General features: G+C 73.0%; 110 protein-coding genes, 3 pseudogenes and 1 riboswitch (1 of these 114 only partly in view). Of the genes and pseudogenes, 63 read left to right on the top strand and 50 right to left on the bottom strand.

The features are described from left to right. Positions 1–188 precede the first annotated feature (188 nt). On the top strand, positions 189–1,703 hold the full coding sequence (locus ACFWVV_RS09650) for a DUF4246 domain-containing protein (protein ID WP_384348305.1): 1,515 nt from the start codon (positions 189–191) through the stop codon (positions 1,701–1,703). Here ACFWVV_RS09650 and ACFWVV_RS09655 read toward each other — a convergent pair. Further along, positions 1,670–3,043, bottom strand: coding sequence for an MFS transporter (locus tag ACFWVV_RS09655; RefSeq protein WP_384348302.1), 1,374 nt, complete (start codon positions 3,041–3,043; stop codon positions 1,670–1,672). The two genes, ACFWVV_RS09650 and ACFWVV_RS09655, sit on opposite strands and share 34 nt — an antisense overlap. A gap of 72 nt (positions 3,044–3,115) precedes the next feature. On the opposite strand from ACFWVV_RS09655, the gene ACFWVV_RS09660 reads away from it, so the two are divergent. Then, on the top strand, positions 3,116–4,123 hold the full coding sequence (locus ACFWVV_RS09660; protein WP_384348299.1) for a GlxA family transcriptional regulator: 1,008 nt from the start codon (positions 3,116–3,118) through the stop codon (positions 4,121–4,123). Positions 4,124–4,151: 28 nt separating this feature from the next. Here ACFWVV_RS09660 and ACFWVV_RS09665 read toward each other — a convergent pair whose 3' ends face one another. The 3 genes from ACFWVV_RS09665 to ACFWVV_RS09675 all read right to left on the bottom strand — a co-directional run bounded on the left by ACFWVV_RS09665 (position 4,152) and on the right by ACFWVV_RS09675 (position 7,736). After that, entirely contained in the window at positions 4,152–5,339 is a 1,188-nt protein-coding gene (locus tag ACFWVV_RS09665) for a DUF1266 domain-containing protein (protein WP_384348296.1), read from the bottom strand. Then, a complete protein-coding gene (locus tag ACFWVV_RS09670; protein ID WP_384348293.1) occupies positions 5,339–6,583 on the bottom strand; it encodes a DUF1266 domain-containing protein in 1,245 nt (414 codons plus the stop codon). Before ACFWVV_RS09670 ends, ACFWVV_RS09665 begins: the two co-directional genes overlap by 1 nt. A gap of 115 nt (positions 6,584–6,698) precedes the next feature. Next, positions 6,699–7,736: a GNAT family N-acetyltransferase gene (locus ACFWVV_RS09675; RefSeq protein WP_384348290.1), complete on the bottom strand. Its 1,038-nt coding sequence runs from the start codon at positions 7,734–7,736 to the stop codon at positions 6,699–6,701. Positions 7,737–7,791: 55 nt separating this feature from the next. Between ACFWVV_RS09675 and ACFWVV_RS09680 the strand changes: the two genes are divergently transcribed. Beyond that, a complete protein-coding gene (locus ACFWVV_RS09680) occupies positions 7,792–8,400 on the top strand; it encodes a TetR/AcrR family transcriptional regulator (RefSeq protein WP_384348287.1) in 609 nt (202 codons plus the stop codon). Between the two features lie 524 nt (positions 8,401–8,924). Further along, complete coding sequence (locus tag ACFWVV_RS09685) at positions 8,925–9,320, top strand: hypothetical protein (RefSeq protein WP_384348284.1); 396 nt, start codon at positions 8,925–8,927, stop codon at positions 9,318–9,320. 104 nt (positions 9,321–9,424) lie between these two features. Here the strand turns inward: ACFWVV_RS09685 and ACFWVV_RS09690 are convergent, their stop codons facing one another. Beyond that, positions 9,425–10,003, bottom strand: coding sequence for a helix-turn-helix domain-containing protein (locus ACFWVV_RS09690; protein WP_384348281.1), 579 nt, complete (start codon positions 10,001–10,003; stop codon positions 9,425–9,427). A 47-nt stretch (positions 10,004–10,050) separates the two neighbouring features. Between ACFWVV_RS09690 and ACFWVV_RS09695 the strand changes: the two genes are divergently transcribed. The 3 genes from ACFWVV_RS09695 (at position 10,051) to ACFWVV_RS09705 (ending at position 13,070) form a co-directional block, all read left to right on the top strand. Next, positions 10,051–11,055, top strand: coding sequence for a class I SAM-dependent methyltransferase (locus ACFWVV_RS09695; protein WP_384348278.1), 1,005 nt, complete (start codon positions 10,051–10,053; stop codon positions 11,053–11,055). A 220-nt stretch (positions 11,056–11,275) separates the two neighbouring features. Beyond that, the gene (locus tag ACFWVV_RS09700; protein WP_384348275.1) at positions 11,276–12,292 is read left to right on the top strand and encodes a transglutaminase domain-containing protein; all 1,017 of its coding nucleotides are present in this window, start codon (positions 11,276–11,278) and stop codon (positions 12,290–12,292) included. A gap of 133 nt (positions 12,293–12,425) precedes the next feature. After that, on the top strand, positions 12,426–13,070 hold the full coding sequence (locus ACFWVV_RS09705) for a class I SAM-dependent methyltransferase (RefSeq protein ID WP_384348333.1): 645 nt from the start codon (positions 12,426–12,428) through the stop codon (positions 13,068–13,070). 65 nt (positions 13,071–13,135) lie between these two features. On the opposite strand, the gene ACFWVV_RS09710 is transcribed toward ACFWVV_RS09705, so the two are convergent. Further along, a complete protein-coding gene (locus ACFWVV_RS09710) occupies positions 13,136–13,675 on the bottom strand; it encodes a DUF6194 family protein (RefSeq protein ID WP_384348272.1) in 540 nt (179 codons plus the stop codon). A gap of 72 nt (positions 13,676–13,747) precedes the next feature. Between ACFWVV_RS09710 and ACFWVV_RS09715 the strand changes: the two genes are divergently transcribed. Then, the gene (locus ACFWVV_RS09715) at positions 13,748–14,482 is read left to right on the top strand and encodes a MerR family transcriptional regulator (protein ID WP_384348269.1); all 735 of its coding nucleotides are present in this window, start codon (positions 13,748–13,750) and stop codon (positions 14,480–14,482) included. Here the strand turns inward: ACFWVV_RS09715 and ACFWVV_RS09720 are convergent. Beyond that, entirely contained in the window at positions 14,448–15,620 is a 1,173-nt protein-coding gene (locus ACFWVV_RS09720; RefSeq protein WP_384348267.1) for an alpha/beta hydrolase fold domain-containing protein, read from the bottom strand. The genes ACFWVV_RS09715 and ACFWVV_RS09720 overlap by 35 nt on opposite strands. Beyond that, on the bottom strand, positions 15,617–16,195 hold the full coding sequence (locus ACFWVV_RS09725; protein ID WP_384348264.1) for a quercetin 2,3-dioxygenase: 579 nt from the start codon (positions 16,193–16,195) through the stop codon (positions 15,617–15,619). The genes ACFWVV_RS09720 and ACFWVV_RS09725 overlap by 4 nt, the downstream gene beginning before the upstream one ends. Positions 16,196–16,458: 263 nt before the next feature. Here ACFWVV_RS09725 and ACFWVV_RS09730 point away from each other — a divergent pair, with 263 nt between their 5' ends. Beyond that, the gene (locus tag ACFWVV_RS09730; protein ID WP_384348262.1) at positions 16,459–16,902 is read left to right on the top strand and encodes a MarR family winged helix-turn-helix transcriptional regulator; all 444 of its coding nucleotides are present in this window, start codon (positions 16,459–16,461) and stop codon (positions 16,900–16,902) included. Between the two features lie 89 nt (positions 16,903–16,991). Here ACFWVV_RS09730 and ACFWVV_RS09735 read toward each other — a convergent pair whose 3' ends face one another. Continuing rightward, positions 16,992–17,552, bottom strand: a complete 561-nt coding sequence (locus ACFWVV_RS09735; protein ID WP_384348259.1) for a hypothetical protein — start codon at positions 17,550–17,552, stop codon at positions 16,992–16,994. 37 nt (positions 17,553–17,589) lie between these two features. Further along, positions 17,590–18,123 (bottom strand): GNAT family N-acetyltransferase, encoded by a 534-nt coding sequence (locus ACFWVV_RS09740; protein ID WP_384348256.1) that lies wholly within the window; start codon positions 18,121–18,123, stop codon positions 17,590–17,592. 104 nt (positions 18,124–18,227) lie between these two features. Here ACFWVV_RS09740 and ACFWVV_RS09745 point away from each other — a divergent pair, with 104 nt between their 5' ends. From ACFWVV_RS09745 to ACFWVV_RS09780, 8 genes are all read left to right on the top strand, one after another. Beyond that, positions 18,228–18,629: a MerR family transcriptional regulator gene (locus tag ACFWVV_RS09745; RefSeq protein WP_384348253.1), complete on the top strand. Its 402-nt coding sequence runs from the start codon at positions 18,228–18,230 to the stop codon at positions 18,627–18,629. A gap of 53 nt (positions 18,630–18,682) precedes the next feature. Next, a complete protein-coding gene (gene trxA, locus ACFWVV_RS09750; RefSeq protein ID WP_384348251.1) occupies positions 18,683–19,024 on the top strand; it encodes a thioredoxin in 342 nt (113 codons plus the stop codon). Positions 19,025–19,275: 251 nt separating this feature from the next. Continuing rightward, complete coding sequence (locus ACFWVV_RS09755; RefSeq protein ID WP_384348248.1) at positions 19,276–19,848, top strand: transcriptional regulator; 573 nt, start codon at positions 19,276–19,278, stop codon at positions 19,846–19,848. Between the two features lie 323 nt (positions 19,849–20,171). Then, positions 20,172–21,179, top strand: coding sequence for a RimK family alpha-L-glutamate ligase (locus ACFWVV_RS09760; protein ID WP_384348245.1), 1,008 nt, complete (start codon positions 20,172–20,174; stop codon positions 21,177–21,179). Then, entirely contained in the window at positions 21,176–22,060 is an 885-nt protein-coding gene (locus ACFWVV_RS09765) for a RimK family alpha-L-glutamate ligase (RefSeq protein ID WP_384348243.1), read from the top strand. Before ACFWVV_RS09760 ends, ACFWVV_RS09765 begins: the two co-directional genes overlap by 4 nt. Positions 22,061–22,264: 204 nt before the next feature. Further along, positions 22,265–23,185 carry an ABC transporter ATP-binding protein gene (locus tag ACFWVV_RS09770; RefSeq protein WP_384348240.1) on the top strand — a complete coding sequence of 307 codons (921 nt, stop codon included), beginning with the start codon at positions 22,265–22,267 and terminating at the stop codon, positions 23,183–23,185. After that, positions 23,182–25,758, top strand: coding sequence for an FtsX-like permease family protein (locus ACFWVV_RS09775; RefSeq protein WP_384348237.1), 2,577 nt, complete (start codon positions 23,182–23,184; stop codon positions 25,756–25,758). Before ACFWVV_RS09770 ends, ACFWVV_RS09775 begins: the two co-directional genes overlap by 4 nt. 304 nt (positions 25,759–26,062) lie before the next feature. Continuing rightward, positions 26,063–26,533 carry an SRPBCC family protein gene (locus ACFWVV_RS09780; protein WP_384348234.1) on the top strand — a complete coding sequence of 157 codons (471 nt, stop codon included), beginning with the start codon at positions 26,063–26,065 and terminating at the stop codon, positions 26,531–26,533. A 69-nt stretch (positions 26,534–26,602) separates the two neighbouring features. On the opposite strand, the gene ACFWVV_RS09785 is transcribed toward ACFWVV_RS09780, so the two are convergent. The 4 genes and pseudogenes from ACFWVV_RS09785 to ACFWVV_RS09800 form a co-directional block, all read right to left on the bottom strand. After that, a complete protein-coding gene (locus ACFWVV_RS09785) occupies positions 26,603–27,214 on the bottom strand; it encodes a DUF2867 domain-containing protein (protein ID WP_384348232.1) in 612 nt (203 codons plus the stop codon). Positions 27,215–27,338: 124 nt separating this feature from the next. Beyond that, positions 27,339–28,373 (bottom strand): ABC transporter substrate-binding protein, encoded by a 1,035-nt coding sequence (locus tag ACFWVV_RS09790; protein WP_384348230.1) that lies wholly within the window; start codon positions 28,371–28,373, stop codon positions 27,339–27,341. A gap of 220 nt (positions 28,374–28,593) precedes the next feature. Then, positions 28,594–29,349, bottom strand: a pseudogene (locus ACFWVV_RS09795) (ABC transporter ATP-binding protein); the annotation flags it as partial. Then, complete coding sequence (locus ACFWVV_RS09800) at positions 29,349–30,455, bottom strand: FecCD family ABC transporter permease (protein ID WP_384348227.1); 1,107 nt, start codon at positions 30,453–30,455, stop codon at positions 29,349–29,351. The gene ACFWVV_RS09800 and the pseudogene ACFWVV_RS09795, both read right to left, overlap by 1 nt. Before the next feature lie 129 nt (positions 30,456–30,584). Beyond that, positions 30,585–30,662, bottom strand: a riboswitch (cobalamin riboswitch). 145 nt (positions 30,663–30,807) lie between these two features. Here ACFWVV_RS09800 and sigJ point away from each other — a divergent pair. Beyond that, complete coding sequence (sigJ, locus tag ACFWVV_RS09805) at positions 30,808–31,776, top strand: RNA polymerase sigma factor SigJ (protein WP_384348224.1); 969 nt, start codon at positions 30,808–30,810, stop codon at positions 31,774–31,776. 54 nt (positions 31,777–31,830) lie between these two features. Continuing rightward, positions 31,831–33,033 (top strand): NAD(P)/FAD-dependent oxidoreductase, encoded by a 1,203-nt coding sequence (locus tag ACFWVV_RS09810; RefSeq protein WP_384348222.1) that lies wholly within the window; start codon positions 31,831–31,833, stop codon positions 33,031–33,033. Here the strand turns inward: ACFWVV_RS09810 and thpR are convergent. The 4 genes from thpR to ACFWVV_RS09830 all read right to left on the bottom strand — a co-directional run bounded on the left by thpR (position 32,999) and on the right by ACFWVV_RS09830 (position 36,322). After that, entirely contained in the window at positions 32,999–33,664 is a 666-nt protein-coding gene (gene thpR, locus ACFWVV_RS09815) for an RNA 2',3'-cyclic phosphodiesterase (RefSeq protein WP_384348219.1), read from the bottom strand. The genes ACFWVV_RS09810 and thpR overlap by 35 nt on opposite strands. Positions 33,665–33,722: 58 nt before the next feature. Beyond that, on the bottom strand, positions 33,723–34,160 hold the full coding sequence (locus ACFWVV_RS09820; protein WP_384348216.1) for a DUF4440 domain-containing protein: 438 nt from the start codon (positions 34,158–34,160) through the stop codon (positions 33,723–33,725). 39 nt (positions 34,161–34,199) lie between these two features. After that, positions 34,200–35,756, bottom strand: a complete 1,557-nt coding sequence (locus ACFWVV_RS09825) for an FAD-dependent oxidoreductase (RefSeq protein WP_384348213.1) — start codon at positions 35,754–35,756, stop codon at positions 34,200–34,202. Positions 35,757–35,830: 74 nt separating this feature from the next. Further along, positions 35,831–36,322, bottom strand: coding sequence for a hypothetical protein (locus ACFWVV_RS09830; RefSeq protein WP_384348210.1), 492 nt, complete (start codon positions 36,320–36,322; stop codon positions 35,831–35,833). A 96-nt stretch (positions 36,323–36,418) separates the two neighbouring features. On the opposite strand from ACFWVV_RS09830, the gene ACFWVV_RS09835 reads away from it, so the two are divergent. After that, positions 36,419–36,763: a PadR family transcriptional regulator gene (locus ACFWVV_RS09835; RefSeq protein ID WP_384348207.1), complete on the top strand. Its 345-nt coding sequence runs from the start codon at positions 36,419–36,421 to the stop codon at positions 36,761–36,763. Then, entirely contained in the window at positions 36,760–37,506 is a 747-nt protein-coding gene (locus tag ACFWVV_RS09840; protein ID WP_384348204.1) for a hypothetical protein, read from the top strand. Before ACFWVV_RS09835 ends, ACFWVV_RS09840 begins: the two co-directional genes overlap by 4 nt. A gap of 70 nt (positions 37,507–37,576) precedes the next feature. Here ACFWVV_RS09840 and ACFWVV_RS09845 read toward each other — a convergent pair whose 3' ends face one another. Continuing rightward, the gene (locus tag ACFWVV_RS09845) at positions 37,577–38,128 is read right to left on the bottom strand and encodes a DUF6223 family protein (RefSeq protein ID WP_384348202.1); all 552 of its coding nucleotides are present in this window, start codon (positions 38,126–38,128) and stop codon (positions 37,577–37,579) included. A gap of 209 nt (positions 38,129–38,337) precedes the next feature. On the opposite strand from ACFWVV_RS09845, the gene ACFWVV_RS09850 reads away from it, so the two are divergent. The 3 genes from ACFWVV_RS09850 to ACFWVV_RS09860 all read left to right on the top strand — a co-directional run bounded on the left by ACFWVV_RS09850 (position 38,338) and on the right by ACFWVV_RS09860 (position 40,903). Continuing rightward, positions 38,338–39,462, top strand: a complete 1,125-nt coding sequence (locus ACFWVV_RS09850; RefSeq protein ID WP_384348199.1) for a histidine kinase — start codon at positions 38,338–38,340, stop codon at positions 39,460–39,462. Then, a complete protein-coding gene (locus ACFWVV_RS09855) occupies positions 39,459–40,130 on the top strand; it encodes a response regulator (RefSeq protein ID WP_384348196.1) in 672 nt (223 codons plus the stop codon). Before ACFWVV_RS09850 ends, ACFWVV_RS09855 begins: the two co-directional genes overlap by 4 nt. A gap of 95 nt (positions 40,131–40,225) precedes the next feature. Then, positions 40,226–40,903, top strand: a complete 678-nt coding sequence (locus ACFWVV_RS09860; protein WP_384348192.1) for an HAD family hydrolase — start codon at positions 40,226–40,228, stop codon at positions 40,901–40,903. Here ACFWVV_RS09860 and ACFWVV_RS09865 read toward each other — a convergent pair. Further along, on the bottom strand, positions 40,884–42,155 hold the full coding sequence (locus ACFWVV_RS09865; protein WP_384348189.1) for a transcriptional regulator: 1,272 nt from the start codon (positions 42,153–42,155) through the stop codon (positions 40,884–40,886). The two genes, ACFWVV_RS09860 and ACFWVV_RS09865, sit on opposite strands and share 20 nt — an antisense overlap. A gap of 109 nt (positions 42,156–42,264) precedes the next feature. On the opposite strand from ACFWVV_RS09865, the gene ACFWVV_RS09870 reads away from it, so the two are divergent. Continuing rightward, positions 42,265–42,918 carry a hypothetical protein gene (locus ACFWVV_RS09870; protein ID WP_384348186.1) on the top strand — a complete coding sequence of 218 codons (654 nt, stop codon included), beginning with the start codon at positions 42,265–42,267 and terminating at the stop codon, positions 42,916–42,918. Between the two features lie 29 nt (positions 42,919–42,947). On the opposite strand, the gene ACFWVV_RS09875 is transcribed toward ACFWVV_RS09870, so the two are convergent. Continuing rightward, a complete protein-coding gene (locus tag ACFWVV_RS09875; RefSeq protein WP_384348183.1) occupies positions 42,948–43,520 on the bottom strand; it encodes a helix-turn-helix domain-containing protein in 573 nt (190 codons plus the stop codon). Between the two features lie 344 nt (positions 43,521–43,864). On the opposite strand from ACFWVV_RS09875, the gene ACFWVV_RS09880 reads away from it, so the two are divergent. Together ACFWVV_RS09880 and ACFWVV_RS09885 are read left to right on the top strand one after the other, a co-directional pair. Then, the gene (locus ACFWVV_RS09880; RefSeq protein ID WP_384348180.1) at positions 43,865–44,515 is read left to right on the top strand and encodes a class I SAM-dependent methyltransferase; all 651 of its coding nucleotides are present in this window, start codon (positions 43,865–43,867) and stop codon (positions 44,513–44,515) included. A gap of 273 nt (positions 44,516–44,788) precedes the next feature. Further along, on the top strand, positions 44,789–45,529 hold the full coding sequence (locus ACFWVV_RS09885) for a class I SAM-dependent methyltransferase (RefSeq protein WP_384348330.1): 741 nt from the start codon (positions 44,789–44,791) through the stop codon (positions 45,527–45,529). A gap of 49 nt (positions 45,530–45,578) precedes the next feature. Here the strand turns inward: ACFWVV_RS09885 and ACFWVV_RS09890 are convergent, their stop codons facing one another. Beyond that, complete coding sequence (locus ACFWVV_RS09890; protein ID WP_384348177.1) at positions 45,579–46,562, bottom strand: phosphotransferase family protein; 984 nt, start codon at positions 46,560–46,562, stop codon at positions 45,579–45,581. A gap of 17 nt (positions 46,563–46,579) precedes the next feature. Between ACFWVV_RS09890 and ACFWVV_RS09895 the strand changes: the two genes are divergently transcribed. The 4 genes from ACFWVV_RS09895 to ACFWVV_RS09910 all read left to right on the top strand — a co-directional run bounded on the left by ACFWVV_RS09895 (position 46,580) and on the right by ACFWVV_RS09910 (position 50,084). Continuing rightward, positions 46,580–47,185 (top strand): YdeI family protein, encoded by a 606-nt coding sequence (locus ACFWVV_RS09895; protein ID WP_384348174.1) that lies wholly within the window; start codon positions 46,580–46,582, stop codon positions 47,183–47,185. A gap of 92 nt (positions 47,186–47,277) precedes the next feature. After that, positions 47,278–47,880: a DinB family protein gene (locus ACFWVV_RS09900; protein ID WP_384348172.1), complete on the top strand. Its 603-nt coding sequence runs from the start codon at positions 47,278–47,280 to the stop codon at positions 47,878–47,880. 213 nt (positions 47,881–48,093) lie between these two features. Continuing rightward, complete coding sequence (locus tag ACFWVV_RS09905; RefSeq protein ID WP_384348169.1) at positions 48,094–49,017, top strand: NADP-dependent oxidoreductase; 924 nt, start codon at positions 48,094–48,096, stop codon at positions 49,015–49,017. Positions 49,018–49,130: 113 nt separating this feature from the next. Next, positions 49,131–50,084, top strand: coding sequence for an AraC family transcriptional regulator (locus ACFWVV_RS09910; RefSeq protein ID WP_384348167.1), 954 nt, complete (start codon positions 49,131–49,133; stop codon positions 50,082–50,084). A 22-nt stretch (positions 50,085–50,106) separates the two neighbouring features. Here the strand turns inward: ACFWVV_RS09910 and ACFWVV_RS09915 are convergent, their stop codons facing one another. Further along, the gene (locus ACFWVV_RS09915) at positions 50,107–51,144 is read right to left on the bottom strand and encodes a LysR family transcriptional regulator (protein WP_384348164.1); all 1,038 of its coding nucleotides are present in this window, start codon (positions 51,142–51,144) and stop codon (positions 50,107–50,109) included. A gap of 172 nt (positions 51,145–51,316) precedes the next feature. On the opposite strand from ACFWVV_RS09915, the gene ACFWVV_RS09920 reads away from it, so the two are divergent. After that, entirely contained in the window at positions 51,317–52,477 is a 1,161-nt protein-coding gene (locus ACFWVV_RS09920) for an MFS transporter (protein ID WP_384348161.1), read from the top strand. 107 nt (positions 52,478–52,584) lie between these two features. Here the strand turns inward: ACFWVV_RS09920 and ACFWVV_RS09925 are convergent, their stop codons facing one another. Beyond that, positions 52,585–52,830, bottom strand: a complete 246-nt coding sequence (locus tag ACFWVV_RS09925; protein ID WP_384348327.1) for a ferredoxin — start codon at positions 52,828–52,830, stop codon at positions 52,585–52,587. A gap of 19 nt (positions 52,831–52,849) precedes the next feature. Beyond that, on the bottom strand, positions 52,850–54,043 hold the full coding sequence (locus ACFWVV_RS09930; RefSeq protein ID WP_384348159.1) for a cytochrome P450: 1,194 nt from the start codon (positions 54,041–54,043) through the stop codon (positions 52,850–52,852). Positions 54,044–54,326: 283 nt separating this feature from the next. Here ACFWVV_RS09930 and ACFWVV_RS09935 point away from each other — a divergent pair, with 283 nt between their 5' ends. Beyond that, entirely contained in the window at positions 54,327–54,917 is a 591-nt protein-coding gene (locus ACFWVV_RS09935; protein ID WP_384348156.1) for a BlaI/MecI/CopY family transcriptional regulator, read from the top strand. A gap of 6 nt (positions 54,918–54,923) precedes the next feature. Next, positions 54,924–55,931, top strand: a complete 1,008-nt coding sequence (locus tag ACFWVV_RS09940) for a M56 family metallopeptidase (protein WP_384348153.1) — start codon at positions 54,924–54,926, stop codon at positions 55,929–55,931. A 45-nt stretch (positions 55,932–55,976) separates the two neighbouring features. Here ACFWVV_RS09940 and ACFWVV_RS09945 read toward each other — a convergent pair whose 3' ends face one another. Further along, positions 55,977–56,780, bottom strand: a complete 804-nt coding sequence (locus tag ACFWVV_RS09945; protein WP_384348150.1) for a LysR family substrate-binding domain-containing protein — start codon at positions 56,778–56,780, stop codon at positions 55,977–55,979. Positions 56,781–56,986: 206 nt separating this feature from the next. On the opposite strand from ACFWVV_RS09945, the gene ACFWVV_RS09950 reads away from it, so the two are divergent. The 3 genes from ACFWVV_RS09950 to ACFWVV_RS09960 all read left to right on the top strand — a co-directional run bounded on the left by ACFWVV_RS09950 (position 56,987) and on the right by ACFWVV_RS09960 (position 59,594). Further along, positions 56,987–57,415, top strand: coding sequence for a DUF5997 family protein (locus tag ACFWVV_RS09950; protein ID WP_384348148.1), 429 nt, complete (start codon positions 56,987–56,989; stop codon positions 57,413–57,415). A gap of 194 nt (positions 57,416–57,609) precedes the next feature. Then, positions 57,610–58,149: an ArsR/SmtB family transcription factor gene (locus tag ACFWVV_RS09955; RefSeq protein ID WP_384348145.1), complete on the top strand. Its 540-nt coding sequence runs from the start codon at positions 57,610–57,612 to the stop codon at positions 58,147–58,149. A gap of 143 nt (positions 58,150–58,292) precedes the next feature. Further along, positions 58,293–59,594 carry an MFS transporter gene (locus ACFWVV_RS09960; RefSeq protein WP_384348324.1) on the top strand — a complete coding sequence of 434 codons (1,302 nt, stop codon included), beginning with the start codon at positions 58,293–58,295 and terminating at the stop codon, positions 59,592–59,594. Positions 59,595–59,642: 48 nt separating this feature from the next. On the opposite strand, the gene ACFWVV_RS09965 is transcribed toward ACFWVV_RS09960, so the two are convergent. The 4 genes from ACFWVV_RS09965 to ACFWVV_RS09980 all read right to left on the bottom strand — a co-directional run bounded on the left by ACFWVV_RS09965 (position 59,643) and on the right by ACFWVV_RS09980 (position 63,184). Then, positions 59,643–60,569, bottom strand: coding sequence for a hypothetical protein (locus ACFWVV_RS09965; protein ID WP_384348142.1), 927 nt, complete (start codon positions 60,567–60,569; stop codon positions 59,643–59,645). A gap of 28 nt (positions 60,570–60,597) precedes the next feature. After that, the gene (locus tag ACFWVV_RS09970; RefSeq protein WP_384348140.1) at positions 60,598–61,398 is read right to left on the bottom strand and encodes a class I SAM-dependent DNA methyltransferase; all 801 of its coding nucleotides are present in this window, start codon (positions 61,396–61,398) and stop codon (positions 60,598–60,600) included. Positions 61,399–61,528: 130 nt separating this feature from the next. Continuing rightward, a complete protein-coding gene (locus ACFWVV_RS09975) occupies positions 61,529–62,602 on the bottom strand; it encodes a S66 peptidase family protein (protein ID WP_384348138.1) in 1,074 nt (357 codons plus the stop codon). 129 nt (positions 62,603–62,731) lie between these two features. Next, positions 62,732–63,184: a hypothetical protein gene (locus ACFWVV_RS09980; RefSeq protein WP_384348136.1), complete on the bottom strand. Its 453-nt coding sequence runs from the start codon at positions 63,182–63,184 to the stop codon at positions 62,732–62,734. 425 nt (positions 63,185–63,609) lie between these two features. Here ACFWVV_RS09980 and ACFWVV_RS09985 point away from each other — a divergent pair, with 425 nt between their 5' ends. From ACFWVV_RS09985 to ACFWVV_RS09995, 3 genes are all read left to right on the top strand, one after another. Next, positions 63,610–64,083, top strand: a complete 474-nt coding sequence (locus ACFWVV_RS09985) for a carboxymuconolactone decarboxylase family protein (RefSeq protein WP_384348133.1) — start codon at positions 63,610–63,612, stop codon at positions 64,081–64,083. Between the two features lie 228 nt (positions 64,084–64,311). Further along, the gene (locus ACFWVV_RS09990; protein ID WP_384348131.1) at positions 64,312–64,632 is read left to right on the top strand and encodes a hypothetical protein; all 321 of its coding nucleotides are present in this window, start codon (positions 64,312–64,314) and stop codon (positions 64,630–64,632) included. A 560-nt stretch (positions 64,633–65,192) separates the two neighbouring features. After that, the gene (locus ACFWVV_RS09995; RefSeq protein WP_384348129.1) at positions 65,193–65,882 is read left to right on the top strand and encodes a DUF4344 domain-containing metallopeptidase; all 690 of its coding nucleotides are present in this window, start codon (positions 65,193–65,195) and stop codon (positions 65,880–65,882) included. 41 nt (positions 65,883–65,923) lie between these two features. Here ACFWVV_RS09995 and ACFWVV_RS10000 read toward each other — a convergent pair whose 3' ends face one another. Further along, entirely contained in the window at positions 65,924–66,583 is a 660-nt protein-coding gene (locus tag ACFWVV_RS10000; RefSeq protein ID WP_384348127.1) for a GrpB family protein, read from the bottom strand. A gap of 298 nt (positions 66,584–66,881) precedes the next feature. Between ACFWVV_RS10000 and ACFWVV_RS10005 the strand changes: the two genes are divergently transcribed. The 4 genes and pseudogenes from ACFWVV_RS10005 to ACFWVV_RS10020 all read left to right on the top strand — a co-directional run bounded on the left by ACFWVV_RS10005 (position 66,882) and on the right by ACFWVV_RS10020 (position 71,718). Then, on the top strand, positions 66,882–67,694 hold the full coding sequence (locus ACFWVV_RS10005) for an alpha/beta hydrolase family protein (RefSeq protein ID WP_384348124.1): 813 nt from the start codon (positions 66,882–66,884) through the stop codon (positions 67,692–67,694). A gap of 61 nt (positions 67,695–67,755) precedes the next feature. Then, positions 67,756–68,989: pseudogene (locus tag ACFWVV_RS10010) on the top strand (ABC transporter substrate-binding protein). Between the two features lie 234 nt (positions 68,990–69,223). Next, complete coding sequence (locus tag ACFWVV_RS10015; RefSeq protein ID WP_384348121.1) at positions 69,224–70,738, top strand: CoA transferase; 1,515 nt, start codon at positions 69,224–69,226, stop codon at positions 70,736–70,738. Positions 70,739–71,085: 347 nt separating this feature from the next. Further along, on the top strand, positions 71,086–71,718 hold the full coding sequence (locus ACFWVV_RS10020; protein WP_384348118.1) for a 4'-phosphopantetheinyl transferase family protein: 633 nt from the start codon (positions 71,086–71,088) through the stop codon (positions 71,716–71,718). A 103-nt stretch (positions 71,719–71,821) separates the two neighbouring features. Here the strand turns inward: ACFWVV_RS10020 and ACFWVV_RS10025 are convergent, their stop codons facing one another. After that, complete coding sequence (locus ACFWVV_RS10025) at positions 71,822–72,598, bottom strand: GNAT family N-acetyltransferase (RefSeq protein ID WP_384348115.1); 777 nt, start codon at positions 72,596–72,598, stop codon at positions 71,822–71,824. Positions 72,599–72,694: 96 nt separating this feature from the next. On the opposite strand from ACFWVV_RS10025, the gene cutA reads away from it, so the two are divergent. The 3 genes from cutA to ACFWVV_RS10040 all read left to right on the top strand — a co-directional run bounded on the left by cutA (position 72,695) and on the right by ACFWVV_RS10040 (position 74,987). Then, positions 72,695–73,027: a divalent-cation tolerance protein CutA gene (gene cutA, locus ACFWVV_RS10030; protein WP_384348112.1), complete on the top strand. Its 333-nt coding sequence runs from the start codon at positions 72,695–72,697 to the stop codon at positions 73,025–73,027. Between the two features lie 64 nt (positions 73,028–73,091). Further along, positions 73,092–73,613 carry a GNAT family N-acetyltransferase gene (locus tag ACFWVV_RS10035; protein WP_384348109.1) on the top strand — a complete coding sequence of 174 codons (522 nt, stop codon included), beginning with the start codon at positions 73,092–73,094 and terminating at the stop codon, positions 73,611–73,613. A gap of 216 nt (positions 73,614–73,829) precedes the next feature. Then, positions 73,830–74,987, top strand: coding sequence for a PP2C family protein-serine/threonine phosphatase (locus tag ACFWVV_RS10040; protein ID WP_384348106.1), 1,158 nt, complete (start codon positions 73,830–73,832; stop codon positions 74,985–74,987). Positions 74,988–74,993: 6 nt separating this feature from the next. On the opposite strand, the gene ACFWVV_RS10045 is transcribed toward ACFWVV_RS10040, so the two are convergent. After that, positions 74,994–75,911, bottom strand: coding sequence for a sirohydrochlorin chelatase (locus ACFWVV_RS10045; protein ID WP_384348103.1), 918 nt, complete (start codon positions 75,909–75,911; stop codon positions 74,994–74,996). Next, positions 75,908–77,068, bottom strand: coding sequence for a uroporphyrinogen-III synthase (locus ACFWVV_RS10050; RefSeq protein WP_384348100.1), 1,161 nt, complete (start codon positions 77,066–77,068; stop codon positions 75,908–75,910). The genes ACFWVV_RS10045 and ACFWVV_RS10050 overlap by 4 nt, the downstream gene beginning before the upstream one ends. Before the next feature lie 192 nt (positions 77,069–77,260). On the opposite strand from ACFWVV_RS10050, the gene ACFWVV_RS10055 reads away from it, so the two are divergent. The 5 genes from ACFWVV_RS10055 to ACFWVV_RS10075 are packed head-to-tail and all read left to right on the top strand — an operon-like array spanning position 77,261 to position 85,417. Then, positions 77,261–79,474, top strand: a complete 2,214-nt coding sequence (locus ACFWVV_RS10055; RefSeq protein ID WP_384348097.1) for a molybdopterin oxidoreductase family protein — start codon at positions 77,261–77,263, stop codon at positions 79,472–79,474. Then, positions 79,471–80,904 carry an NAD(P)/FAD-dependent oxidoreductase gene (locus ACFWVV_RS10060; RefSeq protein WP_384348094.1) on the top strand — a complete coding sequence of 478 codons (1,434 nt, stop codon included), beginning with the start codon at positions 79,471–79,473 and terminating at the stop codon, positions 80,902–80,904. Before ACFWVV_RS10055 ends, ACFWVV_RS10060 begins: the two co-directional genes overlap by 4 nt. 53 nt (positions 80,905–80,957) lie before the next feature. Continuing rightward, positions 80,958–83,516, top strand: coding sequence for a nitrite reductase large subunit NirB (gene nirB, locus ACFWVV_RS10065; RefSeq protein WP_384348321.1), 2,559 nt, complete (start codon positions 80,958–80,960; stop codon positions 83,514–83,516). Next, entirely contained in the window at positions 83,513–84,028 is a 516-nt protein-coding gene (nirD, locus tag ACFWVV_RS10070; RefSeq protein ID WP_384348091.1) for a nitrite reductase small subunit NirD, read from the top strand. Before nirB ends, nirD begins: the two co-directional genes overlap by 4 nt. Before the next feature lie 6 nt (positions 84,029–84,034). Continuing rightward, a complete protein-coding gene (locus ACFWVV_RS10075; protein ID WP_384348089.1) occupies positions 84,035–85,417 on the top strand; it encodes a nitrate/nitrite transporter in 1,383 nt (460 codons plus the stop codon). Positions 85,418–85,641: 224 nt separating this feature from the next. Here ACFWVV_RS10075 and ACFWVV_RS10080 read toward each other — a convergent pair whose 3' ends face one another. Beyond that, positions 85,642–86,844, bottom strand: coding sequence for a YihY/virulence factor BrkB family protein (locus tag ACFWVV_RS10080; protein WP_384348086.1), 1,203 nt, complete (start codon positions 86,842–86,844; stop codon positions 85,642–85,644). Positions 86,845–86,915: 71 nt separating this feature from the next. Then, a complete protein-coding gene (locus ACFWVV_RS10085; RefSeq protein ID WP_384348083.1) occupies positions 86,916–88,547 on the bottom strand; it encodes an alpha/beta hydrolase in 1,632 nt (543 codons plus the stop codon). A gap of 184 nt (positions 88,548–88,731) precedes the next feature. On the opposite strand from ACFWVV_RS10085, the gene ACFWVV_RS10090 reads away from it, so the two are divergent. From ACFWVV_RS10090 to ACFWVV_RS10100, 3 genes are all read left to right on the top strand, one after another. Next, positions 88,732–89,055: an L-rhamnose mutarotase gene (locus tag ACFWVV_RS10090; protein WP_384348080.1), complete on the top strand. Its 324-nt coding sequence runs from the start codon at positions 88,732–88,734 to the stop codon at positions 89,053–89,055. 182 nt (positions 89,056–89,237) lie between these two features. Continuing rightward, positions 89,238–89,711, top strand: a complete 474-nt coding sequence (locus ACFWVV_RS10095; protein ID WP_384348078.1) for a carboxymuconolactone decarboxylase family protein — start codon at positions 89,238–89,240, stop codon at positions 89,709–89,711. 164 nt (positions 89,712–89,875) lie between these two features. Then, the gene (locus tag ACFWVV_RS10100; RefSeq protein WP_384348075.1) at positions 89,876–90,799 is read left to right on the top strand and encodes an RNA polymerase sigma-70 factor; all 924 of its coding nucleotides are present in this window, start codon (positions 89,876–89,878) and stop codon (positions 90,797–90,799) included. A 258-nt stretch (positions 90,800–91,057) separates the two neighbouring features. On the opposite strand, the gene ACFWVV_RS10105 is transcribed toward ACFWVV_RS10100, so the two are convergent. Next, positions 91,058–92,587, bottom strand: a complete 1,530-nt coding sequence (locus ACFWVV_RS10105) for an aldehyde dehydrogenase (NADP(+)) (protein ID WP_384348072.1) — start codon at positions 92,585–92,587, stop codon at positions 91,058–91,060. 499 nt (positions 92,588–93,086) lie between these two features. Here ACFWVV_RS10105 and ACFWVV_RS10110 point away from each other — a divergent pair, with 499 nt between their 5' ends. Next, positions 93,087–93,533, top strand: a complete 447-nt coding sequence (locus tag ACFWVV_RS10110; RefSeq protein ID WP_384348069.1) for a subtilase-type protease inhibitor — start codon at positions 93,087–93,089, stop codon at positions 93,531–93,533. 175 nt (positions 93,534–93,708) lie between these two features. Here the strand turns inward: ACFWVV_RS10110 and ACFWVV_RS10115 are convergent, their stop codons facing one another. From ACFWVV_RS10115 to ACFWVV_RS10125, 3 genes are read right to left on the bottom strand one after another with little or no spacing between them, the layout of a single operon-like run. After that, positions 93,709–94,413 carry an NUDIX domain-containing protein gene (locus ACFWVV_RS10115; RefSeq protein ID WP_384348066.1) on the bottom strand — a complete coding sequence of 235 codons (705 nt, stop codon included), beginning with the start codon at positions 94,411–94,413 and terminating at the stop codon, positions 93,709–93,711. Further along, a complete protein-coding gene (locus tag ACFWVV_RS10120; RefSeq protein WP_384348063.1) occupies positions 94,410–94,796 on the bottom strand; it encodes a DUF4406 domain-containing protein in 387 nt (128 codons plus the stop codon). The genes ACFWVV_RS10115 and ACFWVV_RS10120 overlap by 4 nt, the downstream gene beginning before the upstream one ends. 41 nt (positions 94,797–94,837) lie before the next feature. Continuing rightward, positions 94,838–95,623, bottom strand: a complete 786-nt coding sequence (locus tag ACFWVV_RS10125) for a DeoR/GlpR family DNA-binding transcription regulator (RefSeq protein ID WP_384348060.1) — start codon at positions 95,621–95,623, stop codon at positions 94,838–94,840. Positions 95,624–95,865: 242 nt separating this feature from the next. On the opposite strand from ACFWVV_RS10125, the gene ACFWVV_RS10130 reads away from it, so the two are divergent. Continuing rightward, the gene (locus tag ACFWVV_RS10130; RefSeq protein ID WP_384348057.1) at positions 95,866–96,747 is read left to right on the top strand and encodes a SigB/SigF/SigG family RNA polymerase sigma factor; all 882 of its coding nucleotides are present in this window, start codon (positions 95,866–95,868) and stop codon (positions 96,745–96,747) included. Between the two features lie 115 nt (positions 96,748–96,862). Continuing rightward, positions 96,863–97,177, top strand: coding sequence for a DUF5133 domain-containing protein (locus ACFWVV_RS10135; RefSeq protein ID WP_384348318.1), 315 nt, complete (start codon positions 96,863–96,865; stop codon positions 97,175–97,177). A 99-nt stretch (positions 97,178–97,276) separates the two neighbouring features. Here the strand turns inward: ACFWVV_RS10135 and ACFWVV_RS10140 are convergent. Beyond that, positions 97,277–97,909: pseudogene (locus ACFWVV_RS10140) on the bottom strand (CatB-related O-acetyltransferase); the annotation flags it as partial. A gap of 108 nt (positions 97,910–98,017) precedes the next feature. Between ACFWVV_RS10140 and ACFWVV_RS10145 the strand changes: the two are divergent. Both ACFWVV_RS10145 and ACFWVV_RS10150 read left to right on the top strand, forming a co-directional pair. Beyond that, the gene (locus ACFWVV_RS10145; protein WP_384348054.1) at positions 98,018–98,743 is read left to right on the top strand and encodes a TetR/AcrR family transcriptional regulator; all 726 of its coding nucleotides are present in this window, start codon (positions 98,018–98,020) and stop codon (positions 98,741–98,743) included. Between the two features lie 59 nt (positions 98,744–98,802). Continuing rightward, positions 98,803–99,756 (top strand): DUF389 domain-containing protein, encoded by a 954-nt coding sequence (locus ACFWVV_RS10150; RefSeq protein WP_384348051.1) that lies wholly within the window; start codon positions 98,803–98,805, stop codon positions 99,754–99,756. Between the two features lie 318 nt (positions 99,757–100,074). On the opposite strand, the gene ACFWVV_RS10155 is transcribed toward ACFWVV_RS10150, so the two are convergent. The 6 genes from ACFWVV_RS10155 to ACFWVV_RS10180 all read right to left on the bottom strand — a co-directional run bounded on the left by ACFWVV_RS10155 (position 100,075) and on the right by ACFWVV_RS10180 (position 103,901). Further along, a complete protein-coding gene (locus ACFWVV_RS10155; RefSeq protein WP_384348315.1) occupies positions 100,075–100,521 on the bottom strand; it encodes a DUF2267 domain-containing protein in 447 nt (148 codons plus the stop codon). A 68-nt stretch (positions 100,522–100,589) separates the two neighbouring features. Next, positions 100,590–101,015, bottom strand: coding sequence for an Hsp20/alpha crystallin family protein (locus ACFWVV_RS10160; RefSeq protein WP_384348048.1), 426 nt, complete (start codon positions 101,013–101,015; stop codon positions 100,590–100,592). Positions 101,016–101,208: 193 nt separating this feature from the next. After that, entirely contained in the window at positions 101,209–101,619 is a 411-nt protein-coding gene (locus ACFWVV_RS10165; protein ID WP_384348313.1) for an ATP-binding protein, read from the bottom strand. Between the two features lie 189 nt (positions 101,620–101,808). Beyond that, the gene (locus ACFWVV_RS10170; protein ID WP_384348045.1) at positions 101,809–102,120 is read right to left on the bottom strand and encodes a hypothetical protein; all 312 of its coding nucleotides are present in this window, start codon (positions 102,118–102,120) and stop codon (positions 101,809–101,811) included. Positions 102,121–102,274: 154 nt separating this feature from the next. Continuing rightward, the gene (locus tag ACFWVV_RS10175; RefSeq protein ID WP_384348042.1) at positions 102,275–103,144 is read right to left on the bottom strand and encodes a helix-turn-helix domain-containing protein; all 870 of its coding nucleotides are present in this window, start codon (positions 103,142–103,144) and stop codon (positions 102,275–102,277) included. A gap of 127 nt (positions 103,145–103,271) precedes the next feature. Then, positions 103,272–103,901, bottom strand: coding sequence for a MarR family winged helix-turn-helix transcriptional regulator (locus ACFWVV_RS10180; protein ID WP_384348039.1), 630 nt, complete (start codon positions 103,899–103,901; stop codon positions 103,272–103,274). A 45-nt stretch (positions 103,902–103,946) separates the two neighbouring features. On the opposite strand from ACFWVV_RS10180, the gene ACFWVV_RS10185 reads away from it, so the two are divergent. Then, entirely contained in the window at positions 103,947–104,900 is a 954-nt protein-coding gene (locus tag ACFWVV_RS10185; RefSeq protein ID WP_384348036.1) for an EamA family transporter, read from the top strand. Positions 104,901–104,943: 43 nt separating this feature from the next. Then, a complete protein-coding gene (locus tag ACFWVV_RS10190) occupies positions 104,944–105,597 on the top strand; it encodes an NAD(P)-dependent oxidoreductase (protein WP_384348033.1) in 654 nt (217 codons plus the stop codon). A 44-nt stretch (positions 105,598–105,641) separates the two neighbouring features. Here ACFWVV_RS10190 and ACFWVV_RS10195 read toward each other — a convergent pair whose 3' ends face one another. Then, complete coding sequence (locus ACFWVV_RS10195; protein WP_384348030.1) at positions 105,642–106,289, bottom strand: formylglycine-generating enzyme family protein; 648 nt, start codon at positions 106,287–106,289, stop codon at positions 105,642–105,644. Continuing rightward, positions 106,286–106,822 (bottom strand): helix-turn-helix domain-containing protein, encoded by a 537-nt coding sequence (locus ACFWVV_RS10200; protein WP_384348027.1) that lies wholly within the window; start codon positions 106,820–106,822, stop codon positions 106,286–106,288. Before ACFWVV_RS10200 ends, ACFWVV_RS10195 begins: the two co-directional genes overlap by 4 nt. 513 nt (positions 106,823–107,335) lie before the next feature. Between ACFWVV_RS10200 and ACFWVV_RS10205 the strand changes: the two genes are divergently transcribed. Then, entirely contained in the window at positions 107,336–108,769 is a 1,434-nt protein-coding gene (locus tag ACFWVV_RS10205; RefSeq protein ID WP_384348025.1) for an MFS transporter, read from the top strand. 89 nt (positions 108,770–108,858) lie between these two features. Here the strand turns inward: ACFWVV_RS10205 and ACFWVV_RS10210 are convergent, their stop codons facing one another. Further along, positions 108,859–109,156 carry the 3' portion of an MFS transporter gene (locus ACFWVV_RS10210; protein ID WP_384348022.1) on the bottom strand. Its footprint extends 860 nt past the window's final position, so the window shows 298 of its 1,158 coding nt (coding positions 861–1,158); its start codon lies off the right edge, out of view; it ends in the stop codon at positions 108,859–108,861.

The following is a 109,156-nucleotide window of genomic DNA, read 5'->3' on the forward strand; positions in this document are numbered from 1 at the left end:
GCTGCCCGGCCCCCGCCCCCCCCGGGCCGGCCCCGCCCCCAGGCCCCGGGCCCCGGCCCGGGGGCGTCCCTGACCGGCGAGAACCCCGGGGGCGTCCCTGACCGGCGAGGACAGGGACCGCGGCGGCGGTGTCAGTGCGCTGAAGTATCCTTCCGGCCACCGCACACCGACTCGGAGGATCAAGAGAATTGACCGGCTTGGCTGCTTTCCCGCTGCCCTTCCAGACCTCCCGTTCCATAGCCTTCGCGACGCCGCGAACGCTGCGGGAACTGCAGATGATCCAGTGCAGCGCGCACATCCGGGCGAAGCCGGGGTGGTTTGAGAAGAGGAACGACGCGGACATCGTCGCCAGGTGGACCCGCGAAGCGCTCGACCAGGGCCTCACCGAAGCGCAGGTGGCCTACGTGCTCGCCGAACTCGCGCACTACGCCGCGCTGCGGGACGGCCGGACCGGTATCGAGGTGTCCGCGGTCGACGGGGTCTGGCAGTCGGACCTGCTCGTCGACGAGCAGCTCAGGTCCCGGCTGCGTGCGGCGGTCCGGGTCCTCGAAGAGGTCCCCGAAGCGGAAAAGGACTGGCATCCCGGCTCCGGCCGTCAGGTGCTGGACCTGGTGCATCCCTCGATGTTCTGCCTGGTGCGCGAGGTGAGCGGGGGACCCGAGCGGGCCTGGCGGAACCCGACCGAGCAGTACCAGTACGCGAAGTACGAGTTCTCGGAGAAGTTCCAGTGGCTGCCCACGGACGTCGACGTCGATGACGACGGCGGGGCCGTCTTCCGTTCGTACGTCAACAACGTCCACCCCGAGACCCATCGCGAACTGGTCGCCGTCCTGCCGGACCTGTTCGCCCGCATGCTGCCGCTGCTGGGACACGTCCTCACCGATCTGCGGCATCCCAGGCCGCTGCGGATCGAGGCCGATCCCTACGGGTGGTACGACTCGGAGCCGGAGCCTCCCGAGGAGTCGGCCTTCAGCGACGAGGTGGCCTACGACAAGGCCGTCGACGAGTGGGAGCAGGCCCGCGAGGACTGGTGGGAAAACCGCATCCCCGTCCTCCCGGACGCCCCGGCCTTCACCCCGCCCGAGCCGCCCGCCGCAACCGCCCGGGTCGACCTGCGCGGCCGCCGTCTCCAGGTCATCGTGAAGCTCGCCACGATCCACCTCACCCCGGACAGGCCCGAGTACGCGGGCGGTTCCTGGCACGTCGAGGGGATGCTGAACGAACGGATCGTGTCGACCGGCATCTACTACTGGGACAGCGAGAACATCACCGAGAGCAGGCTGAGCTTCCGGGCGGCCCTGGACGACCCGCACTACGAGCAGAACGACGACAACGGAATGCGCGAGGTCTACGGCCTGGAGAACGACGACCCGCTGAACCAGCTGCTGGGCTCGGCGTCGACCCCGGCGGGCCGCTGCCTGGCGTTCCCGAACGTCCTCCAGCACCGCGTCGGCTCGTTCCGTCTCGCGGACCCCACCCGCCCGGGACACCGCAAGATCCTCGCGTTCTTCCTGGTCGACCCTTCCGAAGCGATCGTCTCGACCTCCGACGTGCCGCCGCAGCAGCCGTGGTCCCAGACGTCGACCATGACGCTCGAACAGGCCAAGGGCTACCGCGAGGAACTCATGCGGGAACGCAAGTTCTTCGTCGACGAGCACAACGAGCAGCTCTACGAGCGGGAGTTCTCCCTCTGCGAGCACTGAGTCCCGCGAGGTCCGCCCGACCGCTGGACCCGGCCGCCGGGGGCACGCATCGCCAGCGACATCAGGGACGCCGCCGCGCACAGTGCCCCGGTGGCCGTCCAGATCAGGTCGTACGAGCCGAAGAGGTCGCGCACGGTGCCTCCCAGCAGGGCCATGGACGCCGCGCCGACCTGGTGGGCGGTGCTGATCCAGCCGAAGACGATGGCGCTGTCGTCGCCGTAGTGCGCGCGGCACAGGGCGAGTACCGGCGGAACCGTCGCCAGGTCCAGCAGGCCGAAGAGGACGACGAAGGCGAGGAGGGAAGGGGTGGCCGTCGCCGCCAGGAGCAGCGGGAGGGCCAGGAGGAGGGCGGCGCGCAGGGCGAAGCAGAGGGCGAGCAGGCGGCGCGGGGAGCTGCGGTCGGTGAGCCAGCCGGAGGCGACAGTGCCCGCGACGTTGAACACACCGATCAGGGCGAGCAGCGACGACGCGGTGGTGGCGGGCATGCCGTGGTCGTGGGCGGCCGGGGTGAAGTGGGTCCACAGGATGCCGTTCGTGGAGGCGCCGCAGACCGCGAACGCTCCGGCGAGGAGCCAGAAGGGGCCGGTGCGGGAGGTCTCGCGCAGCGTACGCAGGGTGCGGCGGGCGGCACCCCGTACCGGAGGGGGCTTCGGGACGAAGTCCGTGGCTCCGTAGGGCTTCGTCCCCGCGTCCGCCGGGTGGTCGCGCAGCGCGAGGCGGAGCAGCGGCACGGTGCCGAGGGCGGCCAGGGCGACCGTGCCGAGGGCGGCGCGCCAGGTGTGGTGCTCCACCAGGCGGGCGAGCAGCGGCAGGAACACCATCTGGCCCAGGACACCCGCGGAGGCGAGCACTCCGGTCACCAGTCCCCGGCGGTGCACGAACCAGCGCTGCGTGACCGTCGCACCGAACGCCATCGCCGTCGCACCCGTGCCGAGACCGACCAGCAGCCCCCAGTACAGGGTGAGCTGCCAGGGCGCCGTCAGTACGGTCGCGGTGAGCAGGGCGCCGGCGGCCACCGTGGCGAGTGCGGCCATGGCGAGGCGGCGGATGCCGAACCGGTCCATCAGGGCGGCGGCGAAGGGGGCCGTGAGTCCGTACAGCAGCATGTTGACCGAGGCCGCAAGACTGATGGAGCCGTGCGACCAGCCGAATTCCCTGTGCAGGGGGCCGGTGAACAGGCCGGGGAGGGTGGAGAAGGTGCCGGTGACCAGGACGGTGAGTGCGGCGGCCGCGGCAACCGGCCAGGCACGGTGGACGCGGGGGGACTTCTTCGCGGAGGTGGCGGGTGGGGGAGTGGCTGCTGTCCTGTCGCCTGGGCGGGTGGAGGGTTTCGTGTCCATGGGCACGATCCTTCGCGAGGGCGGACGTCCACCACCACCGGCCGTATGGCCACCCTGTGAAAGAATCTGGCCATGAAGGAAACGGAGAGGGCAGAGCGGGCTACGGACGACGGGACCGTCCGGCACCGGGTCGCCGTGCTGGTGCGCCCGGGGCTGCTGCCGATGGAACTGGGCATCGTGCACCGGCTGTTCGGACAGGCCAGGTCGGCGGCGGGCGAGCCGCTGTACGAGGTGGTCACCTGTACCGCCGAGCCCGGTGAGATCGCCACCGACACCGACTTCACCGTCAATGTCGCGCACGGCCCCGAGGTGCTGACCGCCGCGGAGACCGTCGTCGTGCCCGCCGCGCAGGAGGACTACGGGCCCCAGGAGCGGGGCCGGCTGGACCCGCGGGTCGCCGCGGCCCTCGCCCTGATCCGGCCCGGTACCAGAGTGGCCTCCATCTGCACCGGGTCCTTCGTGCTCGCGGCGGCGGGACTGCTCCAGGGGCGGCGGGCCACGACGCACTGGAAGTCCTGCGAGGAGTTCCGCGCGCTGTACCCGGAGGTGGACCTGGACCCCGACGTCCTCTACACCGACGACACCGGAGTCCTCACCTCCGCCGGGGTCGCCTCCGGCATCGACCTCTGCCTGCACATGATCCGCAGCGACTTCGGGGCGGCGGTGGCCAACGCCGTCGCCCGTACGACGGTGGTGCCGCCGCACCGGGAGGGGGGCCAGGCCCAGTACATCCAGCGCCCGGTCCCCGCCCCCGAGATCTCCTCGACGGGACGGGCCCGCGCCCACGCCCTGGCCCACCTCGACCGCCCGCTCACCCTCGCGGAACTCGCCCGCGAGGCGGCCATGAGCGTACGGACCTTCAGCCGCCGCTTCCGTGAGGAGACGGGCCAGACCCCCGTGCAGTGGCTCTCGCTCCAACGGGTGGACCGGGCACGGCAGTTGCTGGAGGAGACGGAACTGCCGGTCGACCGGATCGCCCACGAGTGCGGCTTCGGCACGGGAACCTCCATGCGCCAGCACTTCCAGGCGGTGCTGGGGGTGTCGCCGAACACCTACCGGGGGACCTTCCGCGGCCCGTGAACACCGCAGGCACCCCGTCGGCGGGGCCTCAGCGCCAGGCCAGGTTCCGCCAGGGGCTTCCCCCGTGCTCGGTCAGCAGCCGGTGGGCGATGACGTTCTGGTCGTAGAACGGCCCGTACTCCTCCTGGTCGAAGCGCAGCACCCGGCCCAGCGCGTACCCCGCCGAGAACGACTCCCAGGAGGAGTACGCGGACTTGGCGAGCGCGCCCGCGTGCACGATGGCCTGTTCCGCCTCGGGCGGGGCGCAGTAACGGGCGGACAGCCCCCAGCGGGCGAGGTTGACGGCGCGGCCGAAGTCGTAGGCGACCGTGGTGGAGACCCGTCCTCCGGGCGGCAGCAGGCCGTCGGCGCGGAAGCGGGACTCGTAGCGGACGATGCGGCGGACCAGCTGTTCCATCGCCTTCACGGTGTCGTGGCCGGCCCCCATGTCGTGCAGGTGCCCGGCGGCGGTCTCGCGCCACAGGTCGGCGGAGGGAAGCTCGCCGCCGAGGTCGTGGTGCAGGGATTCGCGGACGCGCAGGGCGTAGTCGGGTTCCGGCGGGCTGTTGCGGGCGTCGAGCAGCGCGTCCAGCTGCTCCCGCCAGCCGGGGTGGTCGGTGATGCCCCAGGATTCGCGCAGGGCCGTGCGCTCCTCGGTGTACTCGCGGTAGACCGTGCCGATCTCGTTCCACGGCACCCCGTTGCCGATCGCCAGGTGCACGCCGCAGGCCAGACCGTAGGCGAGCGGGCCGTGCAGGGGGCCGTGCCGCAGGGCCAGGAAGCGGTTGCCGGAAGGGGTGTCGTGCTCGGCGTAGCAGCGCAGCCAGTGCGCGCGGTGCACGGGAGCGGCGGGCAGCAGGAGCTGGGCGGGCGTGCCGATGTTGACGGCGAGGAGCTGGTTCGGGTCGTGCCAGTCCGTCTCGGCCAGCCACTTGAGGGTGACCCCGTGGAAGACCATCTCCGGATGCCACGGCGGCAGCATGCCGCGGGTGAGCACAGGACGGCAGCTGCGTCCCGTCGCCGGGTCCGGGTGCGGACGCCAGCGGATGCGGTCGGGCGCGGCGTCGACCTCTGCCCTCGGGGCGGGGATGTACAGCTCGGCGCCCGCCAGCACCCGCACCTGCGCCTCCACATCACCACGCAGCCCCGCTTCGTGGAGCAGGCGTTCGGTCTCGGAGGGTGGTGCCCAGGGGGCGGCGGGGGCCCATGGGGCGGCGTGCGGGGGAGGGGGGTTCATCACCACGGTATGTTCCGGTAGGGGCTGGTGGGGTCCTGGGTGAGGATGCGGTGCTGGGCCAGCGACTCCTGGTACGTGAGCTCGGCACGCTGGTACGCGGCTTCCGTCCGTGGGTGGCCCGTGACCGGGTCCTCGCCGTCCTGGGCGGAGTAGATCAGGCGGGTCATCGCGTAGCCGAGCGAGAAGTCTGCCCACGAGCCGTACGCCCGCCGGGCCCGCTCGTCGATGCGCAGTACGGCTTCCTCGGCCTCGGGCGGCGTGATGTACCGCGCGCCGAGGGCCAGCCGTACGACGTTGACCGCCCGCCCGTGGTCGAAGGCCGCCAGGGTGTCGACGCGTCCGTGCGGCGCGAGCGCCCCGTCCGCGCGCAGCCGGGCCTCGTACCGGACGACGCACCGCAGCGTGCCCAGTGCTTCGGCGAGGTCCTCGGCGTCGGTGCCGCGTGCGCGCAGCGAGGTGGTGACGGCGTCCTTCCACTCCTCCTCGGCAGGGGCGCGGCCGAGTTTGCCCACGAGGCCGAGCCGGGTCCGCAGGACGTACTCCTGGAGGTGGCCGACGAGCTGGGTCGACAGCAGCGCTTCGAGCGTGCGCCGGTAGTCGGCGCGGTTGCTGACGCGCCAGGGGTTGCGCAGGCGGCGGATGTCGGTCGCGTAGTCCTCGTAGGCGGCGCCGAGCTGGTTCCAGACGAGACCGTTGTGCACGGCGAGCTGCGCACCGAGGGCAAGGCCGTGCGCGAGGGGGCCGTGCAGGGGGCCGCCGCTGTGGGTGAGGAGGCGGCCGGCCCGGTGGGTGCGGCCGTTGCGCTCGTACGCCTCGGTCCACGCCTTGCGGTGCTTGGGGCGGGCTTCGAGCGTCACTCCGTACGGAGTGCCGGAGTTGACGGCCAGCCGCCATGCGCTGTCCGGCCAGATGCGGGCCAGCTCACCGAGCGGGATCTGCCGGAACACCCACTCCGGGTGCCACGGCGGCAGCATGCCCGTCGTCAGCACCGGGACACAGGTGTGGCCGGTCGCGGGGTCGCGTCGGGTGGGCAGGGGCGGCGCGTACCCGGGGGTGTCGGCGTGCAGGCGGGGGACGAGGAGGTAGAGGCGGGTGCGGGAGAGGACGTCGAGGACGCCCGTGCCGCCGGCGCTGTGCCGTACCGCCGCGTACAGCTCGCGCTCCACCTCGGTGGGCGGCGGGAGCACCGGGCCCCCGTCCGTCCCCGTCCCCGCCCCCGAAGGCGCACCCGTACCCGTGATCACCGCACGATCCTACGGAACGGTGGGCGGACCACTGCGGCAAGGGTGCGGCCCCCGCCGTCGCGAGTCCACCGGCGCCCCGAGTCCACCCGGGCCCCGAGCCGGCGCACGCCACCGCTCAGTCGTCGTCCCAGGCCATCGAGCTCATCCGCCAGCCGTCCGGGGTGCGGACGAACTGGGTCGTCTTGCGGCCGCCGCCCTCGAAGCGCTCGCCCCTCAGCACGCCGGACTTGCGGTACTCGCTGAAGCGGTGGGCGATCGAGCCGAGGATCTCGGTCCGTTCGGAGACCTCCCACTCGGAGAAGTCCGCCAGGGTGCCGTCGGTGAGGAGTTTGCGCCGGGGCTCGATGAACGTGTCGAGGTCGTAGAAGACCGGCTGCGCGCCGGCGTTGCTGACGATGGTGCCCTGCGGGACGAACACCTCCCGGATCACGTCCAGGTCGGGGCTGCGGCCCCCGGTGTTGGTGAACGCGCCCATGAAGAGGGTTGCCAGGCGGTCGAGTTCGGCCTTTGCGTCGGCGTCCGCGCCGGTCCTGGTGGCGTGCGGGGCAGTGTCCTCGCCGTCCGGCTTCCACTCCTCCGCGAGGAGCGACCACAGCTCGCAGTCCAGCCGGGTGCCCTCGGGTCGGCCCGGGGCGCGGTACGAAGAGAGCCGGCGCTGAACGCCCTCCAGCGTCATCCCCAGCCGGCGGGCCACCGCGCTGCTGCGGGTGTTGGCCACCGAGGCGACCCACTCGATCCGGCTCATCCCGCGCTCGCGGAACGCCCAGTCCACCAGGATCCGGCACGCCCGGATCACCAGCCCGCGCCCCTCCCCGGCGGCCTCGGTCCAGCAGCCGAGCTCGCACACCCCGGTGGCGGCGTCGAAGCGCGGGAACATCACCCCGCCCACCAGGGTCTCCGTGCCCGGGGTCCCGTCGGCGGACGGCTCGCCCGCCACCCAGATCCCGTAGATCCGCCCGGAGTCCGCGGCCTGCCGGTCGGCGTACCGCTGGAGGACCGAGGTGGCGGAGGCCAGGTCGGGGCTGAAGGTCGCCCAGGGTATCCAGGGATCGACGTTCGGGCGGGCGCGGTCGATGTGGGCCAGGAACTCCGGGGCCTGCCAGGGCTCCAGCGGGCGGAGCGCGGCGTTCTCGCCGAGCGGGACGTGGAACACGGATACCTCGATCCCTGAGGGTACGTAACAAGCGTTCGGTACGTAAGGTAGCAGCATGCCACCCGCACCAGGAGACCGAGAAGCACGCCGTGAGGACGTATCGAGGGCGGTGTGGGAGGTGCTCGCCGCCAAGGGGTTCGGCGGGCTGACGCTGCGCTCCGTCGCGACCGCCCTGGGCGTCTCGACCGGAATGCTCATGCACTACTTCCCGGCCAAGCGCGCCCTCATCGCGCACGCCCTGGACCTCCTGGAGAGGCGCACCGCCGAACGCCCGCGCCGCACACCGTCCGCCGAGGGACTCGCCACCGTACGGGCGATGCTGCTGGACATCCTGCCGCTCGGCCCCGCCGACGCGGACCGCAACCGTATCTGGGTCAGCTCCTGGGACCTGGCCCTCGCCGACGAGGGCCTCGCCACGGACCAGGCCGCCCGCTACACCCGGCTGCGGGCCTCCCTGCGGCCCCACTTCGCGACCGCGCGGGAGCGGGGCGAGCTTCCCGCGGACGCCGACCCGGAGCAGCTGTCCGCCATGGCCGTCGCGTTCGTCCACGGCCTGGTGGTGCAGGCGCTCTTCGATCCGGCGCGCTTCCCCGAGGACGTCCAGGTGGCCATGGTCGACGGGCTGCTCGCCTCGCTGCCGCGGGTGGGTGGCGGGGCGGGCTGAGCGGGCGGGGGCGTGCCGGGGTGGGGCGGGTGCGGGGCTGCTTCCCGCACTGGGGCCTGGACCCGCGCCCGCCCCGTGGACCGGTTAGCCGCGCCCGCCCCCGTGGGCCGGTCAGGTGGCGGCCACCGCCCGCAGCGGGCCGAGGTGGGCCGCCCTGCGGGCCGGCAGCGCGGCGGCCGCGGCACCGACCGCGAGGGAGAGGCGTCGGGGGGAGGGTGGGGGGACCGCGTCTCCTCCCGTCCCGCACCCGCCCTCACTGTGACGGGCAATCGAGCGCGTACTGATACCCGCCGGACACAAACCCGCATGCGGGCGCGGGGGCACGGCAGGACCGGTCCTGTACGGGGCCGTGGGGCGGCGCATCGGAGAGCGACGCACCGCGTGCGTACGGGCCGAGGGGGCTGCGGTCATAGGTCCCGTGGAGGGGCGGCAGGCACGTTCGGAGGCAACCGGGGTGCCCACATGAATCCGGAGCGCCCCTCTGACGCACGCAGCTGACGCACCCACCTGAAAGGTGAATGACCATGAGATCGCTCTTCCGTGCCGCGGCGACGACCGGGATCGCCGCCGCCCTGACAGTGCTGGCAGCACCGGTAGCCCAGGCCGCACCTCCCGCCGAAACCCCGTGCGTCACCGTGAGTACCTCCAACACGTACGGGCGTGGCGAGATATCGCTGTGTCCGCAGAGCGACGGCGCCACGCGCGTCAGCGGCTACGTCGAGGACCTCAAGCCCGGCTGGTGGGGAGAGACCGGGGACGCCACCTGCGTGGGGTGGGACATCAGGGCGGGGTCGGCCTCGGTGGACGACGTGCTCGTGTGCCCGCACTTCACCTCCGGCTCACCGAAGCGCGCGTTCGACTTCGTGAAGCAGTACTCCACGCAGCCGACCGGGGCGGCCTTCATGACGATGAGGGCATGACCTAGCCCCGACGGCGGCCGACGCCCCCACCCGGAGCCGAGCTGGGGAGGGCCGGGCCAAGCCGGGCCGAGGGCCGAGCCGAGTCAGGACCGGCCCGGCCCAGGTCAGGCCGAGGGCCTGAGGTGGGTGCGTTGGCCGTCGTGGTCGAGGATGCAGAGCAGCTCCGCCGGTCCGCCGTGCGCGCCGAACGCGTGCGGGATCATCGTCGAGAACTCGGCCGCCTCCCCCGTCTCGACCAGGATCATGCGCTCGCCCAGCACCAGCTCCACCGTGCCCGACAGGACGGTGAGCCAGTCCTTTCCCGGGTGGACGCGGAGCTCGGCGTCGCCGCCCCTGGGGGCCGGTCTGGTGACGCGCAGCTTGGCCACGGTGAAGCCGTTGGCGCCCGCCTCGCGGTTGAGCAGCCAGGTGGTCCTGCCCTCCCTCTCGTCCCGGTGGGGCCGGATCACCACGTCGTCGTCGGTGGTGGACTCCACCAGCTGGTCCAGACTGGTGCCCAGCGCGCGCGCCAGCGGAGCCAGCTGATCGAGGGCGATCCGCCGGTGGCCGGTCTCGATGCGGCTCAGGGTGGAGGGGCTCAGATAGCAGCGGGCTGCCAGCTCGTCGAGCGACCAGCCCTTGGCCACGCGCAGCCCCCTGAGCCGCTTGCGTACCAGGTCGTCCAATTCTCCGTCTTGCGTCATAGGCAAGAGTGTATGCGGTAGGCGCAAGGTGGTCGTACGCTCGAAGCATGGGAAATCAGCAGCAGGACCACGAGCAGCACAAGCACGCCGGGCACAGCCCCGGTCACAGCCAAAACCCCGGTCACAGCCATGGCAGTCACAGCCCCGGTCACAGCCATGGCGGCAGCAGCCAAGGCCACCAGCACCACAACCATGACTCCGCCACCCCCGACCCCGCCAAGGAGGCGGCCCTCGCCGAACTCCTGGAGCTCGACGCCGAGGTACTCCGCCCGTACCTCACCGAGCTCATGGACTGGATCGGCGAACTGACCGCCGACGCGCCCCCGCACCGCATCCTCGACCTGGGCGCGGGAACCGGCACCGGCACCCGTGCCCTGCTCGGGCAGTTCGGCGGGGCGCAGGTCACCGCCGTCGACATGTCCGAGTCGATGCTCGAACGGCTCACGGAGAAGGCCGAGGAGGCCGGGATCGAAGGCAGGCGGGTGCGTACGGTCCGGGCGGACCTCGACGAGGGATGGCCACAGGGGCTGAGCTCCTTCGATCTGATCTGGGCCTCCGCATCGCTGCACCACATGGGGGACCCCGACCGCTCCCTCACCGAGGTGCTTGCCGCGCTCCGCCCCGGTGGGCTGCTGATCGCGGTGGAGATGGACTCGACGCCGTTCCCGCGCTTCCTGCCCGACGACCTCGGCCCGGGTCTCGGCCGGCCCGGTCTGGAGGCGCGTTGCCACGCCGGGGTCGAGGAGATGCACCGCGCCGGCGTACCGCACCTCGGTGACGACTGGGGCGTACGACTGACCAGGGCGGGCTTCGCGGTCGAGGCCGAGCGCCGTTTCGCAGTCGACCTGAAGGCCCCGCTGCCCGACGCGGTCGGCAGCTACGCGAAGGGCACTCTGGAACGGCTGCGCACCGGTCTGGCGGAGAGCCTCGACGCGGACGACCTGGCCGCGCTCGACGCTCTGCTCGACGGTGAAGGACCGCATGACATCCGCCGCCGCGACGACCTCACCGTACGGACGAGCCGGACGGTCTGGGTGGCGCGACGCCCGTAGTGGCAGTCGTGGCTCAGCGGCGGTGGCGGACCGGGGCGCCGGCCCGTGGGCCGTGGCTCCGCAGCGGTGGCGGAAGCCTGGGCTGGACGTGCGGGCCGAAACGCTGACAGCGTGAGGGTGCCCCGGCCCGGCCTCCGAACTGCCCGGCCGGGGAGCTGAGTTGTCCTCGTGGTCTGCCACCGTACCCGTCCACCGCACGCGTCCATCTGGGGGTTCCGCCATGCAGAGAACTGCCGGTCCCGCTCAGCACGCCGTCGACTTCTACACCGCGCAGAGCGCCTTCTCCGACCCCGGGGATTTCGCCGGGCGGTACGTCGGCCTACCCAAGGAGGTCGGTCAACTCGCCGCCACCGTACGGCATCTGATGATCCATCGAATGGAGGAGGAACTCTTCGGCTGCACCCACCCACCCGGGCGCCTGCACCACGACGCCGAATCCCGCTACCTCGACGAGATCCTGCGCCTGCTCCTCGCCCGCGACGCGGCCCCGCTGACACAGCCGCGGGAGCCGGGCGACCGGTTCGTCGGCGTCTGCCGCGACTTCGCCCTGCTGCACTGTTCCTTCCTCCGTGACGCGGGCGTCCCCGCCCGGTTGCGGCTGGGCTTCGCGGACTACTTCGGCAGCGACGGGTTCCGCACGGACCACACCGTGGTCGAGTACTGGGACGCCGCCCGGGGGCGCTGGCTGCTCGCAGACGCCGAACTGACCGACCCGCGGTTCGCCGCCACCCGTCCTGAGGTCGACTTCGACCCCATGGACGTGCCGCGCGACCGCTTCCTGGTCTCCGGCGAGGCCTGGCGGCGGGCAAGGGCGGGCGAGGCGGACCCGAGAACGTTCGGAGTGCGGCTGCCGGGCGGGGAACTGGCGGGGGAGTGGTTCATGGCGAACGTCGTACGGCTGGACCTCTCCGCGCTCAACAAGGTCGAGCCCCTGCCCTGGGACGTCTGGGGCGAGAGCATGGAGGTACTGAGCGACGACGCCATGACGGACGCCCTGCGGGCCCTCTGCGACCGGGCGGCAGCGGTGACCGGGGACACCGTCCCCTTCGACGCCGCCCGCACGCTCTTCACACAGGAGGCCACCCTGCGCACCCCGCCGAAGGTGCTCTCCCTGACCACGTACAACGGCCCGGTCGAGGTGGTGCTGCGCCGAGCGCGGGCGTCGGGCCCGCAGGGCTTATCCGCTGCCGCGCCCCGGGGCGGTACGGCCGGACACGACCCGGAGCGGATCGTCTAGGGTCCCGCGTGTGACCGAGCCATACTCCGTGCCGTCCCCCGTACCCACCGTGCCCACCGTGCCGTCCCCCGTGCCCACCGAGCCGTCCCTCGTGCCCTCCGTGCCCACCGAGTCGTCCCAGTCCGTTGCGCCCGTGGCCGTCTCCGAAGACGTCCCGCATCTCCTCGCGACGGCCGAGGCCTACGACGCCGTCGCCGTGCTCTATGCCGACCTGACCCGCAACGTGCTGGACGACTTCCCCCTGGACCGCGCGGTGCTCGCCGCGTTCGCCGAGCTCGTACGGGCCAACGGTGCCGGCCCCGTCGCCGAAGTGGGCTGCGGGCCCGGGCAGATGACCGCGCACCTGCGGGACCTGGGTCTGGATGTCTTCGGTGTCGACCTGTCACCGGCCATGATCGCCCTCGCCCGCGAGGCCTACCCCGGCCTGCGCTTCGAGACCGGTTCCATGGGCGCCCTCGACCTGGATGACGGCGCGCTGCACGGCGTCCTGTCCTGGTACTCGCTCATCCACCTCCCGCCCCGGGACGTCCCCCCGTACCTCACCGAGTTCCGCCGCGTGCTCGCTCCCGGCGGCCATCTGCTGCTCGGCTTCTTCGAGTCGGAGGGCGATCCGGTCACGGAGTTCGACCACAAGGTGACGCCCGCCTACCGCTGGCCGGTCGACGCCCTCGCGGAACTGGCGGGCGGGGCCGGGTTCGTGGAGGTCGGCCGGATGCTGCGCGAACCGCACGAGGGGGAACGCTTCCGCCGCGGTCACCTGCTCATGCGCGCCGCATAGGGCGGCCCCCCGAGGCGCCCGGGTCGGGCGGCTTCCGCCGCCCGGCCGCGTACGGCGCCCCGCCGTCAGTCCGCCCCGGGCAACCGCTCCGGCCCGTGCCGTCGTACGAACCGGGCCCGGGCGGCCTCGTGGGCGTCGCGCAACAGCTGCACCACCAGGCCGGACGTGTTCCCGGCGGGATTGACGACCGCGATCCAGCCGGCCGTGCCGTACACCGGGTGCGGCATCACGCGGTCGGCGGCAGCGTGGTCCAGGGGCCGGCCGCGCGGCTGCTCGAGGGCGCGCGGGTCCTCCCCGGTCAGCTCCCGGAACGTGGCCGTGCCGACCTGGATGTTCAGCCGCCAGCGCCCCGGCGGATCGAGGTCACAGGCGTCGTCGCCGGGGTAGTTCTTGGTCACGACCGTGGCGTACGGCTGGACGTTCCGCGGCATCACGCCGTCGGGGGCGTAGTAGAAGAACGCGTCCCCCCACACGAGCTCGGGGAAGTCACCGCCCGCCACCGCGTCGACCACAAGTGCCCCGTCGAAACCCCGTACCGTCGCGAGGATCTGCTCCTTCTCCATGCCCTCGTCCGCTCCTCTGCCCATATTCTTGTGCGTGCTCATGGTTCAAGCATGGGCTTGAAGTGCTTGTGTGGGGTGGGAGCGAGAGGCGAGCCGGTGGGTGAGGAGCGACGCGTGACCCTCAGGACCGTCGACGTCGCCGGACAGTCCGGCTACTCGGTGCAGCAGGTGCGCGACTTGGAACGGCTGGGAGTCATCCCGCCCGCCACCCGTGCGAGCAACGGCTACCGGGCCTACACCTCTCTCCATGTGCGGGCCCTGCACGCCTACCGGGGCCTCGCGGAAGCCACAGGCCCCGTCGCCGCGCGCCGACTCCTCACCGAGCTGCGGACCAAACCCCTCGACGAGGCGGCCGCCGCGGTCAACGAGGTCCATGTACGGCTCGCGCGCGAACGGGACGAGGCACTGCGCGCTCAGCGTGCCCTCCGTGCGATCCGGGCCGAAGCCCACATCCGTACGTCCGCAGGCGAGCAGGACCCTCCCGACGACACGATGACCATCACGGAGCTCGCCACCGCACTCGGCGTACGCAGCTCCACCCTGCGCTTCTGGGAGCAGGAGGGATTGATCGTCCCCGAGCGGGTGACCTCGCTCGGGGCACGCCGCTACCCGCCTCCCGCGATCGACGCGGCCCGCATCGTCGCCGCGCTCCGCGGTGCCGGCCACGGCATCCCCGCCGTACGCGAGGTCATGGACTCGCTGCGGAGCCTCGAAGGGCCGCGGGAGGCCGAACAGCTCCTGCGGCACCGGCTGGAGCAGATCGCCACCCGGTCCGTGGCACTGCTCAGGGCCGGCGCCGACCTGGCCGCCGTCGTCACCGGGACGGCAGGTCCAGGGCGTCCCGGGTGAAGCGCAGAGAGAGGGCGAAGAGCTCCCGGAACGCGCTGTCGGCCAGTCCGTACCAGCCGTGGTCGGCGTCCGGGACCAGGTGCAGTTCGGCCCTGGCGCCGCAGTCCGCCAGTGCGGCGGCGAGAGCCTCGCTGTGGGTGCACGGCACCATCGAGTCCTCCGCGCCGTGCATCAGGAGGAAGGGCGGGGCGTGCGGGTGCGCGTGGGTGACCGGGCTCGCGGCGCCGGCCGACTCGGGGACGGAGGCCGGGGGCGCGCCCAGCAGAAGGGCCTCGGGCGTGGTCGGGTCGTCCGGGGCGGAGGTGCCCGCAGCTGCGGTCAGGTCGCTCGGCCCGTACCAGATGACGGCGCCGGAGAGCGGCGGAGGAGAGGGGTCGGCGTCCGGCTCGCGGCGGAGGTCAGGGCGGGGGAGGGGGCCCGCGTCGCTCCGGGGTTCTGGATCCGTGGCACGGCTTGTGAGCGGGGTGTCGAGGGTGAGTGCCCGGCCCGTGGGTGCGGTGTCGTGGGTGAGTGCCCGGCCCGTGTGCGCGGTGTCGTGGGTGAGCGCACGGCCCGTGGGTGCGGTGTCGTGGGTGAGTGCCCGGCCCGTGTGCGCGGTGTCGTGGGTGAGCGCACGGCCCGTGTGCGCGGTGTCGTGGGTGAGCGCCAGGAGGGAGGCCAGGTGGCCGCCCGCGGACTCGCCCCACACCACCGTCCTCGCGGCGTCGATGCCCAGTTCGTCCGCGCGCAGTGCCAGCCAGCGGCGGGCGGCCCGCAGGTCGTCGAGCGGTGCGGGGAAGTGGGCCTCGCCGCTGAGCCGGTAGTCGACGGCCGCCACCGCGCATCCCGCGGCGGCGATACGGGCGAGGGGGCCGGGGTTCCAGTCCCGGGTCGCCAGCCCCATGTCGTCACGCCGCCCGCGCCGCCAGGCGCCGCCGTGCACATACAGGACGAGCGGTGCGGGGCCGGGACCGGCCGGCAGCCACAGGTCCAGTTCGAGGGGGCGGCTGCCTTCGACCTCGGCGTACGGGACGCCGCGCAGGTTCCGCACCACGGTGTGCGGACCGGCGCTCACCAGGGCCGCGGGCGGCAGCGGGGCGCGGTCGGGGTGCGGCGCGCGGAGCCGCAGCGGGAGCGGGAGGGGCGGAGGCTGGGTCATCGGCGGGTCCGCCATTCGTGGTCCGGCAGGAAGCTGACGTCGAACTGCCGTGGCACCGTGCCGAACTTGTGCGGCTCGGGGACGACCGGCACCGGCGGCAGGCCGAGTTCCTCCGACGGCGCGCCGAGGGTCTCGAAGAACCGCTCGAAGGTCGGGCCCCCGCCTGCACCGGCGCCCGGACCCGCGGCGACCCCGACGATCTGGGTGTGGTGGCGCTCCATGCGGTACGAGTGCGTGCAGTTCTTGGGTACGAAGCCGAAGTCGCCCGCGGTGAGCAGTTTCTCCTGCTGCTCGCCCTGGAGGTCCTCGACGAACAGCCGGGCCGCACCCTGGGTGACGTAGAAGACCTCGTGGGTGTCGGCGTGCACATGGGCGGGGATGATGTCGCCCCGGGGGCCCTCGACGGTGAAGAAGTTGAAGGTGTTCTCGGTCTGCTCGCCGCCCGCGTACACGGTGATCAGGTCGCCGAAGAGGTGGGCGCGGTCGCCCTCGCCCTTCTCGATGAAGTACGGCTTCGTGGGGTCGGCGGGTATGCGGGAGGTGCGGCGGTAGCGGGTGGCGTACTCGATCGTCATACGGCCTCCGTGAGGTCGGGCGGGCGGGGTTCCACGGACTCGAATGTCAGGCAGCCTGACATAATGTCCGTCGGCGGGCAACTCGCCGGAGCGACCCCGTCCCCTTGTTGGCCCGCACTGCCTATTGACCCGCACCGCCCGGACCACCCGCCACGCCCGCACCACCCGGACCACGCGCCAAGCCCGCACCACCCGGACCACGCGCCACGCCCGCACCGCCCGGGCCACGCGCCACGCCCACTCCGCCCTCCCGTGAGGATCACATGGACCCCACCCGCCGCCCCTTCCCCCAACTGCTCGGCGAGGCCGCACGGTGGTTCGAGGAGGCGATGTTCGCGGCACTGGAGGCTGCGGGGGAGGAGCCGGTCACACCGCCGCAGGCACAGCTCTTCGCCGTACTGGGCGACGAGGGCACCACCGTCTCCGAGGCGGCCCGCCGGATGGGCGTCACCCGCCAGACCGTCCACCAGGCGGTGCACGGCCTGGTCGCGGCCGGCATGCTCGAACAGGTCCCGCACCCCACCTCCGCCCGCCAACGCCTGATCCGCCGCACCGCGGAGGGTGAACGGGTGCACCGGCGGGCCGGGTTGATCCTGGAGGCCCTGGAGGGCCGGCTGGCCGAACGCATCGGCGCCGACACGGTCGCCGCCCTGCGCGCCGCGCTGGAAAAACCGTGGGGAGCACCCCCGGGCGTGGACCCGACGTAGGGCCGGGGTCGGGGGGCTTTCCCGGTACAGCGCCGCGCCGTTGTACCTGTGGTGCCAGGCCCTGCGGCAGGGTACCTGTGGTGCCGGGCCTACGGCCGGTCTCCCGTCGTCCCCTCCGGCAGGGAGTCCGCCAGGTACGCCTCCAGGTCCGGTGCCTGCGGCGTCAGGACGTGGCGGGTCCAGGCGTCGCGTTCGTGGAGCAGCGGCGGCAGCTCCCAGACGCAGCCGATCAGGTTCAGGCCGTTCAGGGGGAGGTCGGCCTGGAGGTGGAAGCGGGTGGGGTCCGCGTCGGGGCAGCCCAGGGCCGGCTGACCCGCCACCGCCCCGGCGAAGTGCAGCGCGTTGTCCCAGACCCAGCTGTAGGCGTTGAGGTACGCCCCGCTGTCGCCCCCCTTGTGCAGGACGACGAAGGTGGCGGGCGGCGTTCCGTCGGCGTCGGTCAGCCGGTCGGGGAGCAGCGCGGGAAGGATGTCGTACGCCGCCCTCTCGATGTCCGGCGCGATGCCGGCCGGGTCCGCGCTCACGTGGTAGCGCTTGATGCGGCGTCCCGCCAGCTCGATCGGCGGCGGAGTCCACAGCAGCTTCTCCCGGAACGGTGACGTGGGGGAGGAGGGGGTGGAAGCGGGGGCGGAGGCGGTGTGGGAAGGCATGCCCCGGAGAGTAGGGGCGCTCCACTGACGCCTTGTGTCAGTGGAGGGGTTCCCGCAGTTCCCGCTCGAAGCACAGCGACCGGTCCAGGCCCTCGTACGCCCCGAAGTTGGGGATCGGCCGGTAGCCGGAGCGGGTGTAGAAGCGGACCGCGTCGGGCTGGGAGAGGCCCGTCTCCAGGCGCAGGTGGGTCCAGCCCCGGCCGCGGGCCCACTCCTCCAGGGCGGTCAGGAGCAGTGGGGCGACTCCGGAGCCGCGCCGGTCGGGGGCGACGTACATCCGCTTGAGTTCGCCGGTCCCGTCGCCCAGGTCGCGCAGTCCCGCGCAGCCCACGGGGGCACCGCGGGACGGCCCGACGTCGGGCTCGCGGGCCTCGCGCGCCAGGACGAACACCGCGATGTCCTTTGCCGAGGGCGGCGTACCGGGCTCGCTGTCCGGCCTCCCGTACCGTTCGGCGATCTCGGCGCGCTGGAGGTCCCGCAGCAGGCGGGCGTCGGGGGCGTCCCAGGGCACTTCCTCGATGCTGAGGCGCCGGGACAGGGGGTTTCGTACGGGTATGCGAACGGGCTCCATGGGGGCGGATTCTGCCCGGCGCTTGTTTCCGCCAGGTGAACGTGCCCGGGAGCGGGCACAGGTGTGTTGCCTTGACGCCCGGGTCAACGTTTAGCGTCGTCCTCATGCGCATCGGCGAACTGGCGGAACGGGCCGGGGTCAGCACCAGGACCCTGCGTTACTACGAGTCCCGGGGGCTGCTGCCCGCCGGACGCGCGGTCAACGGCTACCGCGTGTACGGCGACGACGACCTGCGGCTGGTGGAGCAGATCCGCACGCTGCAGGACGTCGGGTTCGGGCTCGAGGAGACCCGGCCCTTCGTGGAGTGCCTTCAGGCGGGGCACCCGGCGGGGGACTCCTGTCCCGCCTCGCTCGACGTCTACCGGCGCAAGCTGGCCGAACTCGACGTACTGATCGGCGAGTTGACGGCGGTGCGCGACCAGGTGGGTGCGCAGCTGGTACGGGCCGAGGCGGAACTGCCGGACGGGCCCGCACCGCTGTGCGAGCTCGGCCGGAGCAATGGGTGACACCGGAGCAATGGGTGACACCGGACCAATGGATGACATGTGAGGGGACGAGGATGTTCAAGGCCGCAGGGGTGGACGAGGTCACGGACGCGAATTTCGCGGACGAGGTACTGAGGGCGGACCGCACGGTACTGGTGGAGTTCGGGGCCGACTGGTGCGGTCCTTGCCGGCAGCTCGCGCCGGTACTGAGCGCGGTCGCGGCGCAGGAGCGGGACCGGCTCAAGGTCGTACAGCTCGACGTGGACACCAGCCCCGGCACGGCCGCCGCGTACGGCGTGCTGTCCGCACCGACGCTGATGGTCTTCCGCGACGGCGAACCGGTGAAGTCAATGGTGGGCACCAGGCCCAAGCGACGGCTGCTCCAGGAGCTTCAGGAGCTCGACGAGGTGCGGTAGACGTACGCCAACCCGGGGGCGGGGGAGTGCCGCGGGGCCGGGGGGTGGCGCGTGGGGTGCGCGGGGTCGTAGGGGCCGGAGTGGGGCGGCGTACGCTGTGGCTTCCACAGGGGCCGCGGGTACGGCGGCTACGGTCGTACCCGGTAAGCACGGTCGTGCCGCGGTAGCTACGGTCGTACCGCGGTACGGCGGGTACCGCGGGCCCCATCGGTCACAGCGACGCAGCGCACTGCGGCGGGGAGGAGGCGTACATGCCGGAGAAGAACATCGAGTTCGGGAAGTTCGGCGCCCGGGGCATCAAGGGCGCGGAAGCCGTCGCCCGCCAGCTCGACGCGCTCGCGGGCGGCATCGCCACGCCGGTCACGGTCAAGCGAGGGCTGATGGCGCGGCTCCACTACCTCACCCGTACCCCGCACGCCCGGCGGGCTGCCCGCGACGCGGGGCTCACCGTCACCGACCGGACCCTGAAGGCCTGGCTGGACGGCAAGCGCCGCCCCACCGCCGCCAACCTCGACCGCATCGAGGCCGCCTACCGCGCCGTCCGCCGGCAGAACGTCGCCAAGCACCTCCTCAAGCGGCTGTACCGCGAGGGCCGCGGCACCCGCGTGGAGATCCACCCCCTCAACCAGTCCGGCGTCGACCAGCGGCTGTCGCGCGTCATCGAGCACCGTTCGCTCAACGTCCGCCGCTGGGAACGCATCGTCGACGCCTGGGCGGTCGCCGACGGGCCGGGACTGGACGCGGCCTGGGACGACACGATCGTCGACCTCGGCTCGCAGTGGGGCCAGTACGAGTACGTCACCAACGTCGGCTTCGCCGCGTAGCGCGCGCGAGCGGCCACCGGGCAGCCGTGGTGGCACGCCAGGTGGGCGCTCCCGCCCGGCCCCACCCCGGGCCCCGGGCCCGGGAGTCGGGTGCTCCCGGGGCCCCGGCCTCCACGGCCACGTGCCCGCCTGCGCGGACTGGATCCGCGAGGCCGTCCCGCGCGACTCCTGGTCCGGCCACCCGGGAGCGGCATGCGCGGGGCACCCGTACCCGGCAGCCGCCGACGACCCCGCGCATGCCATCCTGGGAGGTCACGGCACGCCGGACAACCAGGGGATCGGCGGGACGTCCGGGCACGAGGTGCGGGGTGCGGGGAACAACCATGAGGCTCTGCTTTCTGGTGGAGGAGCGCTACCGGAACGACGGCATGCCCCTCGAAGTGATCCGCCAACTGACCGCCTGGGGACACCGGGTCGACATCCTGCGCCCGGGCGGCTCGCTCCTGCCCCTGACGGGAACCATGGCGGAGTCCGTGACCGGGGCCGTGGCGGGGAGCCCGGCCGGTGCGTCGGCCGGAAGAACACCCGCACGTCCCGCAGGGCCCCTCGCCGCAGCCCTGCGGGCCGGTGAGTACGACGCCTGGATCCTCAAGACGGTCTCCGGCGGTCCCGGCCTGACCCTCCTCGAAGCCGCCGCCGAGGCCGGCGCGACCACCGTCAACGACGCCCGGGCGATACGGCGCGTGCGCGACAAGGCCCTGGCCGCCTCGATCGCCGCCCAGCACGGCCTCCCCGTGCCGCCCACCTATGCGGCCGCCGCCCCCGGACTCCTCGCGGAGATACCCGAGTCGGCGTATCCCATGGTCGTCAAACCCGCCGACGGCAGTGCGGGCCGCGCCGTCCGCCTCGTCACCTCGCCCGGCGAACTGGCCCGGCTGCGCCCGCTCCTGGCCGGGGAGGGCATGCTCATCGCCCAGTCCTACGTGGCCAATTCCGGCACCGACCTGAAGGTGTACAGCGTCGGGGGCCGGCTCTACGCCACCGAGCGGCGCTCCCCGCTGCACCCCGAGCATCCCGTCCCCGAACGCCGGGTGCCGCTGCCCGCCGAGATCGCCGCACTGGTGGAGCGGATCGGGGCGGTGTACGGGCTGGACCTGTACGGGGTCGACGTACTGCTCGGCCCGGACGGACCCGTCGTCGTGGACGTGAACGACTTCCCGAGCTTCCGTCAGGTGCCGGACGCGGCGGCGCGGGTGGCGCGGGCGGTGCTGGGACTGGCGCGCGGCGGCTCCGCGAAGGTGGCCCCCGTGCGCACCCTGCCGCTGCCCCCTTCCCCCCTGATCCCCTCCCCGACGGCCCAGGTGGCCGTCGTCGCGGGCGAGAGCGCATGAGGATCGCGCTGATCACGCCCGACCCGGGGCACCCCCTGCTGGCCGCGACGGCCGGGCTGCTGACGCCGGAGCACGAGGTCGTGTCGATCGACCCGGCGTCGGTGGCGGACGACGACCCGGCGTCGGTGGCGGAAGACGGCCGGGCGTCGGTGCCGGAAGACGGCCCGGCGGCGGCGAACGGCTTCCCCGGCCGGCCGCTCGCGGACGTCTACCTCCTCAAGTCCCGTACGCCGCAGGCCCTGGCGCTCGCCCACCGGCTGGAGCGGCGGGGCGCACGCGTGGTCAACGGTGCCGCCGCGACCGCCCTGCTCCAGGACCGTACGACAATGGCGGAACGGGCCCTGCGGGCCGGGCTCCCCTTCGCCCCCACCCGTACGTACCCCTCACTGACCGCACTGGCCGCCGGGCCACCGCTCCGGGGCCCCGTCGTGGTCAAGAGCCGCCGCAGTGCCAAGGGCGACCTGGTGGCCCGCGTCGAGAGCCTCGTACAGCTGCGCGAGCTGGCGGCCACCCGTGACGACGCGCACGCCCCCGTGGTCGTGCAGGACTTCGCGCCGAACGACGGCTGGGACCACAAGACCTGGGCGATCGAGGACCACCTCTTCGCCGCCCTGCGCCGCTCGGAACTGTCCGAGGGCGGCGGACACGGCCCGGCGCAATTCCGTCCCGACGGCCAACTCCCGACCAGTTGGGTGGAGTTGGTGCGAAAGGCGGGTGAGGTCTTCGGTCTGGAGGTCTACGGGGTCGACTTCGTGGCCGTCCAGGGCTCCGAGGGCGCGGCCACCCCGCTGATCGTCGACATCAACGCCTTCCCCGGCATCCGCGACCAGCCGGGCGCCCCGGAGGCCCTGGCCGCGCTGGTGCTGCGCGGCCGAGGCTGACCTGCCGTCCTGCGCGGCCGAGGCTGACCTGCCGTCCCGCCCTTCGCCCACCCTCGCGTGACCTGCCCCCCTTCCGCCGGGGGGCTAGCACCACCTCACGGAGCGTGGTTGGCCCCATGGTCCACAAGGCCGCCGATTCCTACCGTTGGAGGTGTTCGCGGAAGCAGCGAATGCACCAGCAGCAGCAGTCGAAAGAGGATCGTCATGGCCTTGCGTCGAGACCGCACGCACACCGAGACGCGCACGCGGCGCCCCAGGAGCGAGGCCGCGGCGCACCGGGCGGCACACCCGGCGGAGCACCCGCACCCGGCGGGTCCCTACCAGGACCCCTACCTCCACCAGGCAGCCGCCCCCGCCGCGCCCGCCCCCGCCATCGAACTCCGCTCCGTCACCCGCAGTTACGGGCGCGGCGCCGGTGCCGTCCAGGCCCTGCGCGGTATGGACCTGGTCCTGCCGCGCGGCGGCTTCACCGCCGTGATGGGCCCCTCCGGTTCCGGCAAGAGTACCTTCCTCCAGTGCGCGGCCGGGCTCGACCGGCCCACCTCCGGCGACGTACTGCTCGGCGGCGAGTCGATCACCCGTCTCCGTGAGGACCGGCTGACCGAGCTGCGCCGCACCCGGATCGGTTTCGTCTTCCAGTCCTTCAACCTGCTCCCCTCCCTCACCGTCGCGCAGAACGTCCTGCTGCCGCAGCGGCTCGCCGGTGTCCGCCAGGACCACCGCCGCGCCCAGGAGCTGCTGACGGAGGTCGGCCTGCCCGAGCACGGCGACCGCCGCCCCGGCCAGCTCTCCGGCGGCCAGCAGCAGCGCGTCGCCATCGCCCGCGCGCTGATCACGGGCCCCGAGGTGGTGTTCGCCGACGAGCCGACCGGCGCGCTCGACACCCGGACCGCCCAGGAGGTGCTCGGACTGCTGCGCCGTGCCGTCGACGCGATGGGCGCGACCGTCGTCATGGTCACCCACGACCCGGTGGCCGCCTCGCACGCCGACCGGGTCCTGTTCCTGGCCGACGGCACGCTCGCGGGCGAACTGCACCGCCCCGACCCGCAGTCGGTGGCGGCGCGCATGGCAGACCTGACCGCCGCCCCCTTCGCGGTGCGCCAGTACGCCGGGAGCGCCGCGTGAGCAACGGACTCGCACGGGCGGCCGTCCGTTTCCGCCCCGCCTCCTTCGTGGGCAGCTTCGTCGCGCTGCTCCTGGGCGCCGCCGTCATCTCGGCGTGCGGCGCCCTCCTCCAGACCGGCATCCTCGCCAAGGTCACCCCCCAGCGGTACGCCCACGCACCGGTGGTCGTCGCAGCCGAGCCGTACACCTCGATCACCGTCAACCGGGGCGAGGACCAGGAGACCATTTCCGCGCCGCTGCCCGAACGCGCCCGCGTCGACACGGCGCTGGCCGCGCGGATCGCCGCAGCCCCGGGCGTCGCCTCGGTCGTCCCGGACCTGTCGTTCCCGGTACGGTACGACGTCCCGGCACGGCACGCGGCCACGGCGGGGGCCCCGCTGACCGCCGGCAGCGCGTCCGCCGCGAGCCCCCTCACCGCGGGCCGTACGCCCGCCCCGGGCGAGGTCGTCCTCTCCGCACAGGCCGCCCGCACGGCCAAGGTGAAGATCGGCGACCGCATCGCCCTCACCACGCCGGGCGGCACCCGTACCTACCGTGTCGCCGGTCTCGCCGCCGCCTCTCCGCTCGGTACGGGCGTGTGGTTCGAGGCCGCCGAGGCCGGCCGGCTGTCCGGACACCCGGGCAGGGCCGACGCCCTTCTGGTGATGCCCGGGAAGGGCGTCGGCACTCAGGCGCTCGCCGCCGGGGTGAAGCAGGCCGTCGACGGGCAGGCCGCGAGCCGGGCCCGGGGCGGGGACCACTCCCCGCCGCAGGTCCTCACCGGTGACGACCGCGGGATGGCCGAACTGCCCGCGCTGGCTGCCGGGAAGACGTACCTCATCGGGCTCGGCGGTTCCTTCGGCGGCATCGCCGCCATGACGGCGGTCTTCGTCGTCATGGGCACGATCGCCCTGGCCGTCGCCCAGCGGGCCCGCGAGTTCGCCCTGCTCAGGGCGATCGGAGCGACCCCGAAGCAGATCCGCCGCACCATCGCCACCGAGGCGATGATGCTCGCCCCGGCCGCCGGACTCCTGGGCGCGGTACCCGGGTACGCCCTCGCGAAGTGGTGGTTCGGCGAACTCGTCGAACGGGGCGCGGTGCCGCCCGCCGTCACCCTCGCCACCGGAGTGCTGCCGGTCGTCGCTGCCGTCGTCCTGAGTACCCTGTCCGCCCTCGGCGCCGGGCGGATGGCCGCCCGCCGCCCCGCGAAGCTCCGCCCGGGACAGGCCCTCGGCGAGGCCTCGCTGACGCCGCCGGGGCCCGGCAAGGTCCGGATCGGCTTCGGCATCGCCTTCTGCGCGGGCGGCGTATCGCTGGCCACGCTGGCCTCGCAGCTGGGCGGCGATGCCGCCGCGACCACCGCGCTCGGTGTCGTCATGTGCTTCCTGGCCGGTGTCGCCCTGCTCGGCCCGCTGATCGCCGGCGCCGCCACCCGCGTCCTCGGTATCCCGCTGCGCGCAGCCGGCGCCCCGGGTTCGCTCGCGGCGGACAACTCCCTGGCCAACGCGCGCAGGCTGGCGTCCGCGATCACCCCGCTCGTCATGGTGATCGCCTTCTGCGGCACGCTCGTCTTCATGCAGAGCACCATCCGGGAGGCCTCCGCCCGCAACGTCGCCTCCGCCGTCACCGCCGACCACGTCCTGACCCCCGGCCACCCGGCGGACCCCGGCCTCCCGGACGGCACGGCCGCCCGAGCGGCCGGACTTCCCGGGGTGCGCAGCGCCACCGGAATCCTCCGTACGGGCACGGTCTACGAGACCATGGACGACCTCGCCACGGCCACCACCCTCGGCATCTCCGGCAACCCCGCCCACCTCGACCGGGTACTCGACCTCGGTGTGCGCACCGGGTCCCTCGCAGCCCTGGGCGCAGGCCGCGACACCGTCGCCCTGGACACCGCTCTCGCGGGCAACCTCGGTGTGAAGACCGGCGACCGGGTCCCGCTCCGCCTCGGCGACGGCACCCACGTCACGCCGGAACTGGTCGCGACCTACACCCGCGGCCTCGGCGTCGGCCAGGTCCTGATGCCGCGTGCCGCCCTCGCCGCGCACGTCACCGCCCCGTACGACACCCAGGTCCTGATCGACACCGCCCCGGGCTCCGAACCGGCAGCCCTGGCACGCGAGTTGAAGCGCCTCGCTCCCACCGCGCACGTCACCGACGCCGCCGGGTACGGCGTCCAGGCCGACCTCGCCCAGGAGCTCGGCGCCTGGGCCAACACCGTGATGGCCGCGGTGCTCGGCGGATTCGCCGCGATCTCCGCGGCGAACACCCTGGTGATGACCGTCCTCGACCGCCGCCGCGAAGTCGGCCTGCTGCGCCTCTCCGGCACCACCCGCCGCCAGGTCAGGCTGATGATGCGCGGCGAGGCCCTCCTGGTCGCCGCCGCCGGACTGCTGCTGGGCGCCGCGATCGCCTGGACGACGCTGCTGCCGATCGCCCGCGGCACCACGGGCGCGGGCCCGCACGTCCCGCTGACGATCGCCGCCCCGCTGGCCCTCGGTGCCGTACTCCTGACCCTGTGCGCCACGGGCCTGCCGACCCGCGCACTCCTGCGGGTACGCCCGCTGGAGGCGAGCGCGGGCAAGCAGTAGACGGCCGGGCCGCCGGTGCGCGCGGACGCGCGCGTGAGGGGTCAGGGTGCACAGAGGGGGCGAGGCCGACAACGGCCCGCCCCCTTCTCTCTGCACATCCCGGCCCGCTGGACCCCTACCGTGTGAAGTGCCTCTGCCGCACGCCCCGTTGACCGGTGCCGCTCCGCGACGGGCGTCCCCGGGAAGTGACGCACGTCTCCCCTCCCGTTGTCACGGATGCGCGAGCCGTGCGGTCAACAGATCACCAGGGCGCGGCAACCGGCCGGCTACCGCGCCGCGCAGACCGAGGGAGAGGACCACGACCATGGAGACCCTGACCGTCCGACGCGTCATCGCCGCACCGATCGCCGAGGTGTTCGACTGGTGCGCGGTCAGCGCGCACTACGTCCGCTCGCCCTTCGTCCTCAGGGCCCGGCTGGCCAGGCCGGGCGCGGAAGCGCCGTACGGGGTCGGTGCCGTACGGCTGCACACCTGGACCATCGGGTGGTTCCGCGAGCGGATCACCGCGTACCGACCGCCGTACCGCTTCGACTACACCGTCGAGCGGAGCTTCCCGCCGGCCAGGCACGAGCTGGGCCGCCTGACCTTCGCCGAGGTCGAGGGCGGCACCGAGGTCACCTGGACCACGACCTTCGAAGTCGGCGTCCCTCTCGTCGGCGCGCGACTCACACGTGTCTTCGCCGAGCCCCTCGTCGGCCGCGCCTTCGCGAGCATCCTTGACGCGGGCGACCGCGCGCTCACCGCGGACCGCCCGGCGACGGGGCGAAACCGGTAGGCGCCCGGGGGGCCAGGGGCTGTGTCCCTACGCGCGTGCCCCTGTGCACGTGTCCAACGCGCCGTGCCCCTACGCCCCCGCGGTCTTCCGCGCGGCCGCGCCCCGCGCCCACTCCCGCCCGATGCCGCGGATGAAGGACGAGTACACCCCCAGGTACCGGAAGGGCTTGATGCCCAGCATGTACACCTCGCCGAGCAGCCCGTTCGGTTTGACCAGCACCGCCATCTGGCCGCGGTGGCCGCCCCTGCCGTCCGGGACCCAGCCCAGGTGGAGCAGGCCGTGCACCGTGGAGTTGCCGAACTCGGCGACCCATTCGTCGTGGGTCTGGAAGACGGAGAGGAACGGCACGGACGGCAGGTCGTTACCGCGCGGGCCCTCGCACAGGTCCGCCGGAAGCCGTTCCCGCAGTGAGGTCACCCGGCCGCCGATCCCGGCCTCGGGCTTGTCCCAGCCGAACAGCCTGCCCAGCTTCCAGCGGAGCGCGAAGAGCAGTCGCGGAACGAGGTCCTCCTCGTGCGGCCCGCGACCGGGGGTCCCTCCCGTGAACTGGTCCACCAGCAGGGCGAAGTCGTCGGGGCCGCCCGGAGTGGGCAGCGCCCAGACGTCCTCCAGACGGAAGTCGCCGGCGATCCCGTGGATCCGCCAGGGACGTGAAGTGTGCGCCGAGCGGGGGAGTTTCATGCCCGGACCCCTCTCTGTACGTTGCCGTACAACGGAAGCTAGCACCGGTTGTACGGCACCGTACAGATGGCTCACGGCACGGCGTGACGTGAGGTGGGACACGTGGGCCGCCCCGCAACCGCCCCTACTCCGTACCGGACTTGGTCAGCTTCTTCAGGTCCTCCGCGAGCGAGGCGACGGCCGCCGGGTTGCGCGGGCTCTCCACCAGCTCCGCGTAGTCGAGGACGACGATCCGGTCGTATCTGACGGCCGAGACGCCCGCCAGCGGCGGGTACGACTTCAGGAACTTCCGCTTCTGCTCGGCGCTCGTGTCGCCGTAGTCGTTGATCACGATCACCTCGGGATCGCGGGCCACGACGGTCTCCCAGCCCACCGTCACCCAGCTGTCCTTGAGGTCCTTCATGACGTGGTCGCCGCCCGCCCTGGTGATGATGTCGTGCGGTCCGGCGTACGCGCCCGAGGTGAACGGCTTGTCCTCGCCGCCGTCGTAGAGGAAGACACGCGGCCGGTCCTTGCCCTTGAGTGCCCCGGCCTCCGCGTCCGCGACCTGCTTCCTGAACTTCGTCACGAGGGCCTCGGCCCGGTCCTCGACGTGGAAGATCTTCCCCAGGTTCCGCAGGTCGGTGTAGAGCGCCTCCAGCGGGGGCATGACACCGCGCGCCTTGCCGCGCCCGTTGCGGCACGACTCGCTCAGCAGATAGGAGTCGACGCCGACCGCGGCGAGGGCGGCCGGGGTGAAGCCCTCGCCCTCGTTGAAGCCGTAGTTCCAGCCCGCGAACACCAGATCGGCGCGGGCGTCCAGGACCAGCTCCTTGTTGATCGTCTTCTTGGACAGCCACTTGGTCTGCTGGTAGCCGTCCTTCCAGGGGACGGACGTGAGGTCGCCCTTGTCCTCGGGCATCACGAAGCCGGCCATGCGGTCGGCGAGCCCGAGCGCGAACATGATCTCGGTGATGCCGACGTCATTGGTCACCACCCGCTGCGGGGCCTTGTCGAACTTCTTGGGCTGCCCACAGTTCTGGACGGTCACGGGGTAAGGGCCCTTGGCGGCGGCCTTGTCCTCGGCCGGCCGGGTGACTTCGGCGCCGCACCCCGTGAGGAACAGGGACGCGGCGGCGAGGGTGAGTGCGGCGGGGCGCACGAGGGGGTGGCGGCGCATGAGACGCGACGGCTCCTTGGGTGAGTGGCGGTTACGGAAGGGGAGTTACGGAGGTGGTGGGTGCGTCCGCGGGGGTCGCGGACTCCAGCGGAAGAGCCCCCGAGCGAGAGGCCCCCGAGGGTGAGGCCCCCGAGCGAGAGGCCCCCGAGGGTGAGGCCCCCGAGCGAGAGGTCTCCGAGGGTGCGGCCCCCGGAGGAGAGGCCCCCGGACCCGCCAGCCGGTCGAAGAGCAGCTGCACCGCCCCCGTCTCCGGATGCGGCACCCGGTGCGCCCGTACGCCGAAGACCTCCGCGAGCAGCTGCGGCGTCAGCACCTCGTGCGGAGCCCCCTCGGCGACGATCCGCCCGGCCGCGACGACGTACAGCAGATCGCAGTGCAGCGCCGCCAGGTTGAGGTCGTGCAGGGCGGTGAGGACCGTCAGTCCGCTGTCCCTGACCAGTGCCAGCACCTCCAGCTGCTGCGCGATGTCGAGGTGGTTGGTGGGCTCGTCCAGCACCAGCACCTTCGGCTGCTGCGCGAGCGCCCTGGCGATCAGCACCCGCTGCTTCTCACCGCCGGAGAGGGTGAGGAAGCCGCGGTCCGCGAGGTGCCGGGCCCCCACCCGGGCCAGCGCGTCCGCGCACACCCGCAGATCCTCCCCGGTGGCCCGCGCCACCGACCGCTGGTGCGGCATGCGCCCCATCGCCACCACCTCGGCCACCGTGAAGTCGAACTCGGTGACGGCCTCCTGCGGCAGCGCGGCCAGCCGCCGGGCACCCTCGCGCGCGCTCAGCCCCGACAGGTCGTCACCGTCGATCCTGACCGTCCCCGCCGACGGACGCAGGGCCCGGTACACACACCTCAACAGGGTCGACTTACCACTGCCGTTGGGCCCGACGAGCCCGACGACCTGCCCGCTGCCGGCCCGCAGCGTGATGTCCTCCAGCAGCCGCGCCCCGCCGGCCGCAACCTCAAGACCTTCGACATCGACCCTCATCACACGCCCCCGAACGTGTAGGAACGGCGCCGCATCAGCAGCACGAAACACGGCACGCCCACAGCCGCGGTCAGTACGCCCAGCGGCAGTTCGACCGGGGCGAGCACCACCCGCGACAGCACGTCCACCCAGATCAGCAGCACGGCACCGGCGAGCGGGGCGACGGCCAGCAGTTTGCGGTGGTCCGCGCCGACCAGCATCCGCACCGCGTGCGGCACCATCAGCCCGACGAAGCCGATGGCCCCGCTGACCGCGACCACGGCCCCCGTCACGGCCGCCGACACCAGGAACAGCTCCCGGCGCAGCCGCTCCGGATCCACACCCAGCGCCGCTGCCGTCTCGTCGCCCATGGCGAGGGCATTCAGCCGGCGCGCCGACCAGCCGAGGTGCACAAGACCGCCGAGCACGGCGCCCGCCGCGATCGGCACCGAGGCCCAGGTGGCCCCGCCGAGGCTGCCGAGCAGCCACATCATCGCGGAACGCGCCGCCTCGCCCCGCTCCGCCGCGAACACCATGAAGGTGGTGACGGCCGAGAACCCGTAGTACATCGCCGTCCCGGTCAGCACCAGCCGCAGCGGGGTCAGCCCGCGCGGCGTCCGCGCGACCGCGTACACCAGCACCATCGACAGCAGCGCGGACACGAACGCCGCCCCGGTCAGCGCCCACACCCCGAGCGCCCCGAACGCCCCGAAGATCAGCACCGCGTTGGCCCCGACCGCGGCCCCCGAGGAGATGCCCAGGACGAAGGGGTCGGCCAGCGCGTTGCGCACCATCGCCTGCACCGCGACCCCGATGGCCGAGAGCCCGGCCCCGACCACGGCCGCCAGCACGGCGCGCGGGAACCGCAGTTCCCAGACGATCGTGTACGCGGGCACCTGCTCGGGCGTGATGCTCCCGCCGCTCAGCCCCGCCCACAGATGGCGCAGCACCTCGCCCCAGGAGAGCCCCGAAGCGCCGATCCCGGCCCCGCAGACGAGCGAGACCAGCAGCCCCACGCCCAGCACGCCGATCAGCAGCGGCACCGGCACCCGCCGGGTGTGCGGGGGCGGTCCGGACGGTGGCGCGGGTTCGGGCAGGGGCACGGATTCGCGTACCAGGGACGGCATGGCCACGGGCGGTACCGCTTTCGCCTCGGGCCGTGTACGTACGCAACCCAAGGGGCGGCCCGGACGCCGGGCGCCGGTCCAGCACCTCATCGCAGTCCACGGCGAATCGACAGGAGCCTTCACCGCCACGGGTGATCGGGCTTGCGCAGCCACCTCGGCTGCGCCTTACCGTTGCGGGTCAGCGCCGGACTTCGACCGGACTTCCCCCGTGGGGTGCCTGCAGCTTAACGGGTGGTCCCAAGGCCGCCGGACCCGCCGTGGGCCGGTGCGCACCCGTCGGTCGGGCGGGCACCCACCGGTCCGGTGCGCACCCACCGGTCCGGCGGGCGCCCCGGCCTGGCATGCTGCCGGTATGACCACGGGGGAAGCGGATGCTGTCGCGGAGTTCGCATCGCACCGGTCGCGGCTCTTCTCGCTCGCGTACCGCATGCTCGGTTCGGCGAGCGAGGCCGAGGACCTCGTGCAGGACACCTATCTGCGCTGGAGTGCGGCCGACACTTCGGAGATCCGGACGCCGGCCGCCTGGCTGACCAGGGTCATGACGAACCTCTGCATCAACCACCTCACCTCCGCCCGCGTACGGCGCGAACAGTACGTCGGGCCGTGGCTTCCCGAGCCGGTGCTCACCGGGGCGGGCGCTCTCGCCGGGGCCACCGGGGCCGCCGGGCTCGGCCCGCTGGAGACCGCCGAGCAGCGCGAGTCGGTGACCTTCGCCCTGCTCACCCTGATGGAACGGCTCACTCCGGCCGAACGTGCGGTGTTCGTCCTGCGGGAGGCGTTCGGGCACAGCCACCGGGAGATCGCGGACGCGGTCGGTGTCGATGAGGCCCACTCGCGGCAGCTGCTGCGCCGGGCGCAGCAGCAACTGGGCAACCCCCGGAGGCACTTCGAGGTCGACGAGAAGCTGCGGAGGAAGCTGGTCGAGCGGTTCTTCGCGGCAACGGTGCAAGGGGACCTGGCCGGTCTGGAGGCACTGCTCGCGGACGACGTGGTCGCCTGGGCCGACGGTGGCGGCACGGTCTCCGCGGCGCGCAGGCCCGTCACCGGGCGGGACAAGGTGCTCCGCTATCTGGTGGGCCTGGCGGGCTGGCTCGAAGCGCCGGAGTTCCACTACGCGTTCGGCGAGGTGAACGGGGAGGTGGCGGTGATGGTCCACGTGAGTGCTGCGGCTGCCGGTGAGGGAAGCGCGGTGGGCGACGGGGAAGGGGAGCGGGTGCTGTTCGCCGTCGTCGTACCGGAGTTCCGGGACGGGCTCGTCAGCGGGGTGCGGACCGTCCTCAGCCCCGCCAAGCTGGCCTTCGCCGCAGGTCAGATGGTGTGATGCGGGTCACGGCCGCGGGTGTCACGAAAGGGCGGGCTGTCCGGTTCAGGGGGCATGACACATCACCTCGTGGTTCTCGGAGCCGGTTACGCGGGCATGATCGCCGCCAAGGGAGCGGCGCGCAGACTGCGCCGTGCCGACGTGCGCGTCACGCTGGTCAATGCCGCCGAACACTTCGTCGAGCGGGTACGGGTGCACCAGCTCGCGGCGGGCGGGCAGCTGGCGGAACTCCCCCTGGCAGGGCTCCTGGCCGGTACGGGCATCGAACTGGTCGTCGGCCGGGTGACCGCCATCGACGCGGATGCCCGGACGGTACGGGTGGACACGGGCGGGCGTACGGTACGCGTGGACACCGGCGCGCGTACGGGGTGCGCCGACACCGGTGCCCTGGCCGCGCCGCACGCCGCCGCCGACGGCACCCGCGCCACCCACCGCACCCTCACCTACGACACCCTCGTCTACGCCCTGGGCAGTGCGGCCGACCGGGACACCGTGCCCGGGGTTGCCGCGTACGCCCTCTCGGTGGCCACCTACCAGGACGCGGTGCGGCTGCGGGAACGTACCGCAGAAGGACACGGGACGGTGGCCGTCGCCGGGGGAGGGGCGACCGGTCTGGAAGTGGCCACCGAACTGGCCGAGAGCCGTCCGGGGCTGAAGGTGCGGCTGGTCACCGACGGCGAGATCGGCACCGCACTCTCCGAGCGGGCCCGCCGCCACCTGCGCCGTGCGCTGCACCGGCACGGCGTCGAACTCCGGGAGCACAGCCGGGTGTCGGAGGTGTCCGAGCACGGACTTGTCCTCGCTGACGGGAGCACACTCGCGGCCGACGCGGTCGTCTGGACGACCGGGTTCAGGGTGCCGGAATTGGCACGGGACGCAGGGCTGAAGGTCGACGCGCGTGGCCTCGTGGTGGTCGACCGGATGCTGCGGTCCGTCTCCCACCCGGAGGTCTTCGCCGCGGGCGACGCGGCCGCCGCGTACGGGCCGGGCGGCATGCCCTCCCGGCTGTCGTGCCAGACCGCGCTGCCGATGGGCCTGTGCGTCGCGCGCAACGTCGCCGCCTCGGTCACCGGGGGCACCGCCAGGCCGCTGCGGCTGCGTTACGTGGGGCAGAACATCGGTCTCGGCCGCCACGACGGGCTCACCCAGGTCACCCGCTTCGACGACAGCCCGCGCGAGGTCGTCCTGACCGGCCGGGTGGCCGCCCTGCTGAAGGAGGCGGTCACGAGGGCCACTGTGCTGGCGGTGCGCCGCTGACGTCCTCGCCGCCGGGGGCGGGCGGGGTCTGGCTGCCGGGGGTGGCCGGGTCCCGGCCCTCGAAGGGCCAGGACGCGATGTCGCGGTAGTGGATCGGTCCGGGGCCGCGCCCGATGTTGCTGCCGACCAGATGCAGGCGCGCGGCCCGCCACCGGCGGCCGGTGAAGTCCGCGAGGCCCTCCGCCGCCTCCCGCACGGAAGCCGGGTCGTCCCTGCGGGCGCGGGCCAGTGTCAGATGCGGGCGCAACGGCCTGCCCTCGAACGGCACCCCGCACTCCTTGACCAGTGCACGTACCTCCGCCGCCAGCAGGTGCAGCCCGGTCAGATCGCCGTCGATCCCGCTCCACAGCACCCGCTCGTCGAAGTGCCCGCCGCCCCGCAGGCCCAGTTCCAGGGGCCGGCGGGCCGCCGCGAGGTCCGCGAGGGGCGCGCGCAGCGGAGGTACGGAGCCGGCGGGAAGTTCGCCGAGGAAGGCCAGGGTGAGGTGCCAGTCCTCGATCCGGTTCCACCGCATGCGGGGGTACGCGTCGTAGGCCGGGCGCAGTGCGCGGGCCAGCTCGTCCTTGGCTTCGTCCGGCGGGGCGAGGGCGACGAAGACGCGGACGGTCGGGGACGGGTTCTGTGCGTTCACAGGGCTCTTCGTACCGTACGCGGCAGGCACGGGGGCGGCCGGGCCCCTCGGGCTCCCGTCAGCTCGTGGGCGTCGCCTGGTGGAAGTACATCCGCCAGCCCGTCCCCGTCAGCCGCCACACCGAGCTGCGCCACGCCCTGCGCCCGCCGTCGTCGTCGGAGAAGTAGGTCAGGTGGACGACCCCGGGTGCGAGCACCGTGCCCGCCATCGCGCTCACCTCGACCGGGGAGGCCGCGCCCACCGGTCCCGCACCGGTCACCGTCAGGATCGTCGTCGCGTCCCAGCGCCGCCCCGACGCACCGAACTCCACGAACTCCGGGTCCAGCAGCTCCGAGACGCGGGCGGCCGAGGCCCGCACCTCGGGGTCCAGCAGCCGCAGCTCGGCCGCGACGGCTTCCCGCACGGCAGGATCGACCGCTTCCGCGATGTCCGCCGGGCCCGCGATGTCCGACGTCTCGGCCGGGCCCGACGTCTCCGCCGTGTCTCCGCTCGTCATGGGCGCACTCCACGGCGTACCCGGGACCCTCCCGCGAGGCTATTTCTCCGGCAGTTCCCGCCGCTCCAGCGGCCGGGTCGCCGGGCCCTGGAGGACTTCGCCGTCGGTGGAGAACCGGGAGCCGTGGCACGGGCATTCCCACGCCGTCTCCGCGGAGTTGAAGGAGACCAGGCAGCCGAGGTGGGTGCAACGGGCCGACACCGCGTGCGCCGTGCCCGCCGGGTCGCGGTAGACGGCACAGCGGCTGCCGTTCACCCGGACCACCGCGCCGTCGCCCGGTGCGATCTCCTCGGGCGAGTCGACGTGCGTGGTCGCGATCCGGTCGCCCACGAAGTGCTTCGCCACCTCGGCCTGCTGCTTCAGCAGGGCGGGCGCCTCACGGACCGTGCTCCACAGCCTGCGCGGGTCGTACAGCCTGGTCCACGGCGGCTCCTCCCCCTCGATCAGCCGGGTGATCAGCTGGCCCGCGAGTACGCCGCTGGTCATGCCCCAGCCGCCGAAACCGGTGGCGACATAGGTGTGTTTGGCCCCCGGGTGGTAGCGGCCGATCATCGGGACGGTGTCGCTGACGGAGTTGTCCTGTGCCGCCCACCGGTAGGCGGTCTCGCCGACCTCGAACCGCTCGCGCATCCACGCGTCGAGCCGTACGAAACCGGCCGCCGCGTCCCCTTCCCCGGGGGTGAAGCCCTCCCCGGTGACGATCAGCAGGCGCTGCCCGTCGCCGTACGGCGCGGTGCGCACGGACCGCTTCCCGTCGTCCTGGGTCAGATACATGCCGGCCGGGTCCTGTGCGGCGGCCAGCGGTGCGGCGACCACGAGCTCCCGGCTCGGGGAGAGCTTGGCGAAGAGCAGGGCCCGGTCGAAGACGGGGTAGTGGGTGGCGACGACGACGTCCTTCGCGGTGACGGTGTGCCCGGACTCGCAGGTCACCCGGCACGGGGTGCCCTCGTGCAACCCGGTCACCCGGGTGCGCTCGTGGATCACCCCGCCGCGCGCCACCAGTTCCCCCGCCAGTGCGAGCAGATAGCTCCGCGGGTGGAACTGGGCCTGCCCCTCCACCCGTACCGCACCCGCCACGTCGAAGGGCAGGCCGCTCTCCTCGACGTACTCGGCCTCAAGACCCGCCTCGCGGGCCGCCGCGGCCTCCGCCCTGAGCGCAGCCCGGTTCTCGGGGCGGGTGGTGTAGGTGTAGGCGGGCCGGCGCTCCCAGGAGCAGTCGATGCCCAGGACGGCGGAGACGGCGGCGATGTGCTCGACGGCGCCCTGCTGCGAGCGGGCGTAGAGGCGGGCGGCCTCCGGGCCCCTGGTGCTGATCAGCCGGTCGTACACCAGCCCGTGCAGGGCGGAGACCTTCGCGGTGGTGTGGCCGGTGACCCCGGCGGCGATCCGGTCGGCCTCCAGGACGACGACGCTGCGTCCGGTCCGGGACAGCTCCCGGGCGGTGCTGAGCCCGGCGATGCCGCCGCCCACCACGACCACGTCCGCCTCGATGTCGTCGGTCAGGGGCGGATAGGAGGTGCCGGGGGTGGAGTCCATCCAGTACGACTCGTCGCGGCCGGGCAGCGGCCCGGAATGTGGTGCGGTGTTGGGGGTCATGAGGGGCGTGTTCCACGCTCGCGCCGAAGGAATCCCACCATTGGGGTGGGAGTCCGCGCGACAGCCCCACTGTGTCAGGCGCTCGTCGTCGAGCCGGGGCGGACGATCATCAGGACCACGACGACCGCCCAGAGCACGTTGAAGATCCCGGTGAGCATGTGGAGGCGGGCCGTCGTCCTTTTCAACTCGCCCTCGGAGAAAGGAGTGTCACCGCCACCGCCACCCGCACCCGCACCGCTCATCGCGAGCATGCGCTGCTGGTACGGGAGGATCCACAGCCCGAGCAGCGCCGCCGCCAGGATCGTCAGGATCAGCGAGACGACCAGCCACGCGTCCCTGAGGACTCCGAGCGCGGCACCGGTCGCGATGCCGAAGGCCGGTACGGCGAGACCGGCGATCGCGTACCCCCGGCAGATCTTGTGCAGGGTCGTGGCGATGCCCACGGCCTGGCCGCGCTCCGTCACCGCCTGCTTGGCGAAGCGCGGGAACATCGAGGCCGCCACGGCGATCGACCCGACCGCCAGGATCGCGACGAGTACGTGCACGGACAGCAGGAACTTGGTCATCGGGGCCACGCCTCCAGGCGACGATCACGAACGCTTACATATGTTGGCTGCCAATAGGTAGCACAGCAATGGTTCGCTTGGGTAGGCTGCCTACTCATGAAGACGGATGCGGTGCGCGGCCACCTGGACGGAATCCTGCTGGCCGTACTGGAACAGGGCCCCCTGCACGGGTACGCGATCATCGCGGCCGTGCAGCAGCGCAGCGAAGGCGCACTCGAACTGCGCACCGGCACCATCTACCCGGCGCTGCAACGCCTGGAGCGGCTGGGCCTGCTGGCAAGCACCTGGGACTCGGTGGGCGAACGGCGCCGCCGGTGCTACGAGTTGACCGACGCGGGGCAACGCAGCCTGGCCGAGGCACGGTCCGCCTGGCAGGAGTTCACGCATGCGATCGGCTCCGTACTGAATCCCTCGACGGCCGCGAACGGACTGACCGCATGAGCACGGGTACGGGTACGGGTACGGGTATGGGCCCGGAGGTGGGTCCGGATCCTGGCACGGGCACAGGCGCGGATCCGGGGGCGGCCCGCCCGTCGGCCCCCGCCCTCATCGAGGAGTACGTCGACACCCTCGCCGGGGCCCTGCACGGCCCCGCCCGCGTCAAGGGCCGCCTGCTCGAAGAGGTCCGGCACGGCCTCACCGACACCGCGGCCGCCCACGCGGAGGAGGGCGTCCCCCTGGAGTGCGCCACCGAACTGGCCGTGCGCGACTTCGGCGCACCGCACCGGCTCGCCCCCGCATTCCAGTACGAACTGACCCTCGCCCAGGCCCGCCACACCGCCCGCGCGGCGGCCCTCGCGGTGCCCTTCGCGGCCCTGTGCTGGCTGCTGGTGCGCGCCGCGGGCCAGGACATGTGGCAACTCCCTTTCCTGTCCCACGTGCTGACGATGACTCTGATCGGCCTCGCCGCCGTCACCGCCGCACTCACCGCCGCCTCTCTGGCCGCCACGGGGCCGCTCGCCCGCCGCCTTCCCATCCCGGAACTGCTGCCCCGCGCGGTCGCCTGGATGGGTACGGCGTCCAGCGTCTCGATGGCGGTCGCCGCGCTCCTCCTCGCCGTGGTGGCCCTGGTCGTCACGCACTGGCCGCTGGCGGTCGCGGCGGGCGCGCTCGCCGCCGTCTCCCACGCGGTGGTGGCGGCGTCGGCCCGCAACTGCCGCCGCTGCGCGCGGGTGGCCGCGTAGTGCAGAGCGAGGCGTACGACTGGCCCGAGGAGGCCGCCGCTGCGGGCGGGTGGCCGCGTAGGAGCGTCGGTCACCCCACCGGCTCCCGGCGGGCACGGGACCACGCCAGAGTGCCGAGTACGGTGGCCAGCAGCCCCAGCAGCAGCGCCACGTAGGCCCCGCCGAGCCCGTTGCCGGTGCCGATGGCGCCCCGGGAGGTGGCGGTCACCAGTGCGCCGATGGCCATGCCGACCACCCCCGCCGCGACCGCCCGGCGTGGCCCGAACGCGGTACGCGGCCCCCGGCCGGTCCGCCCCGAGCCGCTGCGCGCGAAGCCGGTGCGCCCTGAGCCGGTGTGCCCGGAGCCGGTCCGCCCCGAGCCCGTGCGTCCGGCGCCCGTGCGCCCTGAGCCGGTGTGCCCGGAGCCGGTCCGCCCCGAGCCCGTGCGTCCGGCGGGCCGGGCCAGTGCCAGTCCGCCGATGACCGCGCCCACCGCCCCCAGGACTGCGGCCACGATGGCCCCGATCCGCCCGGCGCTGAACGTCAGGGCTCCGGCGGCGAGCGGCTGGGCGGAGACGGCCGACATGGCCGACACGGCCGGAACCAGTCCGCCCGCAAGCACACTTCGTACGGAAATCGGCATGACGCGCTCCCTCTGCTGCTGTTTCTGCTTCCGCCGCTTCTTTCGCGAACGTGGCCCGAGCATCTCCCCCGGATCCGCCCCGGGTCGTCCACCGGGCGCAGACACTTCGCACTGCCGCGTACGCGGTAGAACCCGGGAAAGTACTGCGCCCGTGGTAGCCGGCCGGTCCCCCGGGTCCCGAAGCCGCGGACAGGCTCTAAGGTGCGCGCATGAGAACAACAGGGCCCGGGGCGCGCGCCGTGGTCATCGACTGGGCGACCGCCGTCGGCGTGGCGACGGCACTTCTGCTCGCCGGGCTGTCCGGTCAGCGTTCCACCGCCGCCCCCGAACTGGCGGGCTACGCACTCCTGGTGGCCGGCGGGCTGGCCCTGGTGTGGCGCCGGCGGGCGCCACTCCTGGTCCTGGCGCTCACCGGACTGTCCGGAGCCGGGTACCAGGCCGCGGGGTTCGACGTGCCCGCCGTGGCCTACCTCTTCGCGGTGTACGCGGCGGTGCGCGCCGGACACCGCACGTTCACCGTCCTTGCCAGCGTGGCCATGCTCGCCGCCCTGCCCGTCGCGGCGCTGGTCTCCGGACTGCACGGCACGGGCGCGGTGTTCGCACAGGCCAGGAGTGCTCTGGAAATCGCCTGGCTGGTCGCGGCGGGTGCCGCGGGCGAGGCGCTGCGGCAGGCCGAACGGCGGGCGGACGAGGCCGAGCGCACCAAGGAGGAGGCCGCACGGCACCGCGCGGACGAGGAACGGCTGCACATCGCGCGGGAGTTGCACGACTCGCTCACCCATCAGATCTCCATCGTCAAGGTGCAGGCCGAGGTCGCCGTCCATGTGGCCCGCAAGCGCGGCGACGAGGTTCCCGAGTCACTGCTGGCGATCCGGGCGGCCGGGCGGGAGGCCACCCGAGAGCTCCGCGCGACCCTGGAGGCGCTGCGCGACGACACCACCACCCCGCCGCGCGGCCTCGACGACGTACCGGAGCTGGTGGCACGGGCCAGAGACATCGGTCTCGACGCCACCCTGATTGTCGAGGGCCCGCGCCCCGACGTACCGGCGGCCCTGGACCGTACCGCCTACCGCATCGTCCAGGAGTCCCTCACCAACATCGCCCGCCACGCGAACGCCGCCACGGCACGGGTACGGATCGACTGCCGCCCCGACACCCTCGCGATACGTGTCGACGACGACGGCAGTGCCACCCCGGACACGGCTCCGGTGCCCGGCATGGGACTGCTCGGGATGCGTGAGCGCGTCACCGCGCTGGGCGGGCGGCTGCGCGCGGAACCGCGCAGCGCGGGCGGCTTCACCGTCGAGGCCGAACTCCCCGTGGAGCAGCTGTGATCCGTGTCCTGCTGGTGGACGACCAGCCGTTGCTGCGCAGCGGATTTCGCGCGTTGCTGGACCTGGAGGACGACATCGAGGTGGTCGCCGAGGCAGCCGACGGTGCGCACGGGCTGGCCCTGGCCAGACAGCACCTGCCCGACATCGTCCTCATCGACATCCGGATGCCGGTCCTCGACGGCATCGAAGCGACCCGGCAGATCGCCGCCGACCCCGCCCTGGCCGCCGTGCACGTCGTGATCCTCACCAACTACGGCCTCGACGAGTACGTCTACCAGGCGCTGCGGGCCGGTGCGGCCGGATTCCTCGTCAAGGACATCGTCCCGGAGGACTTCCTGCACGCCGTACGGGTCGCCGCGCGCGGTGACGCGCTGCTGGCCCCGTCGATCACCCGCAAACTGATCAGCCGGTACGTGGCCCGGCCGCCCGGCCCCGTCACGGGCAGGGAGAGCACGGAGCTCGACGTCCTGACCCACCGCGAGCGCGAGGCCGTCACCCTCGTCGCGCGCGGCCTTTCCAACGACCGGATCGCCGACCGCATGGTCATCTCCCCGGTCACGGCGAAGACCCACGTCAACCGGGCCATGACCAAACTCGGGGTCCGCGACCGCGCCCAACTGGTCGTCCTCGCCTACGAGTCGGGCCTGGTGCAGCCGGGCTCCCGCTGACCGGCGGGGCCTGCCCGCCGGGCCGCCTGCCGGGCCGCCTGCCGTGCCCCGGGCCTGCTGGGAAGGGGCCGGGCCGCCCGCCTATTCTTCCGGTCATGATGCGTGCTGTGGTGTTCGACGTCGGGGAGTGCCTGGTCGACGAGACGCGGGAGTACGGGACCTGGGCCGACTGGCTGGGGGTGCCACGGCACACCTTCGCAGCCGTGTTCGGAGCCGTGATCGCGCAGGGGCGGGACTACCGCGAGGCCTTCCAGGAGTTCCGGCCCGGCTTCGACCTGGACGAGCAGCGGCAGGCCCGCATCGACGCGGGCCGGCCGGAGGAGTTCGGCGAGGCGGACCTGTACCCCGACGTCCGCCCCGCCCTCGCCGCCCTGCGGGCGGCCGGGCTGTGGCTGGGCATCGCGGGCAATCAGACGGCGCGCGCGGGCGGTACTCTGCGCGAACTCTTCGCCGGGGACGTCGACCTGATCGGCACGTCGGACGACTGGGGTGCCGCCAAGCCCGACCCGGAGTTCTTCGCGCGGCTCGCCGGGGCCGTGCCGTACCCGCCCGGCGAGATCCTGTACGTCGGGGACCGGGTCGACAACGACCTGCGCCCGGCCGCCGCCGCCGGGCTGCCCACCGCACTCGTACGGCGCGGCCCCTGGGCGACCCTCCAGTGGCACACCGCGGACGCACGGGAGCTGCCCGTCTTCCGTATCGAGAAGCTCACCGAACTCCCGCGATTAATAAGGGAGTTCAATGCCCGTACGGTCAGCGCTGAAGCGCGCTGACCGTCGCCCGCCAGCCGAACATCGCGTCGTCGAGCGCGACCACGCACGGCAGCTCGTTCCACGGCTGCAACGTCTGGCGCACGTCCCGCACCCGGTCCATGCCCGTGGCGTACCAGGTGACCGAGAGCTGTCCGAGAGCCTGCTGCGCCCAGTCGCAGGCGTCCTCGACCCGCTGCTCGCCGACGGCCGCCGCGGCCAGGTCGCCGAGGATGACCGCCCGCTGCTTGCCCGCGTCGGCGGGCAGTCCGTCCAGGACCTCCAGCAGGGTTTCCCGGGCCTGCGCGTACTGTCCGGCCTTCAGCTGGGTGTTGCCCTTGAACGAGGCCAGGCGTACGGGACCGAACCAGTCCATCCACTCCGGGGAGGCGTACTCCCCGCCCTTGGCGAGCACCTCCTCGGCGTGCCGCAGCAGCGCCAGGGCCGTGCGCGGATGCCCGCAGCGGGTCTCGCACTCCGCTTCGACCGCGTCGAGCCAGGCCAGGAACTCGGCGGAGGGGCACCCCCGGCGCGCGTACGCCCGGGCCGCCCGCATCCGCTCCTGGGCGGTCGCCCGGTCGCCCGCCCAGCCGGGCACGAACGCCGTGTGCGCCAGGATCGCCGAGCCGAGCAGGGTGTCGTCGGCCTCGGCCGCCGCCTGGAGGGCGCGTACCCAGGTGTCGGCCGCCGCGCCGGGGTCGCGGAGGTCGAAGAACTCGATCCGCCCCGCCATCAGCGACGACTCCGCGAGTGCGCGGGCCAGAGCGACGCGCGCGGGGCCGGCCGTCTCCGACATCAGGGCCGTCCCGAGGCGGGTGTGCTCGTTGACGGTGGGGTGCATCCGGGCCGGCTGCACGGTCCAGTACAGGCGCCGGTGGCTGCTGGTGATGAGCGCGTAGTCGGCGGCGACGCTCTCCGGCTGGAAGCCACCGCCGCCGGGCAGCGGCAGAGGGGCGGGGCCCATCGCCCCGCGGCCGAAGAGCATGCCGCGCGGCACGGCCTCCGGCGCGGGGACGGCTCCCCAGGAGGGGCTGAAGCCGAGCTCGGCCATGGTCATGTTGCCCAGGACGTGCCGCAGGGCGCGCTGGTAGTGGGCCTGCGGCCACGGCGGCTTCTCGGACTCCCAGCGGCGCACCTGCCGGATGCTGACGTCCAGATCACCGAGCCCGAGCCGGGGCCCCGCGCTGTTCAGGGCGTCGGCCAGGGCCTGCTGGGTGGCGTACCCGGCCGCGACGCGAGCGGCCTTCAGCGCGGTGTTGCCACGAGGGCGGGGCATGCGGACCTCCAGTTGGCTGCGCGGCCTCCACCGTAGACGCCAACCCGGGTGACAGAAAGGCCCTTTGAGGTCCCCTGAACGTCCCCCCAACGGCCTTCAGGAGGACGTGATGCCGCGTCACCATGGGAGGTCCCGTACCAACCAGTACGGCCCCGGCGGAGCAGTGAAGGCGGCCCCCGTGCAGATGTGGAGACCCGGACCGGACCTCGGCGCGGACGCCGGAACAGGAACCGCGGGCTGGCTGGCGCACGCCCACGGGTCCCCCGAGGCGGCCTCGCTGGAATGGACGGAGCGGAACGTGGCCGTCCTGCCGCTCGGCACCCGCTTCGACACGGTACGCATTCCCGTCGGCATCATCTACGCCGCGCTCGGCACGCGGAGCAGGACCGTCGTCGGCCCGTTGCTGGAGCTGGCCCTGCACGGCCCGGTGATCCAGGACTCGGAGCGCTGGTTCTACCCGCTGGTCCCGGTCGGCGGCGCCCCCGACTGGACCGCGCCGGCCGGCACCTATCTCGCCCGGGGCTGGCTCGGCGTCCCGCGCCCCGACCAGCTCGCTCCACCGGGCATGTACTGGTGCGTACCGGCCCGCGAACCGGGCAGGCTCTGCGACCTGGCCCGGGTGGCCGCCCTGGTCGAGGCCGGGTTCGCCCGGTCGCAGGGGGAGGGCCGTTCACAGGAACGCGCTCAGGGGGACGACCGCTCACAGGAACGCTCTCAGGGGGACGACCGCTCACAGCGGGACGAGGGGCCCGCCCGCACCTGAACCGATCACGGAGCCTCCCCCAGCCCTTCTCAGGTGGTGCGGGCGATGAGGTGGGCCCGTTCGCCCTGGTTGCCGAAGAGGACCAGGAGTTCCACGGTGCGGTCCCCGTCGGCGCCGAGCCAGTGCGGGACGTGCGTGTCGAACTCGGCCGCCTCGCCGGGCTTCAGCAGCAGGGACTGCTCGCCCAGCAGCAGACGCAGCCGGCCGGCCAGAACGTACACCCACTCGAACCCGGCGTGCGTCTTCAGCTCGGGCTCGGTGTCCGGGCTGGGCGGGATCAGGAGCTTGTGGGCCTGGATGCCGCCGGGGCGGCTGAGCGGGACATGGGTCATGCCGTGCCGGGTGACCGGCCGCAGGTGGATGCGCGGGTCGCCGGTGCGGGGCGCGCCGACCAGTTCGTCGAGCGGGACCGCGTACACCTCGGCGAGCGGGAGGAGCAGTTCCAGGGTCGGTTTGCGGGAGCCGCCCTCGAGGCGGGACAGGGTGCTCTCGTTGATGCCGGTCTGTCCCGCCAGCTCGGCGAGGGTCAGGCCGCGCCTGCGCCGCAGCTCCCGCAGGCGTGGTCCGACGGCGTCCAGGACGTCCTTCTTCGCGGGGCTCATAGCGCCCAGGTTGCCGAAACGGCATGAGACTTTGCAACTCGGCCGGGGGAGGGCGCAGTGTCGTCGTACGCCCGGCGCACACGACGGGCCCACCCGGCGGGCGTGCGCACCAACGGGCCCACCCGGCGGCCGTACCCACCACGGGTCCACTCGCCGGGCGTGCCCACCACGGGTCCACTCGCCGGCCGTACCCACCACGAGCCCACCCGCCGGGCGTGCCCACGACCGGCCGACTTGCCGGGCGTGCGCACCACGGGCCCACCCGCCTGGCGTGCCCACCGGGGCCCGCACACCCGCCCCGGCTCATCCGCCCCGTTCCCTCGCCCGACCCGAAAGGTCATGTCATGACTGCCGTCAGCGAATCCGCCGCCTTCTGGGAGAACCGGTACGCCAAGGAGGTCTCCGCACAGTGGGGCACCAAGCCCAACGCGGTCCTCGCCGACCTCCTCACCACCCTCGCCCCGCCCCCGGGGACCGCCCTCGACCTCGGCTGCGGTCACGGCGGCGACGTGCTCTGGCTCGCCTCTCTCGGCTGGGACGTCACCGCCGTCGACGTATCCGAAACGGCCCTCGGCCGCGTCGCGGCGGGCGCGGCCGCCGCCGGACTCGCGGACCGGGTGCACCCGCGCCGCCACGACCTCGCGCAGACGTTCCCCGAGGGGACCTACGACCTGGTCACCGCGAGCTACTTCCACACCCCGGTCGAGATCCCCCGCGAGGAGGTGCTGCGCCGGGCCGCCCGCGCCGTGGCCCCGGGCGGCCTGCTGGTCCTGCTGGAACACGCCTCCCTGGCCCCGTGGTCCTGGCGCCCGGAGGACGGCAGCGAGGTCCACTTCCCCACCCCGCAGGAGGTACTGGGCTCGCTGGACCTGCCGCTCGGCGACGGAGGCTGGATCGTCGAGCAGTGCGCCGCGCCCCAGCGGACGGCCACCGGCCCGGAAGGCCGGCAGGCGCTGGTCACAGAGAACGTCATCGTCGTACGACGGCCCGCCTGACCAGGGCGGCGACCCCGCGGTGCCGCCCCGGGACGGCTGTCCCCGCGAGTGCCCCCGCGCGTCCTTGCGCGCGGGAAGAGAGTCCTCCCGTACGGGAAAACCGGGGCGGCGCCGGGATCTTTGTGGCTTCTGCCAGTACGACGGCCGGCCCGGTGACGGCAAGACTGCCCGCCAGAGCCGAGGCGCGCCCCGGGGCGGCAACGGGGGGCCGACGCCCACGGAACCACCCCCCGCGGACGAGCCAAGCGCATGACGACACGGGAGGGCGGCACGATGAGCGTGCAGCAGTACGACGAGATCGGCGAGGCGTACGAGGGCTTCAAGGCACTGCCGCTGGAGCAGTACGCGGCGGTGCCCGGCTTTCTGGCCCTGGTGGGGGACGTACGAGGAAAGTCGGTCCTGGACCTCGCGTCCGGCACCGGTTTCTACAGCAGGGAGCTCCGGCGGCGCGGCGCCTCCGATGTGCTCGGAGTCGACATCTCCGGTGAAATGATCGCCGTGTCGCGGGAGTTGGAGAAGCGCGAACCGCTGGGCGTGCGGTACGAGGTGGCCGACGTGGCCGAGCTGCCGGCGCTCGGCGAGGGCTTCGACGTGGCCGTGGCCGTCCACATGCTCAACTACGCGCAGGACGCCGCCACCATGGAGCGGATGTGCCGCGCCGTGCACCGGAACCTCAAGCCCGGCGGCGAGTTCTTCGTCCTCAACCAGTCGCCCGACTTCCGGTTCGAGGGACCCTCCCCGGAGCGGTACGGGTTCCGCAGCGAGCTGACCGACGACCGGACCGAAATCGGGCCGCGTGTGCGGACCACGGCGCTGCTCGACCCGCCGGTCAGCTTCCTGGCGACCCTGCCACGCCGGGACGCGCACGAGCAGAGCCTGCGGGCGGCCGGATTCAGCGACCTGACCTGGGTGCAGCTGGAGGTTTCCGAGGCGGGGTTGCGCGAGTTCGGCGAGGACTTCTGGTCGGACTTCCACGCCAACCGCCCCTTCGAAATGCTGCGCTGCCGCGCCTGACGCACCGGACCGCCGCTGTGCGGGCCCCCGCCCGGTGGTTTCGGCGACTTCACCCGTAGCGGCTGAAGAGGGCCTCGATGTACCCCTCCAGCCGCCGGGTCAGGACAGTGGCCGTCAGGTCGGAGCGGCCCAGTTCCCGCCAGGGGACGGCGACCTTCTCCGCGTCCGGGGCGAAGCCCAGCGCATCCAGCAGCCGCCAGTAGAGGTGGGAGGCGTCCTCTTCGGCCAGGGCGCCTCCCGCCGCGACGTAGCGGTCGGCGAAGCGCATCCCGGCGGGGACTCCATGGAGCAGGGCGAGGGCCGTCGAGCAGTGGGCCACGTCCAGGTCGGCCGGACCCCACGAGGTCTCCACCCAGTCGACGACACCGCTGATCGCCAGCTCCTCACCGGCGCCGGTGAAAAGGACGTTGCCGGGGTGGAAGTCCCGGTGCAGGAAGCACCCCCGATGGGCCGGGGGTTCCCGGCGGATGACGTCGACCGCCCGCTGCCAGAGCCCGGTCCGCCCGGTGGCCGCGGGCGGAGTGACCCGCTCGGGAGAGGCCCAGACCTGATAGGCGCGAGGACGCTGCTGTGCGGTCACCGGCACCCGGTGAATACGCACCAGCTGCCTGGCCAGCAGATCGGCACGGCACCCGGCATCCTCCTCGTCCAGACGGACAGCACCCGGCAGCAGGGACATCAGCAGGGAAGGGTGGGTGCAGAACTCCGCCGTGGCATCCACCGCCACGAGCGTGGCCGCGGGCACCTCCGTGGCACCGAGCAGCCGCAGGACGTCCGCCTCCCGCGTCAGCAGGCCCTCGGCATGCCGGACGAAAAAGGGCTTCACGAACGAACGCAGGACGAGCGAGCGCGGTCCGGCCGGGCCGCGGAGGTCCAGACGGCGCATCTCCGACGTCCAGCCGCCGCGCAGCCGCACCACCCCGTCGATCCGCTCCGCCTCCGGCAGCCCCTTCTCCACCCAGGCCCGCGTGGCACCCCAGCCCTGCCCGCCGAGGCCCTTGTCCGTGCCTTCCACACCCTCGCCCGCACCCATGACGGCAGACTATCCGCATGGTCGAAAGCGATGAGCGGCACGAGGACGAACGGCACGACATCGACGGCGCCGAAGTCGTCGCCTTCCAGGACGGTGCGGCATTCGAGACCTGGCTGGAACACAACTACCGTCGCAGCGAAGGCATTTGGGTAAAGGTAGCCAAGAAGAACTCCGGCATCCCCTCCGTCACCGACGACGAACTCGTCGACATCGGACTGTGCTTCGGCTGGATCTCCGGGCAACGCCGCTCCCTCGACGCACGGTACTACCTCCAGAAGTACGTGCCGCGGCGCCCGCGCAGCCTGTGGTCGCAGGTGAACGTCGACAAGGTCGGGACGCTGCTCGCCGCCGGCCGGATGCGTGAACCCGGCCTCGCGGAGGTACGCAAGGCGCAGGCGGACGGCCGCTGGACGAAGGCGTACGAGTCCCAGCGGACCGCAGTGGTACCGCCCGACCTGGCAGCGGCACTGGACGAGGATCCGGAAGCAAAGGCGGCGTTCGACGCACTCGACAGAACGGGCCGGTACCAACTGATCCTCCCGCTGCTCCAAGCACTGACCCCCCACACCCGCGAAGCCCGGCTGCGCACCGCACTCCGGCAGCTCGTCAGCCGAATTCGCTGATGAGTGCGCGGTAGGCCCCGCAGGCGGTCCGGCGCGGCCCGGCCCGGCGGGCTTGGGGCCGGTTGTCAGTGGTGGGTGGGAAGGTGGGACGCATGACTCGCTCGGATCCCAAGGAAGACCTGCACCACTACCTCAAGTCCGCCAGGGAGGCCCTGCTGTGGAAGGTCGAAGGCCTGTCGGAGTACGACGTCCGGCGGCCGCTGACGCCCACCGGCACCAATCTGCTCGGGCTGCTCAAGCACCTGGCGGGCTGCGAAGCGGGTTACTTCGGTGACACCTTCGGGCGGCCCTTCGCGGAACCGATGCCCTGGGTCGCGGAGTTCGACGACGATCCGACCGTCGACATGTGGGCGCGGGCCGACGAGTCCAGGGAGTACGTCACCGGCCTCTACCGGAAGGCCTGCGCGCACTCCGACGCCACCATCGAGGCCCTGGGCCAGGACGCCGTCGGCCAGGTCCCGCACTGGCCGGCGGAGCGCAGCGAAGTGACGCTGCACCGCGTCCTCGTCCACATGCTCGCCGAGACCAACCGGCATGGCGGCCATGCCGACATCGTCCGCGAACTCATCGACGGAGCAACCGGCCTGCAGGAGAAGAACCAGAACATGCCCCCGGCCGGGGGCCTTTCGTGGGCGGCGTACCGGCAGCGGCTGGAGGAGGTGGCGCGGACGGCGGCCGAGGCCGGGCAGGAGTGACCGGGAGGAGGGTCGGGGGAGGGTCCGGGAGGGAGGGCCATGGGGGTGGGGTGAGGACCGAAAGGCGCGTTCAGTGAGACGAATGGACATGTGGGCGAGACGGAAGGCCATTCTGCGGCTCGTTCGCTCTTCCTAGGGTGGAGGCATCAGGCAGGAGCCCGGGTGGTCGGGCTCCGATCGGCCTCAAAGAGCCTCGCTACAGGGAGATGTGTCGTGCGCGCAGTCATTCAGAAGTCCTTCGGCGGTCCCGATGTCCTCGAGCTCGTGGAGAGCGAGCGGCCCAGCCCGCTGCCGGGGGAGGTCCTCGTCAGGGTGCACGCCAGCGCGGTCAACCCGGCGGACCTGGCCGTCAGGTCCGGTGCGTACCCCCTGCTCGGTGAGCCGCCGTTCGGTGTCGGCTGGGACATCTCCGGAGTCGTCGAGGAAGCCGCCCCCGGTGCCAGGTTCGCGGTCGGGGACGAGGTGTACGGCATGCCGTTCTTCCCGCGCGCCGCCTCCGCGTACGCCGAGTACGTCGCCGCCCCCTCCCGGCAGCTGGCCCGCAAGCCCGCCTCACTCGACCACGTGCACGCGGCGGCCGTCCCCCTCGCCGCGCTCACCGCCTGGCAGGGCCTCGTCCAGGCGGCCCGCATCCAGCAGGGCGACCGGGTGCTGATCCAGGCCGCGGCCGGCGGAGTGGGCCACTTCGCGGTGCAGATAGCCAAGTCGCGCGGCGCCCACGTCATCGCCGTGGCCAGTGCGGCCCGGCACGACTTCCTCACCGGGATCGGAGCCGACGAGGTCATCGACTACCGCACCACCGACTTCACCCAGGTCGTCCGGGACCTGGACGTGGTCTTCGACTCGAAGGCTCAGGGCGCGCTCTCGCTCGGCGTGCTGCGCCCCGGCGGCGTGCTCGTCAGCCTCCTGGAGCACGGCGACGCGGACCTGATCGCCCGTACCGAAGCGGACGGCAAGCGCTTCGCCGGTATCTCCGTCGAACCGGACTACGCCTCGCTCGAAGCCCTCGCCGAACTGATCGACGCGGGCCGCATCCGCCCGCACGTGTCGCAGACCTTCCCGCTGGAAGAGGTGGCCAAGGCGCACGAGGTGGTCGGGACGGGACATGTACAGGGCAAGATTGTGCTGACCGTCTGAGTACGGGCGGGGGTCCGAAAGCGGGCGGCCGTCCGGGCACGGGCGGGCGTCCGAGTGCGGGCGGCCGTCCGTACACCGGCGACCGTACGCAACACCAAGGAGGGCGGGACCGCATGGACATCCTCACCGAGGCGCTGGCCTCGATGCGCACCGGCAACCCGGCATCGGTGCGGACCATCGGCCGCGCCCCCTGGGGCCTGCGGCTGCCGCCCGTGGTGGGCGCCGGATTCCACGTCGTGCTGTACGGCACCTGCTGGCTGATCCCCGCCGGGAGCGCACCCGTCCCGCTCGGCCCCGGTGACGTGGTCTTCCTGCGCGACGGCGGCGGCCACGTCCTCGCCGACCACCCCGCCACCCCGCCCGAGGAGCCGGGCGAGGACGCGTACGAGGGGGTGTCCGGGAATCCCGGGAACTCGCCGATCGGCACGTTCAGGCTCGGCGGCGAAGGCCCCGAGACCCGGCTGCTGTGCGGGAGTTACGACCTCGACCAGGGCCGCCCGCACCCGCTGGTGCGCCAACTGCCCGAGGTGATCCACCTGCAGACCGGGCACGGCCGCCATCCGGAGCTGAGCGCCGCCGTGCACCTCCTCGGCGCCGAACTGGAGAACCCGCGCATCGGCTCGGACGGCATCGTGCCCTCGCTGATCGACTCGCTGCTCCTGTACATCCTGCGGGCCTGGCTCGACGACCAGGCCCCGGCCGCCGTCGACGGCTGGGCGGCCGCGCTCGGCGACCCGGCGGTGGCCCCCGTGCTGGCAGCCATGCACGCGGACCCCGCCGCGCAGTGGACGGTCGAGTCCCTCGCGGAACGGGCCGGGCTGTCCCGCGCCGCCTTCGCCCGCCGGTTCGCCATGCTGGTCGGCGAGCCGCCGATGTCCTACCTCACCCACTGGCGCATGACCACCGCCGCCCGCCTGCTCCGTGAGTCCGACACCCCGCTCACCGCGGTCGCCGCCCGCGCGGGCTACGGCTCGGAGTTCGCCTTCGCCAAAGCCTTCAAGCGCGCGTACGGACTGGCCCCCGGCGGCTACCGGCGGCAGACCGCGGCGGCCCGGCTGGGGGCGTGAAGGACCTGCCGCGAGCCCGGCCTCACAGGTCCGCCGCAGAGCCGTCGACCGCCGCTGCCCCGTAGCGGGTACCGTTTGCCGCCGCCCCGTAGCGGGTACAGTCTGCCGCCGCCCCATAGCCGGTACCGTCTGCCGCCGCCCCGTAGCCAGTGCCCTCCGCCGCCGTCTCGTCCGCCGTGTCGCCGAGCGCGTCCGCGAACGCCCGGGTCCTTTCCGTCTCGTGGCTCCGGTGCCACACGAGGCCGAGCACCGAATCCGGCAGCCCTTCGACCGGTACGAAGGTGAGCGCGCGGTGCCGGTAGTACGCGGCGGAGGGACGGCACAGGAGCATCCCGCCGTGCCCCGCCTGCACCTGGGCCAGGCCCTCCTGAAGGGTGTTGACCCGCGGTCCCGGCGCGATGGCCCGGCCGCCGGGCGTCGCCGTCGGGGCCTGGGCGCGGCGCCAGTACTCCGGGGCGTGCGTGCCGGTCACGCCGATCAGCGCGCAGCGGGCCAGGTCCTCCGCGGACAGCCGGGCGCGCCGCGCGAAGGGGTGGTGCGAGGGCAGCGCGAGCGTCTGGGGGCGGCGGGAGAAGACGCGGCCGACGACGAGTTCGGGCTCCTCGACCGGGAGGAGGACCGCGGCCGTGTCGACCTCATGGCGGCGCAGGGCGCCGAACGGCTCGCCGAACGGGATCTCCACCAGCTCGGTGGGCGTGTCCGGGTGGCGGCGCCGGAACAGCGCCAGGGCGTTCATGACGTGGTCGTTGGCAGTGCCCTGGAAACCGATGCGCAGCGGCGTTCCGGTACCCCGGGCAGTGGCGCGCGCGTCGTCGAGGGCCGTGCGCAGCGCGTCGTACGCGGGCCTGGCGGCCTCGTACAGCTGCGCGCCGAGCGGAGTGAGCGCGGCCCGCCGGCTGGTGCGGTCCACCAGCCGGGCGCCGACCCGGCTCTCCAGGGCGCGGAGCAGCTGGCTGACCCGGCTCTGCGAAAGGTGGAGCCGCTCGGCGGTGCGGCCGAAGTGCAGTTCCTCGGCGAGCGCGAGGAACGCTTCGAGCTCGCGTGCTTCCAGAGGGGTCATGGCTGTCTCTTCCCGCCGATCGATGAGTCCCGCTCATAGAAGGATGAGAGGTTCGCCGTTGTTCCGACGGGCCGTGGCCGCTTGTGTTGAGGGCATGGAAGATCTTGGTCGAGTCGATGTGTCCGTACGCCGTGGAGAACACCAACTACCTGCCGCCCGTGGATGGTTGGGGGTGATTGCCCTCGCCGTGGGGACGTTCGTGGTGGTCACCTCCGAGATGCTGCCGGTCGGTCTGCTGACGCCGATGGGCGCCTCGCTGGGGGTGTCGGACGGCCTCGCGGGATTCACCCTCACCCTCACCGGGCTGGTCGCTGCCCTCTCCGCACCCCTGCTGACCTCCCTCCTCGGACGGTTCGACCGGCGGACGGTCCTCTGTGGGCTGCTGGCCGTGCTGGCGGCCGGGAACCTCGCCGCGGCCTGGGCGCCCGGCTACGGGGTCATGGTCGCGGCACGGGTCCTGGTCGGTCTCGGGATGGGCGGGGTGTGGGCGGTCGCGGCCGGCCTCGCGGTACGCCTGGTGCCCGCGCGGTCCGTGCCCGCGGCGACCTCGCTCGTCTTCAGCGGCATCGCCGTGGCCTCCGTGCTCGGCGTGCCGGCCGGAACGTACCTCGGTGAACTCGCGGGCTGGCGCGCGGCGTTCGTCGCGGCGGCAGCCCTCTCCCTCGCCGTACTCCTCGCCCTGGCAGTGCTCCTTCCCAGGCTGCCCGCCGAGCGAGCACTTCCGTTGGGCGGTGTACTGCGACTGGTCCGCACCCCGGACATGCGCACCGGGCTGCTCGTCGTCGCCCTCCTGGTGACCGGGCACTTCGCCGCGTACACCTATGTCCGGCCGGTGCTCGAAGCCGTCTCCGGAGCCGGAGCGGGCACGATCGGCACGCTGCTGCTCGTGTACGGGGCGGCCGGGGTGGCCGGCAACTTCGCCGCGGGGGCCGGCTCGGCCCGCTCCCCGCGCCGGACGGTGCGGGTGATCGGCGCCGCACTCGCCACGACGGCGCTGCTCATCGTCCTGCTGCTGCCCGCCACGGGCGGCTCCCTGATCGTGGCGGGGGCCCTGATGGGGGTGTGGGGGCTGACGTACGGCGGGGTCTCGGTGAGCACGCAGAGCTGGCTGCTGGCGGCCGCGCCCGAAGCCCGGGAGGGGGTGTCCGCGCTCTTCGTCGGCGTTTTCAACGGGGCCATCGCCCTCGGTGCACTGGCGGGCGGTCTGGTGGCGGACGCCGCCGGGGCCCCGGCGGTGATGTGGCCGGCGGCCGCCCTGGCCCTCGCCGCGCTGGTGGCCGCGGGAGGAGGCAGGAAGGCGGGGGGCAGGGGCGCGGCGGACGCGCAGGAGTGATGTCACACCCGTGCCTCATCAGACCCGTGCCTCATCAGACCCGTGCCTCATCGCACCCGTGCCTCATCACGCCCGTGCCTCATCACACCCGTGCCTCCCCCCGGCAATCACTCCACGGAGATCGCCTCGCCGGGGCACATCCCGGCGGCCTCGCGGGCGGCCTCGGCGTCCGGGTCCGCGTGCGGCACCCGGGTGCGGAGCAGCAGAACGAGGCCCTCCTCGACGTCCTGGTCGAACACCGAGGGTGCGGTCAGCGCGCACATGCCGGCGCCGATGCAGCGCTCCCGGTCGACCCGTACCTCGGCCGCGTTCTCGTGCGCGCTCCCGTTCTCACCCGGGGCGTCGCTCTTCAAGGGATCCGGCTGCACGGGATCAGACCTCGTCCCAGGTCACCTGGAGGCTGTGCAGCCCGTAGATGGACGCGTCCGTACGGAGCGGAACCTCGTCGGGCCGTACCGCCAGACGCAGGGAGGGGAAGCGGGTGAGCAGGGCGGGGAGCGCCACCTGCATCTCGACGCGGGCCAGTTGCTGCCCCAGGCACTGGTGGATGCCGTGCCCGAAGCCCAGATGGCCGGTGGCCCTGCGGTGCAGGTCGAGGGTGTCCGGGTCGGGGAAGCGCAGCGGGTCGCGGTTGGCGGCCTCCATGGACATGGTGACCGACTCCCCGGCCCTGATGACCTTGCCGTCCAGCTCGACGTCCTCCAGCGCCGACTTCACGGTGGTGTGCGCAATGGTCAGATAGCGCATCAGCTCCTCCACGGCCTGCGGGGCGAGGTCCGGGTCCGTGCGCAGGGCGGCGAGCTGCTCCGGATTGCTCAGCAGGGCGAACGTACCGAGGGCGAGCATGTTCGCGGTGGTTTCGAGTCCCGCGCCGAGCAGGAAGGCGCCGATGCCGGTGAGTTCCTCGTGGCTGAGGTCGGAGGTGGTGAGTTCGCTGAGCAGGTCGTCGGTGGGCCGTGCGCGTTTGGCGGCGACCAGTTCGCCCATGTAGGCCTCCAGGGAGGTCATCGCTCCCTCCCTCGCCTCGGGGGCGGAGGTGTGGGTGATCAATGTCGTCGCCCACCGCTGGAAATCTTCCCGGTCCGCGCTCGGGACACCCAGCAGCTCGCAGATCATCAGCGCGGGTATCGGCTGGGCGAACTCCTCCAGCAGGTCCACCGGGCCGCCCTTGCGCTCCATCGCGTCGAGGAACTCCGCGGTGATCTCCTCGGCCCGCGCGGTCAGCGCGCGCATCCGGCGGACGGTGAACTTGCTGATCAGCAGCTTCCTGAAGCGGGTGTGCTCGGGTGCGTCGAGCCCCGTCATGTCGCCGACCGGGGCTGGCGGCAGCGGGCCGATGTCGGCGAACGGGTAGTGCAGGGACTCGTAGCGCGAACTGAAACGGGAGTCTGCGAAGAGCGCGCGCACCGTGGCGTGGCCGGTGGCCAGCCAGCCCACGTGCCCGTCGGGGTACCGCATCCGGACCAGCGGGTCCTGGGCGCGCAGCTCGCCGAGACCGGTGACCGGGTCGAAGGGACAGCCGGCGTCACGTCCGGTGGGCAGGGTCACCGGTTCCTCGTTCTGCATGGGTCCTCCAGAGCAAGTGGCATGGGGTACGGGCGAGTTGAGGCATGACCCCGTCCGCGGTGCCAGTCTGGCATCACTGTGACGCCATAGCAAGTGTGATTGGCTTTATTTGGCATCAATATGGCTCTGCTTGGCGCCACTTTCCGGCTGCTGAGTACGATGCCCCGATGTCCGCGCGGGGGACACACGTGTGCGAGGCGAGCGGGCGCGGGGAGCGGGGGACGTGCGTGGACGAAGGTGTGGGGGCAATGGTGCACAGGGCTCAGCAGAGGAGACGCCGGGTATGACCGACGGCACGGGCGGTACGGAGGGCTCGCGTCCGCGGGACCGCAGGAGGCGTCAGGGTGAGCTGGAGGCGCAGGTCCTGTCCGTGCTCGGCACGGCCGACGGGCCGGTGACCGCGGCGCGGGTGCAGGAGCAGCTCGGCGGCGACCTCGCGTACACCACGGTCATCACGATCCTCACCAGGCTGTACGACAAGGGGGCCGTCACCCGTACCCGCGCCGGGCGGTCCTTCGAGTGGACGCCGGTCGCGGATGGCGCCGGGCTGGTCGCCCTGCGGATGCGCAAGCTGCTCGACCGGGAGAAGGACCGGGACGCCGTGCTGTCCAGCTTCGTGTCCGCGCTCTCCCCGGACGACGAGCGGCTGCTGCGGGCGCTGCTGGGCGAGGGTGAGGACGGTGAGGGACTTGGCGCTGGCGGCGACACCGACGGCCGCGGTGCCGGCGGCGACCACGACGATGCCGGTGCTGGCGGCGACTGCGAGGGTGCTCGTGCTGGCGGCGACCGCGGGGGTGCTCGTGCTGGCGGCGACCGCGGGGGTGCTCGTGCTGACGGGGACGGCGAGAGTGCTGCCGAAGGCCCGGGGCGCTGAGCAACCGTGGGTGTCTTCGTCTTCCTGCCGCTGATCCTGCCGCTCACCGCACTGCCCATCGCCCGGCTCGCCGAACAGCATCTGCACCCGTGCACCGCCGCCCGCCTGCTCACCGCCGTGGCCGCGATCCTCGCCGTGTGCAGCACCGTGTGCCTGTGCCTCCTCGTGGTGGTCGGCACCGCCCAGCTGCCGGGCAACCCGCTGCCCGACAGCTGGTCGGACCCGGAGGTGCGCGCCGCGGTACCCGGCGACGAGATCGCGGGCAAGGCATCGATCGTCGCGCTGGCGGGGGTCGTGACGGCGGCGTCGTACGCACTGCTCCGCGACCACCGCTACCGCTCCCGCGCCCACCGCGCGCTGGCGGGCCTCCGTACGGCGTCGGAGGTCGCGGTACTGAACGACGCCAGGCCGTACGCATACGCGCTGCCGGGCCGGGCGGGCAGGGGCGGGCGCCCGCGAAACGGCGCACTCCGGAGCCCCGGGGGCCGGGCCGGGGCCGGCCGCATCCTGGTGTCCACCGGCATGCTCGCCGCCCTCACCGAGGACGAACGCCACGCCCTGTTCGCCCACGAACGCGCGCACCTCACCGGCCGCCACCACCGGTTGCTGCTCCTCGTACGCCTCGCGGCCTGTGCCAATCCGCTCCTGCGGCCCCTGCGCGTCGCTGTCGGCCACTGCACCGAACGGTGGGCGGACGAGGACGCGGCGCGGGCGACGGGGGACCGGCGCACCACGGCCCGCGCGGTGGCCAAGGCGGCTCTGGTGGCGTCCCGTACCGCCCCCGGCCACACCGTCTTCTCCGGCCTGGCCGCCTTCGCCGGGGCGGGGCCGGTGCCGCGGCGGGTGGCGGCACTGCTCACACCCGTGCCGCCCGCGCACGGGTGGCCGCCGGCACTTACCCGGGCGGGCCTGGCGGCCCTGATGGCCGCGGCCGGGACGGCGGCCTCCACCCTCTCGGCACTCAACGCGGCCGTGGGCCTCTTCGTTGTCCTGCGGGGGGCGGGCCTGGGCTGAGCGGCTCCTCGCCCGAGCCCTCAGCGGGCCCATCCGCCTCGGAGCTCAGCGACCCTGCCTGCCCCGGCGGGCGTTGTTTTTGGCGCTGCCCTTGTTGCCTGCCTTGGGGCTGCCCTTGGTGGTGTTCCTGGCGACGGCCTTGCCGCCCTTGGTGCCGCCGCCGGAGCCCCGTGCACCCCGGCCCGACTTGTTCGCCGCGGGCTTGCCCTTGTCGGCGGCACCGGCCTTGGCCTTGCGGGCGGCCTTCTGCGGGGTGTCCGGCAGGGACGGGCCGCGGGTGCTGTTCGCCGTGCGACCCCGGACGATGCCGATGAAGTGTTCCACCAGTTCCGGCGCCTCGCCGCTGTCGTTCTGCGGCCACGACAGCGCGACCCGCGACTCGGGAACCGGCATTTCGTCGGTGCCCGTCACCGGCCGGTACGTGAGGTCCTTGCGGTGGTGCAGCCGGGCCAGCGACTGCGGCACGACCAACAGCCCCACGCCCGCCGCAACCAGCTCGATCGCGTCCGCGGTGGTGGCCGGGCGCTCGTTCGCGGCCACCCCGGGCGGGCGCTCCCAGTCGAGGGTGTCGTCCATGGGATGCAGGACGAGCTCGTCGGCGAGCTCCGTGACGGAGACCTCTTCGACGGCCGTGATCGCGTGGTCCTTGGGGATCACGACGACGGTGGTCTCGGTGTAGAGGGGGATCGCGCTGAGATCCGTACGGTCGACCGGCAGACGTACGAAACCGGCGTCGGCGCCACCAGCGCGCAGCAGGCCGAACGCCTCGGCGGGGCCGGCGGCGACGAGGGTCAGCGGGACGTCGGGCAGCCGCTCGTTCCAGATCCGCACCCACTTGGTGGGCGTCACGCCAGGGACGTAGGCGAGCCGGAACGAGGACGTCGCCGCGGTCGCCGCAGCCGGCGCTGTCGCTGCCGGTGCGTCCGCGGCCGCCGCTGTCGTCGCGGCCGTTGCCGGCGCTGATGCTGAAGAGGGTGCTTCCGAGCCTGTCACGTGGCCAGATTACCGGCCGCGGCCCCGGCCGCCCCCGGGCGGTGTGGTCAGCGGTGGTGCACATGCTCGATACCCTGGAGCACATGACGTCGCACCAGAGCACCCAGACCATGAAGCCCGCCACGGCGGCGAAGAAGCTGGGTGTGTACCTCGAAGCCACCCCCGCAGAGTTCCAGGAGGGTGTGGTTTCGCGCGCCGAGCTGACCGCGCTCCAGGCCGAGCCGCCCCAGTGGCTCCAGGACCTGCGCGCCAACGGCCCGCACCCCCGCCCGGTCGTCGCGAACAAGCTCGGCGTCTCCATCTCCGGTCTCGCCCGCGGCGGTGTGACCGAGGCGCTCACCACCGAGCAGATCGACGCGATCAAGGACGAGAACCCGGAGTGGCTCCAGAAGGAGCGCGCCACGCAGTCCGAGGTCCGCAAGGAAACGGTGCGCCTCAAGGAGAAGAACGCCGAGAAGGACAGCCAGACCAAGGACAGTCAGGACCGCTGAACCGGCGGGGCGAGCGCCCCACCCTCTGGCAGGACCGCTGAACCGGCGGGCGAGCGCCCCCCTCCGGCAGAACCGCTGCCGGCCACTCCGCCGGCCTGCACGGCCCCGCACCCCGCAAGGGGTGCGGGGCCGTTCTGCGTAGCCGCCGAGAAAAACCCTTGCCCAATGGTCAAGAACCGTTGACCATTGGGGGCATGCCTACCGATGATCTTCCCGAGACCCTCCACGTCACCACGGACGAACAGCTGCGCGCCGTTTCGAGTCTCACGCGGCACTGCATCATGGCCGTGCTCCGCTTCGAGCCCGCGACGATCACGCAGATCGCCCAGCGAGTGGGCCTCGCGAAGGGGAGTTCCAGCTACCACGTACGGCTGCTGGAGCGGGTCGGCCTGGTGAAGGTGGTGCGGACGCGGAAGGTCAGGGGGGTCACCGAGCGGTACTACGCCATGGCCGCGCGGGCGCTCGTGCTGCCGGATCCGGGCGAGGGAGGGCCGGACGTGCTGATGCGGCATGCGGTGGCGGACCTGGAGGCGGCGCCGGCGGACGGCGAGCGGCACGTACGCATGGCGCATCTGCGGCTCACCGAGGGGCAGTTCGCGGAGCTGGGGGCGCGGCTGCAGGCGCTGGCGGACGAGTACCGGGAGCTGTCCGATCCTTCGCTGCCGGACGCGTCGCTCGTCTTCGCCCTGTTCCACCCGGCGTCGGGCGAGCAGGCCGGAGGGGACGCCAAGTGAGCGCAGACATAAGCAAGTCGCCGACCGGAACGCGGGGATCGCCGACCGGTGCACGGAAGCTGCCGACCGGAACGCGGGGATCGCCGACCGGTGCACGGAAGCTGCCGACCGGAACGCGGAGATCGCCGACCGGTACACGGAAGCTGCCGACCGGTTTCGGGCGGCTGTGGACCGCCCAGACGGTGTCCTCGCTGGGTGACGGGGTGTCACATGCCGCGCTGCCGCTGCTCGCGTTGACACTGACGCGGGATCCGATGGCGCTCGCCGTCGTCACGGCCGCCGGAACGCTGCCGTGGCTGCTCTTCGGGGTGCTCGGCGGTGCGCTGGTGGACCGCTGGGACCGTCGGCGCACCATGTGGGTGGCGGACGCGGCACGTGCGGTGCTGCTCGCGGTACCGGCGGCAGCGGCCGTGCTCGACCTGCTGAGCATTCCCCTGCTCGCGGCCGTCGCCTTCCTCCTCGGTCTCGGGGGACTCTTCTTCGACACGGCCGCCACGGCCTATCTGCCGGACCTGCTCGGCCGCGACGCGGCTGTCCTGGAGCGCGCCAACTCCCGCCTGCGCGGCGCCCAGACCGCCATGTCCGGCTTCGCGGGGCCGCCCGCTGGCAGTGCGTTGCTCGCGCTCGGGCGGGCGGTTCCGCTGCTCGCCGACGCGGTGTCGTTCGCGCTTTCCGCACTCCTCGTACGGTCGCTGCCCGCCGCCCCCGGGCCCGTACCGCAGGCACGCGAGTCGCTGCTGCGCCAGGCGCGTGCCGGGGCGGCCCACGTCTTCCGGGACCGGCTGCTGCTCGGGCTCGCGCTGCGTCCGGCGGTCGGGAACGTCGCCTTCCTCGCCGTGGAGACCGTCCTGGCCCTCTTCGCGCACGACCGTCTCGGCATCGGCACCTTCGGCTTCGGCCTGCTCCTCACGGCGGAGGCCACCGGCGGTCTGCTCGGCGCGGCCATCGCCTCCTTCCTCGGCCGGCGACTCGGCACCGGCACCGCGCTGACCTGCACGGCCGCGGTCGAAGGTCTCGCCATCCTGGGCCTTGCCGCCGCCCCGAACCCGTACGCCGCCGGCTTCGCGCTCGCCGTCTGCGGAGCGGGCATGGGCGCCACGATGGTGCTCGGCCCCTCCCTCCGCCAGGCGATCGTCCCCGCCCACCTGATGGGCCGGGTGGCGTCCACCTCGCGCATGCTCGCGATGTGCGCCGCCCCGTTCGGCGCCTTCCTCGGCGGCTGGCTGGCCACCGTGTACGACGTGCGCACCCCGCTCTACGCCGCCGCCGGCCTCCTCCTCACCATGACCGCCGTCACCGCGACCATGACCAGCAACCGCCGGGTCGAGGCGGCCCTCCGTGCGGCCACCCGGGCCGCTGATCCGGACCACGAGGAATCCCGGGCTCCCGCTCCCGTGCAGGACAGCGCCATCCAGGGGCCCGCCGGGCCGCCCAGCCGGAGCTGAGGCCGGCTCCACGCCCTTCGCCCCTCGCCCCGGCCATTTCGGCAGGACTCAGAAAGGGGGCCAGTCCCGGCCTCGGGTCGCTTCGCGTGCGAAGCGACGCCACCGGTCCTCTCCGCCGGGCAGCGGCCACGTCCAGGTCGGCCGGCGTGCGGTATCCAGGTCGTGGAGGAGACGTGCGAGCCGTGCGCCGGCAGCGACGGCCCCGTCCGGGACCGTGGGGCCGTGGACGGTGCGGAGTAGTGCGAAGCGCGCCAGTTCGTCCTCGTAAGTACTCGCCGCCCCCTCGGTGCGGGTGGCCAGGTCGTCGCTTGCCGCCGTGCGGTGCAACAGCAGCAGGGGAGGGTCGACGGACTCGGCGATCGCCGCGGCAAGCCGCGCGTGGCCGTCCAGGATCAGATGGCAGTCCAGCCCGCTGACCCACCACAGCAGGACAGGGGGAAGCGACCCTTCCCGGGCCTGTTTGCGGTACGCCTTGACCCGGCTGTCGTTGGCGTCGGGCATCGGTCGCAGCGGAAGGACCTCCCAGGAATGGGAATGGAGGAACCAGTCGATGTATCCGTCCGGATGGCCCTCGACGAGCATCGCGCCCCAGTGCTCGGCATGTGAAGCGGCAACGTGGCGCTGGAACGGGCCCTCGTGCGTGAGCAGCCACCGCCCGTCGTGCAGCGGGCTGCCCGGCGAGGCGAGGAGGTACTGCGCGAAGCGGTGCGCCCATCGTTCCGCACTGCCGGACAGGGCACGCGTCACGTCGGCCCGCAGCGGGGGCACCGGCGAGCGGTATGCGCCGGTGCGCCAGAAGTCCACACCCTGCAGGGGGTCTTCGACCACGGCGAGCAGCACGGGCCGCGACACCTGGGAGACCAGCAGTCGCGGCCCGGCGTGGAACACCCCCAACTCCGGCTGGTGGCGGCCCTGTACGTCCAGGGACAGGCCCACCCACGTGCCGTCGTTCCGCGTGACATTGCTGCGCTGCATCCCGAGAGCGTAGCCCTGGCGGCCCGCCTCAGACCGGTTTGCGCCAGACCGAGATGTGCTTCGTGGAGTCCTGGGTGAACGGTGCCCCGTCCCAGTCCGCGACGCGGCGTTCCAGTGCGAGCCCGGCGATCCGTGCCATCAGGTCGAGCTCGGCCGGCCAGGCGTACCGGTGCCGGGACTGGCCGCGGCGGTAGAGTCCGCCGTCGCCGTCGCCGTCGCCGTCGCCGTCGCCGTCGCCGTCGCCGTCGCCGTCGCCGTCGCCGTCGCCGTCGCGGGTGAGGTGGTGCGAGACGAGAACCTGTTCGACCAGGTCGAAGGTGTCGAAGCCGAGATGCCGCTCGGAGACGTCGAACGGCACCGCGACCTGGCCGGGCGGCAGGAAACGCAGCGGGGGCACGCCCAGCTCGATGACGAACCGGCCACCGGGCTCCAGATGGCGTGCGGCATTGCGGAAGCACTCGACCTGCTCGTCCTGCGTGAGCAGGTTCGTGATGGTGTTGTAGACGAGATAGACCAGGGTGAACCGGCCGGGGACCACGGTGGTGGCCATGTCCCCGAGGGCCACCGGGAGCCTGTCCTCGTCGATCTTGCGCCGCAGTACCGCCGCCATGGGCTCGGACAGCTCGATGCCCGCTACCGGCACGCCGCGTTCCCGGAGCGGGACGCCCACCCGGCCGGTGCCGATGGCGAACTCCAGGGCGCGGCCGTCTCCCGCGAGCTCGGCGAGGAAGGCGAGGGTCGGGGCGAGAGCGGCGGACGAAGAGATTTCGGCCTCTTCCGCGTCGTAACGGTCGGCGGTCGCACGGGTCCACAGTTCACTGCTTGTCACGGGTGGACACTTTGCCGGGTGGGGAGGGGGGTTGTCGAAGCATTTAGCCTTCGCCGGCCCCGGAGACGGGTCAGGAGGTGACTCAGTAGCTGCCTCGATAGCTGCCGCAATAGCTGACTCAGTAGGTGACTCAGTAGGTGACGGTGATGCGGCGGTTCGGGGCGTCCACCCGTACGTTGCCCCCGTACGGGATCACCAGCTGCGGGTCCGTGTGACCGAAGTCCACGTCGAAGACGGCCATGCTTTCGGGTGCGTACGTCTTGAGCGCCCGCAGCACCGCCTCCCGCTGCTCCTTCGCATAGGCCTCGCTCTCCGCAGGGGAGTTGCGCCGGTCCAGGGACCACGTCTTGGGGCGCGCCATCAACAGGGCGGGGAAGCGGCCGAGGATCCCGCGTTCGCCCATGGCGCGCAGCATGCGGAAGACGGCCTGTGCCGAGGGGAGTTCCTCGGACGTTTCGAGGAAGAGCACGCCACCCTCGTACGCCGCCGGGTCGCGTTCGATCTCGCGGTCGGCCATGAGCAGCTCCGACAGGATCTCCAGATTGCCGCCCCAGGCCGGGCCCTCGACCACCGTCTGCGGACCGTGCCAGGTCCAGCCGGCGCCGGGGCGGGTCTCGGGTTCGGCTTCGAAGGTGGCGGGGTCGGCCCAGTCCCTGTCGGTGTCACGGAAACGGCCGGCGGGACGCAGCTCGTAGGGGCCGTGCGTGAAGAGGGCCGCACGCAGCGAGTCGGCCGTCAGCGGGTCCAGCGCACCGGGACGGCCGAGTTCGACCATCACACAGGCGCCGTGGTAACCGACGATGCCGAGGTTGCGGAGGGCCAGGAGGAGATTGGTGTTGTCGCTGTAGCCGAAGAAGGGCTTCGGGTTGGCGCGGATCAACTCCCGGTCCAACAGCGGGAGTACGGTGATCTGGTCGTCGCCGCCGATGGTCGAGATGGCCGCCTTGACCGTCGGGTCGGCGAACGCCGCGTGGATGTCGTCGGCCCGCTCCTGAGGGGTGGACCCCATCTTCCGGGTCGCCGGGTACTCGACCGGCTCCAGCCCGAACTCCGTGCGCAGCCGCTCCAGCCCGAGCTCGTACGGCAGCGGAAGGAGCCCCGCGAGACCGGACGAGGGCGAGATGACCGCCACGCGATCGCCGGGAACAGGCTTGGGCGGGTAGCTCGGCAGCGGACGACGGGCGGGCGGCTCGGAAAGGATCATGCGGTGAGAATAGGAGGGGAGGCGGGGGAGGGGCGAGGCGGTTTCCTCCGGGCTGGGAGGGGCGAGGCGGTTCCTCGGGGCTGGGGGAGGGGTGTCGTTGTTTCCTCCCGGCGTCCCGTCCGGCCCGCGTCACTCGTTCTCGTACGCCCCGCCCCGGAAGTACAGGCAGCCGTGATGCCGGGGCCGGTCCCCGTGCGCGTGCGCCGCGTCGGAGCGGTCGGCGGGGGCCGTGCGGTCCGTCGCCGCGCGCAGGGTCGCCAGGCCCGCCAGTACGTCCGCGCGGTTCTCGCCCCGTTTCATCCAGGCAGGGAGCCGGGGAACCATGGCCCTGGTTCCCGACCCCGCCCTGCCGCGCTCGCGCAGCCGGGCCCCGACGTAGGCGGCCAGCGCCTCGACGTGCTCCTCGTTGTATGCCCACAGCACCCGTCCCGCGCACCGGGTCTGCAGCCACAACGGCCTGCCGAAGAAGGGCTCTTCGGTGCCGCCCAGCGTCACGCCGACCAGCCCCGCGCCCCGCACCGGGGCCGCCCACTCGGCCAGCGGGCCGCACCCGCCGCAGATCAGCCGCCTCGGCCGGAACATCAGCTCGGAGTAGTACTTCAGAGGGGGGAGACCCGGGCGGGGCACCACGACCGCCCGCCCACCGCACCGCGGGCACACCACGTACAACCGCTCCGCGTACCGGTTCAGCCAGGCGCCGGATTCACGGTGCCTGACAGGCGCGCGACCAGGGGAGGGGCCGGGGGTGGGGGAGGTCGGATCGGAGGCCATACGGGACACGATGGCAGGCGGACCGTCCCGGACGCGACATCGGAGGCGGCCGGGCAGCAACCCGGGGACTACATCGGCCGAGGCAGTGGGGGAGGGTGGCCGCGCAGCCACCGTCAGCCGGGCCGCATACGGCCGGACCGCACCGGGAGACGCAGGTCACATCCAGGCGTGTCACATCCGCGCCGGCCGGTCCGTCGAAGGGGTGTACCCACCTGACAACGGCAGAGGAGCCCACCATGGAAGCCCGACTGAATCTCTTCGGCAACCCGCTCGCCGGCAAGCTCGTCAAGCACTTCAACGCTGCCGGGAAGGTGCTGTCGGAGTCGGGGCTGCCGGCCGCGACGCAGGAGCTGGTCAAGATCCGTGCCAGCCAGATCAACGGCTGCGGCTTCTGCACCGACATGCACACCAAGGACGCCGCACACGCCGGCGAGACCTCGGTACGTCTCCACCTGATCGCCGCCTGGCGCGAGGCCACCGTCTTCACCGACGCCGAGCGTGCCGCGCTGGAACTGGCCGAGCAGGGCACCCGTATCGCGGATGCCGCCGGAGGTGTCAGCGACGAGGCGTGGGCGAACGCCGCCAAGCACTACGACGAGGACCAGCTCGCCGCGCTGGCGGGACTGATCGCGCTGATCAACGCCTACAACCGGGTGAACGTGATCATCCAGACGCCCGCGGGCAGCTACGAGCCCGGCCAGTTCGCTTAGGCGGTCCGTTCGTCTGCGCGTCCGGACGGTTCGCTGATACGGCCGACCGCCCGCCCCGCCGCCCCGGCCCAGCAGTCAGCTCCGAAGCCGACTGCCGGGCCGGGCCCGTGCCGTACCGGACCCCTCACAGGGCGTGCCGCACCGGGCGCGCACCGTCCCCCGGTCCGGCCCGCCCCACCGGGGCCGTTTCCGGTGATTCCTCCCGCGTCGGCCGGGTACGTTGCGAGGATGACCACCTACGTAGTCACCCTCCCCGGCACTCTGCTCGACAAGCTCACACCCGCCGCGCACACCCGGCTGCTGGCCGAGCTGAGTCCCGCCGACCCGCGCCACACCACCCTCGGCGAGACCGAGGATCTGGACCGGCTCACCCTCGACGAGGAGAACTCGACGTTCGTCATCCGCCTCGAAGTCCAGGCGGCCACCACCAAGGAGGCCGAGACGGAGGCCCGCAGGATCGCGGCCGCCGCGTTGCAGGCCGCGGGCCTGACTCCGGACAACGCACCGATGGGCCCTGCCGCGCTCTCCGGCATCGACACCGAGGAGTGACGGAAGGCCCCGTCACACGGCACGAACCCCGCCCCACACGCCTCCCGGAAATTTCTTTCCCCGGGCGTGAATGCCCCCCAGGAGGCAGGGCAGAAGCCTCTACGACCCGAGCTGACAGGCACATCCCCCCGGCCTGTCGGGTACCCCGGATGCCCCACGGCCCACCCCCCCCGGCCGTGGGGCATCCGCATGTCCGGGGGCCGGCGGCCCGCCGAGTGTGTGAGAGAGGGCGGAGGATCGGCGAGGATTGCCGCATGTGTTCGGGCGAGGGCAAGGGTGGGAGCGCGGGAGGGAAGCGCGGTGTATCGGCCGGAAGGTTCCGTGGGCGGGTATGGCGAGGCGCGGCGGCGGTGATCGCACTGGCTGCCCTCGTCTGCGCATGCCAGGGACAGAGGCCGCACGAGCAGGGACAGGGACAGAGGCAGCACGCCGATGGGCAGGGGCAGCAGGCCGATAGGCGGGGGCAGGGGCCCGGGGCGTCGCACTCTCCGCGCTCCGAGGCCCCTCCGCAGTCCGTGCCCTCCGGTCGGCCCGAGGCCTCCGCGCCGCCGGGGGCTCCGGTGCTCGCCGTCAGGTACGAGGCCCCGGCGAGCGCCGCGGACCGGCGCGATGCCGACTTCCTGCGCGCGGGGCGGACCGTCGAGGAGGCCGCCACCGCGCTGGCCGGATTCGTACGGTGGGGGCAGCGCGAGCCGGTGCCGCTCGTCGTCAGGTCCTGCGACGGGGAAGGGCCCTCGTACGACCCGCAGGCCCGGCGCATCGAGATCTGTTACGACGAGGTCGACGAGACCCGCACGCTCTTGCGGAACGGCGGCATCCGTCCGGCCGACGGCGACGTGCGCTCCGTACTCCTCGAATCGCTCTTCCACGAGTCCGCCCACGCTCTCGTCGACGTCCTCGGTCTGACCCCGCCCGGCAACGAGGAGGATGCCGCCGACCGCTTCGCCGCCCTGATGCTGCTGCGCAAGGGGGTGACCGGCGAGCGGCAGCTGCTCGCCGCCGCCGCGGCGTGGCAGGCGTCCGCCGAGGTGTACGAGGAGGCCGCGGACGACGACCACTCCTCCGACCGCGACCGGGCCGCCGCGATGCGCTGCTACGTGTACGGGGCCGCACCGGCGCGCCACCGTTCACTGGTGGCACCCCCGGCCGAGCTGCTCCCCGCCGCCCGGGCCGCCGCATGCGGGCAGGAGTGGGAGACGGCACGCACCGCCTGGCTGGATGCGCTCCGGGCATCAGGCGCTCTCGCGTAGTTCCGCCTTCGTGACGTTGCGGAGGAAGGGCAGAATGGCACTCAACTGCCGTACGGCGACCAGCCCGTGGCCGTGGCCCACGGCTCCGCGACCGTGATGACGAGGTCGACGACCGGGTCCTTCACGTCGGCGTACACCCCGGTGTCCTGGACGGCGTCCGCGAGGAGCCGCTTGAAGCGGGCGTACGCGGGGACCGCCTCCGGGTGGGCGCGGAACCAGTCGCGGAAGAGGAGCGCGAGGCGTTCGTTGGGCGAACCCAGGCGGCGCACATGGAGGTTGATGTCCGTGGCGGAGACCGGGGCAGGGGCGGGTGCCGGGACCTCGGCGGGTGCCGGGGATCCGGTGGGAGGCGGGACGTCGTCGTGCCGCCGGGTCCACAGGCGCTTCGTCCACTCCTGCGGATCGTCGTCCAGTCCGGCGGGTACGTGGTCGTGCCGGTGGCGGGAGAGCTGGAAGCCCAGGGCGGCGAGCGGTCCGGCGAAGGCCTGCTCGGCCGCCGCCAGATCGGCCACTGCGATCTGGAGGTCGAAGACCGGCTTGGCCGCCATGCCCGGGACGGCGGTGCTGCCGATGTGTTCGACGTGCATGGCCAAGGGGGCGAGCGCGGTGCGCAGTTCGTCGGCGAGGGCGATTCCCTGCGCGTCCCAGGCGGGGGAGGGGGCGACGACCACGGGAGCTACGGTCGGAGCGGCATCGGTCATCCGGCCGAGTCTAGGCGAGGCCGGCTGAGTCGGGCCGGGTCCGGGCCGGTTCGGCTGAGTCGGGCCGACTCCGGGAGGCTTCGGCCGAGTCAGGCCGGGTCCGGGCGGGGCCAGCTGAGTCCGGGCGGGTCCGGCCGAGCCCAGGGGGCCGAGCCCGGGCGGGCCCGGGCGGGTCTGGGCGGGTTCCGCTGAGTCGGGCCGGGTTCGGGGCGGGTCCGGCTGAATCCGGGCGGGTCCGGTCGAGTCCAGGGGCCGAGCCCGGGCGGGTCCGGGCGGTGGCGAGTATCGTGCGGGCCGTATGACGGACATGACAGAAGTACCGGCCACGGACCGGCGGCCCGCCCCACTCGGCTTCTCCGTAGGGGAGTTCACCCTTGCCTGCGACGGCGAGGCCCTCAGCTGTACGGAGGCCGTACCCGCGGGAGACCCCCCGGACCCGCGACCCCACTCGCACCCGGCCTCCGCGCCCTCCGACCTGACCGCCGTACTCCTCCACGGCGCCGGGAACGGCGACAAGCAGAGTCCCGGAATCCTCGCCACCCACCTCGCCGCCCGGGGCCACCGCGCCCTCGCCCTCGACTTCTCCGGCCACGGCGCCAGTACCGGACAGCTCCGCGAACTCAGTCTGCAACGCCGCTTCGAGCAGGCCCGGACGCTCATCGACCGCCATGCCCCTGCCCGCTCCCGTCTCCTGCTCGTCGGCTTCAGCATGAGCGGCCAGACCGTCGCGGACCTGGCCGCGCACTACGGGCCCCGGGTCGCCGCCATCGGGCTCGGCGCGCCCGCGGTGTACGGGGCCGAGGCGTGGCCGGTGCGGTTCGGGGCGGGCTTCACGGAGATCATCCGTACGCCGGACAGCTGGCGGAAGTCCCCTGCTCTGGACGTCTTCCGGGCACTGCCGGGCTCCGTCCGCGCCGTGCTCGCCACCCCGGCCGTCGACGCGGTGATCCCGCCGGCCGTCACCGAGGCGGTCGACGCGGCCCTCGCCGCTTCGGACGCGCACTACACCCGGCTCGTGTTCCCGGCGGCCGACCATCGGATGAGCCTGCGGTTCGTGGCGGACGCCGCCGCGCGCGAGGACTTCTTCGACGCGCTACTCACCGGGTCCTGACAGCCGCCGGGGAACGGATAACCGATTGCCCGTGGGCGGGGTGCCGGATGCAATGACCGGCATGCACACGCCACCTTCCTCGCTTTGGTCCCCCGCGTCACCCTCGTCCTCGACGTCCCCCTCGTCGCCGACGTCGCTGGAGGCTGTACCCGCACCCGCACCCGCGCCCGTCCGGATCGGCGCTCTTGCTCCGCTGACCCGGCCCGGCTGGGTCGAAGCCGGACGGCAGTTGCTCGCCGGGCTCGAACTCGCCGCCCGCGGCGTCAATGACGCGGGCGGGATCGGCGGACGGCCGCTGGAACTGGTGGTCAGGGACACCGCGGCCGATCCGCGGCGGGCCGAAGCGGCCGTCACGGAATTGGCGGGTCTGGGCGTGGCAGCCCTGGCCGGGGAGTACCACAGTGTCGTTGCCCGCGCCGCTGCCACCAGGGCCGATGCCCTCGGTCTGCCGTACCTCTGCTCGTCGGGGGTGCTCGACGTACTCACCGAGCAGCCGGCGCGGGGGGGCGTTTCCTGGTCGAACGGAGACTGGCACGGGGGGAACGGTCGCCCGGCTCGCCCCACCGCAGTCGCGCGGCTGGCGGCTCTACGCGGACTTCCTGCTCGGCGCCGGTCACCGTCACATCGCCGTGGCGACCCAGCCGAGCGTCTACTGGGCGACCGGGACCCGCATCCTGCGGGACCACCTCACCGCGCACGGCGGCGCTGTCGTCGAACTCGACATGAGCGCACTCGACCCCGGGGCGCTCTGCGACGCGCTCGCCGACAGCCGTGCCACAGCCCTCCTCCTGCTGGTCGGCCATCCGGAACCAGCAGTTCCGATCGTCCGGGCGGTCCGCCGCGACCGGCGCCTGGCCCACGTCCTGCTGGGCGCCCCGGCCGGACAGCCGGAACTCGCAGAGTGGGAGGCGTCATTGGGGGGTGACGGCACCGCGATCCCGTTCCTGCGCTATCTGCCCGAGCGGCCGACCTCGCTGGGCGCACGCGTCGGGCTGGCTCTGGGCGAGCGGCTGGGCGTGGCACCGTCGTTCGTCGCCTTCGAGGGCTACGACACGATCGCCGTGCTCGCCGAGGTGCTGCGTACGTACGGCACGGACCGGGCTGCCGTGGGGGAGGCGTGGCCGCACGTCGTGGTGGAAGGCACCCGGGGGCGTATCCGGTTCACCCGCGTACCGGGCGTCAGCGTGTGGCAGTGGGCCCGGGCCCCCCTCCAGGTCGCGGACCGGGACCCGGCGGAACCGGGCCGCTTCCGGGTGCTGCACACCGACCGCGACCCCGGCCGCGATACCGACTGAGGTACCGGCTGCGACCTGCTGGCCGCGCAACCGATCGAGCACCGCCGGCCCATCGGCTGAAGGGGCATGGCATGTGCGCCCGGTGCGCTGCGTACGCCCTGTGAGCGCACCCCGCTCGCCCCGGCCCGCACCCTCGCGCGCAAGGGGGCCGGTCGCAGCCGCCCGGCCACTGGCTCCTGATAACTGGCTCACACTTGCCGGTCCGCCGTGCCCCGGGTGTTGCATGCTGGCCCGATGACGAACAGCGAGGGTGGCGGCGCGTGCGACAGCGGTCGCGGAGGCGAGTGCGACGCGGCGACGGCGCAGGCCTGGGCCGCTCTCGGCGGGCCGCCCGAACTCGTGGCGAAGGTGGCGTACGAGCGGGACGCGGGTGACGTGCTGCCGGCCCGGTTGCCGGTGCGGCAGTTGGCGCGGGCCGCGGTGGGCGCCTGCTCGCTGGCCGCCGCCGAACTGGTGGCCGCACGCGGCGCCGCAGGGGTGCCGGCCGTGCGGATCTCGGAGGGGGCCGTCGCCACCGCCTTCCACAGTGAGCGCCTGCTGCGGATCGACGGCCGCGCCCCGGCCAACTTCGCTCCGCTGTCCGGCTTCTGGCGCACCGCCGACAGCTGGGTGCGCACCCACGCCAATTACCCGCACCACCGGGCCCGCCTGCTCACCGCCCTCGGCATCCCGGACGACGGCACGCGCGACGGCCACGCCCTCGCCGGCGTGCTCGCCGCCGAACTGGCGACGCGTACGGCACACCAGGTGCAGGAAGCGGTCTACGCGGCCGGCGGCCTGGCCGTGGCGCTGGCCCCGGCACCCGCTCGTACCCCTGACCCCACCTCCACACTCGCCCCCACCTCCACACCCGCCTCCGTAGGGTCGTCCGGTGCGGCGCCCGTGCTGCCGCTCGTGGAGCGCCGTTCCGGGCCGGCCGCCGGGGGCAGGCGGCTGCCGCAGGCGTCGCTTCCGGCAGCGGGCGTACGGGTCCTGGACCTGACGCGCGTACTCGCCGGGCCGGTGGCGGCGCGCACCCTCGCCCTGCTCGGCGCCGACGTACTGCGCGTCGACCCGCCCGGCCTCCGCGAGGACGCCGACACCCACACCGACACCGGCATGGGCAAACGCTCCACGCTCCTCGACCTCACCGCGCCCCACGACCGCGAGACCTTCGAGCGCCTGCTCGCCTCCGCCGACGTCGTCCTGTCCGGGTACCGCCCCGGTGCCCTGGACCGCCTCGGCCTGGCACCGGAGGCACTGCTGGAACGCCGCCCCGGACTGGTCGTGGCCCAGCTGTGTGCCTGGGGCTGGACCGGGCCGTGGTCGGCCAGGCGCGGCTTCGACAGCCTCGTACAGGTGGGGACGGGAATCGCGTCGATCGAGGGGGAGGGCCCGGGGGGACGGCCGGGAGCCCTGCCCGCCCAGGCGCTCGACCACGGCACGGGATACCTCGTCGCGGCCGGCGTGCTGCGGGCTTTGACGGTGCGTCAGGAGAGTGCGCAGGGTTGCCACTTGAGGTACTCGCTCGCGGGTACGGCGTCCTGGCTCATGCACGGGCTGCGGGCGGACCCGCGCCCTGGACCCGGCTCCGGCAGCGGTCGTGGCAGCGGTCGCGGCGGCTACGAGGCCAAGCGCTGGATGGCCACCGCCGAGTCCCCGTACGGCACCCTCGACCACGCCCTGCCGCCCGTCGGCTACCAAGGCGCCCCTCGCAACTGGAGCCGCTCGGTGAGCGAGTGGGGTACGGACCGGCCGGAATGGCTATGAAGTGGGGAGGGGGTCGCGTCGCGCGAGTGAGGCACCCTTCCCCGCGCCGGGACGGCTGCCCGAGCTGCACGCGGGACGGCTGCCCGAGCCGCACGCGGGACGGCACCCACTAAAGTGTGCGGTTGGTTCGTACGGCTCCGCCGCGAGCGCGGCAGCCGTCCGCCGCCGCGCGTCGTCCGAGCCCCGACCGATCGACCAGAGAGGCCCGCCCGATGCCGCCCGTACCTCCCGGAGCCCGCCCCGCGCAGCACGAGGACGGACCCGCCGAGGCAGGAAGGCCCCACGCCGTGCCGCGCACACTGCGCCCCGGCCCGTTCACGGGAAGCCTTGTACGTCCTCAAGCAGGCGTGGAGATCTGGCAGTTGGGCATCGCCGAGTACGGTGCAGGAACTCCCGAAGGATCCCTGGAACTGCTCGACGCCACCGAACGCCAGCGGCACGCCGACTTCCGCAGGCCCGTCGACCGGGAGCGCTACGCCGCCGCCCACATCGGCCTGCGCCATCTGCTCGGCGCGTACCTCGGCCAGGCACCCGCCGACGTCGTCCTGGACCGCGAGCCCTGTCCGCTCTGCCCCGAACCGCACGGCCGCCCCTGCGTCCCCGGCTCGGACCTCCACTTCTCCCTCTCGCACAGCGGCGACCTGGTACTCCTCGCCTTCGCGCCGACCCCCGTGGGCATCGACGTCGAACTCCTCACCGACACCGGCCAGGCGGACGAGGTGGCCGGCGTCCTGCACCCCCGCGAGCGCGCCGAACTCGCCGCCCTCGCCTCGGACGACGCCGCCCGGCTGGCCGCGTTCGGCCGGTGCTGGTGCCGCAAGGAGGCCTACCTCAAGGGGACCGGAACGGGCCTGGCCGTCCCCCTCGACGCCACCTATGTCGGGGCCGGCGTGCGACCGGGCGACGTCCCCGGCTGGCGGCTCACCGACGTCGCGGTCCGCGAGGGATACGCGGCGGCCCTCGCCACCGCGAACCCGTAGCCGGAACGCGGTGCGCGCCTGCCCGCTCGAACCCGTAGCGGGAACGCGGCAGACCCCGCCACCGCCGGAACCCCGCCACCGCCACCCCGCGGCCCCGGCCCGCTCAGTCGTGAGCGGCGGCCGGCGGATCCGTCGCCAGCCGGGCGTGCAGGTGTTCGTCGTGGTATCGGCCGTCGCCGAACCGGTACGAGGCGCGCAGGACGCCCTCCAGGGTGAAGCCGCAGCGCCGCGCGACCCGGCAGGAGGCCGAGTTCTCGACGGCGTGCGCGAGTCCGATCCGGCGGACCCCCGCGGTGCGGAACGCCCAGTCGGCCGCGGCGGTGGTCGCCCGCGCGGCCAGGCCCCGCCCCCGCGCGAGCGGCAGCAGCCAGTAGCCGATCATCGCCACGCCCTGCGTACGGTCGGTCCAGCGGACGGTGAGGGCGCCCAGCAGCCCGGGGGCCACGTCCTCGGCGCCGGGGCACCCGGCGTTGTCCTCCAGGGCGAAGGTGGCGACGTTTCCGTTCGCCCAGCCGTCGGCCCGGTATTCGATCCACTTCTTCGCGGCAGCGAGGTCGGTGGCCGGGAAGGGGTTCCACATGGCGGTCTGCGGGTCCGTGGCAGCGGTGACCAGGCCCTCCAGCGTGGTCGGCGTACCGAGGTCCTCCCGGCTCCACGGCCGCAGCACGACCTGCTCGTCGAGTACGAGGGTGGTGCGGACGAAGTCCTGGGGTGCCGGGGCGTAATCCGCCGCGGAGGCGCCGGCGAAGGCGGGGGTACCGGGGGCCGACGTACCGGCGGAGGCGGGTGTACAGGCAGGGGCGGGCGTACGGGAAGGGGCGGGCGCACCGGCGGACGCGGGCGCGGCGGACGAGAGGGCGGCGGACGGCGGAGTGCTCATGGCGCCTCTTTCTACCGGGTTCCCGCCGCCCGCCGCCAGGCGATTTGGCGGTGGCGCCGCTGGCCTGGCCGGCAGGCGCGTACGTACCCTCGCGCCATGACGACGACCAGGCCCGCACACGCCGTACTGACCACGACCACCGACACCGAGGCCAAGGCCCAGGCGCTGGCCGGTGAGGTGATCGGCGAGCGGCTTGCCGCCTGCGCGCAGGTGTACCCGGTCTCCTCGGTGTACCGGTGGCAGGGAGAGGTCGTGCGCGCGCAGGAGTGGCGCGTCGACCTCAAGACGCGCGGCGACCTCGTGGAGCGCCTCACCGCACGCATCGGCGAGCTGCACGACTACGACACCCCCGAGATCGTCGCCGTACCCGTCACGGCGGGCAGCCCCGACTACCTGGAGTGGGTGTCGGCGCAGACGGCCCGGGAATGAGCGCCGACCGAGGACGGGTGGGGGCCCGCCGCACGGCGCGGGGCGGCCGGGTGATCATGCTTTTATGACCGATCACCTCACCGCGGTACGCCTGCCGCAGTACGACCCGGCCGACCAGACCCGCATACTCGGCGACCAGCCCGATCCCTTCGGTGTCGCGGACACCGGCCTGACGTGGGCCCCGAAACAGGAACACTTCGGCCTGGTGCGGCCCGACGGCCGTCTCGTCGCCCACGCCGGCCTGCTGAAGCGGCCCCTCTCGATCGGCGGCCTCGACCACGAGGTGGTGGGCGTGGGCGGGGTGGCCGTCGCCCCCGACGTACGGGGCCGGGGCCTGGCACGGCGGGTCGTCGGCGCCGCGCTGGAACACGCGCGGACGATGGGCCCCGAGCGGGCGATCCTCTTCTGCCGGCCGCCCCTCGTCCCGCTGTACGAGAAGCTCGGCTGGCGGGCCGTCGGCCGCGAGGTCCACGTGGAGCAGCCGCAGGGCCCCGCTCTCATGCCCCTGCCCACCATGTGGCATCCGCTGCGCGGCGACGAGGAGTGGCCGCCGGGCGAGGTCCGGCTGCTCGCCCGTCCCATGTGACCTCCTGACCGCGTGGGAGCGCGGGGGGAACCCCGTACGGCCGGCCGCGAAGCTGTGCGGGGAGCCGGGCTTCCTGCCCTCGCGGCCGGGGCCGGGCCTCCAGGGGCGGCGGGCCCAAGGTCCCGGCGCGTGGAGCCGTAAGACCCGTGCGGCCTCGGGCGGTGGAAGAGAGTATGGAACTCCCGACCGTCGTCCAGCCGTCCTGGGGCTCCTGGCATGCCTTCGCGTTTCTCCAGTCCCGCCTTCGCCGACCCGGGTGATCCGACCGGGGTGCACCGGTGGCCGTTGATCCTGCCCGCGGCGGTATGGATCCTGGCCGTCCTCGCGCAGCTGTTCACCAGCGACAGTCTCCGGTTCAGCCCCGTACTCGCCGCGGTGCCCCCACTCGTGGCACTCGCGTACGGCCCGCGGGCCGTGCTCGTGTCCGGGGTGCTGGCGTGGCTCTCCCAGCTCGGGTTCCTGTGGCTCGACCCGCCGGCCCAGGTCAGTTTCGGCCCGCTGACCACCGGGATCGGCATGGCCGGGGTGACCGCAGCCAGTGTCCTGGGATGCGTGACCCGACGGCGCGGCGAGGAACGCATCCAGCACATGCGCTCCCTGGCGGGCGGTGTGCAGCGGGCGCTGCTGAGACCGATTCCGCCGCGGATCGGTGGTTACCGGGTGTCCGGCTTCTACCAGGCGGCCGAGCACGACGCCCGTGTCGGCGGCGACTTCTACGAGGCGCTGGAGACCCCGTACGGCCTGCGCGTCGTCCTCGGTGACGTAGCGGGCAAGGGACTCGCGGCGGTCGACGCGACCGTGACGCTGCTGGGGGCGTTCCGCGAGGCCGCCGAACGGGAGGAGGACCCGGCGGCGATCGCCCAGTGGATGGACCGCTCGCTCGCCCGCCGCCAGCAGGCCACCGGCGACCACCGGTACGCGACCGCGCTCATCGTGGAGGCACACCCCGGCGGTCTGCTCCGGTTCGTCAACTGCGGCCACGTACTGCCCTGGCAGGTGGACCGGGACGGAGCCCGGGAACTGCCGCTGCCGCCGGGAGCGCTGCTCGGTCTCTTCAGCCACCTGCTCACCGGGCCGCTCAGGACGGTCACCCGCACCCTCCCGCCGGGCGCCTCGCTGCTCACGGTCACCGACGGCGTGACCGAGGCACGCGACGACGCGAGGAAGTTCTACGACCCCGGGCGGACGCTGCACGCCCAGGGCCTCGGCGCCTGCCCGACGGCGGTCAGGGACGCCGTCCTGACCGGCCTCGCCCACCACACCCGCGGCAGCCTCGGCGACGACGCCGCGGCACTGGTGCTCGCGAGGGACGACGGGGACGGGGACGGGGACGGGAAGAGCGACGGGAGTGGCCAGACAGATGGGAGCGGGTAGCGCGCGTCAGCCGGCGGCGGCTTCGTCGTAGCGTGCCAGGACCAGCCTGGCCACGGCTTCGTGCGCCCCGAGCGGCGCCGAGACGACCGACTTTACCCATACTTGGGACTCAGTCCCTTCAGTCCCTTCGGGGTCCGTACCGGCCCCTGGCCTGCTCTTTTGGACTGTTTCCCCGGTCCCTGTCCCGGTCCCTGTCCCAGTCCCTCGCCCCGTCCCCGTCTCGGGTCCCCGTGCGGCAGCCGCCGCCTTGCGGGCGAAGTGGCCCGGGGTCATCAGATAGCTCGACACCGTCACCTCGCGGTGGCCCGCCGCGCGCAGCGCCGCGACCGCCTCGGCCGGTGTGGGGGAGCCGCCGCACAGGTACGACGGGACGGCCGGCCGGCCGAGGTGCTCGGTCAGCAGGCCCGCCATCGCCGCGGTGTCCCGCTGCGACCTCGGATCCGACGACCCCGCCGAGGCCAGCACGACCGGGCCGCGGGAAGGCGCCCTGGCCTGGCTCAGCCGGTCGGCGAGCGCGTGCGCGAGCAGCGGGTCCGGGCCGAGCGCACCCGCGATCCGTGCCCTGACCTGCGGGGCATCGGCCAGCGCCGCGGGAATGTCGGCCCGGATGTGGAACCCGGTGCCGAGCAGGAGCGGTACGAGGACGACCTCGCCGGAGAGCCGGGCGAGGACCTCCGCGAGGGCGGGGCGTACCACGTCGACGTACGCCAGCTGCACGCGGAGCCCCGGCCGCAGCTCCCGCACCAGGCCGAGGAGCGCCTCGGTGGCGGCGGTGCCCTCGGGGTCGCGGGTGCCGTGCGCGACGGCCAGCAGGGGCGGTGCCGGGAGTGCCGTACGGGGGAGGGGTGCCGGTGCGGTCGCCGTGCTCACCGGGACCGCGAGCAGGCGGCGCCCCGCTCCGCCACCGTACGGATGGGCGCTCACCGGGGGTCCACCTCCAGCCGGTAGCCCCGCTTCGTCACGGTGCGGATCAGCGGGGCGTACGGACCCAGGGCCGACCGCAGCCTGGCGACCGCCGCCTCCACCGTGTGCTCGTCCGTCGGGCGGGGGGCCTCGGGGTCCGGGGTCCAGGCCCTGCGCAGGAGTTCGGCCCTGCTCAGTACGGTGCCGGGGCGTTCCGCCAGGGCGCGCAGGACGGCGGCGGGCAGCGGGGTGAGGTGGACGGTGCCGGACGGGCCGGTCACCGCCGTACCCTGGAGGGCCAACGTACCGCCCTGATACGGGAGTTCTCGGCGGTGGCGGGCGGGGAGCTGCTGGTCGAGGGTGCGGACCAGGGAGCCGAGCCGGCCGCGTTCGGGCCAGACGCACGGCACGTCCGCCGCGAGCAGCGGGCGGGCGCACACCGGGCCTATGCAGGCCGCCAGGACGTCCGTGCGCAGCACGGCGAGCAGGTCCTCGCGGCGGCCCGTCTCCTCGGCCGCACCCAGGAGCGCCTCGATCGCCGGAGCGCTGGTGAAGGGCAGCGCGTGCACCTCGCCCCGTACCGTCGCCTCGACCAGCCGCTGCACCGCGTCCGGGTCGGCGGCCGGGCCCCACCGGTAGACCGGCACCTCCACGACCTCCGCGCCGCGTGCGCGCAGGGCGGCGGTGAACTCCGGGAGCGTGGCCCCGTGTTCCTGCACCGCGATCCGCCGGCCGTCCAGGTCCCTGGCCAGCAGCCAGGCCAGCATCTCGTCGACGGCCTCCGACTCGGGGGCGTAGCTCTCCCGCAGCCCGGACGCCCGGATCGCGCCGGTCGCCTTCGAGCCCCGGCTGATCACCGTCGCCGCCCGGCAGGCGTCGACGAGGCTGCCCCCTGTGCCCCATCCCTCGGCCGCGCTCATCCAGCCGCGCCAGCCCACCCCGGTGGTCGCCACCACGTAGTCCAGTGGCGCCGCCAGACACTCCTCGGTCGCGCGCCGTACGCGTGCGTCGTCGTCCAGGGGCACGATCCGCAGGGCGGGCGCGGAGATGATCCGTGCGCCGCGGCGGCTGAGCAGGGTTTCCAGCTCGTCGCGGCGGCGGTCGGCGGTCACGCCCACCGTCAGGCCTACGAGGGGGCCCTCCGGCGGGACTTCGGTGGCGGGCGCTGCTGCTGTCATGCGCCGACACTGGCCGAACGTTGTTAAGCCGCTGTTACGGATGCGTCTCACCGAAGTGAGAGTGAAGCCCGCTTGCGATACGGGCGTGTGTCCTGCGCCTCGCACGCCGACCTGCGGGAAGTGAGCGATACGTACCGTCCGCGCAACGCGAGGGATGCGGGCGCGTAACGGCGCACGGCCACGGTAGGACCCATGAACGCGACCCCGACAACGCTCCCGGTGGTCCCGGCGGCCCTCACCGGCGGCCCGGCCCCCGCCCTCGTCGACACCCACTGCCCGTACTGCTCCCTCCAGTGCGGGATGCGGCTGCGCGCCACCGGCGACGCCGCAGGCCCGGTGGAGATCGCCGAGCGCCCCGGCTTCCCGGTGAACCGGGGAGCCCTGTGCGGCAAGGGCCACAGCGCGGCCGCCGTCCTCGCACCCGGTGTCCGGCTCACCACCCCACTCGTACGGGACGAGAAGGGCGGGGAGCTGCGTGAGGCCGGCTGGGAGGAGGCCCTGGACCGGGTCGCGGCGGCCTTCCGCACGACGGCCACCCGGTACGGGCGGGACGCGGTCGGCGTGTTCGGCGGCGGCGGGCTCACCAACGAGAAGGCCTATCTGCTCGGCAAGTTCGCCCGCGTCGCCCTGCGCACCGCGCACATCGACTACAACGGCCGCTTCTGCATGTCCTCGGCGGCCGCCGCGCACAAGGCCGCCTTCGGCCTCGACCGCGGTCTGCCCTTCCCGCTGGAGGACGTGGCGCGCACCGGCTGCGTGATCCTCGTCGGCAGCAACATGGCCGACACGATGCCGCCCGCCGTGCGCCACCTGCGTGAGCTGCGCGAGGGCGGCGGCCGGCTGATCGTCGTCGACCCGCGCCGCACCAGGACCGCCGAACTCGCCGACCTCCACCTGGCTCCGATGCCGGGCACCGACCTGGCGCTCGCGCTGGGGCTGCTGCACCTGGTGATCGCCGGCGGGCACGTCGACGAGGAGTTCGTCGCCTCCCGCACGAACGGTTACGAGGCGGCCAGGGCGGCGGCCATGGAGCACTGGCCGGAGCGGGTGGAGTCGCTGACCGGGGTGCCGGTCGCCCAGCTGCGGCAGGTCGTCGAGCTGTTCACGGCCGCAGGCACCGGCATGGTGCTCACCGCACGCGGCCCCGAGCAGCAGAGCAAGGGCGTCGACACGGTCGGTGCGTGGATCAACCTGTGCCTGGCCACCGGGCGGGCCGGGCGTCCGCTGTCCGGCTACGGCTGTCTCACCGGCCAGGGCAACGGCCAGGGTGGCCGCGAGCACGGGCAGAAGGCCGACCAGCTGCCCGGATACCGGTCCATCACCGACCCGGCGGCCCGCGCCCACGTCGCGCGGGTGTGGGGCGTCGACCCCGCGGATCTGCCGGGCCCCGGCGTCTCCGCGTACGAACTCCTCGACGCGCTCGGCACCGAGGGCGGGGTCCGCTCCCTGTTCCTGATGGGCTCCAACCCGGTCGTCTCCGCACCGAACGCCCGGCACATCACCGAACGCATCCGCTCCCTGGACACGCTGGTCGTCTGCGACGTGGTCCTCTCCGAGACCGCCGCACTGGCCGATGTCGTCCTGCCGTCGGCCCAGTGGGCGGAGGAGACCGGCACGATGACCAACCTGGAGGGCCGCGTCATCCTGCGCGGCGCGGCGCTGCGGCCCCCCGGCCAGGTCCGCACCGACCTGCACATCCTGCACGAGCTCGCGGCCAGGCTCGGGCACGAGAAGGGCTTCTCGTACGACCCCGAGGAGGTCTTCGCGGAGCTGCGCGAGGCGTCGGCGGGCGGTCAGGCGGACTACTCGGGGATCAGCTACGAGCGGATCAGGGCGGAGGACGGCGTCTTCTGGCCGTGCCCGGCGGGGGAGGACCAGGGTCCGGGCGAGGGCGCGGGTGGCCCGCACCCCGGCCCGGGTGGACCCCACCCCGGCCCGGGTGGACCCCACCCCGGCACGCCCCGCCTCTTCCTCGACCGGTTCGCCACTCCCGACGGGCGGGCCCGGTTCGCCGACGTCTCGCACCGGCCCGCCGCCGAGGAGCCGGACGGCGACTACCCCCTGCACCTCACCACCGGGCGGGTCCTCGCCCAGTACCAGAGCGGCGCCCAGACCCGCCGCACCCCCGAGCTGAACGACGCGGCCCCAGGTCCCTTCGTCGAGCTGCACCCCCGGCTGGCGGCCCGGATCGGCGTGGCGGAAGGGGAGCTGCTCACCGTGACGAGCAGGCGGGGGCGGGCCACCGCGCCCGCGCGGGTGAGCGGGGCGATCCGTCCCGACACGGTGTTCATGCCGTTCCACTGGGCGGGCGAGGGCCGTGCCAACTCCCTCACCAACGACGCGCTGGACCCCACGTCGCGGATGCCGGAGTTCAAGGTGTGCGCAGTGAAGGTGGAGAAGGCATGACGCCCCTGCGTGTGACCGTGATCGGCGCGGGCATGGCAGCCGCCCGCCTCGCCCGCCAGACCCTGTCCCAAGCCCCCGCGGGCGCAGCCGAGTTCACCCTGTACGGGCACGAGCCGTACGCCCCGTACAACAGGGCCCTCCTCGCCGGAGTGCTCGACGGCCGCTACACCCCGGACGCCCTGGCCCTCCCGGCCGGCGGAGCCGCCGTGGTGACGGGCACGGAGGTGGTGGCCGTGGACACGGCCGCCCGCACCCTGCGCACCGACACCGGGGAGAGCGCCGGGTACGACGTCCTGGTCCTGGCCACCGGGGCGAACCCGGTCCTGCCGCCGATCCGCCACCTGCACAGCACGGGAGACGCGGGGGGCGAGGAGAGTGGCCGGGAGGCGGCCGGGAGCGAGAAGTCCGGCCGGGAACTCAAGGACGGCGTGCACGCCTTCCGCTCCCTCGCCGACTGCGTACGCCTCGCCGAAGCGGCCAGGAGCGCCGAGCGGGCCGTCGTCATCGGCGGCGGGGTCCTCGGTGTCAGCGCCGCCCGCGCGCTCGCCGCCCTCGGCATCCCCGTCGAAATCGTCCACCAGGCACCGCATCTGATGGAACGTCACCTCGACGACGAGGCCGGAGCCACCGTACGGCGCGCCCTCGAAGGCATGGGCGCCGCCGTCTACACCGGCAACCGTGCCCGCGCCCTGCGCGGCGACACCGCCGTCACCGGCGTCGCCCTCGCGAGCGGCCACGTCCTCGACTGCGACCTGGTCGTCCTCGCCTGCGGGGTCCGCCCCCGCACGGGTCTCGCCCGCGCTGCCGGGATCGAGGTGCGGCGCGGCGTCGTCGTCGACGACACCCTCGCCACCTCGGCCCCCGGGGTGTACGCCATCGGTGACTGCACCGAACACCGGGGCGCCGTCCACGGGCTCACCGGGCCCGCCTGGGCGCAGGCCGACGTACTCGCCGCCCGCCTCTCGGGCGCCGACCCCCACGCCCTGTACACCGGGTCCGGTGTGCACGGGGTGGCCCGCCTCACCGCGGGAGCCCTCGAGATCGCCGCGTTCGGCGAGGTGGAGGACACCGACGGGGACGCCCTGCGGCTCGTCGACGGCACCCGCGGGGCCTACGGCTCGTACAAGAAGCTCGTGATGCGCGGCGACCGGCTCGTGGGCGCGATCCTCGTCGGCGACCTCGCCGCCGTGGGGGAGCTGACCCGCACCTACGAGCGCGGCGAGCCCCTCCCGTCGCGCCCCCTCGACCTCCTCACCCCTCTCGAAGCCGCGGCACTCGTCCCGGCCGCCCCGCCCGCACCACGCACACCCTCCGCGCCCCGCATGCCCTCCGCTCCACCTCCAGCCCCCGTCCCACCCACAGCCCCCGCACCACCCGCACCCCCCATAACCGCCCTGTCACTCGCACCAGCCGAAGGAGCCGTCCTGTGAAGGAATCGACGGACACAGAGACCCGCCGCCACCTGGTCCTCGTCGGCCACGGCATGGTCGGCCAGCGCTTCCTGGAGGCGTTCGCCGAGCGCGACGGCACCTCCGCCTGGCAGGTCACCGTACTGGCCGAGGAACCGCGCCCGGCCTACGACCGGGTCCACCTCACCTCCTGGTTCTCCGGCACCACCGCCGACGAACTCTCCATGTGGGACGCCGAGTTCGGCGACAAGTACCGCATCGACCTGCGGCTCGGCGACCCGGCCGAGGCGATCGACCGCGACGCCCGCACCGTCACCGCCCGCTCGGGAGAGGTCTTCCGGTACGACGCGCTGGTGCTGGCCACCGGCTCCTACCCCTTCGTGCCCCCGGTCCCAGGACACGACGCGGCCGGCTGCTTCGTCTACCGCACCATCGAGGACCTGGAGGCGATCAGGGCGGCCGCCGATCACGCCCGGATCGGTGCCGTCGTCGGCGGCGGGCTGCTCGGCCTGGAGGCCGCGGGCGCTCTGCGCGCGATGGGCCTGGACACGCACGTCGTCGAGTTCGCGCCGCGCCTGATGGCCCTCCAGGTCGACGAGGGCGGTGGCGCCGTGCTCCGGGACAAGATCCAGGAGCTGGGCGTCACCGTGCACACCGGCGCGGGCACCCAGACCGTCGAGACCGACGCCGAAGGCGCCGTCCGCGGCATGGTGCTCTCCAACGGCGCCACCCTCGACACCGACCTCGTCGTCTTCTCGGCCGGGGTGCGCCCCCGCGACCAGCTCGCCCGGGACTGCGGCCTGCCGGTCGGCGCGCGAGGCGGCATCGTCGTCGACGCCGCCTGCCGCACCGAGGACCCCGCCGTCTGGGCGATCGGCGAGTGTGCGCTCGCCGTCGACGGGCGGGTCTACGGACTGGTGGCCCCGGGGTACGCGATGGCCGAGACGGCCGCCACGCAAATCACCGCGGGTGCGGGTGAGTTCACCGGTGCCGACCTCTCCACCAAGCTCAAGCTCCTGGGCGTCGACGTCGCCAGCTTCGGCGACGCGCAGGGCACCACCGAGGGCTCCCTCGAAGTCCTTTACGCCAACAGCCGCGAGGGCGTCTACAAGAAGCTGGTCATCGGCACCGACGGCGCCCTCCTCGGCGGCGTCCTGGTCGGCGACACCGAGTCCTACGACCTGCTCCGCCCGCTCGCCCTCAACGGCGCCCCGCTCACCGCGCCCCCCGAGCAACTGGTGCTGCCCGCCTCGATCGGCGCCGCACCGGGCCCCATCGCACTCCCCGACGAAGCGGTGGTCTGCTCCTGCCACAACGTCACCAAGGGAGCGATCCGCGCCGCCGTCGCCGAGACCGGCTGCACGGACGTGCCCGCCGTCAAGAAGTGCACCCGCGCGGGCACCGGCTGCGGCTCCTGCGTGAAGCTGCTCGGCACCCTCGTCGCGGACGAACTCGCCGAGCAGGGCGTGGAGGTCTCCACCGGCCTGTGCGAGCACTTCGCGCACACCCGCGCCGAGATCTACGAGATCGTACGGGTCAAGCGCATCACCACCTTCGCCCAGCTCATCAGCGAACACGGACAGCCAGGACAGAGCGCCGGCGAGGGCTGCGAGATCTGCAAGCCGGTCGTCGGCTCCGTCCTCGCCTCCCTCAGCCCCGCACTCGGCGACTCCGTCTCCGGCCACATCCTGGACGGCGAACAGTCCGCCCTCCAGGACACCAACGACCACTTCCTCGCCAACCTCCAGCGCAACGGCTCCTACTCGGTCGTCCCGCGCATCCCCGGCGGCGAGGTGACCCCCGACGGCCTCATCACCATCGGGGAGATCGCCCGCGACTTCGGCCTCTACACCAAGATCACCGGCGGCCAGCGGATCGACATGTTCGGCGCTTCCGTCGACCAACTCCCCTCCATCTGGCGCCGCCTGGTCGACGCGGGTTTCGAGTCCGGTCACGCCTACGGAAAGTCGCTCCGCACGGTCAAGTCCTGCGTGGGCCAGACCTGGTGCCGGTACGGAGTGCAGGACTCGGTCGCCCTCGCCATCGAGCTCGAACTCCGCTACCGGGGCCTGCGCGCCCCCCACAAGCTCAAGTCGGCGGTCAGCGGCTGCGCCCGCGAGTGCGCCGAGGCACAGAGCAAGGACTTCGGCATCATCGCCACCTCGGCGGGCTGGAACCTCTACGTCGGCGGCAACGGCGGCATGACCCCGCGCCACGCCGACCTCCTGCTGGTCGACGCCGACCGCGACACCCTGCTGCGCACCATCGACCGCTTCCTGATGTTCTACGTCCGCACCGCCGACCGGCTGGAGCGCACCGCCCCCTGGATCGAGCGCATGGAAGGCGGCCTCGACCACCTGCGCGCCGTCATCGTCGACGACTCGCTGGGCATCTGCGCCGACCTGGACGACCTGATGAGCCGTCACATCACCTCGTACGAGGACGAATGGCGCGCCACCCTCGACAACCCGGAGCGCCTCGCCCGCTTCGTCTCCTTCGTCAACGCGCCCGGCACCCCGGACCCCACCATCCGCTTCGTGCCGGAACGCGACCAGATCCGCCCCGCTGACCCCGAGCCCACCGCCGCCGCACTGGTGGCAGGCCCGACCCTGGAAGTGAGGACCCTCGCATGAGCGCCACCGCCACCGAAACCGCCGAGTCCGCCGGGACGGCCGGGACGGCCGGGACGGCCGGGGCCACCGGGGCCACCGGGGCCACCGGGGCCACCGGGGTCGCCGTGGCCGCCGAGACCACCGGAGCTCCCGCGCGGACCGCCCCTCCTGTCATGGTCGAGGTGAACACGGGCGACGGCTGGACCACCGTCTGCCCGTACGACGTCCTGATCCCGGGCCGGGGCGTCGCCGCCCTGGTCGGCGACGAACAGATCGCCTTCTACCGGGACCGCTCCGGAACCGTCCACGCGGTGGGCAACCGCGACCCGTTCAGCGGCGCCCACGTCATCTCGCGCGGCCTCCTCGGCACCCGCGGCGGCGTCCCCGTCGTCCTGTCCCCGATGTACAAGCAGGCCTTCGACCTGCGTACCGGTGCCTGCCTCGACGAGGAGGAGGCCCCCGACGGCTCACCGGCGGCGCTGCCGGTCTGGCCCGTCCGCACCACCCACTCCCCTGTCGGCACTGGAAGTTAGGCGGCCATGACCACCTCAGTCCGCACCCCGCAGAATCCGCAGAACCCGCAGAACCCGCAGGCCCCGGCCCCCGGCAGGTCCCGCCCGGCCATCGAGGAGTGGCGGCCGGAGGACCCGGCGTTCTGGGCGGCCACCGGCGCGAAGATCGCCCGTCGCAACCTCCTCTTCTCCGTGTTCTCCGAGCACATCGGCTTCTCCGTCTGGAGCCTGTGGTCGGTGCTGGTGCTGTTCCTCGGCCCGGAGTACGGCATCGACCCGGCGGGCAAGTTCGTCCTCACGGCCGTGCCGACGCTCCTCGGCGCCGCCCTGCGCCTCCCGTACACCTTCGCCGTCGCGGTCTTCGGCGGGCGCAACTGGACCGTGATCAGCGCCCTCGCCCTCCTCCTCCCGGCCCTGCTGACGGCGTACGTCCTCGAACCGGGCGTCTCGTACAGCACCCTCCTGTGGGTGGCGGCCGTGGCGGGCATCGGCGGCGGCAACTTCGCGTCCTCGATGGCCAACATCAACGCCTTCTACCCCCAGCACCTCAAGGGCCGCGCGCTGGGCATCAACGCGGGCGGCGGCAACCTCGGCGTCCCCGCCGTACAGCTGCTCGGCCTGCTGGTCCTGGCCACGGCGGGCGCTTCGCACCCCCGCCTGGTCCCGCTGATCTACATCCCGCTGATCGTCATCGCCGCCGTCGCCGCCGCCCTGCGCATGGACAACCTGCCGGCCCTGCGCAACGACCGCGGTGCCCTGCGCGAGGCGGCCCGCGAACCGCACACCTGGGTGATGGCGCTCCTGTACATCGGCACCTTCGGTTCGTTCATCGGGTTCGGGTTCGCCTTCGGACAGGTGCTCCTGGTCCAGTTCCACGCCGACTTCCCGACGGCGGTCAGCGCCGCCTACCTCACCTTCCTCGGCCCACTCCTCGGCTCGCTCGTCCGCCCGGTGGGCGGGGCGCTCGCCGACCGCTGGGGCGGAGCGCGGGTCACCTTCTGGAACTTCGTGGCCATGGCGGCGGGCGCCCTCCTCGTCCTGCTGGCCTCGAAGTCCGGCTCGCTCCCGCTCTTCCTGACCGGGTTCGTCGCGCTCTTCGTCTTCAGCGGCGTCGGCAACGGCTCCACGTACAAGATGATCCCGAACATCTTCCACACCAAGGCGGCCGCCGACATGGCGGCCGGTGCGGATCCGGAGGAGGCGGCGGCCCGCTCCCGCCGCAGGTCGAGCGCCGTCATCGGTATCGCGGGCGCGGTCGGCGCACTGGGCGGAGTCCTCGTCAACATCGCCTTCCGCCAGTCCTTCCTCTCGGAGGGCACGGGCGACGCGGCCTACCTCGCCTTCCTCGCGTACTACGTGCTGTGCCTGGCGGTCACGTGGGCCGTCTACCTGAGGCGGCGCGCCGCGTAGGGGCGAGGGGCGGGGGCCCGGGCGGCACAGCCCCCCGCCGCACCGGTTACGCGCGGAGCCTCCTGCATGGGCGGCCCGCGCGTACCTGGGACAACCGGCCCCGGGCGGCCCGCGCGTACCTTGGACAACCGGCCCCGGGCCGCCCGCGCGTACCTGGGACAACCGGCCCCGGGCCACCCGCGCGTACCCGGGGCCACCGGCCCGGGCCGCCCGCGGGTATCCGGTCAGCTGCCGGTGGTGTTCCGCGTCCGGCCGGTGCCCCGGCCCCCGTCCTTCTCCCTGCCCTTTTCCCTGTCCTTCTCCTTGGCCCTCGCCCTGCGCAGCTTCACCGGCCACTTGCGGGTGTCACGCGGCTCCACGTACGGCTCCGCGTCGTCCGGCAGCCCACCGCTGATCGCCCGCTGCCTGGCCAGCTCCGCGTCGAACTCCAGACCCAGCAGAATCGCCAGGTTCGACAGCCACAGCCACACCAGGAAGATGATGGCGCCCGCGAGTGCGCCGTAGGTCTTGTTGTACGAGCCGAAGTTGGCCACGTACAGCGCGAAGCCGCCGGAGGCCGCCAGCCACAGCACCACGGCCAGCACACTGCCCGGGCTCACCCAGCGGAAGCCGCGCCCGCGCACGTTCGGTGCCGACCAGAACAGCAACGCGATCATCAGCACCACCAGCAACAGCAGCACCGGCCACTTCGCGATCGACCACACGGTCACCGCCTCGGACCCGAGACCGATCGTCTCGCCGGCCCACTCGGCCAGGGACCCGGTGAAGACCACGATGAGCGCACTGGCCGACAACAGCACCATCAGCAGCACGGTCAGGCCGATCCGCAGCGGCGTCACCTTCCACATCGGCCGCCCCTCGGGCATGTCGTAGATCGCGTTCGAGGTACGGATGAACGCGCCGACGTACCCGGACGCCGACCACAGCGCCGCGATCAGACCGACGATGGCGATGACGCCACTGGTGCCGCTGCTGCCCTGGAGCTGTTCCACGGCCTGGGTGAGGATGTCCTTGACGGCACCCGGCGCCAGCGACTGCACGTTGTCCAGCACGGTCTTGGTGGCGGACTCGCCGATCACCCCGAGCAACGAGACGAGCACGAGCATCGCCGGGAAGACGGAGAGCACCCCGTAGTACGTGAGCGAGGCCGCCCGGTCCGCCAGCTCGTCGTCCAGGAACTCCTTCCCGGTCCGCCGCAGAACGGCCCACCAGGAATGGGTCGGCAGATCGGTGGGACCGTCGGCGGCGGGCCCGTCCGGATCGTCCGGGGCGGTGTGGTTCGGTTGCTCCGGGACGGTGCGGTCCGGGCTCTCCTGGGCGGGGATCCGCTTGCTCCCCGGGGCGGTACGGTCCGGGCTCTCCCGGGTGGCGCGGTCCCGGTATTCCGGGGCGGTGCGGTCCGGGTTGTCGCTTCCACTGGCTGTCATGGCACGCGAGTACCCCCGAAGCCGGGCCCAACCCGGCCAGGACCGACTTGCCGGACCTCAACTGCCCGGCGCTACTTCGCGCAGGTGCGGTCCGTCGTCGGCAGCGTGCCGGAGGCCAGGTACTGGTTGACCCGGTCGTCCACACAGGCGTTGCCGTAACGCCCGTACAGACCATGCCGGTTGGCCCCCCGGAGCGTGACCAGCCGGGAGCTGGGCAGCTGCCGGTGCAGCTCGACGCTGCTCCGGTAGGTGGTGCGCGGGTCGCCGGTCGCTGCCACGATCAGCGCGGGGACGTCCCGCCGCACCTCGGTGGGCTTCTCGCGCGGCCGGTCCCAGAAGGCGCACGGGTTGATGTTGTGGGTCAGCGGCCCGAACAGCGGGTGTGCGGCGCGGCTGCGCCGGACGTCCAGCCAGTAGCGCGCGGGGTCGCGCGGGCCGGCGGCGTCCCCGCAGATGATCGCCATCTGCACGTCGGAGGGCTCGCCCTCGCCGCGCTGGACGTACCGCAGCGTGGCGGCGAACTGCGGGGACAGCGCGCGGGGCGCCGCCCCGCGCGCGGCCCTCGCCAGTACGGACAGCTGCTCGCCGAGGAACTCCCGGGTCGGATCGGTGTCGTCCGCCAGCGCAGTGAACAGCAGGACCGGCACCTGGGTGTCGTCGACCGCGAAGACGTCCGCGCCGGTGCCCACGCGCAACGGGCGGCGCGCGGAGGCCGCGACGACACGGTCGACGGTGGCCAGGACCTCGGCGCGGGTCCTGCCGAGACCGAGGGCGGCATGCCGGCCGGCCGCCCACGCGGCCCAGTCGGAGAGCGCCTGTTCGGACGCGCGCTCGGTGCCGCGCAACAGCCGGGCCCGGTAGTCGCCAGGCGCGAACGCGCCGTCCAGCACCACCCGGTCGTAGCGCCCGGGGAACATCTGCGTGTAGACCGTGCCCAGATGGGTCCCGTACGAGTAGCCGAGATAGGAGATCTTCCGCTCGCCGAGCGCACCGCGGATGACGTCCATGTCCCGGGCCGTGTTGCGGGTGGTGATGTACGGGAGGGCCGTACCGCCGGCGGCCCGGCACTTGTCGGCGAGACTCCTGTGCAGCGCCACCTGCCGGTCGAAGCCCGACCGCGAGGAACCGGCCGAGAACCACGCGACCCCGACCGGCCAGCCGCAGTTCAGGCGGGTGCTGCGCCCGGTGAACCGCGGGTCGAAGCCGACGATGTCGTACCGCGCCCCGACCTCCTTCATCGCCTTGCGCACGGCAGGCGGCGACTGGACCGCGCCTCCGCCGGGGCCGCCGTTGTTCAGCAGGAGCGAGCCGATGCGGTGGCGGGTGTCGGTGGCCTTCAGCCGGGACACCGCGACGGTGAGGGTGCGTCCCCGGGGGTCGGCGTAGTCCAGCGGAACGGTCACGTCCGCGCACTGCACCCCGGCCTTGTCCAGCTCGCGCCCCATCGCGTCGCCCGGTCCCTCGGCGCAGCTTCCCCACCCGAGGCGCTGCTGGTGGAACCGGTCGAGCCCGCCTCCGTGGCCGGCCCGGGAGCTCGCTCCGGCGCTCCCCGGGGGACCGGCTGCGGCGGCCGGGGCCGGTGCGGGTGAGCCGGTCAGACAGAGGGTGAGAGCGAGACCCGCGGCGGCAGCCGACGACGCTCCCAGCGCCGCTCGCTGGGGCGCATCCCGTACATCCCGCACTTGTTCGTCATGTGATCGCATGCCCCGAGGCTAGGAACCACCCCCGGCCCGGCACATCGCCCCCGCGCACGAGGACCCAGGTCCCCCCCCGATTCCCGCTCCGGGCCCGGGGCCCTCCCCGGTACACCGACGTACCCGGCGCACCCACGACACCTTCCGCACCTCCCGCCCTTCCGATAACTTCCCCACCAGGAGGTGATCTTGCATGGAGCGGATCGCACAGGTCATCCGGGTCAGGCCCGAAAAGGCCGTGGAATACCGGAAGTTGCACGAAGCCGTACCCGGGCCGGTCCTCGACCGGCTGCGGGCCGCCCACATCGCCAACTACTCGATCCACCTGCTGGGCGACCGGCTCTTCAGCTACTTCGAGTACCACGGCGAGGACCTCGCGGCCGACCTCGCCGCACTGGCCGAGGACGAGGCCACCCAGGAGTGGTGGAAGCTGACCGACCCCCTTCAGGAGCGGGTGCCCGAGGCGGCGCCGGGGGAGTGGTGGGCGCGGGCGGAGCAGGTCTTCCTGATGGAGTGAGGGGCGTGGAGGCCATGCAAGGGGCATAGGGGCGCAGGGGCACAAGGGCGCAGGGGTCCAGGGGTCCAGGGGTACGCGGAGCCGGGGAGAGACGCGCGTCACATCCAGCCGTGTCACAGGGCTCGGGGCTGCCTCGTCCCAAGGGGTGTAGCCACTGAGGAACACCCACGAAGGAGCCCATCATGGAAGCGCGACTCAACTACTTCGCGAGCCCCACCGCCGGCAAGGCCTTCAAGCACTTCATGGCGGCGGGCAGGGTGCTCAAGGAATCGTCGCTGCCGGCCGCGACGCAGGAGCTGGTGTCGCTGCGGGTGAGCCAGATCAACGGCTGCGCCATGTGCATCGACATGCACACCAAGGAGGCCACCGCCGCGGGCGAGACCCCGGTGCGGCTGCACCTGGTGGCGGCGTGGCGGGAGGCCACGGTGTTCACCGAGGCCGAGCGTGCCGCGCTGGCCCTCGCGGAGGAGGGGACCAGGGTCGCCGACGGTGCGGGCGGGGTCGGCGAGGCGGTGTGGGAGCAGGCCGCCAAGCACTACGACGAGGAGCAGCTCACCGCCCTGGTGGTCCTGGTGTCCTTCATGAACACGGCGAACCGGCTGAACATCATCGCCCAGCAGCCGGCCGGAGACTACGTGCCGGGCCAGTTCCACTGAGCGGGCTTTCCCCCCGGTGCCCCGGCCCTCCCGGTGACCCCGTCGGGGGCGGTTACGCTGCCTCCGGCGGGAGGGTGATCACAAGTGGGCTTCCGCCCGGCCGAGTTCGGTCGTACGGGACTGCTTCGGGGGGCCGCTCCCGGGCCGGGGGAAGGAGACACCGCGTGAGCAAGGTGGAGGAGTTCGAGGAACTGCGGCCGCTGCTGTTCTCGATCGCGTACCGGATCCTGGGCAGCGTGGGGGAGGCCGAGGACGCGGTCCAGGAGACCTGGCTGCGCTTCGACGCCTCGGCGACCCGCCCCGACTCGGGCAAGGCGTTCCTGTCCACCGCGGTGACCCGGATCTCCATCGACGTACTGCGCTCCGCACGGGTCCGGCGCGAGGCGTACGTCGGGCCGTGGTTCCCCGAGCCCCTGCTGAACGACCCGTACCAGGACCCCGCGCGGGCGGCGGAGCTGGCCGATTCCGTGTCGATGGCGGCGCTGGTGCTGCTGGAGCGGCTCAGCCCGCTGGAGCGGGCGGCGTTCGTGCTGCGCGAGGTGTTCGGCTTCGGGTTCGACGAGGTGGCGGAGGCGGTGGGGCGCTCCGAGCAGGCCTGCCGTCAGCTCGTCGTACGGGCGCGCCGGCACATGCAGGCGGGGCGGCCGAGGTTCGCGGCGGACAGCCAGGAACGCCGGGAGCTGGCGACGCGCTTCTTCGACGCGCTGAAGGACGGCGACGTGAGCGGGCTGCAGAGGCTGCTGGCCGCCGATGTGCAACTGGTCGGGGACAGCGGCGGCAAGGCCCCGGCGCTGGCCAGGGCCGTGCTGGGCGCGGAGAACGTGGCCCGGCTGCTGGGTGCGTCCTTCCCCCGGCTGTGGCGGATCGCGGTGACGTGCGAGCCGCGGGAGGTCAACGGCCAGCCAGGTGCGATCCTCCGCGACCGCGAGGGCAGGGTGCTGAACGCCCTGGCCCTCGACATCGCCGACGGGCGGATCAGGACCGTCCGCGGGGTCGCCAACCCGGACAAGCTTGCCCACCTCGGACCGGTCGCCGATGCCTGGGCGATCGACCGCGAGGTGAAGCGGGCCGGGCGGGCACGGGGCTGACGCCCGGGCCGGGCACGAAAATCCCCCCGGTCCGGACGCCCCCGGTCCGGACGCCCCCGGTCCGAACGCCCCCGGTCCGGACGCCCCCGTGCCTGCGGCCTCCGGGCAGGGGAGTCCTCCCGGTCCGAACGCCCCCGTGCCTGCGGCCTCCGGGCAGGGGAGCCCTCCCGGTCCGGACGTCCCGTGCTGGGGGCATCCGGGCAGGGGAGCGCGTCCGGTGCCTGAGGCGTCCGGACCGGGGCGTCCGGGCCCTCAGGGCTATCCCTCGCGGCGGCCGTCCACCGTGCGCGGCAGTCCCAGCGGATTGGCCTCCCGCAGTTCGAGCGGCAGCAGTGCCTCCGGAGTGTTCTGGTACGCGACCGGACGCAGCCAGCGCTCGGATGCCGTGAGGCCGACCGACGTGGACGTGGACGTGGTCGCCGGGTAGGGGCCGCCGTGGTGCTGGGCGGGGGCCACCGCGACGCCGGTGGGCCAGGCGTTGACCAGGACCCGGCCGGCCAGCGGGGTGAGGCGGGCGAGAAGGCCCGCCGCACTGCCCGACGTACCCTCCTCGGCGGAGACGTGCAGGGTGGCGGTGAGGTTGCCGGGCAGCCGCGTCAGTACCGCGTCCGCCTCAGCCTGGTCCTCGTACCGTACGACGACGGTCACCGGGCCGAAGCACTCCTCCAGCAGCTGGTCGTGGGCGCCCCCCTCTTCGGCGAGCGAGCTCGCGGGCACCGTGAGGACGGCGGCCGCGACCGTGTGCGCGTCGGCGAATACGGGCTCGACCGGGGTGGTGACCTGGGGGAGCCGGGAGCGTTCGCCCACTCCGGCCACGAAGTGCTCGCGCATCCGGTGGTCGAGCATGACCCCGGGCCCGACGTCTGCGAGCCCCTGGCCGAGTGCCTTCACCAGCTGATCGCCCGCCCCGCCCGCCGGAACCAGCACCAGCCCCGGCTTCACGCAGAACTGGCCGACCCCCATCGTCATGGACGCGGCAAGCCCCGTCCCGATTTCCTCCGCGCGCTCGGCGGCGGCGGCCCCGGTCACCACGACCGGGTTGAGGGAGCCCAGTTCGCCGTGGAAGGGGATCGGCACGGGCCGGGCCGCCGCGGCGTCGAAGAGCGCGCGGCCACCCCGTACCGAACCGGTGAAACCGGCGGCGGCGATCAGCGGATGGCCGACCAGCAGGACGCCCGCGTCGAAGCCGTGGACCAGTCCGACGACGCCCTCCGGCAGCCCGTGCCGGGCGGCGGCCCGGCGCAGCACCGCGACGGTGGCCTCGGAGGTGGCGGGGTGGTCCGGGTGTGCCTTGACCACGACCGGGCAGCCCGCGGCGAGCGCGCTCGCGGTGTCGCCGCCCGCGACGGAGAAGGCGAAGGGGAAGTTGGAGGCCGAGTAGACGGCGACGACACCCATCGGCACCTTGTAGCGGCGCAGATCGGGGACCGGGGGAGTGGCGTCGGGGTCCGGGTGGCTGATGATGACGTCGAGGAAGGAGCCCTCGTCGACGGAGTCGGCGAACTGCCGCAACTGGTAGCAGGTACGGGTGAGTTCGCCGTTCAGCCGGGTGGTGCCGAGCGCCGTCTCGGCGTCCGCCACGGCCACCAGCTCCGCCCTCGCCCCGTCGAGGAGCATGGCGGCGGTGCGCAGGAAGGCGGACCGCTCGGCCCGGTCGGCGAGAGAGTCGCGAGCGGCGTGGGCGGCGCGGACGGCGGCGTCGACGGACGCCTCGGTGGCCTCCACCGCCACCTGTTCGCGCTGCTCACCGGTTCGCGGATCGATGCTCCACACGGGTATTGCTGACACCGGGGCTCCTGTTCCTGTCCCTGCGGGCCTCGCGGGGCGGGCCGAAGAGTGAAGCGAACAAGGTTCGAAATATCGAACTTCGTTCACTATTTCGGATGTTGACAACAGGTTAGGCGCGCCCGGGAGGCGGGGTCAAGGCTGATCGGGAAGCCACCCCCGCACCCGTGACGAAGGCACCCACGCGCACCTTCCCGCACTCCGGATCCGGTCATTCCTGCCCCCTCCCGGAGGGGTGGCCGGGGCGGCGCACCCCCCTCCCTCGGCCCTTCTTCGTGCATTCTGTCCCTTGGGGAACTTCTCCGGGATCCCCCCTTCCCGCCGGTCACGCGGGGCGCACGACGGCTCAACCGTCCGTGAGGGAACGCCACTTCGCGCCACTACGCTCAGTTTTCAACCAACGACCAAAAGTGAGCATCCAATGTGCTTTTGGTGTCTCGCTGAGCAAGACTCCGGGCTGTTCCGTTCGATATCCGACACAACAAGCAAGGGAGTGTTCAATATGCGTGGCATCTCTGGGGGGATTGCGCTGGGAGCCGCCCTCGCGCTCGGCGGTCTGGCCACCACGGCCACCGCCGCACCCGTGGCCCCGCCCGTAGCAACCGCCCCGGCGGCGAGCATCTACGCGCCTTCCGAGCTGGTCCTCACGATCGGCTACGGCGACAGCGCGTCCACCGCCGCAATCCAGCGGGCGGTGTCCCTCGGCTGCTCCTCCGGCGGAGTGGGCAGCCACCCCGACGCGCCCGGCGCCTGCGCCCAACTGCGCGCGGCGGGCGGAAACTTCGACAAGGTGACCAAGGCACCGTCGACCACCTACTGCACCAGGGAATGGAACCCCGTCGTGGTCACGGCCGAGGGCGTCTGGGAGGGCCGGCGTGTCGCGTACGAGCACACCTTCGCCAACCCCTGCGCGCTGAGGGCGGGCCAGGGCCAGGTCTTCAACTTCTGATCCTGCGGCACCCGGGCTCGCAAGCCCGGGTGCCCGGTCGGTCGCACCGCCCCGCCTCCCCCGGGGCGGTGGACCAAGGAGCGCCCGGGGCCCCTGCGAGGGCCCCGGGCGGCTCAGGGTCCTGCTGCTCCACCGGGAATCGCCGGCCACTGCGGCCGGTAGTGCGCGCGGCGCGTCAGCCGACCGGTGCGAAAGGGCCGTCCAGGGCCGCCCACTGGAGCAGCATGATGGTCTTCGCATCCGCGATCTCGCCCGTTCTGATGCGGTGCAGGGCCTCGGTGAAGGGGAGTTCGAGGACCGCGATGTCCTCGCCCTCGGCGGCCACGCCGCCACCCGCCGAGGTGGCGGTGTGCCCGCCGTAGGGGGCGGCGAAGAAATGCAGGCGTTCGGTGACGGAGCCGGGGCTCATGTAGACCTCGAAGACGCGCTGCGGGGTGCCGACCGTGTGGCCGGTCTCCTCGGCGGCCTCGCGGCGGATCGCCTCCTGCGGACTGTGGCCGTCGAGCAGCCCCGCGGCCGTCTCGACGAGCATGCCGTCCGGATGTCCGTTGACGTACGCGGGCAGCCGGAACTGCCGGGTGAGGAGTACGGTCGCGCGCTGCGGGTCGTACAGCAGGATCGTCGCGCCGTCGCCCCGGTCGTACGTCTCGCGCTGCTCGCGGCTCCAGCTCCCGTCGCTGTGCCGGAAGTCGAAAGTGGTCTTGCGCAGCACGTACCAGTCGCAGGACAGCACCTCCACGTCGCGGATGCGCACCTGCGGGTTGCCGGTCAGGTCGCGGCCGTGGGTGTCCAGGCCGGTGCGACCGCGCCGGTCGGGGATGTCGATGCCGGGGGTGCCGGAGGGGCCGGAGGTGCCGGGAGTGCCGGGGGTGCCGTTCATGAGGTGGTGGCCGCCGGGATCTCGGCAGGGCTCGTGAAGATCCGCGCGCCCCGGGAACGGGCCCGGGCGACCATCCGGTCCGCACCCTCGGACGGGCCGCCGATCCGCAGCACCGCGTCGCAGCGCGCCAGCAGGCGTTCCGCAACCGGGTGGAAGATCTCGTCGTAGAGGGCGTCGCCAGGACCCGAGCTGCCGGCCGTCTCCAGCAGGGGGAGCGCCAGCGCCTCGCCGGTGACCGGGAGATGACCGGCGCGGAAGAGGGCGAGCGCGGTCTCGTTCATGGCGGCGACGTTCGCGCGGAGCTTGCCGGGGTCGTCCCCGGTGCCGGATCTGTACGGGCCGGCGACCAGGATCATCAGAGGGCCGGAAGGGGTACTGGTCATGATCTTCTGCTCAACTCCTGGGGGTAGGGGGAGGCTGGTGCTCAGGCGAGGAGCGTGTGCACGCCCGCCTTCCGCAGTGCCGCGAGGGTGTCGGGGCCGTGCGGATGGGTGGCCGCGTCCTCGGCGGCGGTGTCGGTGACGAAGGTGTCCACCGCGTGGGGTGCGGCGACCCGGCTGAAGGAGCGGACCCCGAGCTTGGTGGCGTCGGCGACCGCCACCGTGCGCGCCGACTGGGCGAGTCCTGCCTGCTTGACCGCCGCGTCGTCGAGCGAGAACTCCGACCAGCCGTGCTCGCCGTGCACCCCGCCTATGGACATCACGAAGCAGTCGAACGCGAGGGCTTCGAGCGTACGGAGTGCCAGCGGGCCCACCAGCGACCGCTCGCCGGGACGCGACCGCCCACCTACGACCAGCAGTTCGACGCCGGGCCGGTCGGCGAGGCGCACCGCCGCCTGCAGGCTGAGCACCGCCACCGTCAGCGGGGCGCGGGCCGCCAGGTGTTCGGCGACGTGCACGGTCGTCGTGCCGGCGTCGAGGAGTACCCGCGAGCCGGGTTCGATCAGTTCCGCGACGGCCTTGCCCAGCCGGTCCTTGGTGGCCTGCTGCCACGGCTCCCGGGCGGCGAACCCGGCGCCGTCCTCCCGCGCCCGGGTGGCGACGGCGCCCCCGTGCACCCGCTTGAGGAGGCCCTGGCGTTCCAGTTCGGCCAGGTCCCGGCGGACGGTCATGTCGGAGACCCCGAGCCGGTGCGCGAGCTCGGCCACCGAAACCCGGTCCGAGCCCTGCACGAGACGCAGGGTCACATCAAGACGATTGGCAACTCCCATGCCCACTTTCTAACACAACAATGTTCGATTGAACATCACAGTGTTCATTCGGTGTCGGACCAGTCCTCGTGACATGCGGGTTGACCGGTACAGGGATGGTCGTCACGCCCCCCGGAACGAGCCCTGCCGGAACGCCGTACAAAAAAATTGGCTCCGGGGGAGTGAACGCGTGTTCCCGGGCAAGACTGGGCCGCGTACGCCACCACGCCGCGTACGCCCGCCGCACCCGAGGAGGAACCGCGATGCAGTCAGCAACCGTGACCCCGTACGAGTCCGCGACCGCCCCGGGGGCGGCCCCGGCCGACGCGGCCCTGCCCCGCATCGCCGACCCCACCGCGGTCGCCCCCAAGGATGCGCGCCAGCTCTCCAAGCTCTTCCTCGACCGGCTCCAGGAGCTGGAGGAGGGCACGCACGAGTACCAGTACGCGCGCAACACCCTGATCGAAATGAACCTCTCGCTGGTGAAGTTCGCGGCGCGGCGCTTCCGCAACCGGGGCAGCGGTGACCTGGAGGACATCATCCAGGTGGGCACGATCGGCCTGATCAAGGCGATCGACCGGTTCGACCTCCAGCGTGAAGTGGAGTTCACCTCCTTCGCCATCCCCTACATCACCGGCGAGATCAAGCGCTTCTTCCGCGACACGACGTGGGCCGTGCACGTGCCGCGCCGCCTCCAGGAACTCCGTACCGAACTGGCCAAGGCCAAGGAGCAGCTGGCCAACGTCCTGGACCGGGACCCCACCGTCGCCGAGCTCGCCGAACTCCTGGAACTGACGGAGGAGGAGGTCACCGAGGGCCTGGTCGCCGCCAACGGCTACACCGCGGGCTCCCTCGACCTGCCCGCCGAGACCGGTCACGACAACAGCACCAAGTCCCCCGTCTCGTACGCCGACTTCTTCGGTGCCTGCGACCCCCACATGGAACTCTTCGAGGACCTCCACACCCTCGCCCCCCTCCTCGACTCGCTGGGCGAGCGGGACCGCCGCATCCTGTCCATGCGTTTCGGCCAGGAACTCACCCAGTCCGAGATCGGCGAGATCCTCGGCATCTCCCAGATGCAGGTCTCCCGCCTGCTGACCCGGATCCTCGGCACCCTGCGCACGGGCATGCTGACGAACAGCTGAGTGCAGTTTGGCGGAAAACAGCGGGTGTGCCCGGCGTTGTCCGTGGGAATCCGCAGCATCACAGGACAAACACGAGAAGTGCACGAGAACCAACTGAAGAAGGGGACTCACTTCCATGCTGGTGCCCGACCCGAAGGTGCTGCGCGAACTCCTCACCCGCTACGCCGAAACCCGGCTGGCCCACGCCGAGAAGCCGACGGAGGAGACGCGGCGCGCGGTGGAGGACGTCGTGTACACCCTGTGCGTGACGACCTCGACGTCCAGGATCGAAGCCGCCCTGGCGACGGCGGACACCCTGCTGGAACAGACCTGCTGCGCCCGCGCCGAGACCCGGACACCTGCCGCGACACCGGCCAAGCGCGTCACACCGGCCGTGCCCACCACCCCCGACGCCGTCCGTGAAAAGGCCCAGACGGACCTCGCGGCCTGAGCCCGTACGTCCCCGCTCTCGCACGAGAACCCGCTCCCGCCCTATTCGGGCTTCCGCTCGGAGCGAGAGGCGGCGACGGCGGCCGCAGGGCTTACGGGCCGCCGCTTCCAGGTCGGTGATGCTGCCCGACATGACCGTCCGGATGTGTGCGGTGAGGTGCTCCACCGGCCAGTCCCACCAGGACACCGCGAGCAGCCGGGCGATGTCCTCCTCGCTGTAACGGATGCGAATGAGGCGGGCCGGGTTGCCGCCGACGATTCCGTAGTCGGGCACGTCGGCGGTGACGACCGCGCCGGAAGCGACGATCGCGCCGTGGCCGATCCGTACCCCCGCCATCACCGTCACGCCGTAGCCGAACCAGACGTCGTTGCCGACGACGGTGTCCCCGCGGCTGGGCAGGCCGGTGAGCAGGTCGAAGTGGTCGGCCCAGGAGCCGCCCAGGGTGGGGAAGGGGAAGGTCGAGGGGCCGTCCATGCGGTGGTTGGCGCCGTTCATGAGGAACCGCACCCCCGTGCCCAGCGCACAGAACTTGCCGATGACCAGCTTGTCGGGGCCGTAGTGGTAGAGCACGTTGCGCGTCTCGAACGCGGTCGGGTCGTCCGGGTCGTCGTAGTAGGAGTACTCCCCGACCTCGATCAGCGGGGACTTCACCAGCGGCTTGAGCTGCACCACGCGCGGTTGTCCGGGCATGGGGTGCAGCACGGTGGGGTCGGCGGGAACGAGGGGCTGCATCGGGCGATTCCTCTCGGGGTGCTGCTCGGGGTCCCGTTCCGTGCCGTGCCGGTCTGGCACCGCCCGTTAACGCGACAGCTTTTGCCTTAAGGCGATTATGATGGTGGCATGACGCTGTCTGCCGATCAAGCCGATTCCGTACGCTCCCAGGAACCCGGCATCGCGGAGCCGGTGCCACCTGGCGAGGCGTCAGGGTCGCCCCGGCGTCGCCCGGGTGGCCGGACGGGCCGGGTCCGTACGCAGGTTCTGGACGCGGTCCGCACCGAGCTCGTGGAGCGCGACTACGACGAGATCACCCTGGACGCCGTGGCTGCTCGTGCGGGTGTGCACCGTGCGACGGTCTACCGGCGCTGGCGGAACGTCGGCGGCCTGCTCGCGGACGTCTTCGAAGCGGCGGGCGACGACGCCTGGCAGCCGCAGGACACCGGCTCCCTCGAGGGCGACCTCGCGGCGCTGAACCACGAGAGCCAGGCGGCACTGACCGAACGCCCCTCGGTCGTCGCGGCGCTGATCGCGGCCTCGTTCCGCTCCGAGGAGGCCGCGCGCAGCGTGCGGCGGCTATGGGAGGACAGGTACACCCGGTGCGAGGCCATCGTCGACCGGGCGGTCCGGCGCGGAGAGGTCCCGCCGGACACCGACGCCCGGCAGTTGCTCATCGCCGCCACCGCGCCCGTCTATCACCACCTGGCGCTGCTGCGCGCACCTGCGGACCCCGGCCTGCCCGGCCGAGCGGCCAGAACGGCCGTGCTGGCAGCGGCCGCCGGTGCTTTCGCAGCCGAATCCGCCGGTGCTTCCGCTGGAGCCACCGATGGCCCGGGGCCTGGGGATCAGTGACCTCGGGGCGCGGTGACCCGGGCCCGGTGGATCGCACCGGACGGGGCACAATGCCCGTCATGCTGCATGTGAGAGTGATCGCCCCCACCGAGCGCACGGACGACGTGCTGCGGATCACCGTCGAGTCCCCCGCCACCGCCAACGTCCTGAAAATGGCCGGGGCCGCGCACGATCCACCGGGTGACCTCGTCGAGTTCGACGTGGCGAGGGAAGGTGCCAACAGCGTCCTGGGGGCCCTGCGCGAGCTCGGGCTGAAGGAGAGCGGTGCCATCACCGTCGAGCAGCTCGACCTGTCCATCTCCGCCGCCTCCGAGAAGGCCGAGCTGGCCGCCCCCGGCGACCCCGACGACGCGGTGGTCTGGGACGAACTGACCGCGCGTACCACCGCCGAGACCAGGCTGACCTGGGCGTTCCTCGCGTTTCTGGCACTGGCCACGCAGATCGCGGCGATCGGCGCGCTGCTCGACCAGCCCATCCTGATCGTCGGTGCGATGGTGCTGGGGCCGGAGTTCGGGCCGGTGGCGGCGATCTGCTTCGGGGTGATGGCCGGGCAGCTGAGCCTGGTCGGCAACGCCGTCCGCATCCTCGTCATCGGCTTCACCGTGGCCGTACTGATCACCATGGCCTGCGCCGGAGTCAGTCGGCTACTGGGGTGGATCACCCCCGAGATGATGGACGGCCGGCCCCTGACCAACTTCATCATCCACCCCGACAGGTGGTCCTTCATCGTGGCGCTGCTGGCGGGCGTCGCGGGCATCCTGTCGATGACCGCGGGCAAGTCCTCGCCCCTGGTCGGCGTCTTCATCTCCGTCACCACGGTCCCCGCGGCCGGTAACCTCGCGATCGCCGTCCCCCTCGGCCACTGGAGCGAGGTGACCGCCTCGCTCATCCAGCTCGGCGTCAACCTCGCCGGAATGCTCATCGCGGGCACGGCCACCCTGTACATCCAGCGTGCGCTGTGGGCCAGGTACGGACTGCGGGTGACGCTGGCCCGCCGGATCACCCCGCACTGATTCCGGTACGGGCACGGGCCCCGGGAGGGGGTCCGTGCCCGCACACGGAATGCGGGCCGTACCGCGAGGAACTCTCGCCGTACGGCCCGCGGTGCTGCTGCCCGCCGCCACGGGTACGGGTGCCGGAGCGCCGACCGGACACCGGACTCCTGGCCGGGCACCGGAGTGCCGACCGGGCGCCGGACTCCTGGCCGGGCACCGGAGTGCCGACCGGGCGCCGGATCTGCCGGAGGGGTCCCGACTCCCGGCCGGATACCGGATCGGCCGGACGCCGGAGGTGCCGGGTGCCGGGGGCGGGCGTCGCGCTCCCGCCCGGTTTCAGGCCGCCGGCTCCCGGACGGCCCCCTGCCGGACCGGACGCCGTGCCGCCGCGGCCCTCCGTACGAGCTGTGCCCGGCCGAACAACAGGGCGTACCCGTCAGGGAGTTGCCCCAGCACCCGCTCCAGCAGCTCCGGCCCCGCCAGCGTCCCGACGTGCCGCAGGACGGACCCGGCGTCCCACCGGGCAGGGCCCGGTCCACTGCCGTTGCGCGCGGCCAGGTCCTGTACGAACCCGAGCCCGGTCAGCGGTGCGGCCGCCGGAATCTGCGCGGTGAACTCCCGCGCCGCCTCCCGGGGCAGCACCCGGGCCAGCTCGACCCGCTCCTCGCCGGTCAACTGCCGCCCCAGACCGGCCAGTACGCTCCGTGTGACGGCCTCCGCCCGGGCCGCCGACGGGTAGGCCCCGTCGATCCGCACCCGCTCCACCAGCTCCGCGAACGACATGCCGGGCGACTGCCGGTGGTCGTGCTTCTCACCCGCGTACACCAGGGACTCGCGCACGTCGGCTCCCCTCACGAGGCGATCTGCCGGGCCTGGCCCCCACCGCCACTGATACTGATCTTGCGCGGCTTGGCCCGCTCCGAGATCGGGAGGCGCAGGGTCAGCACGCCCGCGTCGTACGAGGCGTCGATCCGGTCCGTGTCGAGCGTGTCGCCGAGGATGAGCTGCCGGGTGTGCAGGCCGGCCGGGCGCTCGGAGGCGATCATCTCGGCGCCCTCGGGCGCAGCCGAGCGGCGCTCGGCCTTCACCGTCAGTACGTTCCGTTCGATGTCCAGGTCGATGGACTCGGGGTCGATCCCCGGCAGGTCGAAGTGGACGACGAACTCCTCACCCGCCCGGTAGGCATCCATCGGCATCGTGGCCGGGTGTGCCGCCGTGCCCCAGAACTGCTGGGTGAGCCGGTCCAGTTCGCGGAATGCGTCGGTACGCATGAGCATCACAGGTCACTCCTTTTCTCTTCGCACTGGGTGCGATGCCCTACGCCTTCTTATATAGCGGACCAATCAGAAACTTGACAAGTAGCCGCTCAACTTAGTTGCCCGCCGTTCCGGGCCTCCCGGCTCCGACTTCCTGGGCCCCGGCTTCCCGGCCTCTGGATTCCCGGCCCCCGGCCTCCGGCTTCCCGGGTGCCTACGGCGTCCGCTCCCGCTGTTCCGGAATGAAGCACGCGGTGATCGCCTTGCCGTGCTGCTGGTCGTGCGCCTCCCAGCTGTCGGCGAGCGCGTCGACGATGGCGATGCCCCGGCCCGAGGTGGCGGCGGTGGAGCTGGGCCTGTGCACGGGCCGGCCGCCGTCACCGGCGTCGTCGTGGACGGACACGTGCACGCAGCGGCTGTCCCAGGTCAGCACGAGCTGGGCGTCGCTGTGCGCGTGCAGATGCGCGTTGGTGATCAGCTCGGACACCGTCAGGACGATGGAGTCCACGGTGTCCGGGCAGTCCTCGTACCAGGGCAGCTGCGCCAGGTGCTCCTCCGTCCACCTTCTGCCCGCCCGTACGCCCCCGGACATCGGGAACGTCCTGGCCCAGCCCACCGCCCGCATCGACATCGCAGCCTGCCCCTCTCTCCGCGTCACTCCGCGTCTCACGTGTATCGCTCCGCATTACCCGGAATGTCACTTCCGGTCGCGGTACGTGTACCCGGGAACGCCGTCGCGAACAGGCCGAAGGCGCGGAGTTGCGCGGGGGAACGGGGAGGGGGCGTGAGTGGGGGCTGGGCCAGGTGCGAGCCGTTATGCCGCGCCCGCGTCCCTGCGGTCCGCTTCCCGGACGACGCGCAGCCCGTACCCCGCGTTGTTGACCCGTCCGCCGGGCCCCGCGGGTGAGGCCGTCCAGTACGGGTGCTCGTGGACAGCCATGGTCAGCTCCCGGATCCGCTCCCACAGCTCCTCGACCTGGTCCACCTGCTCCTCGGTGAAGACGGGGGCGGACTCGGGGCCCCAGGGCGGGGCGGTGGCGAGCGTGTGGAAGTCGGCCTGTGCCTCGTGGAGCTGCTGCTGGAGGGCCAGGAGGTCGTCGGGGAAGGGGGAGGCGTGGGAAGACATACCGAAAGCGTACGTCTGTTCGAATTACGAATGCCAGCCGACCGCCGACAGACCTCCGCCAGTCCCGTCCGGTCCGCCAGTCCCGTCCGGTCCGTCAGTCCCGTCAGTCCCGTCCGGTCCGTCAGTCCCGTCCGGTCCGTCGGACCTCTTCCGCCTAGTCCTGTGGCTCCCGCTCCACCGGCAGCCACAGCTCGGCATCCGCTTCCGTGCCGTCCGGGGACAGCCGGGTGCGCAGGATCTCCGGGCCGGGGCGGCTGCGGTACGGGTTGGAGGGGAACCACTGGGTGAAGGCGTCCCGCCACAGCTCCTGGATGGCCTGCGGGGCCGGGCCCGAGGTGGCGAAGACCGCCCAGGTACCCGCGGGAACCGCCAGGCTCGTGGTGCCCGCCGGGGCGGGGGCCGAGGTGATCACGGCCTGGTAGTAGTCGAGCTCGGTGCCCTCGGCGCGGCTGGGGTCCAGGCCGTCGCAGACCGAGACGATGCCCTCCGGTTCCTGGTCCGCGAGTTTCTCCAGCGCGGCCAGGGCCGCCCTGTCGATGCCACGGACGAAGTCGATGATCGACTGGTTCGGTCCCGAGTGCACGAGCGGCACCCTGGCCCTGAAGCCGACCACGGTGAAGCCGGACCTGTTCACGATGCGGTATCGCATGCTGCTGCTTCCTTCGACGACGAGACGGAAGGACATCCGGGGCTGGGATTCGAGTGCGGCGCCCGTGCGCCGCGCCTCGCCCGGGCCGATGCCGTGCATGGCGCGGAACGCCCGCGCGAACGCCTCGCCCGAGCCGTAGCCGTACCGGACCGCGATCTCCAGCAGCGTTTCCCGTGCTGCGAGCACCTCCGCACCCGCGAGCGTCAGCCGCCTGCGCCGTACGTACTCCGACAGCGGCAGGCCCGCCAGGGCGGAGAACATCCGCCTCAGGTGGTACTCCGAAGTGGCCGCGATCCGCGCCAGCTCGGCGACGTCGACGGTCTCTTCGAGATGCTGCTCGATGTGGTCCATGGCCTGGTTGAGCTTCTCCAGCATGTCCCGGCTCCTTCCTCTTTACGTCCACCACGCTAGGCAGCGGCCCCGGGGGCGGGCCCGACATCCTGTGCCCGATCGGGTCGGGTGCGTGATCCGGTCGAGCCCTCGCCCGCCCCGGGCCGGATGCTCAGCGGCCGTCGCCCAGGCCCAGGAGCAGGGTCCGCAGTGCGTCGGCGAACTGCTCGCGCTCCGCGGGCGAGAGTGCCGCCAGCAGCCGCTGCTCGGTGCTCAGATGGTCCGGGAGCGCCGACTCGACCAGCTGCAACCCGGCCTCGCTCAGGGCCACTTGGACCACCCGGCCGTCGGTGGGGCTCGGGGTCCTGGTCACCAGTCCGCGCTCCTGGAGACGGTCCAGGCGCTGGGTGACCGCCCCGGAGGTGACCATGGCCGAGCGCATCAGCTCGGCGGGGGTGAGGGGGTGCTCGGGCCCGTTGCGGCGCAGGGTCGCCAGGACGTCGAAGGAGGCCCGGTCGAGTCCGTGCGCGGCGAAGGTGCGTTTCATCTCCGGCTCGATCAGCAGCATCAGCCGCTTGAGCCGCCCGATCACCGCCATCGGGGAAACATCCAGGTCGGGTCGCTGCTCCGCCCACTGTGCCAGGACGTGGTCCACGTGATCCTCGGGCGGGGCCCCGGCGGTGCGTCCGGCGGTGTGTCCGGCCGGGTCGCCAGTCGCCGGCCCGGTCGACTGCCCCGTCGCGGCCCCGGGGGTGGTCGCCTGTGTCTTTGGCCCGGTCTTGCCTGCATCCCTCTTGGTCATGGCACCACACTAGCCGTTCTCTTAGTGGTGAGATATGTTGTCTTAGTGCTAAGCAATCGAACCGGCCTCGTGCTGCTCACTGCCCTCGCCCCTGCCGTCTGGGGCTCCACCTATCTCGTCACCACCGAACTCCTCCCCGCTGACCGCCCGTTGCTCGCCGCGGTCCTGCGTGCCCTGCCGGCGGGACTGCTCCTCGTGCTCCTCACCAGGCGGCTGCCGAAGGGGAGCTGGTGGTGGAAGTCCCTGGTCCTCGGCACGCTCAACATCGGTGTCTTCTTCGCGCTCCTCTTCGTCGCCGCGTACCGCCTGCCCGGCGGTGTCGCCGCGACCGTCGGCTCCGTACAGCCCCTGCTGGTGGCGGGCCTGTCCGCGGGTCTGCTCGGGCAGCGGCTCAGTCCGCGCACGGTACTTGCGGCGGTGACCGGCATCGCCGGAGTCGCCCTCCTGGTCCTGCGGGCGGGCGCCCGGCTGGATGCGCTCGGAGTGGCCGCCGCACTCGGGGGCGCGGTCGTCATGGCGACCGGCGTCGTCCTCAGCAAGCGCTGGGCCTCCCCGGCCCCGCTGCTCGCCACCACCGGCTGGCAACTCGTCGCGGGCGGACTGCTGCTGGTGCCCGTGGCGCTGCTCGTGGAGGGCCCGCCGCCGTCCTCGTACACGGCGGAGAACCTGATCGGATACGGATATCTGACGCTGATCGGCGCCGCGGTGGCCTACCTGCTCTGGTTCCGCGGCATCAAGGCCCTCTCGCCCACCGAGGTCACCTTCCTCGGCCTGCTCAGCCCGCTCGTGGCCACCCTGCTTGGCTGGCTCGTGCTCGGCCAGCAGCTCACCGCGCTCCAGCTGGTGGGCGCGCTGCTCGCCCTGGCGGCGGTGGTGTTCGCCCAGCTGAGGCCGCGCTCCGGCCGGGGCGTCGTGGCCGCGGCGCACCCCGGGGGCCCTGCCGCGCAGCCACCGGCGGACCACCCGCGCGCCGACCGCCCCACCGCCCCGGCGAACTGATCCACGTACCGCCCACCCCCCTACGAAGGAATGGCGACCACTCATGCGTAACACCCTGCGTATCACCGTGCTCGGCGCGACCGGCGCCGCCGGCAGCCGTATCGTCACCGAAGCACTCGACCGTGGCCACGAGGTCACCGCCGTCACCCGCGACGCGGCCCGCTTCGCCGACCTGGACCCGCGTGCCCGGCACCGTACCGGCAACGCGCTCGACGCCGGTTCTCTCGCGGAACTCGCCGCGGGCCAGGATCTGTTGATCAGCGCGACCCGGCCCGTGCCCGGGCAGGAGGAGCAACTGGCGGACACCGCGCGGGCGTTGTTGGCCGGACTGGCGGGTACCGGGGTGCGGCTGCTGCTGCTCGGTGGCGCGGGCAGCCTGCGCCTCCCCGGCAGCGACACCCTCACCGTCGTCGACGGGCCCGGCTTCCCGCCCTCCTGGCGGCCGATCGCGCTCGCCTGCAACGCGCAGCTCGACGTCTGCCGCACATCCGGTGCGGACGTCGACTGGGCGTACGTCAGCCCGGCCGCCGACTTCGCACCCGGCCCGCGCACCGGTGCGTACCGCCTGGGGACGGACGAACTGCTCGTCGGCGCCGACGGCACGTCCGCGATCTCCATGGAGGACATGGCGCTCGCGCTGCTCGACGAGGCGGAGCGGCCGAAGCACCACAGGACCCGGTTCACGGTGGGCTACTGAGACGCCCTTCGCGCGCGAGGGGGGTGCGCCGCGGCCCGGCGGGGTCAGTCCGCCGAGCGAGCGACCCGGAAGCCCACGTCGTCGATGCGGTACGTCGGGTGGCTGCGGCGGCGCACCGAGGCGCGGCAGCTCCAGGGCTCGTCGAACCAGCCGCCCCCGCGCAGGACGCGGTACTCGCCGTACACCTCGGGGTCGTAGAGGTCCCAGCACCACTCCCACACATTGCCCAGCATGTCGTGCAGGCCCCAGGCGTTGGGCTGCCGGGTGCCGACCTCGTGGGGGCGAGCGCCGGAGTTGGCACGGTGATGGGCGATGTCGTCGAGCGGGCCGTACCGGGGGCCGGTCGTGCCGGCGCGGCAGGCGTACTCCCACTCGGCCTCGGTCGGCAGCCGGTATCCGTCGGTGGCGGCGTCCCAGGCGGTGGTGGAGTCCGCGCCGAAGGCGTAGGCGGGGGACAGGCCCTCCGCGGCCGACAGGGCGTTGCAGAAGCGGACCGCGTCCTGCCAGGAGACGCCTTCGACGGGCAGGCGGGCGCCGGGAGGGGCGCTGCTCGGCCGGTCGCCGGTGACCTGTGCGTACAGCGACTGGGTGACGGCGTGCGGGGCGAGCAGGAAGGGGGACACCTCGACCGGCCAACTGCGCTGAGTCCGGCGGTCGTTCAGCACCACTCGCCCCGGTGCGAGCCGGATCATTCCGCCTCCCGGGTGAGGGCATCGACGACCTTGAGGAGGTCCGCGGTGACGGACAGGCCGCCCAGCACGACGACCTTGAGGGAGGCCCGCTCCTCGTCGTACACGGTCTCGGCGCGGATCCGGTCCTCGACGCGGATCCGGTCCCCGGCGCCGGTCCGGTCCTCGGCGCCCTCCCGGCCGAGCCCGCCCTCCGGGCCGCGCCCGCTCTCCCCGTTGCCCGCCCGCACCCGGCCGCGCCCGCCGTGCCGCCCGCCGACCGTGGCCATGACGGCATTGGTCAGCCGGGACGCCTCGTCGGGACCGATCGCGTCGATCTGCACGATGCTCGACGCCTCGGCGTGCCGGGGGCGGCGCACGGCGGGAGAGGGCGTGACGGGCGCGCCGGTGAACGCCTCCAGGTCCTCCCTGGCGATCCGGTACTGCTTGCCGATGCGGGTCGCCCGGAGCCTGCCCTCGCGGACGTACGCCCGGACGGTCTTGACGTGCAGACCGAGCAGGCCCGCCACCTGGTCGACCGAGTAGAAGTGCTGCATGGTCCGAAGGTAGCGCAACCTTCCCTAAAACTCCCTATCGATACGGAGCGATTCGGCCTACTGGGCCCGTTGTCCGCCTCGGGCCCGGCGAGACCCTCCGGAGGCCGTACCGGAAGATGCGACAGCGAGCGGCCCGCCCCGCCGCTGCGGGGAAGGGCCGGCCAGTTGTCGCACGCGGCCGTCGAAGGACCCGGAAAGTAGGGACTCTTTCCCCTGTGACCTGGGACTTTCGCGGACGATCAAGCGTCTCGCGCAGGTCTAGCGTCGAGAGTGCCCGGCACGGTACCGGGCGGCTGTGACGGAGCGGAGATTCGCCCATGACACACACGCGCAGGAGCCGGAATCCCGGGGCACCTAGGCCGAGGAGGTCGCGCCGGCCCCCGATTGCGTACATCTCAGCCCCGCACACGAGTTGACCCCCGCAGGTCCTCGGACGCAGCAGATGAACCGGACGCAGCAGATGAACCGGACGCACCAGATGAACCAGACGCACCGGACGTACAGGAAGCAGTCATGAGTTCCCTCGCACACGCACCCCGGACGGGCGACGACGCGGCTGAGGCCGCCGATCACGGGCAGTACCGCCCCGGCCGCACCATCACCGACTGGCGGCCCGAGGACCCCGCGTTCTGGCGCACCACGGGACGCAAGGTCGCCCGCCGGAACCTCTGGATCGCGGTCCCCGCCCTCCTCGTCGCCTTCGTGGTCTGGCAGGTCTGGTCGATCACCGCGACCAACCTCACGGACGTCGGATTCGGGCTCAGCCAGAGCCAGTTGTTCTGGCTCACCGCCATCCCGGGCATCACCGGCGGCACCGCCCGCATCCTCTACACCTTCCTCGGCCCGATGGTCGGCCAGCGCACCTTCACCGCGCTCTCCACCGTCGTCCTGGTGATACCGCTGATCTGGCTCGGCATCGCCATCCAGGACCCCACCACCCCGTACGCGGTGCTGATCACCATCGCCGCCCTCTGCGGCATCGGGGGCGCCAACTTCTCCTCCTCGCTCGCCAACATCGGCTTCTTCTTCCCCAAGGGCGAGAAGGGCAACGCCACCGGCATCAACGGTGGCCTCGGCAACCTCGGTGTCTCCGCCGTCCAGCTGCTCACGCCGATCGTGATCACCTGGTCGACGATCGCCATCGGCTCCGCCCAGCACAAGGCCGACGGCACCCCGGTGTACCTCCAGAACGCCGCGTTCCTGTGGGTGCCGGTCCTGGTGGTCCTCGCCGCCGTCGCCTGGTTCGGCCAGAACAACCTCAAGGTCGCCTCCACCCCGTTCTCCCGCCAGAAGATCATCTTCAAGCGCAAGCACAACTGGGTGATGACCTGGCTGTACGTCGGCACCTTCGGCTCGTTCATCGGCTTCGCCGCCGCCCTGCCGCTGCTCATCAAGACCACCTTCACGCCGATCGACGCCGCGTACTCGGCGGCCACGTACGCCTGGATGGGCCCCGCCATCGGTGCCCTCGCCCGCTGGGCGGGCGGCTGGATCGCGGACAAGCTGGGCGGCGCCCGCGTCACCATCCTGTCCTTCGTCGGCATGGCCGTCTCGATCATCGGGGTGATCAACTTCCTGCCCTCGGGCGGCGACAACGGCTCCTTCTGGGGCTTCTTCGTCAGCTTCCTGTGCGCGTTCCTCTTCTCCGGCATCGGCAACGGCTCGACCTTCCGCCAGATCCCGGTCATCTTCCGCACCACCCACCTCAAGGGCCTCACCGAAGGCACCCCCGCCTACGACCAGGCCCTGAAGCAGGCCGAGATGGAGTCCGGCGCGGTCACCGGCTTCACGGCGGGCATCGCCGCCTACGGCTTCTTCTTCATCCCGGCCCTCTTCGGGTCCTTCGCGGTGACCAGCGCGATGTGGGGCTTCGTCGGCTTCTACGCGAGCTGTGTGCTGGTGACCTGGTGGTTCTACGCCCGCAAGGGCGCCGAGGCCCCCAGCTGACGGGCGGGCGCCCCAGCTGACGACGGGCTGGGGCCGGCAGCTTCGAGCCGGACCGGCCCGTTCACGGGCCGGTCCGGCTCACTGCCACGTCACCCGTGCGGCTGCGGCGGCTCGTACAGTCCGCGCAGCAGCAGCCATCCCACCGCGGGAAGCACGACCAGCGGGGCCAGCGCGAGCTGGAGGGACGTCGCATCGGCGATCGCCCCGATCAGCGGGCTCGCCAGCCCGCCCACGCTCACCGTCAGACCGAGCGTGACGCCGCTCGCGGTGCCCACCCGGTGCGGCAGGTAGTCCTGGCCGAGGGTGACGTGCAGCGAGAACGGCACGTACAACCCGGCCGAGGTCAGCGCCACGCACACGTACAACAGCGGGCCGGGCACGCACACG

The sequence above is a fragment of the Streptomyces sp. NPDC058663 genome (assembly GCF_042716745.1).
GTDB lineage: Bacteria > Actinomycetota > Actinomycetes > Streptomycetales > Streptomycetaceae > Streptomyces.

Coding starts and splice junctions, on each gene's coding strand:
- ACFWVV_RS09800 (WP_384348227.1), bottom strand. CDS start 30,455: ATGCCGTCCCTGGTACGCGAATCCGTGCCCCTGCCCGAACCCGCGCCA.
- ACFWVV_RS10180 (WP_384348039.1), bottom strand. CDS start 103,901: ATGACCAAGAGGGATGCAGGCAAGACCGGGCCAAAGACACAGGCGACC.
- ACFWVV_RS09900 (WP_384348172.1), top strand. CDS start 47,278: ATGACTCGCTCGGATCCCAAGGAAGACCTGCACCACTACCTCAAGTCC.
- ACFWVV_RS10205 (WP_384348025.1), top strand. CDS start 107,336: ATGAGTTCCCTCGCACACGCACCCCGGACGGGCGACGACGCGGCTGAG.
- ACFWVV_RS09660 (WP_384348299.1), top strand. CDS start 3,116: ATGAAGGAAACGGAGAGGGCAGAGCGGGCTACGGACGACGGGACCGTC.
- ACFWVV_RS09680 (WP_384348287.1), top strand. CDS start 7,792: ATGCCACCCGCACCAGGAGACCGAGAAGCACGCCGTGAGGACGTATCG.
- ACFWVV_RS09735 (WP_384348259.1), bottom strand. CDS start 17,552: ATGCCTTCCCACACCGCCTCCGCCCCCGCTTCCACCCCCTCCTCCCCC.
- ACFWVV_RS09950 (WP_384348148.1), top strand. CDS start 56,987: ATGCTCGATACCCTGGAGCACATGACGTCGCACCAGAGCACCCAGACC.
- ACFWVV_RS09720 (WP_384348267.1), bottom strand. CDS start 15,620: ATGACCCAGCCTCCGCCCCTCCCGCTCCCGCTGCGGCTCCGCGCGCCG.
- ACFWVV_RS10195 (WP_384348030.1), bottom strand. CDS start 106,289: ATGATCCGGCTCGCACCGGGGCGAGTGGTGCTGAACGACCGCCGGACT.
- ACFWVV_RS09955 (WP_384348145.1), top strand. CDS start 57,610: ATGCCTACCGATGATCTTCCCGAGACCCTCCACGTCACCACGGACGAA.
- ACFWVV_RS09880 (WP_384348180.1), top strand. CDS start 43,865: ATGACTGCCGTCAGCGAATCCGCCGCCTTCTGGGAGAACCGGTACGCC.
- ACFWVV_RS09860 (WP_384348192.1), top strand. CDS start 40,226: ATGATGCGTGCTGTGGTGTTCGACGTCGGGGAGTGCCTGGTCGACGAG.
- ACFWVV_RS09755 (WP_384348248.1), top strand. CDS start 19,276: ATGCCGGAGAAGAACATCGAGTTCGGGAAGTTCGGCGCCCGGGGCATC.
- ACFWVV_RS09870 (WP_384348186.1), top strand. CDS start 42,265: ATGCCGCGTCACCATGGGAGGTCCCGTACCAACCAGTACGGCCCCGGC.
- ACFWVV_RS09785 (WP_384348232.1), bottom strand. CDS start 27,214: ATGAAACTCCCCCGCTCGGCGCACACTTCACGTCCCTGGCGGATCCAC.
- ACFWVV_RS09690 (WP_384348281.1), bottom strand. CDS start 10,003: ATGACGCAAGACGGAGAATTGGACGACCTGGTACGCAAGCGGCTCAGG.
- ACFWVV_RS09710 (WP_384348272.1), bottom strand. CDS start 13,675: ATGAGCACGCACAAGAATATGGGCAGAGGAGCGGACGAGGGCATGGAG.
- sigJ (WP_384348224.1), top strand. CDS start 30,808: ATGACCACGGGGGAAGCGGATGCTGTCGCGGAGTTCGCATCGCACCGG.
- ACFWVV_RS10055 (WP_384348097.1), top strand. CDS start 77,261: ATGAACGCGACCCCGACAACGCTCCCGGTGGTCCCGGCGGCCCTCACC.
- ACFWVV_RS09700 (WP_384348275.1), top strand. CDS start 11,276: ATGCAGAGAACTGCCGGTCCCGCTCAGCACGCCGTCGACTTCTACACC.
- ACFWVV_RS10060 (WP_384348094.1), top strand. CDS start 79,471: ATGACGCCCCTGCGTGTGACCGTGATCGGCGCGGGCATGGCAGCCGCC.
- nirD (WP_384348091.1), top strand. CDS start 83,513: ATGAGCGCCACCGCCACCGAAACCGCCGAGTCCGCCGGGACGGCCGGG.
- ACFWVV_RS09745 (WP_384348253.1), top strand. CDS start 18,228: ATGCGCATCGGCGAACTGGCGGAACGGGCCGGGGTCAGCACCAGGACC.
- ACFWVV_RS09780 (WP_384348234.1), top strand. CDS start 26,063: ATGGAGACCCTGACCGTCCGACGCGTCATCGCCGCACCGATCGCCGAG.
- ACFWVV_RS09760 (WP_384348245.1), top strand. CDS start 20,172: ATGAGGCTCTGCTTTCTGGTGGAGGAGCGCTACCGGAACGACGGCATG.
- cutA (WP_384348112.1), top strand. CDS start 72,695: ATGACGACGACCAGGCCCGCACACGCCGTACTGACCACGACCACCGAC.
- ACFWVV_RS09910 (WP_384348167.1), top strand. CDS start 49,131: ATGGACATCCTCACCGAGGCGCTGGCCTCGATGCGCACCGGCAACCCG.
- ACFWVV_RS10040 (WP_384348106.1), top strand. CDS start 73,830: ATGCCTTCGCGTTTCTCCAGTCCCGCCTTCGCCGACCCGGGTGATCCG.
- ACFWVV_RS09820 (WP_384348216.1), bottom strand. CDS start 34,160: ATGACGAGCGGAGACACGGCGGAGACGTCGGGCCCGGCCGAGACGTCG.
- ACFWVV_RS09840 (WP_384348204.1), top strand. CDS start 36,760: ATGAGCACGGGTACGGGTACGGGTACGGGTATGGGCCCGGAGGTGGGT.
- ACFWVV_RS10130 (WP_384348057.1), top strand. CDS start 95,866: ATGCAGTCAGCAACCGTGACCCCGTACGAGTCCGCGACCGCCCCGGGG.
- ACFWVV_RS10110 (WP_384348069.1), top strand. CDS start 93,087: ATGCGTGGCATCTCTGGGGGGATTGCGCTGGGAGCCGCCCTCGCGCTC.
- ACFWVV_RS09725 (WP_384348264.1), bottom strand. CDS start 16,195: ATGACGATCGAGTACGCCACCCGCTACCGCCGCACCTCCCGCATACCC.
- ACFWVV_RS10075 (WP_384348089.1), top strand. CDS start 84,035: ATGACCACCTCAGTCCGCACCCCGCAGAATCCGCAGAACCCGCAGAAC.
- ACFWVV_RS10000 (WP_384348127.1), bottom strand. CDS start 66,583: ATGACCGATGCCGCTCCGACCGTAGCTCCCGTGGTCGTCGCCCCCTCC.
- ACFWVV_RS10170 (WP_384348045.1), bottom strand. CDS start 102,120: ATGTCTTCCCACGCCTCCCCCTTCCCCGACGACCTCCTGGCCCTCCAG.
- ACFWVV_RS09830 (WP_384348210.1), bottom strand. CDS start 36,322: ATGACCAAGTTCCTGCTGTCCGTGCACGTACTCGTCGCGATCCTGGCG.
- ACFWVV_RS09885 (WP_384348330.1), top strand. CDS start 44,789: ATGAGCGTGCAGCAGTACGACGAGATCGGCGAGGCGTACGAGGGCTTC.
- ACFWVV_RS10125 (WP_384348060.1), bottom strand. CDS start 95,623: ATGGGAGTTGCCAATCGTCTTGATGTGACCCTGCGTCTCGTGCAGGGC.
- ACFWVV_RS09865 (WP_384348189.1), bottom strand. CDS start 42,155: ATGCCCCGCCCTCGTGGCAACACCGCGCTGAAGGCCGCTCGCGTCGCG.
- ACFWVV_RS09915 (WP_384348164.1), bottom strand. CDS start 51,144: ATGACCCCTCTGGAAGCACGCGAGCTCGAAGCGTTCCTCGCGCTCGCC.
- ACFWVV_RS09930 (WP_384348159.1), bottom strand. CDS start 54,043: ATGCAGAACGAGGAACCGGTGACCCTGCCCACCGGACGTGACGCCGGC.
- ACFWVV_RS09765 (WP_384348243.1), top strand. CDS start 21,176: ATGAGGATCGCGCTGATCACGCCCGACCCGGGGCACCCCCTGCTGGCC.
- ACFWVV_RS10080 (WP_384348086.1), bottom strand. CDS start 86,844: ATGACAGCCAGTGGAAGCGACAACCCGGACCGCACCGCCCCGGAATAC.
- ACFWVV_RS10150 (WP_384348051.1), top strand. CDS start 98,803: ATGCTGCATGTGAGAGTGATCGCCCCCACCGAGCGCACGGACGACGTG.
- ACFWVV_RS10190 (WP_384348033.1), top strand. CDS start 104,944: ATGCGTAACACCCTGCGTATCACCGTGCTCGGCGCGACCGGCGCCGCC.
- ACFWVV_RS10085 (WP_384348083.1), bottom strand. CDS start 88,547: ATGCGATCACATGACGAACAAGTGCGGGATGTACGGGATGCGCCCCAG.
- ACFWVV_RS10165 (WP_384348313.1), bottom strand. CDS start 101,619: ATGCGGGCGGTGGGCTGGGCCAGGACGTTCCCGATGTCCGGGGGCGTA.
- ACFWVV_RS09825 (WP_384348213.1), bottom strand. CDS start 35,756: ATGACCCCCAACACCGCACCACATTCCGGGCCGCTGCCCGGCCGCGAC.
- ACFWVV_RS09965 (WP_384348142.1), bottom strand. CDS start 60,569: ATGCAGCGCAGCAATGTCACGCGGAACGACGGCACGTGGGTGGGCCTG.
- ACFWVV_RS10095 (WP_384348078.1), top strand. CDS start 89,238: ATGGAAGCGCGACTCAACTACTTCGCGAGCCCCACCGCCGGCAAGGCC.
- ACFWVV_RS09895 (WP_384348174.1), top strand. CDS start 46,580: ATGGTCGAAAGCGATGAGCGGCACGAGGACGAACGGCACGACATCGAC.
- ACFWVV_RS09890 (WP_384348177.1), bottom strand. CDS start 46,562: ATGGGTGCGGGCGAGGGTGTGGAAGGCACGGACAAGGGCCTCGGCGGG.
- ACFWVV_RS10005 (WP_384348124.1), top strand. CDS start 66,882: ATGACGGACATGACAGAAGTACCGGCCACGGACCGGCGGCCCGCCCCA.
- ACFWVV_RS10120 (WP_384348063.1), bottom strand. CDS start 94,796: ATGACCAGTACCCCTTCCGGCCCTCTGATGATCCTGGTCGCCGGCCCG.
- ACFWVV_RS09695 (WP_384348278.1), top strand. CDS start 10,051: ATGGGAAATCAGCAGCAGGACCACGAGCAGCACAAGCACGCCGGGCAC.
- ACFWVV_RS09990 (WP_384348131.1), top strand. CDS start 64,312: ATGACCACCTACGTAGTCACCCTCCCCGGCACTCTGCTCGACAAGCTC.
- ACFWVV_RS09980 (WP_384348136.1), bottom strand. CDS start 63,184: ATGTTCCGGCCGAGGCGGCTGATCTGCGGCGGGTGCGGCCCGCTGGCC.
- ACFWVV_RS09770 (WP_384348240.1), top strand. CDS start 22,265: ATGGCCTTGCGTCGAGACCGCACGCACACCGAGACGCGCACGCGGCGC.
- ACFWVV_RS10175 (WP_384348042.1), bottom strand. CDS start 103,144: ATGCTGGAGAAGCTCAACCAGGCCATGGACCACATCGAGCAGCATCTC.
- ACFWVV_RS09655 (WP_384348302.1), bottom strand. CDS start 3,043: ATGGACACGAAACCCTCCACCCGCCCAGGCGACAGGACAGCAGCCACT.
- ACFWVV_RS09985 (WP_384348133.1), top strand. CDS start 63,610: ATGGAAGCCCGACTGAATCTCTTCGGCAACCCGCTCGCCGGCAAGCTC.
- ACFWVV_RS09850 (WP_384348199.1), top strand. CDS start 38,338: ATGAGAACAACAGGGCCCGGGGCGCGCGCCGTGGTCATCGACTGGGCG.
- ACFWVV_RS09685 (WP_384348284.1), top strand. CDS start 8,925: ATGAGATCGCTCTTCCGTGCCGCGGCGACGACCGGGATCGCCGCCGCC.
- ACFWVV_RS09740 (WP_384348256.1), bottom strand. CDS start 18,123: ATGGAGCCCGTTCGCATACCCGTACGAAACCCCCTGTCCCGGCGCCTC.
- ACFWVV_RS09790 (WP_384348230.1), bottom strand. CDS start 28,373: ATGCGCCGCCACCCCCTCGTGCGCCCCGCCGCACTCACCCTCGCCGCC.
- ACFWVV_RS09730 (WP_384348262.1), top strand. CDS start 16,459: ATGGACCCCACCCGCCGCCCCTTCCCCCAACTGCTCGGCGAGGCCGCA.
- ACFWVV_RS09810 (WP_384348222.1), top strand. CDS start 31,831: ATGACACATCACCTCGTGGTTCTCGGAGCCGGTTACGCGGGCATGATC.
- ACFWVV_RS10135 (WP_384348318.1), top strand. CDS start 96,863: ATGCTGGTGCCCGACCCGAAGGTGCTGCGCGAACTCCTCACCCGCTAC.
- ACFWVV_RS09845 (WP_384348202.1), bottom strand. CDS start 38,128: ATGCCGATTTCCGTACGAAGTGTGCTTGCGGGCGGACTGGTTCCGGCC.
- ACFWVV_RS10090 (WP_384348080.1), top strand. CDS start 88,732: ATGGAGCGGATCGCACAGGTCATCCGGGTCAGGCCCGAAAAGGCCGTG.
- ACFWVV_RS10145 (WP_384348054.1), top strand. CDS start 98,018: ATGACGCTGTCTGCCGATCAAGCCGATTCCGTACGCTCCCAGGAACCC.
- ACFWVV_RS10025 (WP_384348115.1), bottom strand. CDS start 72,598: ATGAGCACTCCGCCGTCCGCCGCCCTCTCGTCCGCCGCGCCCGCGTCC.
- nirB (WP_384348321.1), top strand. CDS start 80,958: ATGGTCGGCCAGCGCTTCCTGGAGGCGTTCGCCGAGCGCGACGGCACC.
- ACFWVV_RS09665 (WP_384348296.1), bottom strand. CDS start 5,339: ATGAACCCCCCTCCCCCGCACGCCGCCCCATGGGCCCCCGCCGCCCCC.
- ACFWVV_RS10155 (WP_384348315.1), bottom strand. CDS start 100,521: ATGTCGTTCGCGGAGCTGGTGGAGCGGGTGCGGATCGACGGGGCCTAC.
- ACFWVV_RS10160 (WP_384348048.1), bottom strand. CDS start 101,015: ATGCTCATGCGTACCGACGCATTCCGCGAACTGGACCGGCTCACCCAG.
- ACFWVV_RS10035 (WP_384348109.1), top strand. CDS start 73,092: ATGACCGATCACCTCACCGCGGTACGCCTGCCGCAGTACGACCCGGCC.
- ACFWVV_RS09935 (WP_384348156.1), top strand. CDS start 54,327: ATGACCGACGGCACGGGCGGTACGGAGGGCTCGCGTCCGCGGGACCGC.
- ACFWVV_RS09835 (WP_384348207.1), top strand. CDS start 36,419: ATGAAGACGGATGCGGTGCGCGGCCACCTGGACGGAATCCTGCTGGCC.
- ACFWVV_RS09875 (WP_384348183.1), bottom strand. CDS start 43,520: ATGAGCCCCGCGAAGAAGGACGTCCTGGACGCCGTCGGACCACGCCTG.
- ACFWVV_RS10015 (WP_384348121.1), top strand. CDS start 69,224: ATGACGAACAGCGAGGGTGGCGGCGCGTGCGACAGCGGTCGCGGAGGC.
- ACFWVV_RS10050 (WP_384348100.1), bottom strand. CDS start 77,068: ATGACAGCAGCAGCGCCCGCCACCGAAGTCCCGCCGGAGGGCCCCCTC.
- ACFWVV_RS09975 (WP_384348138.1), bottom strand. CDS start 62,602: ATGATCCTTTCCGAGCCGCCCGCCCGTCGTCCGCTGCCGAGCTACCCG.
- trxA (WP_384348251.1), top strand. CDS start 18,683: ATGTTCAAGGCCGCAGGGGTGGACGAGGTCACGGACGCGAATTTCGCG.
- ACFWVV_RS10115 (WP_384348066.1), bottom strand. CDS start 94,413: ATGAACGGCACCCCCGGCACTCCCGGCACCTCCGGCCCCTCCGGCACC.
- ACFWVV_RS10200 (WP_384348027.1), bottom strand. CDS start 106,822: ATGCAGCACTTCTACTCGGTCGACCAGGTGGCGGGCCTGCTCGGTCTG.